Here is a 115,343-nt window from a genome sequence, read left to right on the forward strand (position 1 = left end):
TTTATCTTTATCTTTATCTTTATCTTTATCTTTATCTTTATCTTTATCTTTATCTTTATCTTTATCTTTATCTTTATTCTTATCCTTATCTTTATCTTTGTCTTTGTCTTTGTCTTCTTGCTCAAGAATAGAATAACCCATCTCTTTATATACGGTTTCGGACTTTCCTTTATTAGTACTGGTCCCTAACATATAGGCACCCGCTTCCGCATAAGCATCGGCAGTAGGAGTATTGGTCCTTGCACTCAAAGATTTGACTGTCGAAATCAGCTTTTTTCGATTTTCTAACGTTAAATCTAGCACTGGATTGTCTATCTTACCGCCATTTTTTCCAGAACTAGAGTAAAAACTACCCAATCCAATCCTGTATTTACTAAGGTCAACATTCTTGCCAAAAGCTGCCTCACTTTTTGGATTGGCAAACATAGGAATAAGTGCCATTTTGAGACGTGACATACGGTCAAAATAGTATTTACCATCATAGCCTCTATAGAAGTCCACTCTATAGGTAATAGAATCAACGATACTTTTTCCATCGTCGCTATATATATTCTCTCTTAGCTGCGCATTATCGCTATACCAAAAATTAACATCTGGATAATCTGCTCCAATACTCCCCCTACCCATACTTCCTGAGTTATCTAGCATCATGGCAATAGAGGCATTACCATAGGTCGCCCCCTGATATATCTCCAAATCAGACGTGTGGCCTGCGCTCGTTGCCATACAACCTAAGATGACAGTTGATAGTAGCTTGAGCGACCAGCCTTTCACACTAGGGTTGGACCTACTATCTGTGTTGCTATTTAAGATTTTCATAATAACTACTCATGTAATTTTGATTTTGGTAGAAAACCACAACTCTCATCTAGTTTGTGATGACTGATCTTTTGATATATTTTTCACTAGCTACCAGAGACACAGTCAACTCCGACAGGCTGATTTAGGTACGTCTGTTGCTGAGTCTGAAAAGGCACGGCAAGGTCTGCTAGGCAACTATCTACTGTGGTAGTTCCTGTACGTGACTGTTTGAGGCAACCTGCTATCGTTGTCGTGTCATTACTACTGGCATTACCTAATGGCGCTCTAGATAGCGCAGGTATGACCGACGTTACGTAACCTACAAAGGTGGTACACTCGATAGTGACATTGCCGCCTGTTTCTGGTTTTTCAAAATCATTGGACAGCGTTCCTTCGACTTCCTTATAGAAGACACCTTTGTCTTCAGTCTCGATAGGCCGTACAAAGGTCATCTGTGTCATTACCCGACCTTCACTGACATAGTCGTCACTGACTGTAGGATTGCAGTAGCCATTGTTTTTGTCAGATAATAGATCGTTGGTTTTGTTGCGTTCGCTAATCTCGAGAATACTAAACAGTTTGGTGCTACGTGGACGTACACAAAAGCTGACTTGATGCCCTTCACGCTCCGTACTAGACATATAGCCTTTGAGGGTATCGACATTGTCCCGGCGCTCACTTAGGATACGATCTTCCTTTTCTACCTTCATAAGAGCGGCATCATTGGCCTGAAAGAGTAGCTTATTGACTTGATCAGCAGTCGCCACTTTTAGATCTGTCGTGCCTTGTCTGACGGCAATTGCTCCGACAACCATAATCAAGATTAAAGTAAACAATACAACGATGAGTACCACACCTGATTGATGATGCAAGCTTGTAGTTATCTTGGGATGATTGGTAGTATTTTGTCTCATCATAATCCTCCTCTTGCATTACGTAGTAGCACAGTACTTTTATAGACACTACGTAGATAAGTGGGACCCTGTATCGCTGTAGCATTGAGGCCGACATCTGTCTTATCGAGTACGGTAAAGCTTAAGTCACTGTTTGCCTGCGGTGTTACTGTTGGATTGTTTGATCTTGCCAAAATGCCCAGCTGCAAACTGACAATACGTCTGTTATTGAGCTGTGCATTAAGGTCTGATCCATCAGGAATGGCTATATACCCAATACGGGAATTCTCAGGATCAGTTGCAAATCCTGTGCTGTCTGATACACCTAGCATTACTCTAAAATAATCTACGTTAGATATAACAATCGTACCAACCCCTGCCAAGTTATTCGGCGTTGCTGTGCCTTCTCCAGGTACTGTGTAGGCCTTTATATCAATACCAGTTGCACTACCAGCATCAGATTCTTTGTAATTGTAGATTGCTGATGCACATGCTAGTCCGGGCACAGCTGGAGTCACTGTGTTATCCATACGAACGAAATAACGTTCAATGACATAAAAATCCTTTGGAATAGAAGCGCCTTCACAATCAAACAGACCTTCTTGACTGGATTGATATTGAATCGTTAACTGATCACTGTTTGCGATACCATTTAGGTTGCTGACACTATTGGCAGAGGCACTACTAGACAGTAATTTATCAGGTATTGCAGCGCTATCTAGCACCAAACCAGATAAGTTATTATTAAGCCACTTTCCAGAAGCACCGTCTGGTGCTGTAAGTACTACCCCGCCTTGCGGCGTTAGATGATTCATAAAGTATTCATCGTACGCACTTGTGGATTTGGCACCATAGTTCGTACGTCTCAAATGCTGCTGTATTTGAGAGAAACCAAAAATAGAGTTGTCTTGGATTTGCGAGCTTGCTTCTTGACGACGGCTATTGACTGAACTGGTATAAAAAATCTGTAGTGCGGCAGCGGAGACAAGTAGACCTAATACCAAAGCAATCATAAGCTCAACTAAGGTAAAACCTTGTTGTATATCAAACGTTGATGTCGGTTGTGGTCGTCCTATAGAATCTGGGATAGATGAGTCTTTAACCTTATGAGATAATCGCTTCATATCATATTTCCATCATCATGCATGTGGATTTAGCATAGTAACTACCGCCAGCCTCTTCTACATTATCGCCATCGACAACGCGTTCAGTTAGACAATCTGTCTCACTATCTGTACCGATAGTAGGGGTGGTATCGCCCCACGCCGATATCAAACAGTAGGAATACATGATGTTATTTGCTACGTTAGCTCCTGTACCCCCCGTGTTAGGACAAGCATGCATTTGGATTTGAAAATCGTAGTTCTGCAGCTCTGCTTTAACCTTGTAACTTTCAGCTTCTGCAAGCGCTTCTGGTTCACATAACGTTGTAACAGCTTGACCGTCTAGACCACATAAATCACTAGGTGCAGTGATCGTCCCATCTTCGTTAAGCTCATCTGCATAAGTTTCAATAGCAGAAGGGTTAGCATGTATTTTTTCTGCTATTGTTCGCATCATAACGAGCGATTGAGAACGTTCAAGCGATTCGTTGGTGACTTTTATAGCTTGACCTTGTAAAGCGCTATAGCCCAATACCGCTACCGTTAGTAGTAGCAGCGCCACCATAACCTCGATCAATCCCACACCTGCCTGAGTCATTTGTGTCTTCATTAGCAGCTCCCAACGGTGGTAATATTGATATTAGCGATACTATTCAGATCGACTTGTCTAGGAGTTTCACTAGTAGAAGCATCATCGCAAACGGTATAGCTAACGCTGGCACCACCAGACATAACTTTATTGAACTGAAAGGTAACTTCAGTGACCGTAGTAGGAGTAATCTCTTGATTGATTGTGCTTTGAGAGGCGATATTATAGGTAGACAAAACGGTACTGCTGTCGTCTTGTAAGGTGATGGTTTTAGGCGTGCTACTGTCGTATATCACTGTGATGTTTTGCCGGCGTATGATACTTTCAGCTTTTGCTTCTTTGAGCGCACTCTCTATGGTTGAGACAGTTGACTTTACTCGCTGATTGGCCAATTGGTTACTAATATTAGGCGCGGCAATGCTTACAATGATCGCCAGTACAGCTATCGTTATCATCAGCTCAATCAGGGTAAACCCTGCGCTGGTTGCTGGTCGTCGGTAAGATGAGCTGTAAAAAGATGCATTCACATCAATATCCTATTAATAACAATCACACATAATGACAACGACCAGTTTGTTTGTATAAAAAATAGACACTACTTAGCTAGTTTTTTATTTATTCTTAAACACTATTGTAATTATTGCAATATTCATTCCAGTGTGATGGTATCAGCAGGTAATGCTTTAGAGCAGACAACCCACGTGATAAATGGCGTTATCAATGAAGTAGTTATAAGAGTCGACATAAGAATGGATAATGTAGCACAGATACATTTCTGTATCATTCATAATACATAAAAATATCTTTAAATATTATTTATTAACATTGTTTGTCTAGGTGTCGTGACTGCCGTGCGCAAGTGCATAGGCTGATATATGGTAAATATTAGAGGTAGGTGTGTTTTTATCGTGGGATGTATTTGGATTTATAGGTTGAGTCTGATTGTGAGAGGAGGTTTGGATATACAGTGTCCGAGCCAGTGCTTGTAGACTTGCTCCTGTGGTCGCCACATCATCGAATAGTAATATACGTTTGACAGGAGGTAATGTCGTCAACGTAAAAGCATCGTTTAGGTTCGCTAAGCGCTCTGCACGCGTTAGGCCTTGTTGACTAACAGTATGATCAATGCGCTGGACACCTTGCCAGATAGGTATATTCCAATGCTTGGATAAATATGCAGAAAGAATAGTCACCGGATCAAAGCCGCGCTCAACTAGGCGATTGGCGGTGGTAGGCATGGGTAAGATGACGCTGTTTTGGCTATGGCAGCAGGCTGGTCTTGGGAGCTGACGCAATACATGTACCAATAAAGGCAGCTTGGTCATGTCCTCTGAATGTTTAAAAGCTCGAATGGCTTGGCGAATTGGATAATCGTAATAAGTAGCAGCTTGGATAGTAAGAGAAGCACCTGCGGCAATATCTACAGTAAATACCTTAGGGAGCCACGCGATATAATCATGGCAGTGCGCGCATAAAAGACCTTTATGAAAATACTGCTGTATACGATTATGAAGTGATGATGCAGCGCGACTTGGTATATGAGGTACGCTACGATAGATGTGGCATAGCTGACAGCGTAAATTTATATACTCTGCCAGCCATAAGCCGCTTTGGTATGGTGCTAAGCGCTGCATAAATAACGAGGACACTTATCTATAATATTTAGCGAATTATAGCCCTCTCCAGTCATTGAGCATTATCCCAACACCGATAGCGGTATTTTTATGGTTGTAGTCGATGATGGACTCACCATAACCATGGAACAGCTGAACATAACCATTGACGTTGTTGGACAATGGATAGATATAATCGACTTGCGCTGCGCCTTTTTCTGTCTTTGGGTTATAACGCAAAGTACCGCTGACACTGTGTTTGTTTGGCAAGTCATATAAGAACTTCATATCGCCATAACCCAAGAAATCTTCGATATCTGGGTTGTCATCCGTGTCGCCACTCTCAGTACTAACTCGTGTCCACAGTCTTGGTACGATTGCGAATTTACCCCATTCAGCACCAGCCATAAGATAGGCACGGTTCCATGAACGAGACAAATTGTCAGACTGACCGTTTGAGTGGTGCGAAGCTCCCGCCCCTAACATACGCAAGCGTCCGCCAAAGGGTAGGTTTGCTGTGACAGGCTGAGTTACAAACACCTCAGGCTCGTAATCGGTTGCTCGAAACGGACGAGAATTGTCTTCGTTATAGACCTGCCAATGCGACTGCTGCGTATAGCCAAACCACATATCGGCATTGGTATCGAATAAGTCCTCTGCGACCTTAGTCTTAATAGATACTTGCAGTTTTAGCTCAGGTACTCTTAGCTCATTGGGACTAAAAACCTCCTCATCTCGAGTCGGCGTGCTTGGACTACGGTTGGGCTTGGCATTTAAAAATAATGGCAATAAATACATAGGACGGTGTGGACGCGCTGACCAAGTCCCGCGCTCACTGTTTTGGTCCAAATCATAGGCCAGACTCAGCGGTGTGTATTTTTCGATATCGCTTTGAGTCACGCCGACATCATCTAATATCTCGGTTTGTGTCTTGTCTATCGCGGCCTTATTTGTTCCATTATTGGAAGACAACTGATTGGCAATGAGTACCGTATCCGCAGCTGCTACAGTATCACCCTGCATCTTAGTCATATCTTCTGCAAGTACCACCTGCGGCTCACCCGAAATGGTACTTTTAATGGTGCTTGCCAAATCTAATGGTTGCTTAGTCGTGGTATAGCTTGGCGTCTCGCCTTGCTCTGCAACTTTGTCAAAACAGGCCAGTCGTGCAGCGGCCGTACGTACTTGCGTACATTCAAAAAACAATTGTGCTTGCTGTGCGACAAAAGCATCGTTAGACAGTTTTTGATTATCAACGTTTGGTGTCTCTAACTGCTCAACAGTAGCTTCCTGCACGTCTATAGCTAATTCATCATTTATCTGATTGTTATCTACCGCATGCACTTGCATGGTAAAACAACTCAGTGCCACGCCAACTGCTATGCTCAAATGGGTTTTGGTTACTGTGTGCTTAGTAGCTTGTGAAACAAAAGCAAGGCCCATCATCTGACGCTGCAAAGCTGTATGAACAAACATAAGTGTCCCTTGTGTTAATTGACACGATGGTCAATAAATTATCTACGATGACTAAAATCAAACTTGATCGGTAAAAAGCAACTACGGTATTTTATTAGTACAACTTAACTATTGTTGCTTTAGTGTAATAAATATAACCGCATTATACTAGAGTTATTTATCTTTAGTACAATGTTAAATAACAAGAATTTGTCTCTAACAAATCTTTAAGCGTACGCTTGGCAAGTAAAAAGAGCCAGTCACTGTGTCATAACAGTATACTGGCTCTTTTATCATGTTGACTTTTATTAATGCTGCATTATTTGTTGAGTGCAGTTAAAGTCTCTTCAAACTTTGAGCGTCCAATCTCACCAACTTGCTGATTTATCAATTGTCCATCTTTGTAATACAACAATGCTGGCGGACCAAATAGTTGGTAGCGCGCTAAGATTGCTTTAGAGTCTGCCGTGGTTTCGGTAATATCAAGTCGAACCAACTGCCAATCTTGCATCTGCGCCGGACGATTATGAAATAAGTTTTTATCCATAATACGGCATTCGACACACCAATCAGCAGTCACATCAACGATGACTTTAGGGTTTTCGGCAATGATTGCATCTAATTGCGCAAGCGTCGTGACGTGCTCATCGTTCGCATTATTATTGCCAGCCGCTTGACCATTAGCCGACTGTAGCATCATCGGTGCAGCGCTTAGTGACGCTAACGGATGTAGACTATCGTCGTTACCTAGTGCCGCACCAATAATCAAACAAGCTGCCCAAATACCGGTCACTAAACCAAGTGCTTGGGTGAGCATTCGACCACGACCCAGCCAGCTCCACGCCCATGTCGCTACCACCATAAACCATAATGCCCATACTAACAGCATTACAGGCGATACAAACACGCGCTCAATTAATAATAGCGCCACTGCAAATAATAATAAAGCAAAGCCTTGTTTGACCCAGTTCATCCACTCGCCAGCCTTCGGTATGATTTTGCCTTGGGTTGCACCAATTAAAATAAGCGGCGCTGACAAACCAAAACCAAGCATAAATAAGGCGGCAAAACCAAGCAGCGGACTACCGATAGTCGAAACTGCGAGCAATGCGCCAAATAGTGGCGCGGACACACAAGGCGATACGACCAATGCTGATAAAAACCCAGCAACCAAGCTGCCTCCCGTACTACCAAGCTTACTATCGCCCGCTTGACTCAAGCCTTGCATCTTACTACTAATGGCACGTGGCAGACGAATAGTAAATACGCCCAGCATATATAGCCCTAGCAATACAAAGATGATAGCAAAGCTAATCAAGATAATTGGGTTTTGTAGCCAGCCAATAATTCCTAATGACTCGCCAAACACCGCGATGACTGCACCCAAAATACCATAGGCAGTAGCAACCCCAATGGCATAACTGGTGGTCAATATCACGCCTCTTTTTACTGTTGGGTTTTTCTCACGTGCCACGATATTGGCGACAATAGGCAGCATTGGCAGTACACATGGGGTTAGTGCTAAACCCAAACCTGCTAAAAATAATAAACCTAATGCCAACCATGGATGCGATGCTAGTCCAAACGGATCACCATCGACTAAGCCATTAGCATTTATATTATTGCTGTCAGACGTATTATTGACCGTATCACTGCCTATGACGTTAGTATCTGCTCCAGAAATCGTATTGGTTGTAAGCTCGTCATCTAAAGAACTCTCATCTAGCAAGGCATAGTCAATAATTTCGTCATCTGTCTCCGCTTGCTCTGCTGTAGACGTAAGACTGTCAGCATCAGTTATACTTGTTGTTTCTGCTGTCGTTGCAGTACTTGCAGCTAACTGAGTATTGTCGTTCGTTGCTGAGGTTTTAGTTGTAGAGGCAGGGGCGAGGTTTTGGGCAGAAGTACCGGCGCTACTTGCCGCTGCTTGTTGCGACGACGCGGCGATATTGACGGTAGTATTAATCTTCTCAGGTGGGTAACAAAGCCCTGCTTTAGCACAGCCTTGCCAGCCAATAACCACGGCTGCATTATCTACACTTTTGCCACTCGTACTGCTAAGCGTCGTGGTCGCAACCATGTTAGCTTGATCAAATACTGGGACACGGCCAAAGGTTGGATCATCAATTGAGTACGGCGTCTGACTAAAAGTAAATGGCGCGGCAGTCACACCAGCAGGCAAGGTTAGCTTTATTTGATCTTTATAAACATAGTGTTCAGGAGTGATATCAAAGTTAATCGACAACTGCGTCCCTGTAGCGACAGGCTTACTGACACTACCTACCTGAAAGGCTTGATCGACTGGCAAAAACTTTGGTTTCGATGAGCTTTTGTTACTACCAAACAAATCACCCAAGCTAGCAGCCTGAGCTGTCATGGATGTGGCGGTCAGCCCAGTAGCGACCAATCCAGTAGCGACTTGTCCAATAGGTACTAGTCCTGTCAATAATGAGCTACTGGTTAAAGCAAATGCCAACAGATAAGACTTTTTGGAAGAACGATTTACAGTTAGCGATGGAGGTTTTTCTGGTGTCTTAATGGACATAAAGGACTGCCTATTTATTACTAATACTTAAATCGACTTAATCGATATTTACTTACGTTGTGCTGCGATATCAACCGTGGTTTTGATTTTCTCTGGCGGGTAACATAGCCCAGCTTTGGCACAGCCTTGCCAACCAATCACGAGCGGTGCATTCTTTGCCCCTTTGCCATTATTGGTCGTCAGCGTCGTAGTTGCTATCATATGCTTTTGGGTAAATACGGGTACTTTACCAAAGGTTGGATCATCAATTGAGACCGGAGATTGACTAAAAGTAAACGGGGTTGCGCTCACACCCTTAGGGAAACTTAAAGTAAGCTGGTTTTTATAAACGTAATGACCTGGGGTAATATCAAAGGTAATGGATAAACGCGTGCCTTTAGATGTCGCGTTAGTAATACTGTCAACTTGAAAAGCTTTATCTACTGGCAAAAACTTTGATTTTGCAGCACTCTTATTACCAAACAGCTCGCCCAGACCTACAGCCTGAGCGCTCATAGAAACCATTGATAAACTCATCATCAATGAGGCGCTCATGATAGCAATTGCAAGCGCATTAGACTTTTTAGAAGTACCTTTGTTTATTGCGACTGTTTTTATTATTGGCGTTTTAATTGACATAAATAATTACCTTTGATTGCTGCTTTAAATAACTGATAGTGAAAATTTAACCATTCTGACGATAGTATTAACATCAAACATCAAACGAAAAGGGCTTTAATGCCAAAACGTTTAGTATGACACCCTATATACGAAGGGCTGATTTTCGTGTTGATAAAAAATATCAACCAATAATGCCTTATTGGTTGATATTGGTTACGACCTAGTTATCCGTTACTAGTAGTAGCTTATGACTCAGTTTGCTTATAATTATATCTATAGTTGAGCATAGATATCAGCATTCAGATCTTCACCACCAACCTTCTTATCAGCACCTAACGAAAATAGATCGTAAGGGCGACCTTCGCTACCTGGAGAGACATACTGCAGCTCGTTTTCCCAACCATCGATTGGATAGCCACCTTTGATATAGCCACCTTCAGGATAATTCTTGGCTTCGGCAGGTGGCGTGCTTAACACTTCTAAACCCTGCACTGTCGTTGGATAGTGACCGTTATCCACTCTATACTGATCTAATACATTAGAAATTGAAGACAAAGTTATCTGAGTAGTCTTTTTTCTCGCTTTATCACTTTGTCCCACTATGTTTGGAACTACTAGAAAAGCCATAAGCGCCAGAATAACAATTACTACCATAATCTCGATGAGCGTAAAGCCCGACTGGCTAGAGCCAAACTGACGGCGGCGTACTACTGCTCGACTGCTAATAATTTTTTCATTACTAATCTTTGAGTCATTGACACTTGAATGGAATTGCATACTTTTCATAAGGTACTGCTTTTTCGCGTTTGTTTGGGTTTTATCAATCATAATCATCGCTTTTATCATTACTGTTGTACACAAATATTTAAACGATTATCACTATAGACTATGATTGTATATTTATCTACTATCGCAATTAGCTTTTAGATAATCACTATCGCTACTTATAGTTATAAATATTTATATAAACGTCATTTTTATTGATGTTACTTTTATCGATGTCGCTTTTATCGATGACACTATAGCCCACTAAATCGAGGTACAACAATGCATTTGTCTTTTTTTGATTAATATACAACAGTAAGCAAAATTTGAGAAACCTGCTGTAAGATTAAGGTGATGCGATTCAACAGCAAACCATTTAATCTAACCTGCTAAATCGTTCATGTTTACAATCGGCAGCATGACTGCCATCACAATAATCATAACGACGACGCCCATCAGTACTAGCATCAACGGCTCTAATAACGACAGCAAAGTGCTAATAAAGTTGGTCGCTTCTGCCTCTTGCATACTGGCTGCTCGGCTGAGCATATTGTCAAGCTCACCTGAGTTTTCCCCACTTTTTATCATCTGTACCATCATCGGTGGGAAATAGGACGTTTTTTCGAGTTGGCTTGATAAGCTGGCACCTTCTGTTACTCGATCTGCAGCAGTAACGATGGTTTGTTTAATATGTAGATTGGTGGTGACGGCGGCGCCAATATGTAAAGCTTCAATTAATGGCACACCTGAGCGTACCAATATCGCAAGTGTACTGGCAAAGCGGGCAGCATTGAGACTTTTAGAGAGCCGTGCCAATATTGGTAACCGAAGGACGATGCTATCAATAGCAAGCTTGCCTGCTTGCGTTTGCGCAAACCGGTAAAACAAAAAAGCGCTACTTATGAATATTAATAGCATCAGCCACCACCACTGGGTGATGGCGTTGGACATCGCTAGCACCACCTGCGTAATTAATGGCAGTGCCTGCTCAGACTGCTCAAACACTTTGACAATCTTAGGTACCACAAAGCTCATCAACCCCATAATGACACCGACTGCCATGACCATCAGTACGATAGGATATACCATTGCACCTTGGATTTTCTTTTGTAAGGCAAAGCGGTTTTCAGTATAGTCGGCCAATTGATTAAGAATCAGATCAAGATGACCTGACTTTTCACCAGCCGCGATAGTGGCAATATATAAAGGCGGAAAGCTTGACGCTTGCTGTAACGCACGGGCAAAACTTAAGCCTTCTAGGACGTGTGAGCGTACTGCCAGCATCAGAGACTTGATATGAGTTTTGGGAGATTGCTTGGCGACAGCGGCTAGAGTTTCTTCAAGAGGAATACCAGCTGCTAGCAGGACAGAGAGCTGACGAGTCAATAGTGCCAGCTCATAAGCAGATGGTTTTTTATAACGGCTGCGCTGTCGACCTTGCTTGTCATTGACAGCATTGACCTCTACTGGCGTCCACTGTTTGTCACGAATCTGCTGGCGTACTTGCCGCGCCGAGTCACCTTCTAGCAATCCTTTTTGGACATCGCCTTGGTCGTCAAGCGCTTTATAATGATAAGCAGGCATAACAGCGAGTATCCTAAGGCAATAGATGAGAAAAGAAATGGTGAGTCATGTCTTTAAAAAAGTGGCGTAGAGTCATTACTCTCAGGCATCATTCCTTGTAATAACAATACATCTAAATGCTGCTGCTGTAGCTTTTTATCAAAATCATTAACTTCGGCGATAAGCATTTTTTCGATACGTTTATCAGACGCATAGACGCTAAGACGCGCGCAAATGACTGCCAACTGGTAAATACGCTTTTTACAATAGCTGTCTAAGCCTTGCAACAAACGCACCATATAAGGCGTCTCAAGACTAGCATAGTCATACCCTTCAACCACTTGCTCACCAAGTGCTGTGACGCCGTAGCTAATAGACAGGTGCGCACAAAAATAACAGCTGAATAAATAACCAACCACATGACCAATATAATATCCACGATCATACGTAAAACTACTCACCCCAAAGTGACCAAGCACATAGCTATTTAGACTGGCTTGATCCTCAATAGGTTTGGGGTGTTTTAGCTGACCCACAGTTGCAAGCCTTAGTGGATTATGACCATCTTGCGCCGTCAGCTGCCACCCTGCTGGCTGCTGAGCTGGCATATGGCGTACGATGTCAGCGATAATATCATCGACCACATGCAACTGCTGCCATAAGCGCTCAAGTGGATTGACATCGAGCAGGCCACGCTTATCAAGCTGCTGCGCAAGCTTATACTGCTGATACTCTGCAAACTGACTCTTTAACGTCTGTACCAGATAGGTTGGACGTACATTTGCAGAAGCCAAATATAGCAAGCGAGTACGCTCATGCTGCAGGCGATAAAGTGTTAAACGCAGCTCAGCCACACTAGACTCTGAGGTGTCAGTTGCGTGAACAGCAGATGACAAAGAAGATGACGTGGTAAAAAGAGCAAGCAGCGCCGCTTTATCTCTCACTGCCGATTCTTGTAGCGATGATAATGTCTCATGGCTACTTCTATCATCAAAGATGGAGGCACTACTATCGCTATTTATCGTAGTAGATTGTAGGGTATTGTTAAAAGTCGGTTGGGTCATAATGTACCATCACCAGCAAAAAATAAATGTGGCCTTCAGTATCATAAGCGTATATCTAAGCTATCTATTTAAATGCCATAACTAAAGATAACAAATAGCCAGATATCGTAGTGACTGCGTTTGGACTACTGACTATTATATAGTACCTGAACGCACTTTAGTTGTCAGTGTTACGGCCGCTCTTTATCTGACTTTTTAAAGATGGGCGCTTATAAAATACTTACGCTGTCAGTTTACGTTGATACTGCTGACGATACGCTTTTGGTGATACACCATAAACGCGCTTAAAGGCTTGACTAAAGGTGGAGTCTGACGCATACCCTACTAGCTCACTAATACGGCTGATGCTGTTTTGCTGCAAACGTAGATAACGTGCTGCCAAGCGCAAACGGTAATCAATTAAATATGTCAGAGGCGGCATTCCAACCACATCTTTAAACCGCTGGGCAAAGCTTGAGCGAGACATTCCTGCTAGCTCAGCAAGCTTATGAATCGTCCAGTTTCGATCTGGTGCATAATGCATCGCTACCAATGCTTTGGATAAAAATGGATCTTTTAGCGCTTTAAGCCAATTGTCTGTTGCCTCAGGCAAGCTCTCAATATAGGTACGCAGGCACTCAATCATCATGATACTGGCCCAATGGTTGATGACTGCCGTCTTACCCATACGCTCATGCTCAGACTCCAAGGTCAACAGCTTGACCTCGACATCAATAACGCCAAATCGACCATCAGACATCTCGGCAAGCTCAGGCAATATCGTTGGCAGAACTGACAATAATGGTTGCGTCATCTCTTTTTCATATTTACATTCAATCAAAATCAAACATGCATTGATCTCACCTTCTCCATTGAGATCTATAACATGGCTTTCAGATTCATTGAGCATCTCATCTAGAGGTTTGGCATTATCACCATGATGATTAAGTGCATAGCTGACATGTTTATAGGAGTTTGAGATCATAATTGTATCGCCAGTCTTTGCCTCTCGTATCTCACTGCCGACATCGATACAAAAACTACCCGATAACACTAAATAAAACAAAATCGTATCTTTTCTATCAATTGAATATGACCAATTACCCCTACCATTTAAACGATAGTAATTTGTTTCAAACAAATGCACATTTTGTAATAACATACTAAGTGCGTCCATTAACAATTTCCTCAATAATGTATGGCAACTTACGGCAGCTAAGCCGGGCTCTGCAAAATAAACTACCTAAGAGACAATACACAAGAAAAATCGTTTACTGTGGACTGCTATTAAAGTTATACGCACGCTACACACATTTTATACTAATAGCAGCGAGACGATATTCTTTATATAGACTATTAATATACATAGTATTAATCAGAAAGATACTGTTTCTTAAGTGTAGATTTAGGATACTGCTTAATAATGGGGGTTATTTCGCTAAAATTAACAATAAATGCGTAGAAGACAGTATGGGCTTTTTTTTAGAAACTAGATAAAAGATAGGTACTAAGATAAATAAAATTATCAAGCTTACAAAAAATAACTATAAAATGAATAAAAAGATAGGAAAGAAAAACGCAGACGAAAAAAAATGCCAACGAGGGCAATTTTATGGGTAAAAGCAGATATATATGATAAAAATTGGGGCGACTGATGGGACTCGAACCCACGACAACCGAGATCACAACCCGGGGCTCTACCAACTGAGCTACAACCGCCATAACTATTGCCAAGAAAGGCAAGATTTGCAGGCTAAATGGTGCGCCTGGCAGGGCTCGAACCTGCGACCACCTACTTAGAAGGCAGGTGCTCTATCCAACTGAGCTACAGGCGCTCTTAAGGGCTTTTACGTATTCAGTATAATTCGTAATGCTACGAACAAAACTATTATACATAAAAAAAAGCCTGTAAGGCTCTTAAAATAGATGGTCGGAGTGATAGGATTCGAACCTACGACCCTCTGGTCCCAAACCAGATGCGCTACCAAACTGCGCCACACTCCGATATTCTCTATTATCTCGTTAGTTTTGTTAGCTAACTTGTTATTGGCTATGCCGCTAACTTGTTAGTGTTCCTCGCTATCGAGGTGCATATATTAAGACTTATAGACCATAGTGTCAACACCTATTTTTAATTATTTTCATCAATTTTACCAAATAATTTTATTGTTATACTGTTTGCACACAGGTTTGCCTAATATCTGCTTTTAATCATTTAGATTTTTAATCGTTCAAAGAAGGGTTACTAAGCGTTCCAGTCGTAACATTAAAAGGCATGAGCCATAGTATGGCATGGCTCAACTTTACAGAGTCAATAGACTGCTGAAGTGCAACTGGCTGGGGCGTGTCATCCATGACCGGATAGACTAGCCAAACTTGCTTAGCTTGGTAAGCTTGGGCATAGCTGGTCAACTGGTACGCATCAGTGGCGCTAATATCACGCGCATGAGTCAATGTCTTCCATTTGATATCAATGACGTGACTACAATGACTGGCATCAGTACCCGCCTTACCGGTTCGCTGTTTTTGACTATTTGCTTCGGTAGCTGTGTCATAAATCAATAAATCTGGTTGTATAGACAGACATGTCTGCCCTGTAGCATCCCGAAGCCATATATCTTTTTGCTGCGTAAATATTTGATAAATAGGCTGATTAATACTGGTAGGCCTCTCAAACAGCTGCGTAAGACGTACGCTTGCCCACTGCTCAAAAGCTTGGTTCATATTAATCAGTAAACATAGGCGCAACTGTCCATCTTTGTGGTTAACACCATTACCTGTGGGCAAAGTTGAGTACTGCATTTGAAGTAGCCAATACGCCAAATCTAATAGCTTATCTACAGATTGCCGCTGCAATCGAGACAATGGCTGTGAGGCTAGCTGCTGCTTTGCCATTTGATAGAGAGGACCCAGTCTTTGCCGCTCATAGGGGTTAAGCACAGCAATCTGTCGCCAGCACACCAGCTTAGACAGTAACGCTGCGGACAATGATATAGACTGTGAGTGATAGGCTTGAGACGCGCCTGCCAACTGCTCAAGAAAGACCAAAGCACTTCTTATCATACGATTGGCCAGCATATCAGTGCTCAATTGGTTTACTTCACAGACAAACTTATGAGGCTGATGGCTATTACGCTTTAGCTGCTCTTTAATGAGTAGCTTACCCTGTAGCATTGACTGGTTGTGGGTTTGCGTTTGATACTGCTTGGTTGGCCGATAATCGGACAATAGCTGCAAAAAATGTCTGATGAGCCATTTTGACAGTGGCGGCGTTTGTGTCGATAGTGGCGTGAGATGTTGACTAAGCTGGCCTAAGTTTTTGGTATGCGGCAGCTTATGATGTCTGTTAGATAAAGACATCAAATCAGCCAGCATCACTTGTACCCATTGACGTGTCCGCGTGATTTCATCGCTTTGAGTAAGGCTATTTTTTTGTGAGCCTGCAACTATTTTGGGCAGTATTTCAAGCGTAACACCACTTGGCAGCAAAATAATACCGATATAGTGCCCCACTTTGAGCTGCCATTGTCCGCGTTGGCGCTTAATGCTAAATACCGTAAATTCTTGCGCAAGTAGCCAAGCAAAATCATCGACGTCAATAAAGTCCTCTGCAACCAAGCGCTGATGTTCAAACACGCTCATAGTAGCGTGACCCGCTACATTTGAGTCAGGATACGTCTTTGACGCTGAGCATCCAGCGCTATAATAATGACTGTTTATTGATATATGTTTCATTAAAATTAATACAAACGTTGATAGACATAAGGTTTGGCAAACTCGCCATTTTTCGTCAGAAGCTCTGGATTAATAGTATAGTTAGCAGATGCCACCATTGAGCCTACAAACGTATTTTGATCAGCGAACATAGGATTTTGATGGTCTATACTTGACGATTGAGACAGACTGCGTTGACTGTCATGAATAAACTGCGATGTAAGCGGCTGCTGCTCATCATTAAATAGATACTGTAATAAAGCCACTTGTCCGCCAACAGCTTGCGCCAATTGTGGAATAATCTGCTCAACCAATACTGTTTGTAGCTGCGCTAAACTCTTTACTGAATATAAAAACGCATGACCAAGCTGGGCCTCTTGTCCCAACGTTTGCGTGATACGCTGATTCAGACCTCTTAACAGTTTGGCTAAATCTACTTCTTCTGATGACTCACGCTCATCTGAGCTTTGATGGGCATCTTTATGATCTAAAACACCAATAACTGGCAGCAATTCAGCCTGCGGTGGACAGTCGACAAAGCGAAAGCGACGACGTAGTGCCATATCAAGTGGTGCTAACGAATGATCCTGCGTATTCATTGTTGCATAAATATCGACATTGGCAGGCACGCTAAAGACTCGTCCAGAATAAGCCAAATTTACTTGCATCGCATTTGGTTGCCCGCTGCGCTTATCAGGTTCGATCAGACTAAGCAGTTCGCCAAAGACTCGAGAAACATTGGCGCGGTTGATTTCATCGATGAGCATAGCATAACGATGTTCAGGATCATTAGCAGCGCGCTTACAGAGTTTTAAAAAAGCGCCATCTTGAATATCATAGCGCATCTGATTGCTAATCCCTTGCTCACCTGCTTGACGATTGATTTGAGCGCCTTGCCTTCTTGGTTCATTACCGCTCATCACCGGGCGAATGCCTTCGACAAACTCCTCATAGCCATAAGCTTGATGAAAGCTGACCATACTATAGCGCTGCTTTTGTACAGGCTGATTGTCTTGTTGCGCTTGTCGAAACTCGCCCAGCTGCTGCGACAACTGAGTCAATAACATCATACTCTCTGGCAGTAGATGCCATGCTCCACTTTCGTCTTTATCAAAGTAAGCTTGGCTTGCGCGGTTTTTATAGGTCACTGTTTTTGAGCTGGCCGAGCTGTGCATTTGCAGCACTGACCATGCTGTATTACTCAGATTTTTCTCACGTGCATTTTGCGCCGCCTTGGCGATAAAAAACTCGTGATTGACGATTTCAGGCACTTTTACCAGCTCTTTTTTTTGGATCTTAAAGTCCAAAAATATCAGGCACACCACATCGCGCCAGCTAAGCTCAAAAAGCAACTGTGACAACAGCTCATTGCCATCCGTGATGGGCAAATAATGGGTATACTGTTTGGCAGTTTGTAACAATCGATAAGTCTTACCTGTACCTGCGACACCCGTATAAATAATGTTGGTAGGCTCGCTAATGGGTCTGTCATTCATAACTTCACTCAATATTAAAACGATTGATAAAAACAATAGACATAGGGTTTGCAACTCTTCGATAGTTACGTTACTACTATTTTGTGTGCAGGGTCATTTATGGTACTAATATTAATCAGATGCAAGTAGTAATCAGATGTATTGCTTTATTCGTTATCTAAAAATGCCCAACCAGATTAATTTGAGGAACGTTGTATGTCAGGATTATTAAATAAGCTACCCAGTAAATTATCGACGAAGATACCAGCTAAGTTACCTGAAAAAATATCTGATGCGCTAACCCCTCAAGCAAATACCCCGTCGAACCCTAGCTCGCTTAAGCCTGTAAACAATCAATTTACCAAGCTGTTATCCATTACCAAATATCTACCTACTGCTGCACGCTCGACTATTTTATCCAAAGCCTTTGGTAAAGTCGTGCCTTATGTGGGGACCACGGGTGTCTATTACGAAACCGTAGAACCCAATCAAGTGGTGGTCAGCTTAAACAACAATAAACCTGTACAAAACCATATTGGCTCTATTCATGCGGTCGCTGTTACACTACTTGCTGAGACCGCCACAGGCTTTATCTTAGGGTTAAACCTACCTTCTGATCGTGTGCTGTTGATAAAATCTTATTCTGTCAATTTTTATCGTCCGCTTAAAAAAGGGCAAGTAGCAGCGGTCGCTACCTTAAGTGATGAACAGCGCTCAGATATTTTAGATACCCCCAAAGGCGAGATGGTTATTCCATGCATCATCAACGATCGTGAGTCTGACAGCGTGCGTGATCCCATTACGGTTGAGATGACATGGGCATGGATACCTAAGGCTGAATTAGAAGCCCGTCGTCAAGGCAAACCTTTTGATAAAGCAACTGACGCTGACAACGACAACAAGACTGAAACTGAAGCTGAAGCTGAAGCTGAAAACCTATCTTCCACCGATAATAAATAACCAGTAGACGATAACGTAAATAATCAATAACAAGGAGTCAATAATGTCTAAACTTACCCATCAATTTATCAGTCGCCTATCTAAGGCATTTTTTGTGGGTGCTTGCTCACTGGGACTGGCCGTTAGTGCAAATGCCGCTCCAGCGACGACTACCAATACAGCCACTATGACCAAATCTAAGCCTGTCTTTTTGGGTGACGGCGGTGACTATCCGTTTTCTAGCGCCGTACGCGTTGGTGACACCTTATATATGTCAGGACAAATTGGGTTTAAAGACGGCAAACTGGTAGAAGGCGGTATTAAAGCCGAAGCCGCGCAAACGTTAGACAATATCAACGACGTATTGCTACAATATGGCTACCAAAAGTCTGACATCATCAAATGTATGGCGATGCTGACTGATATGAACGACTTTAATGCGTTTAATGAAGTCTATAAAGCCAAACTTGCCAAACCCTACCCTGTGCGCTCAGCATTTGGTGTCAAAGACTTGGCCGCAGGTGCTAGCGTTGAAGTTGAATGTATGGCAGCAAAATAATAGCTTCAATTATACAATGATAGCGTCCTCAGTTAGGGCGCTTTCTTTGGTGACGCGTAGTACTTCTTCTAATGTCGTCTGTCCCGCTATCACTTTATGCAAACCATCAGCACGAATCGATGGGGTCTTTTGACGAGCATAAGATTCAAGCTCATACTCCGCAGTATTACTATGAATCATACGTCTTAACGTATCATCAATTGGTACGACTTCATATATTGCTGTACGCCCTTTAAACCCAGACTGATTGCACTTATCACAGCCAACAGGCTTTGGTAGCTTGAGCGCTGTCGTCACTGAATCTTTAGAATCAGTTTCAATACCAATCTCAGAGAACAGCTTTGCTTGCTCACTATCTGCCGTTTGCCACGTATGACAATGGGCACAAAGGGTACGTACTAAGCGCTGCGCGACCACGCCAATAAGCGAAGACGATAATAAGAACGGCTCCACCCCCATATCTTGCAGGCGAGTCACCGCACCGATAGCGGTATTGGTATGCAATGTTGATAACACCAAATGCCCTGTCAATGACGCTTGTACTGCAATCTCAGCAGTTTCGATATCTCGAATCTCACCAACCATGACCACATCTGGATCTTGACGTAACATCGCTCGCAGACTGGTGGCAAAGGTCATATCTACTTTATTATTCACTTGGGTTTGCCCAATACCATCAAGCTGAAATTCGATAGGATCTTCAGCCGTTAAGATATTACGTGTCTGATCGTTTAAGTCGGTCAATGCAGCATATAGGGTCGTCGTTTTACCTGAACCCGTAGGACCTGTCACCAAAATAATGCCATGCGGACGATGGATTAAGCGTTTAAGCTCAGTATAGTCATTGTCTGCAAGCCCAAGATAAGTCATATTGAGGCGGCCTGCTTGCTTATCTAACAAGCGCATGACCACGCGTTCCCCAAAGCTTGAGGGCAACGTTGATACCCGCACATCGACCTCACGCCCTGCTAGCCGTAGACTGATACGCCCATCTTGAGGCACGCGTTTTTCTGCGATGTCAAGTTTGGCCATGACTTTGATCCGTGAGACCAAAAGCGGTGCCAACTGACGTTTGGGCGTAATGATTTCTTTGAGCTCACCATCCACCCGAAAACGGACAACCAGACGCTTTTCAAAAGTCTCGATATGGATATCTGAGGCATTAAGACGTATCGCTTCTGATAATAGCGCATTGATGAGACGTATAATAGGCGCATCATCCTGCTGATCCATCAAGTCTTCGGTCTCAGGCACACTATCTGCTAAGCTGTCCAAATCTGGATGGTCTTCAAGACCAGCGGCGATATGCTGAGACTCACCCGTATTGCCTGCATAAGCTGCATTCAGGCGTTTTTCAAATTCGTCCATGCTGATGCTGTCATAAACAGGCACACCGCGTACGCCTTGCTGCTGCAAAAATCGCACAGCTTCATTGATGGCAGAAAGCGGTGTAGCTTTGGTCAGTATCAACGTCGGTGGCAGCTCAGCATCCATCGCTAAAATCACTAAGAGCTGGTGGCGTTTTGCAAAACTGTACGGCAGTTGCATCATAAAAACGACCTGATAAAAATAAAGTGGGTGATAAATAATAAGTGCTTAGCCTCTTTAGTAAAGGCGTTAGGGTTTTTAATAAGTAGGCAGTATCTAATATAAGTGCCTTATACTTACATGATTAAACTCAGTAAAGTTGTCGGTAAGCGCTTATGAGTTTGTTATAATAACATTTTGTTTTATATCATTAGCAAGGCTTTTACGACCTTTTACGTTTCGATAAGCGTTTATCAGTATTGACTCCTAGTACTATTTTTGATTCCTAGTACTGGCTTTGACTGCTCGTATTAGTGCTGCTTATGCCTTTCATCTTTTATAGTCCGCCCGTTATTAGGATTTCAGATATGTCTCAAGCCTCCATTCAAACTACCACTGAGAACTCCCCTATTGTTCAAGATACTTTTACTGTTGGTAGTCGCACCTTTTCATCACGTCTATTGGTCGGCACTGGTAAATATAAAGATATGGCTGAGACCGGAACCGCTATTGCAGCCTCAGCGGCCGAGATCGTCACTGTCGCTATTCGTCGTACCAACATTGGTCAAAACAGTAACGAGCCGAACTTGTTAGATGTCATCTCGCCTGATAAATATACTATTTTACCCAATACTGCTGGTTGCTTTGATGCTGAGACGGCAGTTCGAACTTGTAAGCTTGCGCGTGAACTGCTGGGAGGTCATAACTTAGTTAAGCTTGAAGTATTGGGTGACGAAAACAGTTTGTACCCCAATATTATGGAAACTTTAAAGGCGGCAAAAGTACTGATTGATGATGGCTTTGAGGTGATGGTATACACATCAGACGACCCCATTGTCGCGCAAGAGCTAGAAAGTATGGGCTGTGTGGCGATTATGCCTTTGGGTAGCCTTATTGGTTCTGGCCTTGGACTCCTCAACCGCCATACGCTCAGCCTTATCATCGAAAACGCTAAGGTGCCAGTATTGGTTGATGCTGGCGTTGGTACTGCCTCTGATGCGGCTATTGCCATGGAGCTTGGTTGTGATGGTGTACTTATGAACTCAGCGATTGCCAATGCTCAACGACCAGTGATGATGGCCCACGCAATGAAACACGCTATTTGGGCGGGTCGTGAAGCGTTTTTGGCAGGACGGATGCCTATGCGTAAGATGGCACAAGCCAGCTCGCCGCAAACTGGTTACTTTTTTCAATAAAATGCTTTTGATACCCAGTCGTTTATATGCTTAACTTAACCGCTGTTCATATCGATGTGCCGACAGGCTACTTATAATACGCAGCTCATTGACCTTACTCATTGACCTTAAAGGACACCTCATGCGCTTACTGACGGCAGTTGATCAGTTATTTTTACTTCTTGAGTCGCGTAAACAGCCTATGCATGTGGGCGGCTTGTTTTTGTTTGAACTACCGGTCGACGCTCAAAACGCAGAGGGTGATTTTGTTTATCAGCTGGTAAGACAAATGCAAACCTCTGACGTACCACCAAGCTTTCCGTTCAATCAGGTACTCGAACGGTTGTTGTTTTGGAAGCAAGATGAAGATTTTGATGTTGAGCATCATTTTCGTCATGTTGCCTTGCCAAGACCTGCTCGCGTCCGAGAGCTACTGATGTACGTCTCAAAAGAGCATGGGCGCTTACTTGATCGGGCGATGCCACTATGGGAATGTCATGTTATCGAGGGAATTCAACCAGAGACTGACGATAGTCCTGAACGCTTTGCCCTATACTTTAAGATTCATCACTCATTGGTCGATGGTATCGCTGCCATGCGCCTCATCCAAAAGTCGCTTTCACAGTCACCGTATGAGCCTATGACGCTGCCAGTGTGGTCACTCATGGCACGCCATCGTAATCAAGTAGATGCTCTGATACCTACTGGACGCTCTGTGACTCGTATTATAAAAGAGCAGCTATCTACCATTAAGCCGGTATTTACCGAACTACTGGATAACTTTAAACATCATGGCAAAGACGATTATGTTGGCACCTTTGATGCTCCCATGAGTATATTAAACCAGCGCATCTCTGCCTCACGGCGAATTGCAGCGCAATCTTATGATATGCAGCGCTTTGATGACATCGCTGACAAACTCGATGTCAGTATGAATGATGTGATACTTGCTGTTTGCTCTGGTGCCATACGGCGTTACTTGCTCAAACTTGATGCGTTACCGAATAAACCCTTGATTGCTTTTGTACCGATGTCATTACGCAGCGACAATAGTACCACTGGCAATCAAATCTCATTTGTTTTGGCAAACTTAGGCACGCATTTAGATGACCCTCTTCGTCGACTACAGCTGATCAATGGCAGTATGAATAGTGGAAAACGTCGGTTCCGTCGTATGAATCAAGCACAGGTAATCAACTATAGTGCCATCGCTTATGCGTGGGAAGGCATTAACCTATTAACGGGCATATTCCCCAAAAAACAAGCTTTTAACCTTATTATCTCTAACGTACCTGGGGCTAAAAAGCCACTGTACTGGAACGGCGCACCGCTCAAAGCACTGTATCCAGCTTCTATTATATTGGATGGTCAAGCAATGAACATCACGCTTGCCAGCTATTTAGATAAAGTAGAGTTTTGTATTACCGCTTGTAGCAAGCTGTTGCCGCATGTACAAGACATGCTGGGCTTGATTGAAGAAGAGCTTGCTGTACTAGAAAACGTGAGTAAAGAAAAAGAATTGGGACTACGTGAATAACGTTGAGGGCTGTGAATAACGTTAAAGGTCTCATCTTATAAAATTACCATAAAAAAAGCTGACCCTATCATAGAGTCAGCTTTTTAAATTTTTTAAACACAACTTTTTAAGTACAGTCTTATTGGTGCAATGCCCTTATACAGCGTCACGCCATGTTGGCACCACTATTTGCATCAATGGTTTTAGTAGCTTGACGTTACAAGCAAAAATAGAGCCTGACTTCATGGAGTTATGTGCGCCTGTATGATCAACCACAACGCCGCGTGCCTCTGATACGATAAGCTCACCTGCTGCGATATCCCATGGCTTAATAGACATCTCAAAATAACCATCAAAACGCCCTGCTGCCACATAGCATAAATCAAGTGCTGCCGAACCCAAACGACGCATTTGACCACCTGCCTCAGACACTTTTTGTAAGCTTTCAAAATGCTCTTTGGCAAAAGAGATGACTTCACCATTACGATGACGCTCAAGTGGATGACCAGTCGTAAACAACCCACCATCGATGGTCTTACGCTCGCTTACGTTGATACGGCGCTGGTTTAGACGTGCGCCCTTGCCTCGGCTGGCAGAGAACATCTCATCACGGACAGGGTCATAGACCACACCGTGCTGAGTAACGCCTTTGTACTGCACAGCGATCGATACACAAAACTGCGGTACTCCGTGGACGAAGTTTTTGGTCCCATCAAGTGGATCAATAATCCAGCACCAATCTGCATCCTCACCGCGGCCTTCTTGCATACCAAACTCTTCACCCAAAAACGAATGGTTTGGATAATTGCTTTTGAGGGTCTCGATAGTGAGCTCTTCACTAAAGCGATCAATGCGTGTCACTAAACCGTCGATACCTTTTGACTCGGTATCAAACTCAATTTTGTGGCGATTTTGATGCGCGTGTAGAATCTCTGCACCAACTTTTTCGGCAGTACGCGCTGCGATGACGACCATGGGTTCCATAAATAACCTATCTACTTGTTGAATAAATAAAATGAATGAAGACTACAGATATTACTATTGCTTACATAGCTGGCATACCAATTGTCTGCCAATCTATGCCTTTCTTATACGATCTTAAACAGCCTGATCGCAACATACTAAAAACAAAAAACGATAAATAACAGGCTTACCATGGCTAATGGCCACCATCAAAAATCATGCAAGCTGTAAAAAAATTAGCACCTACGGCAAGCAGGTGTTACGCCAAACTATCATGCTTTGAGCGAAGTCAATAAACGCTGTAACTGTATGACCACGCCATAAGTGTCTAAACCACAATCCGCCAATTGTTCTGCTTGTGAACCATGGGCAATAAAACGATCAGAAATACCAATATTAGCAATAGCTGGACGGCTAACAGCAAATGCAGCAGACGCATTGAGCAAATACTCGTTGACAGCGCTACCTGCACCGCCCATGATCATATGCTCTTCTAAGGTTGCAATATGAGTCACACCTTGCTCAATCAACGTTTCAAGCAAATTGGTATCCAATGGCTTTACCCAGCGCATGTTGACGACTTGCACCTGACAATCACTGGTTGCACCATCAGATGTCAATATCTTGGCCGCTTGCTTGGCCGTCGCTACCATCGTACCAAAGGCCAATAGCGCAAGCTTGTTAGTAGCATGGGCATTTCCCAATACAGTCTCTACCACGGCTTGTCCTATCTTATAGTTCTGTGCTGGACGACTTATCATCGCGCCAGTGCCGATGCCTCGTGGGTAACGAACCGCTGTGCTTCCTTCATACTCATAGCAAGTATTAAGCAGGTGATAGCACTCGTTTTCATCTTTTGGCGCTGCAATAAGCATATTGGGTACGCAGCGCAGAAAAGCCAGATCAAATACGCCGGCATGGGTTGCGCCATCCTCTCCAACAAGACCGGCTCGATCAATCGCGAATGTCACGTCAAGATTTTGCAATGCAATATCGTGAATAAGCTGATCATAACCACGCTGCAAAAAGGTTGAGTATATCGCGACAATGGGCTTGACGCCTTGCGTTGCCATACCGCCCGCAAGTGTCACCGCATGCTGCTCAGCAATGGCCACATCAAAAAACCGCTCTGGGAACTGACGGGCAAAGTCAATCATCCCAGAGCCCTCTTCCATCGCTGGAGTGATCGCTAATAGCCTATTATCTTGTGCCGCTTTATCGCATAAAAACTGCCCAAACACTTGCGAATACTTTAGTTTAGAAGGCTTATCTTTAGTAGCTTCACTCTCGATAGTCGCTTTATCTTTGGCAAAGTCACAGGCGACAATGTCTTCAGCGGGTAATTTGCTAATGGCATGATAACCGACGGGATCGGCTTCCGCAGGTGCAAAACCTTTGCCTTTAGTCGTATAAATATGTACTAGTACTGGTCCTTTTACCTGTTTGGCAAGTGACAATACTCGTAGCAGCTCAGGAATATTGTGACCATCAAAGGGCCCAAAATAGGTAAAACCAATGGCTTTAAACAAATTGTCTTCTAACTGCGGTACATCACGATGTTCACTATGACGTTTGCGTCGATCAAATGCCTGCATGTTTGGACGATGGCGCAGCACCGGTGCCCCTGTATCTGAGATATCAACTTGATAACCTGACTCCCAAAGCATCGCTAAGTGTCGCGAAAACCCACCAATAGAACACGATATCGACATGTCATTGTCATTTAAAATGACCAATAAATCCGCATCTTGCTGTACAGCATCATTCATAGCCTCAAAAGCCATACCACCAGTCATTGCGCCATCACCAATGACACAAGCAACCGTCTGCGGGCGCCCTTGATAGCGTAGCGCCAAGCTCATACCCAAGCCTGCTGAGATAGACGTTGATGAATGTCCTACGCCAAAAGTATCGTAAACGGATTCCACACGCTCAGGGAATGCTGTCAAACCATTTTTGGCGCGTATACTACTGAGCTTATCGCGACGACCAGTGAGGACCTTATGCGCATACGCTTGATGACCCACATCCCAAACAATCTGATCTTGAGGTGTATCAAGCAAATAATGCAGAGCGATAGTCAGTTCAACCACACCCAGATTCGCCCCAAAATGCCCACCACTTTGACCCGCTGAATACAATAAAAACAAGCGCAGCTCATCGACCAACACGATTAATTGCTCAGTGTTGAGTGCTTTGATGTCTACAGGCGCATCAATTGTATCAAGTAGCGGCGTATAAGGACGCGTGCGCGGTATCTGCTTAAAAGTCTGTTGCAAGCCTGATAGGTGTGCAGCAGAATCGGTAGCCAATGGCCTAGATAGCGACGTATGAGGTGACGCAGATGCTGACTGAGACTGTAAAAAATAAGGTGACTGCTGCATAAATCGTACGATACCTACCAAGCTGCTGACAAAGCGCCATCTTACTATATCGTCATACACCGTTATCATATTGATACGGTGTTATGAAACCATCTACAATAGCTAGGTAGTATATACTGCTATTACTTATAGATTGCGATATGCTTAGCGCATCGTCACTGTTTATTAGTATTTACATGAAACTATTTACATGTTTTGTTTAAATGTACCATTATCATAGACATAAAATAAAAGTAACCATGACAATAGTAAATCAATAACCATATATTGCATACTATGCACAAATGACGATACAGTAATATAAGGGCAAAGACTTGTCACTGTATCCGTTAAAATAGTATGGCATAATAGCATTTTTTTTAAACTGTCGCTTTACTCATCGTGCATCGTCTGTGAACTTTGTGTGTTTTTCTCACAATCACGTTGAAAAGTTATCATTATGAACATTATACAATGATAACCAGCTAGTGACAGTTATTATGAACAGGGGTTTTGCAAACATATAGCTTGCTTATCCCGCTCTTCGACACATAGCCGTTACGATACGACTATGGCCTTTATAATTTCTACTGCCACGATGATCGGCCTATGCAGGACATCAATGTCATATCAATTTATTACCAGTGCAAAACTACCCACTCGTCACGGCGAGTTTGACCTTCATGTATTTGAAAATGAAGACGGTCAAGAACACGTGATGCTTAGTGTTGGCCTACCAGTGGTAGACCCTCTGCCAGAAAAAAACACTATGCAAACACGCCCTATAAAACCTCATACCAAGCCAGTAGAGAGCTCTGTACCTTTAGTGCGCATCCATTCTGAATGCTTGACAGGCGATGCTTTTGGCTCGTTAAAATGCGATTGCGGACCACAGCTTAATACGGCTATGGAGGCAATACAAGCGACTGGCTACGGTGCTATTTTATATCTGCGTCAAGAAGGTCGCGGTATTGGATTGACTAATAAAATTCGTGCCTATGCTTTGCAAGATCAAGGCCATGATACCCTAGATGCCAATCTTATGTTAGGGCTGCCTGCTGACGCGCGCATCTATGATATGTGTGGCCCTATGCTTGCTCATGTAGGCGTTGATGAAGTTCGTCTTATTACCAACAACCCGGATAAAGTGTCTTATTTGACGGACAATGGTATCAATGTCGTTGAGCGGGTACCATTGGTGGTCGGGGTCAATGACAGCAACGCCGATTATTTGGCCACCAAACGTGACCGTATGGGTCATCTGCTTGATAAAGAGTTTTATACCAAAGCTCATCTTAATAAATAAACTTATCATCAAAAATCTTTACCAACGGCTATAGTGATAGAAATTTTTATGAGCATTCCCAATCTAAATAGTACAACCAACCACAATACTGATGCTAACGGCAACCAAACCACGCCGACACCTGATGACATCACACGTGTACGTGAGTTTTTGGTTGACCTACAAGCGCGTATTTGTCAAACACTAGAAGCGCAAGAGCGTGACGGCGGCGGCGATGCAACCTTTGTTCCTGACGACTGGGAGCGTCCAGAAGGTGGGGGCGGACGCTCATGTGTTTTAGCAGATGGCAAGGTCATCGAAAAAGCAGGTGTCATGTTTAGCCATATCCATGTTCATAACTTGCCCGCTTCAGCAACTGCTCGTCACCCTAACATTGCCGGTCGCAAGGCACAAGCAATGGGTGTATCTCTAGTCGTACATCCCAAGAATCCAAACGTCCCTACCAGCCACGCTAACGTGCGTTTATTTGTCGCAGAAGCTGCAGGCGAAGACCCTATTTGGTGGTTTGGTGGCGGTTTTGATTTGACGCCGTTCTACCCTGTATTGGCTGACTGTGTTCATTGGCATCAAGTCTGTCATGATCTGTGCGCGCCCTTTGGTGACAGCGTCTATCCTGACTTTAAACAGTGGTGTGATGAGTACTTTCATTTGCGTCATCGAGATGAGCAGCGCGGTATTGGTGGTCTATTCTATGATGATGTCAATACTGAGAGCCGTGGCTGGGATTTTGAGACCTGCTTTGACTTTATGAAAGCGGTAGGTAATGGTTACCTTGAAGGTATCGTGCCTATTTTTGAGCAGCGTAAAGACACCCCTTATACTGATGAGCAGCGCGAATTTCAGCTGTATCGTCGCGGTCGCTATGTCGAGTACAACCTTGTCTATGATCGCGGCACTTTGTTTGGACTTCAAAGTAATGGACGTATCGAGTCTATCTTAGTCAGCATGCCGCCTCTTGCCAGTTGGCATTATCGCTTTGAGCCGATCGAAGGTACACCAGAGTTTGAGCTAACCGATTTTTATCTAAAACCGCGCGATTGGTTGACTTTATAATCCTTGTTGGCATAATGGAGCTTACAATGGTCAATCAGTATTTTTAGTATAATCTATACCGTATAGTGGTCATTGTATTGCTAGTGGTCATTGTATTGCGCTTATACCTAACGATATTTTATAAACTGTCTATTCTTTATGGACAGCATCGTATCCAATTACGAATGAAGGTCAGCTTTTATAGCTGACCTTTATTTTTATAGTGCTATTAATTATAAAGTTACATGCGCTTACAAAAGTGTACGCAAGAGACCTACATCTATCGTAGCTTCCACCGTTACATTAAAGACAATGCATATAGAATAGACACTTATGAGTAACCATTGTTTATAAGCGTCTATTTTATATTTTACATAACCATCTCATTTAAGGATTGGCATTGGTTAGATGCTTCCTATTAGCCACGTATAAAGGAGTTATATACATGACACAAGTTCACGCTAACAAATCGATAAAATCAATCTTCTGCGTTACGCTTATGGCAGCGGCACTTGGCATCACCGCTTGTAGCAGCCCTACTCATCCTGATGTTAAAGCGCGTCAAGATATTATGAAAAATTATGGCGATTCAATGAAGGTCATGGGCGGCATGGTCAAAGAACCAGATACCTTTGACGCTGAAGTATTTCAAGAGCAAGCCGCGTTTTTGGCGGAAGAGTCTAAGACCCCTTGGAATCATTTTGTAGATGCTGAAGCTGTTGGTAATGCAAAAGAAGAAGTTTGGAGCAACAACGATGATTTTATTGCTCGTTCAGAAGATTTCCAACAAGCCAGTGCTGAGCTTAATATGGCGGCATCAACGGCAACCAGCGCCAGCGATATCGAAGATGCTTTTGGTGCGGTTGGTAAAAGCTGTAAGTCATGCCACGATGATTATCAAGTAGAAACAGATAACTAAAACAGTCTAAATCAAAGATCATGGTTAATCATGTGTTGCTGGTGACCATAATCTATCAGGTATGAAGGGTCAGCAGTGCGACTAGCTTCTAGGTTTCGTCAGCGGCAAACAGTACGTTGCGTACCACAGAGCGAGAATCTGCCGACCCACCAAGCGAGCCTGACAGCACTCCCACCGCTGCCAAAAAGGCAGCCAGTCGCATATGAGCGGCAAAGGTAGCGCCGTCTTTATCAGAAGTCCATGTGCTCATCAGTGCATCCGGAAACACAAACACCACCACGCCGTACATCAACACGCCAAACATAAAAAACATACAAATTAAGGTCAGTACCAGTGCCAAATAGGTGGCTGCCGCTGTAACCACTGAACTCTCCGACGTCTGCCCTCGCCGTGTTGCAATCAGCCGAAAAGAAAAAGCTCGATATAGCACAAAGCTGGCTGCCAAAAAACTTGTAATCACAAAGACTGTGAGCTGTCCGTAGGAAACTGAAGCAGCAAAATCCCATGTCTCCCCGCCAAATATAAGGACGATAATCACTGAAAGCGCTGTTGCGATCATGGTTGGTAGCTTGGTGGTAATGCGTAACGGATTCGCTCTAATAGCGCCGCGAAATATTCGAGGAAGGTTGCCTAAGATGTGACGTATGATAAAGGTAAGCTTACCGCCCCTAGAGTAACGATCATTGGCTTCTTGTGGCAAATTTTTGACCATCTGCTGCTGCTGAATCACTGTGAAATGTCGCATGGCGTCAAGATCGTCTGACATCTCCACTCGCGCCAAATAGTTGGTTGGCTCCTTTGTATAGCTTAGGTTGAGCAGTCGCCCAAAGCAGTGCAGCATTATCGTGGTAAGTCGCTCGGTACGAAGCCCTTTTTGTAAAAGCTTGTCCTCTCCATGATCGACCAAGCGGCGCGTGGAGATTACAGCCACGTTCGTAAGCTGCGATGGCAGCGCAAGAAGGTAGGACATCGACGCGGCGGCAATCTCAACATCTGTAACGATAAGCAAAAAGGCCAGTTTGCGTTCAGTCTTTTCGTTGATACCGATCTGTACAAAGTCGAGGGCTTGGTAGCCTTGCCTGCTAGGAGTAAGGCTATGCCCTGTAAAGGAAAACGACGACACCTCAATATCCAACGTCTTTTGGACAACTTGATTAAACGCAACCATAGCTGCTTCAGTTAAGGTATCTAAAGCACTGTGGTCTTGTTTTTGAGCCACGCTAAGTTTCATGACTCCAAGGGCGATGGTTCTTTTAGTCATAGGCAAAGACTACTCAACGTAGACAAACATTGTGGCCAAAGCAGAGGCCTTATTGTAATCAAGCTATTTTTCAGCTTTATCGGTATTAACAGCTTGATGTTCATTTAATCTATTGACGATGGCTTTTACTGAAGGATCGCTTAGATCTATCGTCCTTATTGGGAAGGGGATATTGATATCTGCTGCATCCAGCGCTGTCTTAATCTCAACGATGACTTGATGAATCGAGGCGACTTTGTTTGCTTGAGTACCATCTTCGATAAACCAGCGTACTGTCAGATCTATAGACGAGCCACCAAAGCCAGTTGCGATAACACTTGGTTTAGCTTTCGTCGATACGCTATCGGCCTTATCTAACGCACGTAAAATCTCCGCTTTTGCCGTCTCAATATCGTCTTCATAGCCGATACCGACTGCCACTTGCAGACGGCGCTGCTTATACGCCGTATTGACAGTCAATGCTGACGTATACAGATCTGAGTTTGGAATGACCACTTGCCGACCATCATAAGTCCTGATAGTCGTCGCACGGATTTTGATGTCTTCAACAGTCCCTTCATAATCGCCTGAGACAATCTGATCGCCGATACGAAAGGGTTCTGAGAGCAGCAGCAAAATACCAGAGAGCAGGTTTTGAAAAATATCTTTAAACGCAAAGCCAATGGCGACCGAACCGATACCAAGTGCACCAATCAGCTTGGCAGGCGTAAAACCTGGCACTGCAATGACCATGGCTATCATAAAGCCAATAAAAATAATCAGTGCCCCGCCTACCCGCTGAAACACTTTGACCAGATTTTGATGTCGACTCCGACTACCTAATAGTTTGTGAACGATTTTTTTAAATACTATTGATAAAAACCAAAAAATTAGGATAACGATAATTGATGCAACAAAATATGGAATACGCTCGACAAAACCAACCAATATCTCATTTGCTGAATCTATGATGCTATGATACGTCAGCTCATCGGGCGTGGTAGCTGGATCAAAAGCAATGGTGTCTGCCTCAGGGCTAGGCATATAGGGGAAGCTCCTTAAGTTATTTACCTTTTTTATTAAGTCATTGTCTTTCAGTCATTGTCTTTTGGACGCTGCAATTTAACGCATCAAGTCAGCTTGTACAATCTCAATCCAGTAACCATCGACATCTTTGATAAAGGCGATATTTTTCATACTGCCATCTTCAGGACGTTTTTTAAATTCCACATCGTTTGTATCAAACCAAGCTATCGCTTCATCTAAATTGGGTACGCTAAAGCAAATATGACCAAAGCCTTGCGGCTCGCTATTGCCATCATGGTAGCTAAAGTCGGTCTTGTTTTCAGTACCATAGTTGTGGGTCAGCTCTAAAATACCGCGTTGACGGAACGCAAAGATTTCCAAGTCACTACCTGCTGGCAAGTTTTCGCGCTCGCTTTCTGTCAGCTTGGCTAAAAAGTATAAATCAAATTCCATATCAGGGAATTTTTTGACTGCTAACAACGTCATGCCAAGCACGCCAGTATAAAACTCAAGTGACTTGGCAGGGTCTTTTACCCGTAGCATAGTGTGGTTAAATGTAAAACCTGTGGTTTGAGCGGCGATGGATTGGACACCATTTGCATTTACGCTACTCGTAGGTTGAGTTATCGTTGCTTTGTTGTCGTCGGTTGTCGAGTTAGAAGCTAAATTAGACATAATCATCCTAATAAGTGACAAAAAGTGATTGGGAAGCTAGCAAACCACTGTAACTATAGTAGCGATCTGCTAAGCCACTTCATCGTAATAAAAATTCATAAAACTATTGATAAAGTTTTGTAAGAGCGTGTCTTTAATATGCTGAGCTTATGATACTGACTAGTTCTCTAAAAACCGTACTTTTCCTGTCTCTAAGTCATACTCTGCACCAACGATAAGCAGCTGACCACTATTGGTTAGATCTTCTAGCGCACGCGAACCATGTTTTAGTTGACTGACTGACATACGCACATTAGCACTGATAGAACGCTCAAGTAATTCGTCCGCATCTACGTCTTGACCATTGGCCGTCGCAAGCTCATGCAAGTTATAAACGCTTGGGCGAATACGATCGACGATAGATTGTAAGTTGGGCGTATAGTTCTGCTCAGGGTTGATAAGCGCTTCAACACAAGCCGTCACCGCACCGCAGTGTGAATGTCCGAGCACCACCACCAGCTTGGTACCGAACTTTTCGGCTGCAAACTCGATTGAACCGATTTGTGATGGTGCCACCACATTACCTGCTACCCGAATGACAAATAAATCACCCAAACCTTGATCAAAGACAATCTCAACGGGCACGCGTGCATCTGAGCAGCCCAAAATTATCGCTAGTGGATCTTGATCATTGACAAGCTCAGGGCGTCTTTGCATACAGGGGTCGGTATTAGTCAGGCTATCGACGTAACGTGCGTTGCCTTCTTTTAAAAGCTCGAGTGCTTCTTGACCTGTTTTTGGGCGTGTATCATTCGGCATAAAGTGTCCTTAATTATTGATAATTATTAGAGCATTAAATGGCTTTAGATTTATTTTCTAGCGATTACTTAGCTCGTGGTCTATTAGTAATTCTTAAGCCTTTTGGCTCATTATATTGGTCAGCCATGAAGTAATTGTATAGGAATAGAGGCTAAAAAATGATAAAAAAATTGTGTTAAAGTCATTTTTTCAATTAAAAACTAGAAGTAGTCTCTAGAGAGTATTAGATTTTCGCGTACGTTTCGGCTTTACACAAATGATGAACCTCTCAAATTATACATAGAAATACTAGGAAGATGCTTTAAAAAGTAGCAACACTTTTGCCGTCACAGCCTACGCAACAAATAACGAACTTGGCTTAATTTATATTAAGGGTTTGTTATAATGTATAGTAACCAGACCACGCTTATGCTTTGCCAAACCACGTTGTTTACAGTGTCTTATCTTAAAAGATGTACTGACATGCTGGACACTTAGGAACGAATATTATGACCGACTCATCTACGAATACGCCCTACAACCTTGCATCATCTGACACTGTACTGTTACAACTGACTGGTCTTAAAAAAACTTACTATCAAACAGAAGTATTAAAAGACATCAACCTCGATATCCAGCATGGTGAGTTTTTAACCTTACTTGGGCCATCAGGCTGCGGTAAAACTACGCTGCTACGCCTAATTGCTGGGTTTGAGCAGCCAACGGCAGGGGCGATTTATTTAGATGGCGTACAGATGGCAGGTCTGCCCGCCGATAAGCGTCCGGTTAATACTGTGTTTCAGCAGTATGCGTTGTTTCCACATATGAGTGTCGCACAAAATGTCGCTTATGGTCTTAAACTCAAAAAAGTCCCCAAAGCTGAGATTCAAACGCGGGTGCGCGAGATGCTGGCGATGGTACAGCTCGAGCACTTAGCCAATCGCAAGCCGCAAGATTTGTCTGGTGGTCAGCAGCAGCGCGTCGCCATTGCGCGTGCGGTGATTAATCGCCCTAAGTTGCTACTGCTTGATGAGCCACTATCAGCGCTTGATCACAAGCTGCGTCTGCAGATGCAATCTGAGCTAAAAAGGTTGCAACGAGAATTAGGTATTACTTTCGTTTTCGTCACTCACGACCAAGAAGAAGCGCTATCTATGTCAGACCGTATCGCGGTGATGAAAGATGGTAGGTTTCAACAAATTGGCACCCCTATTGAGATTTATGAAACCCCTGCCAACTTGTTTACTGCCAAATTCATTGGTGAGACCAACCTATTTAAAGCAGAGGTCAAAGGCGTCTATCCCAAACAGCCAGATCGAGATGGTCGCGTGACCAATGGTCGTATCGAAGTCGAGGTTTGTGAAGCACAGGCGCAAGATGGGCCAACGACATTACGTAATTTGCGCCGCCCTGATTTTGCCAATGATGTACAGATGGGCGATATCGTCAACCTACTGCTTCGTCCTGAAGATTTACGCATTTATGATCCCAATGATAAAGAACATGGCGGCTTACTCGGTCGCGTCATTGAGAGTAACTATAAAGGCAGTACCTTAGACTCGATTATCGAGCTGGCCAATGGTCATATCATCAAAGCCTCTGAGTTTTTTGATGAAGACGATCCTAGCTTTGATTATAAGCTCAATGAAGCGGTCAAGGTGGCGTGGGTCGATGGCTGGGAGTGGGTATTGCCCGAAGACCATTTAACAGAACCACAAGCACCTGAGCAAAGCGCGGCTATACAAAAAACAGCCATACAAAAGGATGTCAGCTAATGGCGCGTACTAGCCGTTTTAACTTGGGTAATAAAAGCCCGTTTCGTACTGCAACGCTATGGCTCATCTGGGGTTGGCTGCTGATATTTGCTTTATTGCCAAATATCTTGGTCATCGCGGTCAGTTTTTTGACCCGTGATAGCAGCGCCTTTATCAGTTTGCCCGTCAATATCGACAGCTATCTACGTATGGTGGATCCGCTGTATTTTGAGGTGTTTGTCCACTCTCTCTGGATGGCTGGTATCACCACGGTGATCTGTTTATTGCTCGGCTATCCGTTTGCCTGGCTGGTCTCCAAAGCCCAAACGCGCTGGCAGCCACTGCTGATGATGCTTTTAATTTTGCCGTTTTGGACCAACTCTTTGGTGCGGACTTACGCGCTCAAATTATTGTTTGCCAATAATGGTTTGATCAATAAATCCCTACTGACGCTGGGTATCATCGACGCGCCTATCGATATCTTGTACACGCAGGGCGCGGTGATAGCAGGCCTGACTTATCTACTGTTCCCGTTTATGGTTCTGCCGCTCTATGCGGTCTTTACCGATTTGCGTAATGATATGCTGCTGGCCTCGCAAGATTTGGGCGCATCGAAAACCCAGACCTTTTGGCACGTTGTGCTGCCATTGACCACGCCTGGGATTATCTCAGGGGTGCTTTTGGTACTGCTGCCTGCGATGGGGATGTTTTATGTGGCGGACGTGCTGGGCGGCTCGCGTAACCTGCTGGTGGGCAATATCATCAAAAACCAGTTTTTGGACGCGCGTGATTGGCCCTTTGGTGCAGCGGCCAGTGTATTATTGACGCTGGCAATGGCCGTGCTATTGCTCGCTTACCGTGCCAGTAGCCGCCGCATTGGCAAGACAGATTTTAATGAGGTGGCCTAATGCCTGATAACCAACGCCACATCAAACCATCGAGCCTCGGCAGTATCGCGGCCAAAGGCTATCTTGGTCTGATTTATGCTTTGCTATATTTGCCCATCATTGTCTTGGTGGTGATGTCATTTAATAAATCAAAAATAGGCTACAACTGGGGCGGCTTTAGCCTCAAATGGTACGAGTCGCTATTCAATAACCAAGCGATGCTCGATGCATTTTGGCATTCTATCGTCTTAGGTTTGGTTGCCGCCACCGTCTCAACCCTAATCGGTACGCTCACCGCCCTTGCCCTACATCGTTACGACTTTCGCGGCAAAGGCTTGTTAAACGGGCTGTTATTTGTGCTGATGATGTCGCCTGAAATTGTCCTTGCGATTTCACTGTTGGCCTTATTTTTGTTAATTGGTCTGCAGTTAGGCTTTGTCTCGCTGCTGCTCGCCCATATCACCTTTTGCTTGCCCTTTGTGGTCATTACTGTGTTTGCACGTCTGAGCAGCTTGGATGAGCGCTTGATGGAAGCGGCGCGCGACTTGGGTGCTAGTGAATCGACCATGGTACGCACCGTCCTAATTCCTGTCATCTTGCCGGCGGTAATGGCAGGTTGGTTACTGGCCTTTACCTTATCACTCGATGATGTGGTGGTGTCGACCTTTGTCACGGGGCCTAGCTATGAGATTTTACCGCTGCGGATTTATTCGATGGTACGCGTCGGCCTCAAACCTGAGGTCAACGCCATAGGTACGTTACTACTGGTAGCCTCTTTGGTACTGGTCGTCATCTCACAGTTATTATTACGGCGACGCTAGATGCTGTAGGCTGGCCAATAGCAAGCACTTGATGAAAATATTTGAGTGGAATTCACTGCTACATTAGTTATAATGAATTTTTCTCACCTCAGCGATCAGGTTGCCTTATGTTAGAACTCCGCCATCTCAATACTTTAACGGCATTACGAGCGCATGGCTCTTTGGCCGCAGCTGCTGATGAGCTGCACGTCACCGCTTCTGCAGTGTCGCATCAGCTAAAAGAGCTAGAGAATTACTACGATATTAGCTTGGTCAATCGCCGCACACGTCCGCTCACCTTTACGCCTGCGGGTAAAACGGTACTGGCATTGGCAGACAGCATCATGCCGCAGGTCACTCGCACCAAATCCAACCTAAAACGTCTCGCCCATGGGCAGGCTGGTCGCCTGCGTCTGGCCTCTGAATGCCATAGCTGCTTTGATTGGCTGATGCCGATACTCAACCAGTATCGCCGCGAGTGGTCGGATGTAGAGCTGGACTTTGCCACAGGGTTTGAGCCTGAGCCGCATCATCTATTGATGGAGGGCGATATTGACCTGCTGATCACCACCAGTGATTTACCGATAGAGGGTATCAGCTATCAGCCACTGTTTGAGTACGAGAGCCGCTTGGTACTGTCGCCCACGCATGACTTGGCGGCGCAAGACTTTATCGCGCCTCATGACTTAATCGATGAAACCTTGATCGCTTATCCGGTGGAAGCCAAGCGCCTCGATATCATCGCGGGCTTTATGACGCCAAGCGATGTCAGCTTCAAAAATGTCCGTACCACAGAGCTAACGGCGATGCTCATTCAATTGGTCGCCAGTGAGCGCGGAGTTGCGGCTCTCCCTGATTGGGTAGTGGCGGAATACGAGAAAAAAGGCTGGGTGGTATCCCGTCCGTTAGGTAGTGGTGTGCATTGTCAGCTGTATGCCGCAACGCGCACAGCGAGCCAAGATATGGCGTATATGCAGGGGTTTGCGAGTTTGTTAGAGGGTATTGTGAAGCCGTTGTAGGGTTTTATTTACCATAATCACTCTTTATGAGAACAATATTTAGTTTTTGGAGATACTTGCGAGTTGCAGACTAGTCCATACTCTAACTAAATACTGCGTCTTTCATAGTATGATTTTTACTAAAGGCTTAGAACACGTATACATTTAAAGAAATACTACTGGGTGATTTTCTTGTAGATGCTTTAGAGAAGGATGTATAGATGGTTTAAAGGAGTATACAGCTAATAATCTATTGGATTTTTTAAGCAGACAGGGAGATAAGAATTTGATGGAGGATTTAGTAAACGGGCTTGGTCGTTGTCCTGAATAAATTTGACTCAGATATACTGAGATGGTTTATAGCAGTATTAATATTTATAATAGATTCTTTTTAAAAGAGTAGACATCATTGGAACATTTATCAATAATTTGGGAATGGATTGATCAACAGTTTAGGCCAGTCGCAGCTATATTCGCTTCTTTTTTTGCTATTTTCTTCGCTTGGAGAAAAATAGGATATAAAGTAAATGTCACTTATGACATTACAGTTGCTGGTACATCTGAAGCAAGAATAAATAATATGGTCTTTCAAAACAAGAAAGATAAACCTCTAAGTATTTATAAGATATTTGCTATTTTTGATAAGAACTATTGTTTAGAAATATATAAGTGCTCTCCTCCACTGATTCTAAAGCCTTACGAATCTATCAGCGTAGAGACAGAAGAGTACAGCTACCTTAGTGTTGGTGAAGATAGATATTCCCCTGAATTTTGGGATGCAGAAATTTATGTTGAATCAGATGATAAGATAATAAAGTGTAGGGCAAAGCCACATAAGACATTAGCTTTTGACTATATGAAAATTTCGAAAACAATTAACAGGTTCAACGATGTTGTTTACACCGATAACGTTGCGTATATTTTAGTATATGCTGTTAATAATGTAGATAAAACAGCCTTTCTTTATGACTCGGGGGTGATACTACATGAATGGGATTTTCATTTTAATGGAATAAAGCTCAGCGGAGAAAAGCTAGAGGCAGATGATGTATTTCAATTCTTGGAAACACACTATTCAAGAATAATAGATTCTTATTTACTTTATAAAATGAATGAGTATCCATCTGGGTTTGAGTTATTAAAACATCATAAGTTTGAACGTAGCTAACCAGTCAGGTGTTTGCTCTGGTTCAATTCCCTAGTGAGGACTTGAATCTACGTCTGTAGGCTAATGGTGGCAATGGTTTAATTTCTCTAAATAACTGTAGTGTACTTCGCGGTATTCTTTTTAATCAGTTACACTGAATTTAGAATACTCTCGGTTTCCCTTTCTGTTTAGGATATTGCGCTACTGTGTTTTCCTACCTCTGTTTCTTAAGCATTAATGCTTCATTACTACCAACATAAGGATTTACTTTGGAACTTAAACTGGATATTAAATCAAATGCTCTTGATAGTTTTAATGAGGCTTTAGTAAAATTTGAAAGTGGGCAGCAAGGTAATCCTACTGCTTTTAAATTTTCGATACTTCATTTGTCCCACTGTCTTGAGCTTGTTTTAAAGATGTATGTTCAGACATTGGATAAGGATTTAGTCTACAGCAAGTGCTATAAACACCTTGTTAAAAAAGCTAAAGAGGATAGCGTTGATTTATTGGCTGCGCATGTGTCACTTGTAGCAAGCGGGTTTGATTTTTCGACATTGCTCGTGGGTCAGACAAATCCCTATACTATTACGGTCGATCAAGCACTTTCAATCGTTGTTAATGAGACCTGTAGCTCTACGGGCAACAAGTTCGTAGATGATCAGTTTATTACTGATATTACTGACATGAAAGATTTACGGAATTCAATAGAGCATTATGAATTTGAATTTACTGTGAAAGAAGTTAGATTGTGCATTGGTAGGCTAGTTCGAGGTCTAGACGAATTTACAGATATATTTTCATTATTTAGTTTAGAAAATGAAGTTGGTAAAGATAGATTCTCCGTCTTTTCAGTTTTAGTTGATGAATATGAGCATGCCGTTTCTGAAGCACATCATGATGTAACAGAAGCCAAAAATGCATCGTTTCGAGGTGTGCGACCTAAACACACAATGTTTATTGAATGGAACGTTTACTATTGTGAGAGTTGTCACTATGACACACTCATACCCAATGAAGACTCACTAACCGGTTATAGATGCACTTATTGTAAGAATGAGGAATCCGGAGAGATAGAGATAGATTGTGATATTTGTGGTTCACCTTGGGCAAATAGAGAAATGAGTTATTGGGGCGAAGAGGTAGGTAATGTATGCCCTCGATGTGTTGATCCTGAAGCATACTAAACCTTATTTGCTTTTAGTTAATGAGTGGAAATTTTAGGATATACCCCAAGGGAACTACCTATTTCATCACTCAAACATATTAATAGACTACTTAAAATAGACCGCTAAAATGGAAATACTTAAAACAGACTGCAATAAAGGAACTACTTATATCAGACCATTAAGCGAGTAATATCTATCAAAGGTTATAAAACCAGCTTAAAAAAATAAAATCCCAGCGCGGTAGCCAGTAATGTCAGTCCGACGTGCAACCCTATCAGTGCTAAACCTGCCAGCAGCCGTCCATCATGAATAAAGCTAAACACCTCAGCACTAAAAGTGCTAAAGGTCGTCAGCCCGCCCAAAAACCCAGTCATGACAAATACCCGTACATGATCAGGCAAATGGCTCCCCATACGCTCAAACCACACCAATGCCAGACCAATCAGCAGACCGCCTAACACATTAGCGCCAAGCGTACCAAGCGGTATCCAGCTATGTACGGGGTTAAAACGCGACAGCCAAGCCCGCAAGCAAGCGCCAAGTGCTGCTCCTAAACCAATGGCGAGCCACTGCATAGATTATCCTTAATTTGTATGGATTTTAAACTTCATACCGCAGGCAGCTCGGTCATCGGCCAACGAGGCACACAGCTTACCGCTAGATCATCAGCCTGCCCCGCCTGCAGGCGCTCGTAACCTGCATAAGCGATCATCGCCCCATTATCAGTGCATAAAGCAGGCGGCGCATAATGCACAGTGGCATTAATTTTGGCCAGTTCAGCTTCTAAGGTCTTACGCAGATGCGTATTGGCGCTGACCCCGCCAGCAATCACTAGGCGACTCATCTCTACTTGTTTTAATGCCTTCACGCATTTTTTGACTAGCGTATCGACCATGGCATGTTGGAAGCTGGCGGCAATATCGGCGCGCACTTGTGGGTCGCTGTCAGAACCAGCAGTGTCTTTGATAAGATTGTGCACCGCTGTTTTCATACCGCTAAAAGAAAAGTCCAGACCACGATGTAACATCGGACGCGGCAGCTCATAAGCACTGGGGTCGCCATTTTCGGCTAATTTAGCAATATTAGGGCCACCAGGATACGGCAGGCCGAGCATTTTGGCGGCTTTATCAAAGCACTCACCCGCTGCATCATCTATCGACTCACCCAATATCTCATACTGCCCAATACCACGGGCAGCGATCAGCAGCGTGTGTCCACCAGAAACCAGTAGCGAGACAAATGGAAAGGCTGGTGGATTGGCACCCATCAGCGGTGCGAGCAAATGCCCTTCCATATGATGGACCCCAATCGCAGGGATATCCAAGCCGTATGCCAAGCTGCGCCCAAATAAGGCACCTGTCATCAACGCACCGATCAAGCCTGGGCCTTTAGTATAAGCGATGGCATCGATCTCGCTTTTTTTGACATCACACTGCTCAAGTAGCTCATTGAGCAAAGGTACCAGCTTACGTATATGATCACGGCTGGCAAGCTCGGGCACCACGCCACCATAGAGAGCATGCAGCTCTATCTGCGAATACAGTACCTGCCCGACCAGACCTTGATTGTCATCATGCATCTGCTCACTGTCAAAAATTGCTAGCCCCGTCTCATCACAAGAGGTCTCTAAACCCAATACCTTCATACTATTGCCTTTATGCTTTTGTCTTCATATCGTTTTTTGCGATGTTTTTCATTATTTAGCATCTAAAAAAATATGCATAAAAAAACCGTCATTGTCAGTCACAATGACGGTCAGTTTAGCAAATTTCAATAGCCAATATACTCTATATATATAGTATCACTTAACTGCCTCGACCATATAATCAACCGCAGCATAAACTTGCGCTTCACTTATCTTATCAGTCGCTTGCGCTGGCATCTTGTTAAAGCCTTTAGCTGAATGCATATGTAGCGTCTCTATACCTTTAGCAAGACGCGGTGCCCATGCAGCCTTATCACCGTATTTGGGCGCATCGAGCAGACCTGCTTCGTGACAGACTTTACAATTGGACTCATACAGCTTTGCTCCTGCATCAGCTGCCAACACCTCAGGCTCAGCAGCCGTTTCTTGCTCTGTTTCTTCAGTCATCGCTACTTTAACTGGCTCAGCTTCCACTTCAACCACAGGTTCAGCTTCGACCACAGGTTCAGGCGTCATGGTTTCAGGATCTGCTACAGATGCTTCTTCTACCACTGTGCTTGTCTCAGCAGGTTCATCCATCGTAGCAGACTCGTCAGCAGTGTTATTATCACCACTACAAGCACTCAATAACAACAATGTGCTAATACTAAAAGCAGATAAAGTTAGTTTGTTTATCATCATAACTCCCCTCTTAGTTTATGTTAGCAGCTACTCATTCGTCGCTGGTTCAGCATCAGTTTCTGTTGCTGCAGTATCAGTAGCTGGCGTAGTTGCACTATCAGTCGTAGTTGCGTCGGTATCGTCAGTAGTGGCTTCTGCTGTAGCAGGCTCAGTCATGCCTTCTTGTGTAGTCATAGTAGCGTCTGCTTCTGTACCATCTACAGGCATTGGCGCTGTCTCTGGAAACTCCATGTCTTCAGCTTCAGGGGCATTTTGACGAGCCAATTCAGCGGCTTCTTCCACTTTGTCTACTGCTAAGACCTCATGTGACTCGCCGTCTTTGTCACCACTACAAGCGGTAACACCCAACCCAAGAGTAACAACCATTGCTGCGCTTAACGCTGTATTTAGTACTGTTTTTTTCATTCCAACACCTTTAATAAAATGGAGACAGCATCTTGAATATGCCTACTACTATATGGGAATTATCATAGCATAAACTCAAACCAAACCGTTATACGCAGTAAGGTTTTTTATTCACTCTTCTCTTATCTACCTACCTTAGCTTTAAGCGTGTCTATAAAGGCTTGTAAAATGGACAATAATACATATTTGTCATCCATTTCAAACGACAATACCCATAGTTAAACGTACTAAAAGCATTGACTTTGTTGCTATTTTTTATTAAAATACCTGCCCTTGTGCTATAGCACAAATTATCCTAGTTTGAGCTGATGCCGGTAATCTTGAGATATTACGGCTAAATACTAATACACAGCCAAACTAATGCCTTTATATCTCATCCTAATCAAGGAGTCTTCATGCCTGCAGTTAAGGTTAAAGAAAACGAACCAGTTGATATCGCTATCCGTCGTTTCAAACGTGCTTGTGAAAAAGCTGGTGTATTATCAGACGTACGTAAGCGTGAGTTTTATGAAAAGCCAACGCAAGTACGCAAACGTAAAAAAGCTGCTGCCGTAAAGCGTTATAAGAAAAAACTGCAACGCGAAACTATTCGTACCACTCGTATGTACTAATCACTAATACGATTAGCTAAGTACAAGCGCTACACTAACGCCACTGTTATCAATAAATAACAGTGGCGTTTTTTATGCTACAATTTTTGTTATTGCTGTTGTTTACACAGACTTTTATTAATAGGTCAATCATAAAGCACCTTCTTAAAAGCCTAACGAATAAAACTTAACGAGTAAGGATAATAATAGTGAGCCAACTTAAACAGAACTTATCGGACAATATCACAGCCTCTATGAAAGCGCGTGAGCTTGAGCGCGTCAAAGTACTACGCAATGTGCAAGCGGTCGTCAAACAAATCGAGATTGACCGTCAAAAAGAGCTTGATGATGCAGGCGTCTTAGAAGTGCTACAAAAGCAGCTAAAACAACGCCAAGAGTCGTTAGCTATCTTTACTGAAAATAGCCGTGATGACTTGGCAACCAAAGAGCAGTTTGAGATTGATATCATCAATGAGTTTATGCCGCAGCAGATGAATGACGCTGAGCTGGCCGCCTTAGTCAATGCAGAAATCAAAGAACAAGGCGCAACCTCAATGCGTGATATGGGTAGTGTCATGGGCGTACTGAAAAATAAGACTGCTGGTCGCGCTGATCCTGCACTCATCTCAAAACTGGTAAAAGACGCGCTACAAGGTTAATCCTTACTGTTTAAAGATAGCCGCTGCTATCTAAACAACCGCCTAAGGTTTAAAATTTTTGGCGGTTTTTACGTTTTTAATTTCTTGTTCGATATTGGCCAATAATGGATGAGTACTGCTGCTCTTTGCGCTAGCGTCCAATTGTTCGACCAGTCGTTTGGCCTGCGTAAGTGAGATAAGTGCCGACTCGTAACGACCATTCCATAGCTGATCATGACTGCGATAACGCAGCGCATTAATCGTGGCGATACGGGCTACTTGCGGCGATGGAGCAGTTTTGGCCAGCTTCTCATTGGCCAGCTGCAGGCTTTGCCACGCATAGCGATCGCTTGGCTGCTGCTGGGTCAAAGGCTTGAGTAGCGCTTGTGCTTGGGTCGGCTGATTATCATTGGTCAATGCTTCTGCCAGATACAGTCGCAAATCGCGGCGCTCAGGATAGAGGCGCTGCTGCTCTGCTAATACGTCTGCGGCCTTGGTCCAGTTGTTTTGTTCACTTAACACTTGGCTATAGGTGATAGATAATAGCGGCTCTAGTATTTGTCGCTCAGCTGCCGGCAAGCCTTGTAACTGCTGCATTGTTTTATTTGCTTCATCAAAGCGCTGCTGCTCTCCATACCAGTGTGCTAACGCCAGTTTTGCCCCGACGCTATTGCGGGCAGCAGTCGTTAGAGCGGTTTCTGAGACGTGCTGGCCCATGGTCTGTACTCGCCAGTAAAGCAGATCAAATAAAGCTTGATGGCGCTGCTGCTGGATCAATGATAAAGGTGGATAACGCTGAGCTCGACTTTGTGAGTCGCTTAGGCGTTCATTACTAAGTGGATGCGAGCGTACAAAGCTTGGCAAAAATCGATTGGCAACTTGATTTAGTTGGTGTTGCTGATTCATTGTAGCAAAGAATCTTGGCATTGCTCGTGGGTCGTAGCCTGCCTGTGTCATAATTTGCATGCCCACACGGTCAGCTTCGCGTTCATTATTACGGCTAAAAGCCATGCTACTGTTCATAGCTGCGGTTTGGCTGCCCATCATGACAGCAGCGCCAGCATCCCCGTCAGCTGCTGAGGTAGCAATCGCTGCCAACATGCCGCCTATTTGCATCAGCATGGCTTTTTTGCGCTCATCTGCACCGCTTTCGTAATGTCGCTGGCTAATATGGGCAACTTCATGTGCCACAACGCTTGCCAGCTCATCCATACTATTTGCCGCTAGTATCGTTCCTGTATTGATACCGATGACCCCACCTGGCGCAGCAAAAGCGTTGATACTTGGATTATCAATAATGACTACCGCCAGTGGTGCTTGCTGCCGTACTTGAGCATTGAGACGCCATGTCATGTCTTTTATAGTCTCTTGAACCCAAGGATCATGCTCCATCTTGGCACGGCCATTGATATTTTGTAGTGACCACTCACCCAGCAGCTTGTTTTGATACTGGTCAGCGAAGCTTAAACCCTGACCTTGCAAATTTGGTAGCTGTAACTCATCAGATTTTTCGGTTTGCCAAGTGCCATACGTTGAGCCTGTCATTAATGCTGATGGCGTTGATGATGTTATCGGCTGCGGGGTAACAGTAGCAGCATAGCTCTGATGATCAACAAGTAGCGGGAGCACAAGCAGGCCTGCATACCGTAATATAGGCTTTTTGCATAGCCAAGATAACCGCCACAATCGAGTCTGCGGTTTGTCGGCTGTACGCTGATCTGCTATAAGCTCGTTGCTTAAAAGGCTATTTAAATAATTCAAAGGTATGTCCTGTTCTATTAGCTACTAATGGCCATAGCGTTTTTTGACTATACGAGGTTGGCTATACAAGGTCAATTTTTATGATGATTTTAATAGCTCAATCATAGCGTTGACTATATTCAACTGCTTTTGCTCTACTACAGTTTGTTATAATATAACCGTTATTTCAAAATAGTTATGTTTCATATTGACGATGTTTTTACTTTGCAGTAATTTGCAACGATTTTAAACGTTGGGTTTTAAAGTTTAATTAATCATGGCTCAGATGTTAAGGATTTTATCTATGTCTGCAAAAGGCAATTTAAATACTACGATATACATACCTCATCAGGTCTGTTTACAGCAATCATTATCTGCTACCGAGCAAGATAAGATTGCGTCTTTACTGCGTTTATTACCAACCTACTACATCAATTATATTGAGTCAGCTGAGGCCGTAGACCATACCCAGCCTGTCATTAAAATAAAAAATATGGTAGATGGACGCGGACTTGCTTGTCCAATGCCACTACTAAAAACCAAAGTCGCACTGCGTAGTGTAGCGAGTAGTGAGTCGTTATATGTCGTAGCAACTGACCCCAACTCTCAAGCAGATATTGCAGCATTTTGTCAGCAGTCGCGTAAGCCCAATGATACTGACCAGCTGCTTTTGACTCTCAATCAAATGACTACTGAGCAAGAGACGGATAACACTTCGATGAAGACTTCCGATACAATATTTCACTTCATCATTACCAAAACCGATAGCAACTAAGCGTCGCTATCCTTTACAATTGAGATAACACAGAATTTTATCTGAATATTTGCTTACCTATATTAACCAAGGTCAAGAATATGACTACTCCATCTACTGAATCGTCCACAACAAAAAAGACGCAAGACAGTGCTGGTACTGAAAAAAATGCTGCACGTGAAGCGGCGCTAAATGCGGCAGCGCAGCGCCCGCCTTATGATGCTAGTGCACTAGAGGACACCAGTACGCGTGACTTAGTACCTGCCATGCCAACCCATCTGTCTGCACCAGGGGTGAACTTGGGTGCGTATATCAATACTGTCCATCAGATCCCTATCTTGACACCGACGCAAGAGCAAGAGCTTGCCCATCGCTACTACGATGAAGGCGATGTCGAAGCTGCGCGCTTATTGGTCATGTCACATTTGCGTTTTGTTATTCATATTGCACGCAGTTACTCAGGGTACGGTCTACCGCAGGCCGATTTGATTCAAGAAGGCAATTTGGGATTGATGAAAGCGGTTAAACGTTTTGATCCTAATAAAGGCGTACGTTTGGTATCCTTCGCGGTGCATTGGATTAAAGCTGAAATCCATGAATTTGTAATTCGTAACTGGCGTATCGTTAAAGTTGCCACTACAAAAGCCCATCGTAAATTATTCTTTAATTTACGTAGTCTAAAAAAGACCAATAATCAGCTGACGCTAGAAGAAGCGGATGCTATCGCAAAAGACTTGAATGTCACACGCAAGCAAGTGCTAGAGATGGAGTCACGTCTGACGTCTTACGACGCCTCGTTTGAGACCCAATCAAGTGACGATGATGATGGACGTTATGCGCCGCAGTTGTTTTTAGAAGATGGTATTGATCCTGCTGAGATGATAGAGGAGTCTGATTGGGAAGAAAGTAACTCATCAGCATTGATTGCAGCGATGGATACCTTAGATGACCGCTCGCGCGATATCGTCGAGCAGCGTTGGCTGACAGAGCAAAAGTCTACCTTGCATGAGCTGGCTGCCGTCTACTCTATCTCAGCGGAACGGGTACGTCAGATTGAAAAAAATGCCATGGATAAAATTCGTGATGCAATGACTATTGAAAGCGTCATTTTGCCTGATGACATTCAATAACCATATTGTCTGATATAAAAATTGAGCTCATAAGATAATATTCAATCAATAGTCAGATATAATTTTAATAGTCTAAACGTATTACTTATAATAAGTGTGGTCGCATGGTGAATTGGATAAGTGTTGCAGCGATAAATCTCGCTATCGCTGTCGGTCTAGGCGCGTTTGGAGCGCATGCTATCAAAAGCATGGTGAATGCACAGCAGCTTGATTGGTGGCATACGGCAACGCTATATCTGTTTATTCATGCACTTGGATTATTGGTTATCGGACTCTTGATTCGTCTAGGCTATGCGACTTATGTCAGCGCTTGGCTGCTACAGATTGGTATTATTATATTCGCTGGTAGCTTATTTGCGATGACTCTAGGCGCCCCGCGTTGGTTTGGCGCTATCACGCCTGTAGGCGGTGTCTTATTGATAGCAGGATGGCTATGGCTCGCCATTACTGTATTTAAAATGAGTAAATAACGATAAACCGTTATAACCTTAATATAACCCATCGAATAGCTATTGAATTAAATCATTGTTTTGAGGGAGCAAATATTATGAGTACTATTCATGTTAATGGAAGAACCTTACAGACCACGCATCAAACTGTGCAATTGGTTGTCAATGAGTTGGGACTGAGTAGTGGTCGCTATGCGGTCGAAGTCGATGGTGAGCTTGTCCCTAAAAGCGAGCTTGCACAGCTACGTATTGTTGAAGGTATGAATATAGAAGTCGTACAAGCAGTCGGTGGTGGATAGATAGGATAGTGTCTCTGCTTTTCGTACCATAAAAAAACATATAAAAAGACCTTAACACATCATATGTTAAGGTCTTTTTATATGTTTTATCTGTTCCTTTTGTCTTGGTTTTTTATTGTATTTATTGTGACTTTATTGCTTGATTTTCTTATTAACTATCTCATGATACATCAAGTCGCTGGAGCAACTTCAACTCCTGATACCTCTTCATAGCGACCATCACGTCCTGCACCGCGGACTTTTTTGCGTTCTTGACGAGTTTTATACTTGCGTACTTGTCTATCAAGCTTGTCTGCCATCTCATTAATGGCTTTATACATATCATCTTCACACGCTTGGACGAACATTTCTTGACCTGAGACTCGCATGATCGCTTCGGCTTTATGACTCTTTTTGCCGCCGTCGTTTGCACCGCTATTATCTAGCGATAGTATCACTTGAATACTTTGAATCTGGTCAAAGTGACGCTCTACTTTTTCAAGCTTCTCACGTACAGCTGTGTTCATTGCATCGGTTACGCTGATATGGTGACCACTGATAGAAACGTTCATATGCTGATCCTTATATTTATTACTCATAGTCAACAGATGGTTTGGCACACTGGCCTGTACCACCTTGCCTTATCAATAACAGTAGTAGAGTCATCATATATTCATTCTGTGGTAAATCCTCTAACAACCACTTATTTATAATATAGAGTAACTGCTGTAAATTTATTATTGATATGCTTCTAATTTGTCATGAAAGCTGATTAGTAGCAATACGCTATATTGTAATTAAATGTAATCAAGTCTTTTGTTCTTTTCACAATTATATATAATCAGGAATTTTTCTTTTTAATTGAGACTATTATATAAAACAATCTTTCTAGTAGATATCAGCCGCTACTAAAGCGCTAAACCTTCTATCTAGTATTATTCAATCTTTATAGTTAAAACATTTTTACGAGATAAGCAGTTCTTAATATTTTTGTTTGCGCTGCGTAGAAGAGCTGATATTCATCGCTTCTCGATACTTGGCTACTGTACGTCGTGCGATATCTATACCATCAGTAAGTAGCTGAGTTTGAATACGGCTATCGGATAAGGGCTTTTTGGGATTTTCATCCTTAATAAGCTGCTTGATCATGGCACTGATAGCAGTAGATGAGATGTCTCCATCATTACTGCTAACATGGGATGAAAAAAAGTGCTTGAGAGAAAATAGCCCTTGAGGGGTTAAAATTGTCTTGCTAGTGGTCAGGCGCGAGACAGTGGATTCATGCAGCTCTACTTCTTCTGCAACATCTTTTAGGATCAGCGGTTGCATCGCTGTGGCACCATGTTGCAAGAACTCATCTTGACGACGCACGATACTAGTAGCGACCTTTAACAAGTTTTGATTACGCTCCTCGATACTACGAATAAAGAGTCGTGCATCTGTGAGGTTTTCGCGCAAATATTGATTGTCAGGACTGTCATCACCGCGTTTAACCAAACTTGCGTACTCTTGATTGACCCTCAGTTTTGGTAATGTCGCTGGATTTAGACGTACATGCCAGCCGCCCTCTTTTGCTTCGCCATTGGACGTTTGACGTATCGGGGTCACCAACACATCAGGGATATCGTAGCTGGCAGGAGGCTGAGCGTAATCAGGCTGCGTGTTTTGAAAGGACAGTCCTGGTGCAGGGTTCAAGGTACGCAATAAGTTAATAGCAGGGGTAATATGCGCAGGTAATAAGCCTGTGGTCTCAGTCAGCGCTTTAATATTGTTACTGACCAAATAATCACTAGCAGATAGCAGCGCCTGAGCATGCGCTAAATGTTCCGTATTAGGATCAAGCTTGTTTAATTGAATCGCAAGGCACTCACTTAAATTGCGCGCGCCTACGCCGAGCGGGTCACAAGATTGAATAATACGCAGTACCACTTCTATCTCGTCACGCTCAATCTGCTCATCCCATTGATAAAAGCTTGCCATTGTATCGAAACTTTTGAACAGCTCGTCAATATCCAATTGCACAAAGCCCATGTCATCCATCGAATCTACTAGATACTCTGCTATTAGAGTATCTGCGTCTGAAAGATGTTTAAAATTCAGCTGCCAGCGTACATAGTCTTGGATACTGGCGCTGGTACTGCCTTGATAATCATCAAGCTCGTCGTAATCTGTGCTCGCTGCGGCACTACTCCCACTAAAGCTTCCGATATCATAGTTACCGTAGCTTTCATCGCTATCCGTGCTCTGATAATCGCTGCTTGAGTACGTATTGTCTGCATCAGTGTTGTCCATAGCACTGCCATCGATGTTTGCTTGTTGTAGTTTATCTAAGCTGTCGCTAAAAGTGTCATCGTAATCAGTAGCATAATCAGTAGTGCCATAATCAAAAGTATCATCATTACCATCCGATGCGTCAGACGATAGACTTACTTCGCTATTATCATTCCACATCTCAAGCGTTAAGGAGTCATCTAATGCATCTGCTGCCGTATCGTCACTGTCTTCATACTCGTACTCATCTTCCTCAATGCGCTCAAGTAATGGATTGCTATCCAACTTCGCTTGAACCTCTTGTGCAAGCTCAAGGCTAGAAAGCTGCAACAATTTGATGGCTTGCTGCATTTGTGGGGTTAGCTTTTGGGAGGTAGATAGCGTGGTCGCCAATCCAAACGACATACTCATAGATTATGTATTACACTCCAATATTATTACTTTGATCATATGTATCTGCAGCTTATGGACAACGGCTTACGTTCTAAGTGTACGTATCATTATTAGCTTATACCATTTGCAAAAATAAAAATAGCAGGTAAAACAATTACCAGCATTTAGCATGGTAGCTTAAATAAGATTAGGCATATTAGATCATTTTACAAGCTGATAGCGATAGGCAGTACAACTGCACTGAACAATGACGATAGCATTATTTGTCCTAATTTTGCTATGATAATTTATATCTTAAAACAATAACTGAGAATAAATACATGGATAACCATTTGCCTAATCATAAGCTTACGGTCGCTGCGGTACAAATGAATAGCCAACAAGACGTTGATGCAAACCTAGCGACTATCAAATCTGCTATTAAGGAAGCTTGTACTCAAGGCGCACAGCTTATAGTGCTGCCTGAAAACTGCTGTAGTATGGGACGGCAGTTTGCAACTGCTGAGCGCTTTGAGTCGCTCTCAGCTACCCTAGCGGACTATGCACGTACCAACCGCGTTTATTTATTGGTAGGGTCGCTACCTTGTTTTTATCGACCAGATGGAGTCGTCGTGCCCGATGGACGTCTACGCCAAGTTAGTCAGCTATTTGGCCCTGATGGGACGCAGGTCGCACGCTATGACAAGATTCATCTGTTTACTGCCACTGTGGCTGATAAACAAGGCAGCTACAACGAAGCGGCCACGTTTGAGCCTGGCATGCAGACAGTCGTGGCGCCCATTGAAGCAAACAATTTAGTCTATCAACTTGGGATGATGGTATGTTTTGATTTGCGCTTTCCAGCCCTAGCTCAGCGTCTACGCCAAGCTGGAGCCGACTTATTAAGCGCGCCCTCTGCTTTTACTTATTTGACAGGACAAGCGCACTGGTCGCTATTGTTGCAAGCTCGCGCCTTGGACAGTCAATGTATGGTCATTGGTGCGGCGCAAGGCGGTGATCATGCGTACAAAAACGGCAACATTCGTCAGACATGGGGACATACGGCCATTACTGATTTTAATGGTACTGTCAAAGACTGTTATGACAACAGCCATCTTGATAATCAAACCCAAGACAAAAACTATGCTTTGGTGTTTGCAGATTTAGACAAGCACGCTCAAGAGCAGGCACGGCAAAAGCTGCCTATTTTTCAGTGTCATCGCCTAGCATAGTCAACATCACCGTCTATTTTTGTACCATATTATTCTCTCTCGTTTTGTGTGTGCGTCGCACGTGGATGAGCGCGGTCATAGACTTGGGTCAGCTTGGCAAAATCTACATGAGTATAGATCTGCGTGGTACTGATATCACTATGGCCTAGCATCTCTTGGACAGCGCGCAAGTCGCCACTACCTGAGAGCATGTGCGAGGCAAAGCAATGGCGCAGTAAATGCGGATATAGGTTTTGAGCGATACCCGCTCGCGTCGCTGCTACTTTGAGACGCTGCTGCACAGCGCGCGTTGATAAGCGTGTACCTAGCTTTTCACTGATAAATAAAGCGCTATCTTGTTGTTCCACCCACAGGTTGCGATGCGGTAAATAGCGATTGATGGCTGCGGCAGCCTTGTTGCCTAATGGTACGAGACGGGTCTTATTGCCTTTGCCCGTAATCCGCACCCGCAAATCGGACAAATCTATATCATTGATATCCAGCGCCACCAGCTCACCCACGCGCAGACCACTACTATACAGTAGCTCAAACATCGCTTTGTCACGCAGCCATAACCGGGCCTGCTCGGGTGTATCAGGCATCTCTTGATCAAGTAATTGGGTCAATAAATCAACATCAGCAATAGAAGGCAACGGTCTAGCGCTGCTTTTTAGCTGATAGCCAGTAGTGGGATTGATACGTGCCAACCCCTCCTCAATCATCCAGCCGTAAAAATGCCGAATAGCGGACAGCTCTTGTTGGACACTTGCTAGCGCCAGCTTATCTTCATCCAAGCGTTGACTGATATGCTGCGCAAGTGTGCGTTTATCACAACGTGTCCATGTCAGCTGCTTACCACGTAAAAACAACGCCAGTTGATTTAGTCCAGCGAAATAAGACTTTAAGGTATGCATGGAGTGATTGCGCACCGCCAAAGTGTTTAACCAGCGATGCACTGGTGACAATAACTCACGTAGCGTCTTATCTATTTCTATAGATTCAGCAGGCATATAGATATAGTCATCTTTAATAGACATAAAGTGTCCTTGATGCCTCAAATACCAAGTAGTTGACTCAGTTTGATGAGTTGACTGGGTTGGGTTTGATTCCTGCTTGTGCCATCAAGCCGTCTGGGCTAAATACACCCTCATACACAAAGGCCGTTGGACCGGTCATCATCACTGAGTAGCCTGGCTGCCACTGAATGATCATACTACCGCCATATAGCTGCGCCCGTATTTCTTCGCCTTCATCAAGCCAGCCCTCGCGTACGCCGACGGCTACTGCCGCACAAGCACCTGTCCCGCATGCTTGGGTCTCACCGACGCCGCGCTCATAGACACGCAGACGGATATGACGCTGATTCATGATCTGCATAAAGCCTACATTGACGCGCTCTGGGAATGCTGGGTGTGACTCAATGGCCTTACCTAAGGTTTCAACATCAGCGTCTAGTACATCATCGACTTTGATGACAGCATGCGGGTTACCCATATTGGCAACATAGAGCTGCATAGGTGTACCATTGACGTCTAAATGATAGGCGTTTTGAATTTTGGTCGTCGCTCTGGGCGTAAATGGTATCTCATCTGGCTCAAACTTGGGTTTGCCCATATCGACTTCCACCCAACCATAGCGATCCGTCGTCAAGGCAATGATACCGCCTGCGGTCTCGACACGTAAGCGCTGTTTAAATGACAGTTTACGCGCTTGCACAAAACGGGCAAAACAGCGCGCTCCATTACCGCACTGCTCAACCTCTGTGCCATCGGTATTAAAAATACGATAACTAAAATCAACATCTGGGCGCATCGGTGGTTCGACGACGAGTAATTGATCAAAGCCAATACCTAGATGACGATCACCCAATAATTGCACCAACTCTCTGGTCAAATCTAAGCGCTGGGTCACCAAATCAATGACCATAAAATCATTGCCCAGACCATGCATTTTGGTAAATTCTATTAGCATATCCTTGTGTCCTATTGTATTTTTATGTGTCCGTTATATTAGCATGGTGTCTGCCACAATGATAACTATCAGCGCGTTAGAGACTGTATGAATCCATTAAAATAATAAATAACTGTGCTTATCATAATGAAACTCATAGCGACCATAATCACCGCCATAAAAAACCCATTGTCATGATAACAATGGGTCGTTATTACATCGGCAAGAGTGGCAGTTACTCTATCTATAATGCACTCTACTTTGCGTTTTGCCAAAGTATCTCATCTGCATATAATGCTTCAACAGTTTCACGTTTGCGAACTAGCTGATGACGACTTCCTGCAACCATGACTTCACTTGCACGCGGGCGTGAGTTATAGTTGCTACTCATGGTAAAGCCATACGCTCCTGCACCAGTAATCGCTAAAATGTCACCTGTTGCGAGTGATAATAGACGGTCTTTTGCTAAGAAATCCCCAGTCTCACAAATCGCCCCGACGATGTCCCACGGCTGAGTGCCATCTGTCTCGATACCTTTACTAGGCAATACGTTGGGAATCACGGCCATTTCAGCTTGATATAATGCAGGACGAATCAAATCATTCATCGCAGCATCAACGATGGCAAAGTTTTTATGCGCTGTTGGCTTTAGTACATCGACACGGGTCAGCAAAATACCGGCATTGGCGACCATGCTACGGCCTGGCTCAAAAAACACTGGTAAGCCAAGCTCAGTCAGTTTCGGTAGGAGTGCTTGCGCAAAGTCATGAATAGAGACTGGCGACTCATCAATATAACGCACGCCGAGACCACCGCCCAAATCAATATGACGCAGCTCAATACCTTTTTCACGCAAGCTATGGACCAGCTCAATGACTTTATCCAATGCAGCAATAAAGGGTTCAACTTCCGTTAATTGTGAGCCAATATGACAGTCAATACCAACAATATCAATATGCGATAAAGCAGCGGCCTCTTCATAGACAGCGACGGCCTCTTCATGGGCAATACCAAACTTATTGTCTTTTAGACCGGTTGAAATATAAGGATGGGTCTTGGCATCGACATCGGGATTAACCCGTAGCGATATCGGTGCCCGTTTATCAAGTTGCTGCGCTACCTCATTAATTAATGTCAACTCACTAATAGACTCAACGTTAAAGCAGCCAATACCTTGAGTTAGCGCATATTCGATATCGCTTTTGGTTTTACCGACGCCTGAAAACACGACTTTACTGGCCTGCCCACCGGCTGCCAATACGCGCATAAGCTCACCGCGCGAGACAATATCGAACCCTGCACCTGCTGTTGCAAGCACACCCAACACCGCAAGGTTTGAGTTTGCTTTCACTGCATAGCAAATCTGATGGTCAATCGCTGCAAAGCTGTCGCTATAGGCTTGGTACACATCGAGTATTGCCTGCTGCGAATATACATAGCATGGCGTATCGTAGCGTTCTACCAACTCATGAATACTTACCTGCTCCATCCATAGCTCACCTTGGTTATAGTGCAGTTCGGGTAAATGGTTGGTTAAGGCTGCCGGATCGACATACATTCCTTGCTCAGTATGGATGGTTACACCGTCAGCTTGCAATTTCGTCTCACTCATATCGGGTTCTCAAATCTAATCAGGTTATCAATTATTAAAGTTAATAGTCGTTAGGATCGTCACTGGCGCTAGGCAGTGTCTGCTGTTGCTCTAAATACCGGCTCTTGTCATAGTTGTCATCATCGAGAGTAGCAAAAGCGGCATCTTGTGGATGACTGGTACTAGCTAGTTGATCTGAGGCAGCTACCGTCTGACTACTAGGCTCTGCTAAGTAAAGTGCCCCTTTTTGTCCGCAACCCGACAGTCCGAGCATAACGGCACTACCAATCGTCAATGTCCAGATAGCATAACGACCAGAGTTGGCAGATAAATTTTGGGTGCCTCTAGTATCTAAAGAGCGGCGTATAGTAAACATATGATAGATAACCTTGCAACAGTGGAGACGCTATAAGAAGTATTATAAAAGGGCGTTGAAATTTAGCACGAGCCAATCATAGCATTATTCACTAAAGCTATGCTTGTCTTGAGTTTTATTAACGGATAATTTTACTGGTTTTTTGACCACATTACTCTAAAAACCAGTCTTATAGCGATTCTCTCTATTTGCCTACTTTTAACTTATGCCATTAGGTATACCTTGTCTTAAAGGTTTGTGAAATTATCAAAAAAGATGTTTAGAATCGGACGGACAAACTTCCTTACAATTTTGATAATAAGCAAACTTGCCTTTATAACGCTTGCTATAGCCACTGCGGATGGAGAGCCATGTTCGGTGAACAGTTGTTATGATGCCTTGACGAGCGCCAAACTTTAACCTTATAGTTGACGAGGTATAGCAACCTCCTCTTATAAAACACATTCTAAGGATAGAGCATGAGCGACAGCGCCGTTAATTCAACTCTCAGTGATCAAGAGACGACAGCAACCCTGACCAATCCAACTTTGGTACTTAATTGTGGTTCATCCTCTATCAAATACGCTTTAATCAGCGAAGATGAGTCAACCCGTATTACTGGTCTCGCTGAAAATCTAGGTCTCGATACTGCCCGCATTAAACACAATACTTTAGATGGTAGAAAACTAGAAATTGCTATTGCAGGTGGACGACATGAGCTGGCCTTGCAAAAAATCCTCGAGCTACTCGAGCAGTACCATTTTGTCGCAGTCGGTCATCGCGTGGTTCATGGCGGCCGCGAGTACTCAGAGGCCGTTCGCGTAAACGAGCATGTGCTATCAGAAGTAAAACGCCTAAAAGTATTAGCGCCGCTACATAATCCTGCCAATGCGCTTGGCATCGAAGCTGTGCAAGCTATCTATCCTGAAATTCCACAAGTCGTCGTCTTTGATACTGCTTTTCATCAGACCATGCCGCCAGTTGCTTTTCTTTATCCGCTGCCAAAATCACTGTATGCAGATCATAAGATTCGCCGTTATGGCTTTCACGGTACTTCGCACGCCTACGTCTCAGAACGAGCAAGCCAAATCACAGATGCCAAAGGCCCTCATGGTTGGTTAACCGCGCACTTAGGCAATGGTTGCTCGGCGACCGCCGTCTATGATGGCAAGAGCTTAGATACCAGTATGGGACTCACACCGCTTGAGGGTCTGATGATGGGTACGCGTAGCGGGGATGTCGATCCAAGCTTACATATGCATCTAAAACGTCAGCTTGGATTGAGCTTAGAAGAGATCGACAAGATGCTCAACAACGAAAGCGGTCTGCTCGGTATCTCAGGTTTATCTAATGATCTGCGTACCATCGAAGAAGCGGCCAATGAAGGTCATAAAGATGCACAGCTCGCCATCGAGATGTTCTGTTATCGCGTTGGCAAATATCTTGCCAGCCTAAGCTGTGCGCTCCCTGACTTTACCGGTATCGTCTTCACTGGTGGTATTGGAGAGAATTCAAAGACGACTCGTGCGCGCATCTTAGATGTCATGCGTCATTTCGGTATTAAGTTTGATGCGGACAAAAATGCCAGCCTAGTCGGCGGTAGCGAAGGCAGCTTCCACAGCGACGATAGCAGTATTGAGCTATGGGTTGTGCCAACCGATGAAGAGTGCCGTATTGCGCAAGAGACCCGCCAAGCGCTAGGACTCGCTTAAAAAGCGGATTGCTTCTATGAGAAGTAAGACCTTTTTATGACTTCCTCGATATAAAATTCCTCAAGGATATAATAAATAAACAGTAGGATATGCTATGCAAACCATATTACTTGTTCCTATCAGTCGCGGTATCGGTGTGACGTCAGCGGCATTAGGCCTGATTCGCGCATTAGATTATAACGGTATCAAAGCGGGCTTTATGAAGCCGTTTTTGCAAGATGATACGCTCGACAAACAAAACAGCTTGGACAGCTCAAGCGCATTGACCATGCACGCGTTTGGTCTCACGCCGCCCAAGTCCATCAATCGTCAGCGCGTTGAGCGTATGATTGGGGATGGCAACCTTGATGACTTGATGGAAGAAGTGGTCATCAATTATCACACCATCGAAGGTGATCAAGATGTAATCATCTGCGAGGGCTTGGTTTCGACGACTGAAGCTTCTTATGCTGCGCAAATTAACCGCGCTATCGCTCATGCACTTGATGCCAAAATTATTTTTGTCAGTACGGCTGATACCCAGAACCCCGCTCATCTTGCTGATAAGCTCGATATGCATGCGCGTGAATTTGGTGGTATCGCAAGCGAGCGTACCTTAGGCTGCATCTTGATGCGCGTCGATGTACCCAATACCTTTGAGAATCAGCCAGTTGCGCCTGGTGAAGCTGTCTTTGAGCTTGATAAAAGCTTCATTCAAGAAGTGCAGCGTTTGTCACCGCACTTTGATACTGAGCAATTTCGTTTAATCGGTGTCGTACCTTTTAGTGATTCGTTATCCGTCCCATGTACTTGGGATATCGCTGCCGAGCTTGATGCCACTTGGTTAAACGTCGGCGAAGCTAAAACGCGCCGAATCAATCATATCAGTTTAACAGCTCGCTCGATTGCACGTATCGATGAGGTCTTTAATCGTGGTACTTTGATTGTCGTACCAGGCGATCGTGATGATTTATTATTGGCCGCAGCCTTAGCTTGTATTAATGGCGTTCCATTGGCAGGTTTAGTACTGACAGGCGGCGTGATGCCAAATGAGACTGTCACTGAGCTATGGCAATCTGCGATCAAAACTGGCATTCCTGTCATGAGTGTCGAGACTGATAGCTATGAGACCGTGCAAAACCTTATGCACATGAGCGCTGAGATTCCAAGTGATGATACCGAGCGCGCGCTAGATGTTACCCGTTATGTGGCGGCGCATTTAGACTTAAGCTGGATCAAAGAGCAGTTCAGCGGCGATCACAAACCGCGCTTATCGCCAGCCGCTTTTCGTCATCAAGTCGTCGTAAAAGCACAAAATGCCAAAAAGCGTGTGGTGTTGCCAGAAGGCTCTGAACCACGCACGGTAGAAGCTGCCTGTATCTGTCAAAGCCGCGGTATTGCTAACTGTGTGCTGCTCGCTAAGCGCGAAGATGTCGAGCAAGTCGCCAAAAACCGCGATTTAATCTTGCCAGAAGGGCTTGAGATCATTGACCCTGATACGCTTGATATGAATAAATATATCGCGGCAGTCGTTGAGCGCCGTAAAGGTAAAACGACAGAAGAGATGGCGGCTGAATATCTGCAAGATACGGTTTATCTAGGCACTATCATGCTACAAATGGATGAGGTCGATGGTCTGGTGTCAGGGGCAATTCATACCACAGCCAATACTGTACGCCCTGCATTTCAGCTGATTAAGACCGCCCCGCAGTACTCGTTAGTATCGTCAGTATTCTTTATGCTACTGCCTGAGCAAGTGGTCGTGTATGGCGACTGCGCTATTAACCCCGATCCAACGGCTGAAGAGTTGGCTGAAATTGCTATCCAATCAGCACAGTCTGCCGCTGCGTTTGGCATTGAGCCAAAAGTCGCTATGATCAGCTATTCAACAGGCGCCTCAGGTACTGGTGCTGACGTTGAAAAAGTCACACGCGCCACAGAGATCGTTCGCGAGCGCGCACCTGAGCTGGCAGTTGATGGTCCATTACAATATGACGCCGCTTCAGTCATGAGTGTGGGCAAACAAAAAGCGCCGGACTCCAAGGTTGCTGGCCAAGCCAATGTGTTTATTTTCCCTGATCTAAACACGGGTAACACCACTTATAAAGCGGTGCAGCGTAGCGCCAATGTCATCAGTGTCGGCCCGATGCTACAAGGCTTGAATAAACCAGTGAACGATCTATCGCGCGGCGCACTGGTTGATGATATCGTTTATACCATCGCTTTGACCGCCATTCAGGCTTATAGTGATTTGATTTAAGCATTTATTATCTGCTAGAAACCTAGAGCCGACTATCTATATGATAGTCGGCTCTTTTGTGGTTATTAATGACAGCAGCGTCCTTGTCCTCTACAATGAGGCCAACCTGTTTTATTATATTTTATCTATGTATGTCAGTTTCCAACCTTCATAAAGACGATAACTTAATACCGTCTCCCGCTATCCGCGCTTATCTTGGTGGCTCGTTTGACCCTGTGCATAAAGGTCATTTGCAAATGGCCATGTATGTCTATCAGGTTTTATTACCCATCGCTGAGCGACAACAGCGCGAACTGCACGTGTCATTACTACCCAATGCGCGCTCTCCATTTAAAAACGAGAGTACAGACCCTAAGCATCGTCTGGCGATGTTAAAGCTTGTGACAACCAACATACCGCTACAAATTTGCGAGCTTGAGCTGTGGCAGACGCCGCCTGTATATACGATCGATAGTGTGCAGACACTACGTGAACGTCATCCAAACGACAGCTTAATATTTATTATGGGTATGGACAGCGCCCGTAGTTTAAATAAATGGAAAGACGGGCTTCGGCTCACCGATTATGTAAATCTTTGGATTTTTAACCGTACAGATAGCTCCGATTTATCAACACCAAGAGTAGTCGCTCATATAGACGATGACCCATGCTCGCTATCTTTGCAAAATATCGATGCTCTGTATAGCGAACTTCCTAAGCAGCTACAAGCCCAAACCACCAAAACCGTGCAAGACTTAGTGCAGCCGTTCAATGACTCGGTACACAACCGCGCATCCTTGAAAAACACTGACCAAGGACACATTTATATTGACCAACTTCAAGTCAGTGCCATATCGAGTACTGAGATTCGCAAACAGTTGAAAATAAGTGCTGCTAAGGCAGATACTGCACCAAATACTGTGACTCAGCTAATAAATCCTACTGTTTATCAATATATTATCGCCCATCGGCTATATTCTGCGGCGCAATTCCGTTAAAATCATCCTATCTTTGTCATTTTGCATACCTCGCCTTTATTTACAACTGACTATATATGAGCAGTTGGCGGCTGCAAACTGACGACTTACTATTTTATTTTTAATATTTACGTTTCAAGAGATTAAAATTTATGATTAATACTATGAACGACAAACGCTTAAAAGAGTGCTTAACTGTCGTTGAAAACACGTTAGAAGATATGAAAGCCAAGAACATTACCGTGATCAATGTCGAAGATTTGACGGATGTCATGGAGCGAATTGTCATTGCTGAAGGCACCTCTAAGCGCCATGTACGTGCGATGGCAGATAGCGTCGGTGCTGAAGCTAAGCAAGCTGACTTTATGCCTCTTGGCCGTGAAGGCGGTACAGACTCTGATTGGACGTTGATCGATTTGGGCTCTGTCGTTGTGCATATGATGACTCCGCAAGCGCGTGAGTTCTATGACTTAGAAGGTCTATGGTCATCACCTGATCAATTGGCTGAACTGGTAGCTACGCCACGTGAAAAGAAAACAGCCGGTCGCCGCAATAAAAATAAATAAGATTGTTAATTGCGATAATCGTCAAACATTAAGAAAACTACCATTAAAAAGACCAGAATAGATATCTGGTCTTTTTTTTGTTTAAATTTTGAGGTGTTGATAAATTTTAAAATGCTAAGACCGTATAATGATAAATGATTAAGCTAAGATAATATCCATCATTAATACCCAGCATTAATGACAGCAATGATATAGCCAATCGCCTAATAAATCCCTATAAATTAGGAAAATTCATGAGCATACAATCGATAGAATATTCTACCCAACACAACAAAGCTGACTTTAATCAAACCCTACCTCTACGCATTGCAACCTTGGTTGAAGTACGAGCGGGCAAAGCCATGCCATTTGCCCGCGAGCAAATGAGCGCCATCGATAAAGCACCGGTCAAAGCTCCCGTCGCTGTCAACTTTATGGGTCTCACTACTGATGAGCAAGCCGATCGTCGACATCATGGCGGCCCGCTAAAAGCAGTACATCAACTGCCAACCGCGACTTATGACAAGATTAATGCAGAATTTGACTTAAAGGTACGCATCGGCACATTGGGAGAAAATTTGATTACCACAGCCATAGATGGTTTGTCTGAGATGAATGAAGCTACCGTCTGTATTGGTGACGTTTTTCAGTACGGGGATATCGATACTAATGATAGCGTACAGCTACGCATCGTTCAGCCGCGCCGCCCTTGCTACAAGATTAATGACCAAATCGGACAATTTACCAAAGTGCCTAATATCGCTGCATGGGTGAGCAAGCAAGGGATCGCTGGATGGTACTTTGAGGTCGTGCGTGACGGTATGATTGCTGCTAACTTACCTGTCTATTTAATCGAACGTCCTTACCCATTTGCGACGCTCTCGAGGCTGTGGCAGCTGTCGAACTCAAAAGAAAAATTTGCAATAGACATCATAGAACCTTGGTTAGCCATCGAATGCTTGGAGGAGAGTTGGAAAACCGTTTTGGCTAAGAAGATTCGGAAGGACTAAACAGATTTTCTAAGAAAAAACCTTTAATATCATCTCTTAAATTAATTAAAGCTTAAAATTTGATTAATTCATCAACGTTTATAATAGTGATTTCAAACAAGTTATAACAATAGTTAAAGGTTTTTTTGCGTAAAACTGACTGCATAGTGAGTGTGCTTGCGCATTAAATATTTGGCTCTCAAAGAGGATTGTATGAGCGAAAAAACTGAGAGCATCAGCTACCTGCAAGCGATAGCGATTAGCGTAGGAGCAATTATAGGATGGGGTGCTTATGTGATGCCTGGCGATTTATTTTTACCGCAGTCGCAGCTATTGGGCTCTTCTGTCGCCATCATCATTGGCACTTTAGCTATCTATATGGTCGCCCAAGCCTATATTAATTTATTAACCCAAACGCCAGAAAACGAATCGGGCGGTATCTATTGGATCGAAAAATACATCAGTAGAAAACACGCGTATGTTTATGGTTGGGGCGTGGCGATAGGTTATATCTCTATTGTGGCGCTCAACATATCAGCCGTCGCATTGCTATTAAGGTATTTATTGCCTAGTAGCTTACAAATAGGCTATTTGTACACGATTGCTGGTTGGGAAGTTTACGCCAGTGAAGTATTCTTATGTAGTGCTGCCATCATTTTATTTAGCTATATCAATTTGCGCGGCGTACAAGTCGGCGCCAAGATTCAACTGTATATCGCGCTGTTTATGATTGTATCGGTCACTGCCCTATTTTTTGGTTCACTATGGGCGACGCCAACCGCGCAACCTTTTTTGCCCACAGATATGCAAAGCAGCTCCATCACAAGCTTAGCGTGGTTACCTATCCTCGCCGTCATGCCTTGGGCGTATGTTGGTTTTGAGACCACACCGCAAATATCCAAATCCATTAGTGATTCGAAAAACAAGACCAGAAGTATTATCTTAATCTCACTTATCGCCGGTATTTTATTTTATTCTTTGATCAACTATTTTACCGCTTTAAATATGAACTTTGATTACCAAGCGATTAAAGATAGCAATTGGGCGACTGGTGAGGGAATAGACAATCGCATCGGTGGTATAGGAATTTGGCTATTGTCCATCGCCATGATTGGCTCCATACTGAGCGGCATCAATGGCTTTATATTATCGTCAGTCAAACTGTTAGAGTCTATGGGCGACTCGTCTTTATTGCCTAGTATATTTACCGATAAAAACCATCACTTTAGTAAGAAAAAAACCGTCATATTAATATGTTTGGTTTGCCTGTTCTCTCCTTGGCTTGGCAGAAACTATCTACTTGATATCGTCAGTATGGCGTCTCTAGGGATTACCGTCGGCTTCGCTTATGTGACGTCCGCAGATCTCATCAACGAGCGCAGAAAAAATCAGGCAGGCTTATTAAATTATCTTGCAGTCTTGGTCAGCCTCATCTTTATATCGCTGCTGCTACTGCCCTTCTCGCCTGCTGCATTATCGTTGAACGCTTATATATTATTGGCAGTGTTTATCATTTTAGGTGCGATTGGCTATAAAAGGATCATTCCTATTAGTAGCGTCAGTCTTGGGTAAAAAGTAGTGGCCGTTATGAGTAATAATATAGGCAGTTTAAAATTAAACAGATATAAAGGTTAAAACGTACGACTGTTATAATTTTTTCCTATTTATTTAATAGTATTCCCTTCAATACAGAGCATTTCATGGCAAAAAACATCACCTCTTTAACACTCGCATCAGTATTAACATCGTTCATGACATTGCCACTCATTGGCTGCGTCGCCACCTCAGAACCACGCTATATTATCGATAGCGAAACCTATCAAGCCACGGGCAAAAGCGAGCGTATCAAAACCATCGTTCTGCACTATACGGTCTCAAATAATGAGCGCTCAATAAAAACCTTAACCACTGGAAATGTGAGCGCGCACTATCTGATTTTAAATCAGGGCGATGATAAGATTTATAACTTAGTGCCAGAGTCTGAGCGCGCATGGCATGCCGGTGATAGCGGCTTTGCTGGACGCACCATCTTGAATGACACTTCTATCGGTATCGAAATCGTCAATAGCGGCATCAAGCCCGAATATCGAGACGCGCTAAAAAATGACAATCTCGACTATCGTCCTTACGAGCATTACGTCGCATTTGATGAATTACAGATTAAAAAGGTCGCTAAGCTGGTGCAAAACATTGCCACGCGCTATGACATCTCACCAAAAAACATCGTTGGTCACTCTGATATAGCGCCGTCACGCAAAATCGACCCCGGTGCCAAGTTCCCTTGGGAGCGACTGTATAAAGAGTACGGTATTGGCGCTTGGTATGATGAATTTGATAAGCAATTTATTATGAATCAAAACGAGTTTGCAACGGCTACGATACATGAAATTAAGCAAGAATTTCGCGATTACGGTTATCAAATTAATAATAGCGATGAATGGGATAAAGCCAGTCGTGATATGGTTTATGCGTTTCAATTGCATTTCAGACCGCAGCGTCCAACGGGCGAGCTAGATTTAGAGACTTACGCGATACTACGCGCACTCAATAAGAAATATGCTGGTCGTGATGACTTTTATTAAGATTGAGTTATAGAACAAACCCTGGTTTTTAAACCTTGCTAAAACGATATGCTTTAATTGATATTTCCTAATCAATGCTTGCTAATGAGGTATCTTATGACGCTACGTATTCACACGCTATTTCATACTGATTATGAAGACTTAAGCTTCATCAAGCAGTGGGCAAACAATCACGGTCATATTATTAATGTCAATCGTTCTTACGATGATGACGCTCTGTCCATGCCCGATAGCTTTGATTGGCTTATCGTAATGGGCGGGCCGATGAGCGTCCATGATGAGGAAAAACACCCTTGGCTCATCAAAGAGAAACGCCTGATAAAGCAAACGATTGATGCTGGCAAAACGGTCATCGGTATTTGCTTAGGGGCGCAGCTTATTGCCCATTGTTTGGGCGCTAACGTCCAGTCATCTGGGGTAAAAGAAATCGGTTGGTTGCCGATGCGACTGACGCCCGCAGGTCAGGCGCATCCTTTCTTACAAGATTTACCCAAACAAGACTTTACCGTGTTTCACTGGCACGGTGAGGGCTTTGACTGTCCAACAGGTGCGAGCATCATTGCGGAAACGGACGCTTGGGCGAATCAAGGTTTTGTCTATCAAACACCATTGCACGTAGAATTAGACACTTGGGTACTGGCTTGGCAATGTCACTTTGAAGTGACCAAAGAGAGCCTTGCCAAGATGGTCGTAAATGGCAATAACGCCATTCAAAGCGGGCTGAAAGAATATCCAGAAACGGTGCAATCACCCGCTGAGATAATTGCGCTAGGTAATAAATATATCGAAGAGAATAACGCAAGGCTATCGGCGATGCTAAATCGGATAGCTGAAAAATAAATAGTAAGGAGAATAGCTATGAATGACTCACAACACAACGAACAAGATGAGCTTCAGAAATATCTGGAAGAAAAAGCCAAACAAGAGCAGGAGTTAGAAAAAGGACAAGAGTCTGAATCGCTATCTGCGTATGATGCTTGTGTGCTAAAAGAGAGTGCAAAGATTCATGAGTTGATTGCTGAGGCTCAGAGAGAAGGTTCGGAGAATTCAAAGGATAAGTAGTTAAGTAAAAATGCGCTTGTGTGCAATAAAACTAAAACACCAAATGTGAAAAAATAAAAAGGACTTACCATGAGCGCAGGATTAATCAAGCATTTAAAAAAGAAAACCGAAGAAGACAGCAATACTAGAATATTAATGTCGCAATGGGAGTTTGATGAAAAGCTCGTCGGTAAGTCGCTTGAAAATGTTGGTAGTTATTATCCGCATTTCAGTAGCCACAATGAATCGCACTCACAGCAGATACTTGTCAATATCGAACGTCTGCTAGGCAATAATATTGAAAAACTAACAGCGACAGATACGTGGCTAATTTTAGAAGCAGCCTACTGGCATGATATCGGTATGCTATTCAATGCCGATGAAGTACAAGCCGTTGTTAATGATGAAAAATTTAAAGAATACGTCGAAAGCCTTGCTAATGATAATACGCAAGACTTACATGAGTTTGCCAAAGTATGGCATGAAGATGGCTGGAATAAAGCCCTTGTTAATCATTCAGACCCACATACAGGCGTTGAAAAATATCGTCAGATGATTGCTGAATGGTATCGTCGTGGTCATGCCAAAAATTCAAATTCAGTAGTTATGGATCCCTTTGAAAAGCTAGGTATTAGTTCGCCCCGCACTGAACTACTTCCCAAACGTATCTATCGTTATCTTGGTCAAATTTGCTGGTCACATGGGCTTGGATTTGATTATGTCATGAATGATTTGCCTTTTCGCCAAACGGGTATGGGTACAGAAAACTGTCATCCTCGTTTTGTCGCCTGCCTACTACGCTTGGGTGATTTATTTGATATTGATGACAATCGCTTTTGTCCCGTCATGGCAAGGCAAGTTGGCAATATGCCTTCATTTAGTGAAACACATAAACATAAGCATCAAGCCATTCGAGAATTTCAGCTAGATAATGAAACGGTAAGCGTAACAGCTATTTGTAGTACGGAAATGGCATATATTGAATGTCGTAACTGGTTTGACTGGATCAAAGAAGAGATTCAAAATCAAATGTCGCAATGGAAAAACATTGTCCCTAGTCGCGACTTTGGTCTGCTACCGACCATCAATAAACTTGATGTCGAAATGACTGACAAAAAGATTTTACTTAACGATAAACCGATGAAGTTTTCATTGGATGAGCGTAGTGCGATTGAGTTATTACAAGGTAATAACTTATATGAAGATGATATGAGTATATATCGAGAGCTTATTCAAAATGCAATTGATGCTACGATGATTCGAGTATGGTTAGAGCATGATCATGATAATGCTGTGGAGCCCCTACCAAAAAACACTAACCCCTATGATAGCGAAACTCGTGAGTTATTTAAAAAATACCCCATTACTTTAGATTGTAAGAAAATTTCAGAGGATGAAGAATCAACCCTATGGGAATTCAGTATTGAAGATAATGGGGTCGGCATCTCTAAAAAAGACTTAGAATATATGCAAAAAATTGCTGGCTCTAAAAATAATAAGGAAAAACAAAAGATAGTTCGTGATATGCCAGAGTGGATGAGACCTTCTGGTGAATTTGGCATTGGTTTGCACAGTGCTTTTTTGCTAATGCAAGACCTACCCACAGACCAACAAAAAATAATAATTTATACCAAAAGTCGCTTAACTCATGAGAGCTTAAAAGTTGAGTTAAATTCACCCTTGTCAGGTAGAGCTGGGTATTGCTTTATTAAGGTGATTGATGACCTAGGTAAGTATGGTACTAAAATAATAGTCTTAGAAAAATTTTCTATAACTGATAATCGAGACTATATAGATGAGTATTATGTAGACGACTACCCTAAATTAATTGATTTAATTTTAGGCGTTAAGAGTTTAGGCGTGAACAGAGCACTTAGAAGAATTATTGATATAACTAATATAGTTACTAATCCCACATTAAATTTTAAAGTGAGTCCAAACATTGAAATTTTAGCGAACAAATATAGCTCCTTATTCAATAATAGCTTACAGAATCAAAATTTTTATTGGGATAAAAATCTAGGAGTTGCACTTAAGTTAATATACGAGGATGAAGACGAAACTACAAACAATTATTATTTTAACGAATACATGGAACCTGAGAATATAGCCATCATGTACCGTGGTCAATTAGTACATTCATCTGATATCAATTTTGAGCTTGGTGTATTGGAGAGTTTAGAGATGAGAATATTGATAGACATATATAGTTCTCACTCTTCAAACATACTATCTCTTAGTCGTGAAGAGATTAATAATACAGATTATATAAATCAGTTATTAGAAGAATTCTTCGAGAGCTTAATTGAAAAAATAGCTACTAACAATGAAATAGTTCTTAGGCTACTGAACAATGACATCAATAAAACCTCTTTATTTCTAATGCTCACTGGACTACAAGAATCTCTAGATAATAATTGGAAAAAGTATCCTCTAAACGAACATTACAAATTTTCTGATGTAATTGATTCAATGGGTTTTACTACAGGCAATTCAATAAAAAACGAGTCCATAGCTAATCTTCTACAAGAAAATGGTGTTATTTATATTAAATCTGATCTACTAAGACTTACTTTGGGTAACGAGTATTTTGTTAGAGTTCTTTTAGATAATGGATTTAGAAAATATAATGTTATGAAAGATGGCTTAGGTATTTCTGCGCAATATAATTTTATAAGTACAATATATTATAAAGGTTCTTTGGAAAGCGAATATTTGACTGAAGAGCCAATTATTAGTAATGATAGCACACTAAGTTCACCTATATTTATTAGTGATAATTATCTGTTAGGCATTAATTATTTACTAGACTCACGGAACTTTAGTATTAAAGATTATATGAACTCAGACTTATATCCTCTTGAGTTTGTTCATAAATTCGACATGGTAAATTTATCGTTTTTAAATAAAGAAACCTTTCTAGCCTTGGAAGATTTAAACTCCAACTCAAAACTTGAAAAATTGTTCATATTTCCTTTTATATACTTCGAAAATGGTGTAATTGAGATTCCAAACGATACTATCTGTAATATATATGAAAGTGGCGATATTTCTACGAATCAAAAAATTGCACATATATATAATGCAATAAAGAAAGAAATTATTAATATAGCAAAAAATAAATACCCTCTTTGGTATAAAGAGTATCAGCGCGGATTAAGTGTAACACCTATTGATTTAGGTAATTTAGACCAACTTCATGAACCAGCAGATTAACTATGTAGAAGACTTATAATACTTACTCGGAGGCACTGTTTAGCCCCGACTGTAGCGGTATCCTACTGGTTTGGGCAAGTTGCGACGGCTAGGTTTTGGGGTGGCGACGCGAAGCAAGCGACGACCCAAACCGTAGCCAGCGCCGCGCCCAGACTGGTAGATAGTAGCGAAACAGAAAATTCCCTTTAAGGAATTTTCACTTGCGAAGCTAAAATTGCAATGCAATTTTTTAACGCTTCTCAGGGATTAGCTCCCACACGAAACCAAACCCCAAACACAAAAAAAGTGAGCCAAAGCCCACCTTTTTACGTCTAAAATAATTTAAATCTAAGCTTATCACAACCAATCCCATACATTACGGAACATCCGCATCTATGCGCCGTCATCAATCTACGCTTCTGGTTTCTAGCTGTAATTGTACGCGCATGGATTGCGCTCAGAGTGCAGCATCATGATCGTGACGCGACCGTCGGTGCTATATGAGCCGCTGAGCGAACCGTTTGTATAGGCGTGATTCAGCACGCGCTGCATAGTTTTGAAGAAATAGCCCTATCCACCAGCTATTTGAGCTAGTTATTGCAAGAGGCTAATGATAAAATCACCGCTTACGGAGTTACAGATAGTATCGCTGCTCGTACCATATTGTTGGCTTCCCACATCGTTGGTTTGATTGAAGCTTAGGATAATGTGCGACTTTAATAATTTGGTCCTATCAGCAGTCCCCATATCTGCATTATCAAGCAGGCTCCCATAATATTAAAAAAGGAATCTTTATGTATCAGGCCTTTCAGAAGCATCTACAGCAAGAAATCAGCGATATACGTGCAGCAGGACTATATAAAACTGAGCGCGTCATCACCTCCCCGCAAGATGCGCTAATCAAGATCGCCGATGGTCGTGAGGTGCTGAACTTCTGTGCCAATAATTACCTTGGATTGTCCGACCACCCTGAGATTAAAAAGGCGGCTATCGGGGCCATCGAAGATTCAGGCTATGGTATGTCATCGGTGCGTTTTATTTGTGGTACGCAAGATTTGCATAAGAAATTAGAGGCGTCGATTTCTAAGTTTTTTAATACCGAAGATACGATTCTTTATGCAGCCTGTTTTGATGCCAATGGCGGTGCATTTGAGCCACTATTGACCAGCGAAGATGCCATTATTTCTGATTCGTTAAATCATGCCTCCATCATCGATGGGGTGCGCCTATGTAAAGCAGCGCGTTATCGCTACGCCAATGCAGATATGCAAGATTTAGAAACGCAATTGCAAGCGGCGCAAGCACAGCGTTTTCGTTTGATTGTCACCGACGGTGTGTTTTCGATGGATGGTAACGTGGCACCGATGGATGAGATTTATGCGTTGGCACAAAAATATGACGCCATGGTAATGATTGATGAGTCGCATTCAGCAGGCGTGGTCGGTCGCACTGGTGGCGGCGTGACTGAATTGTTTGATCTACGCGGTGATATTGAGCTTATCACTGGTACTTTAGGTAAGGCGTTTGGCGGTGCTATCGGCGGCTTTACGACCGGTAAAAAAGAAATTATTGAGATGTTACGTCAACGCTCACGCCCGTATCTGTTTTCAAACTCTATTCCTCCTATGGTGGCGGCGGCTGGGGTTAAAGCATTTGATATGCTGTCTCAAGACAATACCCTACAAGATAAATTGCATGAAAATACGGCCTATTTTGTGAAGCAAATGCAAGATGCCGGCTTCGATATCAAGCCTACCGAATCAGCCATTTGTGCAGTGATGCTTTATGACGCCAATGTCTCCCAGCAAATGGCAAATGCGCTACTTGAAGAAGGTATTTATGTAATTGGCTTCTTCTACCCTGTCGTACCCAAAGACGAGGCGCGCATTCGTGTTCAGCTCTCTGCTGCCCATACTACGGAGCAGCTAGACCAGTGTATCGCTGCGTTTATCAAAGTCGCTAAGCAAATGAAAGTGATTGATTAGAGCGTATTCAACACGCCCTACAAGTAGTTCGGTATTTGCCTACTGAATTCAACAATGAAATGTAATGCAATTAAATAAGAGAGAAGTATGAAAGCACTGGTTAAAGCCCATGATAAAAAAGGCATCTGGATGCAAGATGTGCCAGAACCAAAGGTTGGCATCAATGACGTTAAAATAAAAGTTAAAAAAACCGCCATTTGTGGTACAGATTTGCACATTTATAAATGGGATGAGTGGTCACAAAAAACCATCAAGACGCCGATGATTATCGGACATGAATATGTCGGTATTATTAGTGAAGTGGGTGATGGTGTGAAGCATTTTGAAGTGGGTGACCGAGTCACTGGAGAGGGGCATATCGCTTGCGGACATTGCCGTAACTGTCGCCGTGGTAAGCTACACGTGTGCGAAAACACTATCGGCGTAGGCGTTGACCGCGATGGCGCGTTTGCCGAATATCTGGTAATACCTGCCGATAACGCCATCAAACTTGATGAGCGTATCAGCGACGATATGGCAGCCATTATGGACCCCTTTGGCAACGCCACGCATACCGCTTTATCATTTCCTGTACTTGGGGAGGATGTGCTGATTACGGGTGCAGGGCTGATTGGTTCAATGGCAGCGGCAATTTGCCGCTTTGCAGGAGCGCGTAATATCGTGGCAAGTGATATCAGTGATTATCGCTTGGAGCTTGCCAAAAAAATGGGCGCTACTATGACCGTAAACCCAGCCAAAGGTGAGACCATCGAAGGCGCCATCGATGAGTTAAACATGCACGGCTTTGATGTTGGGCTTGAGATGTCAGGCTCGCCTCAGGCTTTTAATTCGATGATTAATAACATGTATAACGGCTCTAAAATCTCTCTTTTAGGCATTTTACCTAATACCACCACGGTGGATTGGAGCAAGATTATTTTCAAGGCATTAACCCTAAAGGGTATTTATGGCCGTGAGATGTGGGAAACGTGGTATCAGATGGAGCAAATGCTGATTAGCGGTATTGATTTGTCGCCAATCATTACCCATCGCATGCACATTGATGACTTTCAAGAAGGCTTTGATATCATGGAAAGTGGGCAATGCGGTAAGGTGATTTTAAGCTGGGATTGATTTTGGTGGGTTTTGAGAGTCACAAATGTAAGTGACTGAGTCGTGGTTTAGCGTTAACTATAACGGAACTAACATTACAGTATAACTTTTAACGATTCTCAGAAATCAGCTGCCAAAAGAACTTAACCCCAAACACAAAAAAGGTGAGCCGAAGCTCACCTTTTTTATTATCTAAGATTAATTCAAATTAGCCTAACGCAACCAAGCCCGCGCATTACGGAACATACGCATCCACGCGCCGTCCTCATCCCACTCCTCTGGTTTCCAGCTGTGATTGTAGGCATGTAGCGTCCGCTCAGGATGCGGCATCATGAGGGTGACGCGACCATCGGTGCTACATAGACCCGTGACACCGCCGAGCGAACCGTTTGGATTGAGTGGATAGGTCTCGGTTGGATGACCTTGGCTATCGACATAACGCATAGCGAGCTGACCGTGTTTTGCCATACCGTCGATTTCGGTGTTGTCTAATGTGGCATAGCCTTCACCGTGCGCCACAGCGATTGGCAAAATGCTGTCTTGCATGCCTTTGAACAGGATCGACTTGGTGCGCTCGACTTTGACGTTGACCGTACGCGCTTCAAAACGTGCGGATTTATTAGCGATGAAGCGTGGAAAGTTTTCCGCACCTGGGATTAAATCTTTGAGCTGCGCCATCATCTGACAACCGTTACAAACGCCAAGTGAGAAGGTATCGGGACGGGCAAAGAAGCGCACAAACTGCATGCGCAATTCATCATGGAACAAGATAGAGTTCGCCCAGCCAGAGCCTGCGCCAAGTACGTCACCATAACTAAAGCCACCACAAGCGACCAGACCATCGAAGTCACGTAAGTTGATACGACCTTCTAGCAAGTCACTCATGTGCACATCGACCGCTTCAAAGCCCGCTTGGGTAAAGCCTACTGCCATCTCTGACTGACCATTGACGCCTTGCTCACGCAGGATAGCGACTCTTGGTTTTTCTTCGCGGCTAGCTAAATACGGCTCTTCCACTTTTTGATTGAGATCAAAGTTTGGCGCAGCGATTAGACCTTTGTAGCTGGCATCAGCAATCAAGTCATATTCTTGTTGCACGCACGCTGGATTATCACGGCGACGAGCGATTTGATAGCTGACCTGACTCCACTCTTGCTGTAGTTCAGAACGGCTAAAGCGTAAAGTATCGTCACCCCTGTGCAAAGGCGTCTGGATAATGAGGCTGTCTTCTTCAGTACTTTGACCAACAAGGCTTAGCATATCGCTGACATTAAACTCTTCTGCCAGTTGCATCAAGGCCGCGACGTTTTCTGGCATGACTTGAATCACTGCGCCCAGCTCTTCACTGAATAATTGACCGAGCAGATTTTCATCGTCCAATGACAGCTTGATACCTTGACGACTGGTAAATTGCATTTCTGCGATCGTTGCCAGCAAACCACCATCACCGATATCGTGATAGGCGCTAATGACGCATTGCGCGTTGCCCGCTTGGATAAAGTTAAAGAAGTCGATTAAATCGCTAGGCTTATCAAGGTCAGGACACTCATTACCCAATTGACTTGCTGTTTGTGCAAGGATTGAGCCACCAAGGCGCAGTTTGCCTTTGGATAAATCAATACGGTAGAACGCGCTATCGCCGTTAATCAATTCTGGCGTTAAGGTTTTTGCCACGTCGACAACAGGAGCAAACGCGGTAATCACAAGGCTCATTGGCGAGACGACTGATTTGTCTTGGCTTTGATTGTCAGCGTCTTCGTCACTCCAGTTGGCACGCATCGATAGCGAGTCTTTACCAACTGGGATAGCAATACCGAGTGCTGGGCATAGCTCTTCACCGACAGTATGTACCGCGTCGAATAATGCCGCATCTTCCGCGTCATCACCGCAAGCGGCCATCCAGTTCGCTGACATGGTGATATCAGACAGCTGCGCAATACGCGCACCGGCGATATTAGTAATCGCCTCACCGACCGCTAAGCGTGCAGAGGCTTTAGGGCTAATCAAGGCGACTGGCGTACGCTCGCCAACGCTCATTGCCTCCCCAGTCATAGGTTGACTATCTAACGCAACCAATCCTGATGCAGTCACCGCACAGTCAGCGACTGGCACCTGATAGCGACCCACATACTGATCACGCACCACCATACCCGTGATAGAACGGTCACCAATGCTGATTAGGAACGATTTACTGGCAACGGTTGGATGACGTAGCACGTCTTTAATGGATTCGGACAAATTAAAGTTATTAAGCTCTAACGCTGGCAACGTACTCTCTTGACGCTCAAAGCTACGCTGCATTTTTGGTGTACCACCGAGCAACACTTGCATCGGCATATCAACTGGCTGCTCAGAGAGCAACTCATCATTAACGACCAGCTGACGTACTTCCGTCGCTTCCCCTAAGATGGCATACGGGCAGCGCTCACGGGCACAGATCGCATCAAACTGATCTTTACTCTCTGGGCGAATCGCTAGTACATAGCGCTCTTGTGCTTCGTTTGACCAAATCGCCATCGGCGACATGCCAGCTTCTAACGACGGGATTTTACGTAGATTGAGCACCGCGCCCATTTCATGATCGTTGACCAGCTCTGGCATGGCATTTGATAATCCGCCTGCACCGACATCATGTAGCGAGACGATTGGGTTGCCGTCTTGACTGTTGTTACTGACATCGCCATTATTGTCTGACTGTCCATTACCAGCAAGCGCCCAACAGCGATCAAGGACTTCCTGACAGCGACGCTCCATCTCTGCGTTATCACGCTGCACTGAGGCGAAGTCCAATCCTTCATCTAGCTCACCACTATCGACCGACGATGCTGCCCCGCCGCCAAGACCAATCTGCATCGCAGGGCCACCTAGGACGATAAGCAAATCACCTTGTTGAATGGCGTTTTTCTCAATGAGGTTACGTTTGATATTGCCGTAACCACCTGCCAGCATGATCGGTTTATGGTAACCGCGCATCTCACTACCGTCTTTGGCGGCTGACGTATCAAGTTGAAAACTACGGAAGTAACCGCAGAGGTTTGGACGACCAAATTCGTTTGAGAAGTTGGCACTACCTAATGGGGCTTCTGTCATAATCTCAAGGCTGGTCGCCATACGATCCGGCGTACCATAATCCTGCGTGCTTAATTGACCTGATGTCTCCCACTTTTCCGCAAGCTCTGGGATATGCAGATGTGACACATGGAAACCAGTCAGACCAGCTTTTGGCTTACCGCCGCGGCCCGTTGCACCTTCATCACGAATTTCACCGCCTGCGCCCGTCGCTGCGCCTGCATAAGGGGCAATCGCGGTTGGATGGTTATGGGTTTCGACTTTCATTAAGATATCGATTTCTTCTTGATGAAAATTGTAAGGATGGGCAGCATTAGGATCTTGAGCGTCAGTAGGAATAGAGTAAAAGCGCATTCCTTTTGCCCCTGCCATCACCGCAGCGTTGTCTTTATAAGCAGATAAGATACCTTGTGGATTGGATTGATACGTGTTTTTAATCATTTGGAACAAGGATTTTGGCTGTACCTCACCATCGACTGTCCACTGGGCATTAAAAATCTTATGACGGCAATGCTCTGAGTTGGCCTGTGCAAACATCATCAGCTCAACGTCAGTTGGATTGCGCTTAAGCTCATTGACGTAAGCATTCATCAGATAATCAATATCTTCACTCGATAACGCAAAGCCAAACTCTGTGTTGGCTGACTCTAGTGCTGACTGACCTTGCCCAATCACATCGATATGATTGAGCGAAGCTGGGGCTTCATCGTCAAACAATTTATCTACATCATTTAAGTCATAAACCAAGCTCTGGGTCATGCGGTCAAACAACAATTGCTCAGCGGCAGCAGGCAATGTTGTACTTACTTCACCGTCTGTTGTTCCATCAAGGGTTAGCGTATAAACAATCACCCGCTCGACACGATTGATCTTAATGTCACAGTTATTAAAAATATCGGTCGCTTTACTGGCCCACGGTGAAATCGTACCAAAACGTGGACTAACAATCACTTGTAATTGGCTGTCTTGCGGAGTGGCAAGTTGGGCATCCTCTTTAATACCAAATAGGTCCAGCGCTTTTTTCTGCTCATCACCTTCAAGTTTGCGTGATAGTACATACACTTGCTGGGTATGAATTTGGCTAACATTTAGCTCGGTTTTTTGCTGAAACTGACTGATGAGTTGCTGCGTCTGAAAATCGGTAAGAAACGGTTGTCCGGCGATGGTCATCATAAAGGCATAATCCGTAAGATCAAGGCATCTCTGCCATGCAAAGTAAATGGTCCGTGTATTATAACAAGAAGGCTCATAATAAGCAGGGGTAAACCGTGATAAATTGGCTACCATACTTATAAATAATTTGTGAGCTGTTATTACGATATCTATTTCTTTTTATCAGCAAACTTTTGCCTAATCTGACACATTTTTTACTTAACTCTTATACGTTTTACAAACGCTCACATCGTCTTACGGGCAACCTATATAATCAGGCAGGCAACTATCGTTATTCTACAACCAGCTAATAATTAAAACCATTAACACAGTTTTCACAATAATTTCAACTTTAACGTAATAAGGATATCTATTATGAATAAACAAGAACAAATCGATAAAATCCAAGACGTAATTAAAGACGTAAAGTTTGCCATGATGAGCACTATTAATAGTAAAGGTGATGTGCATGCATGGCCGATGACGACGAGTGAAGCCAGTATCGCTGATAAAGAGATTTGGTTTATCGGTGACAAAACTTCAGATGTCGTAAAAGATATTCAAGACAATCAAAAAATAGGCTTGTCTTATGCCACTCAAGACGAAAAAGACTATGTTTCTGTCAGTGCCAATGCAGAGCTGCCAACAGATAAAGATAAGCTAGATGAGCTATGGTCACCTGTCTACAATGCGTTTTTTGAGCACGGTAAAGAAGACCCAAATGTACAACTTATTAAAGTAGTACCACATGGCGTAGAATGCTGGTTGAGTGGTAGCTCTACTGTGAATATGTTTAAGATGGCTACAGCCGCGGTACAAGATGGTAAGACTGCAGAAGATATTGGCGAGCAGTTCTCTGTATCTTTATAATATAAGCGTCTTTTATATTGTAAAAACGAGCAGTTTGACGACTTGAGACGCCAGTAAGCCATTGTTTATTGGCGTTTTTATAGTATGTAAGTTTTATAGTATGTAAACCTCAATATTTTAAATAGTAAAGGATAACTATTATGAGTAAACAAGAAAAGATGGACAAAATCCAAGCGATGGTAAACAATATCAAGTATACGATGATGACCACTCGCAATCATGAAAACCACCTCCATTCGTGCCCAATGAATACCACGGAAACCAGCATCGGTGCTAAAGAGATTTGGTTTATCGGTCACACACCTTCTGACACTGTTGACAATATTAATAAGAACCCAGAAGTAAACTTGGCTTATGTCAGCCAAGATGACAAAAGCTATTTGTCTATCACTGGTAAGGCTGAATTGATCGAAGATCGAGAAAAGCTTGATGAGCTGTGGTCAGTAATGTACAACGCTTATTTTGAACAAGGTAAAGAAGACCCAGGGGTACAGCTAATCAAAGTCGTTCCTCATGGTGCAGAATATTGGGAAAATGGTAACGCCATTACTAGCGCTGTTAAAATGACGGCAGCGGCAGTCACAGATACTGCTATTGAAAAGAGTTTGGGTGAGAATTTTTCAGTAGAACTCTGATGATTTGTTTAGACATCATTAGATGTTATACATAAAAAAAGCCAGTGCGATAAGCGACTGGCTTTTTTATGCAATATTGTGCACGTAAATGAAATTAAATCAGTATTAACACGCTCTATCTAACCACTTTGTTTTAAATATGGCCATGCTGCTTTTAGATAAATAAACATCGACCACAAAGTTAAAATCACTGCAGCGACCATCAGTACATACCCTATCATCTCAAGCGACTCCCAGTTTAATAGAAGCACAGTGATGGCTATCATCTGAAACGTCGTCTTAAGCTTACCTACATACGAGACCGCCACACTAGTACGATTACCAAGCTCTGCCATCCACTCCCTTAATGCCGATACTGCAATCTCACGAGAGATAATCACAATCGCTGCTATCGCCATAATGATATTAGGATGCCACTGTACCAAAATAATCAGCGCTGCTGCTACCATCAGTTTATCAGCGACTGGATCTAAAAACCGTCCAAAAGCCGACATCACATTAAGCTTACGAGCAAAGTAGCCATCGAGCCAATCTGTAATGGCAGCGACAACAAACACCCCAGTTAACAATAAATGCCGTAGTAAACTGTCACTAAACTCACTCATCCCTACCCGCGCGATGACATTGTCTGAGATGGCAGGCATGCCAATACCCATGGCTGGTGGCCAGTAAGCTATCGCTACAAACAATGGAATCATCAAAATACGCGCAATAGTAAGATTATTGGGTAGATTAAAAATGCTTTTGTCGTTTTGCGGTTGTAGCGGCTCTTTTGTATGCAGTTGTGTGCTTTCGGTCATGGTAAGCCTAGTGTTATATAGACATAAGAATGCCTGCTAGCTTAGCATTTTTCTTGTATTGCGTCATGCCATCTTCTGCGAGTTTATCGATACTATTTTGAGAGAAAACGTTTATTGAACGAAAAGTCCTAGCAAATAAAATATTTCAAAATGTGACATTGTATTAAAACTCTCTTAAGAGTAACTTCATGTAATTTAAGTAGCCAATTAAGGAGAACATCAGGTAATATAAATATATTAGAAGAAACAGTTGTACACTGAGTTTTCACTCCAAATTATAACTGTTTATATTTCTGATAACGCTAGAATCTCTATAAAAATAATAAGTTTTTACTGTAATTGTAGACACACTACATACTCAGTTTTCCTCAGCCCACAGTTTCCTCCTCTGTGGGTCTTTTTTTGTCTTAAATTGCTGAACCCTATTTATCAAAATCTCTAAACTCTGTTTATTAAAATCATAGTAACTTAATGATTTTGCCACTACCTATTAAAAAACTTATATAAGTATATACTTCGCTTTTAGCGCTGTTCTCCAAAAAAAGAGGACAAAGAAGCGAGCAATGCTTCTTGATTCATCCCTTCTCCTATAAGTACAATATCTTTGGATGTAAAACTACTTTTGACAGCAGGGAGAATCTCAGGTTGCTGCATGACTTTGCGTACAGATTGTAGCAATATCGGACCTTCATCCGTATGCAAAACGCCCTTGACTCGCAGAATCGTATCACCCCGCGCATGCAGCAACGCCGATAGCCAAACGGTAAACTCAACCCAACCGACTTCTTTAGGAATCGGCAACGAAACCACAGTCGTCGGAGCACCCTCATTGACAAGAGTCGTCTCATAGATTTCGGTCGGCGCTGGTAGTTTAGGTACAGGGCTTTCGACACCGAATGTGGATAATGAAATCGGTGCGGCTGGATTGATTTTGCTGATGGTCGAAACAAGGTTCGATAAGGGCTGCTCGGATACTTCTTCTGATTTTGCAATCACAATACGATCGGCTGAAAGAATTTGCTGACGGCATAAAGCGTCAGTCTTTAGCGCCACCTGAAAATGTAGCGCATCAGCCATAATGATGGTTTCTTTGAGCGCAAAATGGTAAATCAGAATAGGATGCTCTTTAATCGCGACTATAATTTCTTCGGGATCAGCTAAGCCACTAGTTTCTATAATCAAAGTATCAGGATGAGTAGTAGTTAAACCGATTGATCGTCCGTTTGTTCGAGACTCGGCAACCTCAAGCAGTGCTGATATGAGCTCCTCTTTGCCTTTTGGGGTACCCGCGGTTCCAGTCAGAACGTTGACACTCATTGCTTCGCCCAACAGCAAATCATCAACAGGCTGCTCGGCCGCTTCTTGGGTGAATACTTGAGCACGGCCAAACCTCTTAGTAAAAAGCGCATGCCGCAGCCACGTGGTCTTACCTGAACCCAGATAGCCGCTTAGTAGAACGATATTGAGACGATTGTCTTGTGAGGTTTGCATTAAAGTCAAGCCATAGAGTGAGGTGCTAACGGATCGATTGCAAAGCCTTGACGACGTTCTACTTCAGCCCACAGCTCAGTTAGATTATCAACCATGACGCGGGCCCCGCCTGGACATATCAGCTGAAGCTGCGGAATTACCCCATCAGCATAAACGGAGAACCCATAAGGTTTTAGCACCCGCTTTAAGACAGACATTCTTTGAAACATTGCTCTCATGCGAATGCTGCCTTTTTGAGCGCCTGCTTCTGTCCAATGCCCTGGGGCAGCTGGGTTTCCACATCCATTACACATGACTCTTCTCCCTATAAGTGACCAGTATTTTAACAATGCCACTAAGAACCATAAATTTATCAATGCAGCGTTCAAATAACTTCCGGACGCTTACCACCTTCAAATGGGAAACGTGTGCGAAAATCAGCAGCGATATCTTCGAATGGCATCCAAACAACCCCTTCATGACCGTTGATATAGTCAATTAGACGCTCAAGCATCATGAGTACATGTGGACGTCCAGAGACATCCGGATGAATCGTGAAGGGAAACACGGCATAGTCCATATTACGGTAGACCCAGTCAAACTGATCACGCCACATTTGCTCGATATCGCGTGGGTTGACAAATCCATGGCTGTTAGGGACATTTTTCATAAACAGCATTGGGGGTAAATCATCCACACACCAGTTGGCAGCAATCTCGACCAAATCGATCTCGTCGCCATGGGTCATAGGATGCATCCATTCTTCTGCAGTTTTTGAGTAGTCAATAACGTTCCAATCATCGCCAACTCGAGCATAGAAAGGCTGAAAATCACGGTAACCTTGGCTATGGTCATATTTAAAATTATATTTGGCTAAGATTTCAGGGGTCGCAGCTGACATCTCCCACCACGGTGCCACATAGCCACGCGGGCTTTGACCTGTCAGCTTAGTAATCAGCTCAACCGACTTTTCCATGACTGCCTCTTCTTGAGCGCGGGTCATGGCAATGGGGTTCTCGTGCAAGTAACCATGCGCGCCTACTTCGTGACCATGATCGACAATCATTTTGGCAATGTCTGGAAAAGTTTCGATACTATGACCAGGAATAAAAAACGAGGTGCGTAGATCGTATTTTTTAAATAACCTTAATAGCCGTGGTACACCAACTTCAGATGCCCAGACGCCGCGCTGAATGTCTGAGGGGCTATCCCCACCACCGTACGATCCAATCCATCCTGCTACTGAATCTACATCTGTACCAAAGCCACATATAATGGTTTTTTTACTCATGTCTCACTCCTTTGATGGTATAGGTTACTAGCCTTTGTTTGGGGTCTTATCTTTACTTACTTGATAGTTATTTAACCGCTTCTATGTAGATCTGTCATCGGCTTTGAGTAATACGCTCTCAACACTCAGCGCTGCCGCTAACAAATCACTGTCTCGGCCGCTGGTCATCGATAGCAAAATACTAGTAGGCATCTGGTTTTCATCTATGCCGTTTGGTAAAGCGACGCCGCACCAGTCCAAAAAATTACCTAGAGCCGTATTGCGCAGCATCAGTTTGTTGGTTTGCAAGTACAAGTCATCGTCTTCTTCAAGCGGTTTAAGCTTAGGCGCCGTAATAGGCGTGGTTGGAAACAGTACAATTTGCTTATCTAAAGCTTGACGGTTTTTTTCAATCAATCTTGCACGCTTCCGTTGAATGACAAGCAAATCTCGCGCACTCATCTCTCCTGCATCAAGAATACGGTCAAGGATTCTTGGATCTATCTGCTTTGCCTGTGCCGAATGTACCAGATCCCAATGCACATCTAGTGCTTCTGGGCCAACTAAGTAGCCATGCTTACGGGCAAGCGCCCCTATATCGTCAAACTCATCACATACTCCGCGAGTGATTGTCGCCCCTGCCTGCTCAAGTGCGCGGACAGAAGCTTCAAAATTTTGGATTACCGCCTCTTGCGCGTTTTCAAAGACGACATTACTGGGAATAAAAAATTTGAGTTGGTCAATAGGTGAAGGTTTGGGTATGGCAATCGCCCGCCCATTAAGAATTTGTGCCGCACCAATACAGCTCTTTAGATCAGCTGCAAGCGGACCAAAGGTGTCTAACGTCGGTGAGAGCGGCAACGTACCACCATTTGGAAACGCAACGCTAGAGCCTTTATAGCCGACTATGCCGTTTAGTCCAGCAGGAATGCGTATCGAGCCACCAGTATCACTGCCGATAGCCAATGGCACCAGACCGCGCGCGACAGCTACCCCGCACCCTGAAGACGAGCCGCCAGGAATGCGAGCAGGGCCTGAGCCATGAGGGTTTTTAGGTGTACCAAAATGTGGATTAAGACCAAGGCCGGAATAAGCAAACTCGGTCATATTAAGACAGCCGATTGACACAAGGCCTGCTTGAGAGGCATTGGCCACCATATTGGCATCACAAGGGGCAGGCACGTTGGATTTAAGAATCACAGAGCCTGCGGTGGTCACTCGATCTTTTATATCAAAAAGGTCTTTCCATGCGATAGGTATACCATCCCACGGGCTTAGTGGCTTACCGTCACGGCGACGTTGCCTAGAAGCATGAGCTTCTTTCAATGCGCGCGCTTCAAACAACTCTGTAAAAATAGCGGGATCGGAAGAGCGGATGTTTGCAAACGTCTCTTCTACCAGCGCAACCGGACAAAGACTACCTTCATCGAGGCGAGCTGCCATATCTAACGCTGACACAGACTCTTTGGTAATTTTGCTCACAACCCGTTCGCTCACAACATACTCCATGCTATTGATTTTATTAGAGATTGCATTATCAACCATAGGCTAAAAAAACAGAGGAGTCAATTGGCATCCATGAGTAAAATCTTTCTATTTACCAATAAGAAACAATCATCTAATTTTATGATTTTTATATGAGTCAATGACAAACAAAATGCATGATTGTTTGATTACTATCACTTATTTTTGACTTTAAATGGCTCTGAAAATTGTAGTATTAAAAAACCCACCACAGATAAAATAATCGCTATCTCGTAACGACCATAAGCCACTGAAATACCGATAGCACCTGTGTTCCATAAGCTGGCTGCCGTCGCGGTGCCCTTTGAGCCTTCCTCATTCTTAAAAATAGCGCCACCACCGATAAAGCCCATACCAGTGATAATGGCGTACATAATCCTCGCTTCGCCTTCAGACTCGTAGATATCCATACCGACTAACATAAAGGCACATGAAGCAATAGTCACCAACGGAAACGTTCTAAGTCCTGCACCGTTATCCTTCATTTCACGATTGAGTGCAATCGGTAATGACAATATAAAAGCAATGCTTAATTGAAAAAAATGGTACTGCATTAAGTCTATATCTAGATCGAATCCAAACATAATTTACGACGCTCTCTATCTTTAAGTTAAAACTAAATAAATTTGGCTTATTTTATCCACTCTACTTTACTGATCGCTTGTACTGTGTCTTTTGCCATTTGATAGCAGCTTTCAATATTACCTTGTCCGCACCAGTCGCCACTAACAATCCATTGATGGGTTTGATCGAGCAATACTCCTAACGGATCACAAGCCTGCTTGTTTTTGGTATCCATGACTGTCGCAGCATAGCGCCAACGATGACAGTCTATTTTACTGGGCGCTGTATCAGCGCTCCAATGCAATGCTCGCTGTGCAGCCGCTAGCAATTGCGCTTTAATGATTTCGATATCATCATCGACATGCTCTTCTAACCAGTCGTTGCGCGCATGAATGGTGATACTTGGGAGTAGCTCATCACGAGCAGGCTTTTGATGTTCAACAAATATTCTATCGAGTATTGAATGACTCACATAAGCCACATCCCATACTGGCCCTGCCTGATTGATCAGAGTTTTAGGGAGCATCTCAACATTATCCCAGCCCAGCATAAGCGTATAGCATGCTTGCATTTTTGGTTCGGTAATTTTGGCATGCTCTGTAAAGCCACTGTCTGCCATCAGCTCTACTGCTTGACCGTTAGGTACAGTACAAATGACCCAATCAAACCAGCCAAGACTATTGCCTACCTCATCGAATAACTCAGTTTTGTTAGTATTATCTTGTCGGCTCTCAGTTTGTGTCTGGCTAAGTGGTGCGACGCGAGTTTTAAAGTTAATAGTCGTATGCTGTAACTCATCAGCCAACGCGCGCCCCCAACTGGTCATTTTAGGGGTGCTAATATAACGCGCATGAGTGGTGTCCCATTGCTCTTTTTTTTGAATATTAGGAGACTGATCGGTATTATTGGCTGGCGTCAAATTTACTACTTCTGCACACCAAGGCTGCAATAATCCAGTATTTAACCACGGCTGAATAAACTGCGAAAAGCTATCCGACTTAGCCGTAAAGAACTGTGCGCCAAATGCCCATTGCCAGTTTTGATTGGTCCTACTATCGGTACGATAGCGTGTGGCTAAGCGACCAACGCTACGTGATTTTTCAAAAATAGTCACGTGCAGCATTGATGCATTATTCAATGGTTTATTTTGTCGCTTAATAAAAGCGCGTTCCAACAAAGTCGCTGTCAATAAACCCGTCAATCCAGCTCCGATAATGGCTATTTTCGGCGCAGTATTTAGGTCAGTGTTCAAGGTTGTCTGTTTGTCGTTATTAGTCTGTTTTGCATGGTTGCTAATGGATGGCGAAGAATGGTCAGTCATGAGTGCAGTAGGCCTTGTAAGATTTGGCAACGATTAAAACCTCATTAAAAACGAGTCTTTATGTTTTTGTCATGCTGTCTATATTAAAAAGTCATGCTATTAAAAACAGCATGACTTTTGTGATATTTGATGTTTGTCTAGTAAAGTTGCGCGCGAACCATACTTATGAATCCTGTTTATAATTATGGTTCGCTATTTTATTGCTTACTAACAGTTGCTTACTAACAGTGTTTTGCCTCGCGTTCTGCTTTGACCACATCAATTATCTTGTTGATGACCGAGCTATCAGCAAGGGTTGACAGGTCACCAAGCCCAACATACTGCCCTGCAGCGATATTACGTAAGATGCGACGCATAATCTTACCAGATCGGGTTTTGGGTAGAGCCTCAACGACATAGATAGCATCTAAATTGGCAATTGGTCCAATCTCGGTGCGCACATGGCGATTTAGCTCAGCTTTTAGCTGATCGCTTGCAACCTCTCCTATACTGAGAATAATAAAGGCAGCAATACCTACGCCGCGAATGTCATGCGGCATACCGACGACAGCGGCTTCAACCGTAGAAGGATGAGCGTCTACTGCACTTTCAACTTCTGCAGTGCCCAGACGGTGCCCTGAGACATTAAGTACATCATCGACGCGGCCGGTAATCCAATAATGCCCGTCTTCATCGCGTTGTACCCCATCACCAGTAAAGTAGTAGCCTGGATACTCAGTAAAGTAGGTCTCCAAAAAGCGTTCATGGTCATGATAAATAGTACGCATCTGTCCCGGCCAGCTATTACTAATGACAAGATTGCCCTCAGCGGGACCTTCAAGAGCCGTATCATCAGTATCGATCACTTGCGGTATGATGCCATATAAAGGATTCATCGCAGCACCCGGTTTGAGCGCTACCGTACCTGGTATCGGAGCCAGCAAAATACCACCTGTTTCGGTCTGCCACCATGTATCTACGATTGGGCAACGACCACCACCAACGACATCATAATACCAATCCCACGCCTCAGGGTTGATAGGTTCACCAACGGTACCAAGCAGACGTAAACTTGAGCGATCTGACTCACGGACAAAGGTATCACCCTCTTTCATCATCGAGCGAATCGCCGTCGGTGCCGTATATAAAACCGTAATTTTATGCTTATCAATAATATGACCAATCCGCGCCCATGTTGGATATTCAGGCACGCCCTCAAACATCACTGTCGTCGTACCATTGGCAAGCGGCCCATAGGTAGAATACGTATGACCGGTCACCCAGCCAACATCTGCCGTACACCAATACACATCATCGTCTTTGATATCGAAGACATCGCGAAAGGTTGATAGCGCGTAGGTAATATAACCACCAGTCGTATGCAGCACACCTTTCGGTTTGCCAGTTGAACCAGAGGTATATAACAAAAATAACGGGTCCTCGCTATTCATGACTTCAGGCTCGCACTGCTCTTGTTCACCAGCGATTAAAGAATGATACCAAACATCACGGCGACCACTCATCGGAATCGAATTACCTGTACGATGCACGACAATGACCTTTTCAACGCTATCAGTACCCTCCATATCTAGCGCACGATCAACATTGACCTTAAGCGGATTGTGCTTATTACCGCGTAGACCTTCATCAGCCGTAATCACGATTTTGGATTGACTATCAACGATACGGTTACCTAAGCTCTCAGCAGAGAATCCACCAAACACCACCGAATGCACCGCACCGATACGCGTACATGCTAGCATCCCTACCATCGCTTCAGGTATCATCGGCATATATAGGGTCACACGATCGCCTTTTTTGACCCCAAGCTTACGCATCGCATTACCTAAACGACAAACTTCAGCATGAAGCTCTTTAAAAGAGATAATTTTATGCAAAGAAGGATGATCCCCTTCCCAAATAATGGCAGGCTTGTAGGGGTTAGTTTTAAGATGTCGATCAAGACAATTTACCGAAATATTTAGCTCGCCATCCTCGTACCATTTAATACGAAAGTCGTCCAAGTCATAATTGACGTTGCTAATAATAGTTGGCTTTTTCATCCAATCAATTAGCTCAGCACGCTCAGCCCAAAAAGCATCAGTGGCCTCGGGTGATTTGACTGACCGCTCATAGTCTTGGGTATACTGCTCAGCGGTGGTATTGGCAGCGGCGATAAACTCAGCCGTAATAGGAAAAGATTTTTGAGTCATGAGACATTCCTTTTTTAATTATCATTGTCTGCATAAAATATCGAAAATAAGAGATATTGAAAATAAAAGAAAAAACTACCTAATAGACTGACTGAAACTGAAGCGATAATACTACTATCAGACAATGCTAATCGGCAGCTCATCAGTAACAATGGTGGGTGCAGACAACAGGCTATCATCTTCCATAATGAGTGACGCCTTGATTCTAGTTTGACAAATAAGAAGAAGTGATGCAAGACACTAACGACTAATTACAACAATTCCAATGTACAGCTGTTTACTTATGTATTTATACTTTCTATTAGGGCATGGTAAAAACCTGATAAGTATTTAATCCTTGTAACCCTAGGTTAAATATGGACAATAGCCACTCTAGATACACTATTTGAATGATACTTATATCAGCGTATTTGTATCATTGCTTCTACCTTATTTTTACGTTTGTTTAAAAGCAGCGCTTTATGGACCAAAACCGTCATGGATAATAATACCCATTATGATGTCATCATTGTTGGCGCAGGGGCCTCAGGGCTATACTGCGCACTCACCGCTGGGCGTCGAGGCCGCCGCGTATTGGTGCTCGATCATGCCAATAAAGTCGGCAAAAAGATCCTGATGTCGGGCGGTGGACGCTGTAACTTTACCAATTACTTCGTCGAGCCTGAGCATTTTATCAGTGCCAACCCACATTTTTGTAAGTCAGCACTGAGCCGTTACCCCAGTTGGGAGTTTATCGGCATGGTTGAACAGCATAAAATCCCATACCATGAGCGTGAGCACGGTCAGCTGTTTTGTGATGATTCTGCGCAAGATATCGTCACTATGCTACTTGATGAATGCGCGGCGGTAGGTGTGCAAATACGCATTAATACCCAGATTGATAAGATCGATGTCAATGAGACTGAATATAAAAGATTCAATCTATCGACCTCTAAAAAACTGAGTAAAAAAGATATCGCCAATAGCGTTAAACCTTCGCAACACAAATACAGCTGTGACTCGTTAGTCGTGGCGACTGGTGGCCTATCTATACCAACGATGGGCGCAAGCGGTCTTGGTTATGAGCTGGCGCAGCAGTTTGGGCATCAGCTTATGCCAACCGATGCCAGCCTCGTGCCCTTTACCTTTACCGATAAGACGGGCGAGCTTATCCGCGCCTTGGCTGGTATTAGTTTGCCCGTAATTGCCAGTAACGAGCGCATCTCGTTTAAGCTGCCGTTACTCTTTACCCATCGCGGTCTATCTGGTCCTGCCATGCTCCAGCTGTCCAATTATTGGCAGACGGGCGAGCACATCAATATCAACTTACTGCCTGATATCGATGTCACCACCCTACTACTTGCTCATAAAAAATCGCACCCAAAGCAGCTCATCCGTACTGTACTGGCAGACTATACAGACAATGCATTGCCTAAAAAACTACTGACAGCCCTACAGACAACGCTGTGGGACGATATTAAAGACAAAGAGCTTGCCAATATTAAAGATGAGCGCCTAAGCGAGCTTGGGAATACTATTAATAATTGGCAACTCAAACCCTCTGGTACGGAAGGCTATCGTACCGCTGAGGTGACGCGTGGCGGCGTAAAAACCGATGAGGTGTCGTCAAAAACAATGCAGAGCAATTTTCAGGACGGTCTATACTTTATCGGTGAGGTGCTTGATGTCACGGGCTGGCTTGGCGGCTATAACTTTCAATGGGCCTGGGCAAGCGGTTTTGTCTGCGGCGAAGTCGTTTAACCATTAATACAAGCTCAAAAAAAGCCGCCCTACTATGACAGTAAGGCGGCTTTTTATTATATTAACATGTAAAACTAAGCGTACACTTACGCTTGTTTTTGCTCCAAATACGGATAATCGGTATAACCCTCAGCACCGCCACCATAGAAGGTTTGTGGATGCTGTTCATTGAGCGGCGCATCTTGACGAATACGCTCAGGCAAATCAGGGTTTGCAATGAAATCACGACCAAACGCAACCGCGTCAATATAGCCTTCACGGACATTTCTTTCTGCTTTTTCGGCCGTATAGCCACCCGCTGCAATGATCGTATTGTCAAAGGCATCACGAATACGCTGGCGGAAACCGTCATTATATGGCGTGCCTCCTGCCCAATCAGGCTCAGAGAGATGAAGATACATCAAACCGCGTTTATTGATTTGCTCAATGAGCCAGATGTTATCATCTTCATCATAGCCGGCTTCTACGGCGTTAAACGTGCCCTGTGGCGAGAGTCGAATACCGACGTGATCGTTGTCCCACTCATCGACACAAGCATCGATGACATCAAGGGTTAAGCGCGCGCGGTTTTCACGACTGCCGCCGTATTCGTCATCACGCTTGTTGGTTTGTTCAACCCAGAATTGATGCAACAGATAACCATGGGCACCATGAACCTCTACGCCGTCAAATCCTGCTTCTCGTGCCGTCTTGGTTGCATAAGCAAAGTCCTTAATCACTTGCTTGATTTCATCAGCGGTGGCTGGACGTGGTGGCGTCGTTTCAACGCGAATCGCTTGATTATCGCTATCACGTAAAGAGGTGCGAGCGCCGACTTCGACGTCCGACGCTGAAATAGGCGCCTTACCATCAGGCTGTACACTTTCATGCGCCACTAGACCCGTGTGCCATAGCTGTACGACGATCTTACCGCCTTTAGCATGGACATTATCGACGATGGCTTTCCACGCGGTCATCTGATCTTTAGTATGGATGCCAGGCGCACCTGCATAACCTTTTGCTTGCAATGATACTTGCGTCGCCTCAGCGATCACAAGGCCCGCTCCCGCTGCACGCTGTGAATAGTATTCACCTGCTAATGCCGTTGGTACATCGCCTGGCTCAACAGCGCGTAGACGAGTTAGTGGTGCCATAATGATGCGGTTTTTTAGGGTTTGAGTGCCCATTTTTACTGTTTCAAATAAATTATCGTAAGCCATAGTATGCCTTGTTTGTGGTTATAAAAAATATGGGTAAAAATGATATTCACAACTATAAAGCAATTTATTTATAATTATGAAATCTTTATGAGTCATTAGGTCAACAAAATGTATGTTTGTTCGATAGATCAGTAAGTACTTTTTGAATCAATACCCATTAGATGATCACCTCTTAAATGGATATCTATCAAATAAGAATCTGTATTCAAGAACATACGTCTGAATACTTATACTTAAGTACCAATACTTAAACACCTATATTGAACGACCGTTCTCTTTATAAGGGATGCCTATTATTATTCAAGCAAACTTTACAAACAGAAACACCTTTTCAGCTCTATTTGATAATTGAAAAAGGTTACAGATTGACTATCTCTAAAGAATATAAAAGAGTAGAATGTATACAAGCAAACAATAGTCTTCTATTAACTCGATAAGATTGTTCTAATTTTTTACAATTAAGCCAATTTATTGCATATTGAATAGTCAAAATAATTTTTTAAAAACTAAGATTAATACTCTATTGAGTATTAAAAGGATGCAGTCTGTGCAAATGAACAGAAGAACACTCATCATAGGTGCAAGCTTACTGCTTGGCCTAACTGCTTGCCAGCCGCCTTCGGATAAAACTGATTCATCAGATGCGCCCTCAACGTCAGCACAAACCGAAGCAGCGCCAAGTACACAGCCTCTTACAGAAGCGAAAACGCCAAAAGCTCTTACTAAAGCATTGGTTACACTATCTGAAAAAACATTAAAAGAGCAGCTCATTTGTTCCAAGCTTGATGACACGATAAATACCATTGATAATAAAAGTAAAATCGAAGATATTCATGCAGTTCAACGTCAAATAGAGGCTTGCTTACCAGTGGCAGACAATGCCGAGATACTTCAATGGCTAGAAGCCTACCAAGCGATGTATGGACGTTTTTTGAATACTGATAGCTCTATGGATGATGAAGCATTTTACAGCGTCATGGATAATATTGACCAAGATGGAAAATTAACGGTAGCGCAATTAAAGCTGGTAAATCCTCGTGTCCGCTATCTTATTAGCTTGGTAAGGAGCAAAGCTGACGTCAGTGTCCGATATATAGGCGAAGGTCACTTTGCCTTTCATCACGACCTTTCGGCCATGGCTGATATGTTCACCCCTTATCTACCAGATGACCAAAGTGAGTTTATCCAGCGAATGGCGCAAGACAATCAAGAGATATTTTGGTTCGATGCTGCAATTGGTATATCTCTTGAAGAGTTGGTTGAACGCGCTGTATTTTGGGAAGATTTTATAGGCCGTTACCCAGATAGTAGATTCTATGATGATGTCAAAGCTTTGCTAGATACCTATCGCTATCTACTCTTTTTTGGCTCAGAAAACACTCAATGGATCGATGATGAGGCCCGCAAATTCTATCTATTAAAAGACGAGCGCTTGATGACGCAATTGGCTGAGCGTACTGACAGTCAACTGGCTGAAGACGTACAAAAGCTTTTGGTATTTATGGCGCAGTCGGATAGCGAACGTCATCAGTTATACCCTGTCCCTGATAAAGATGAAAACGGTCATAAAATAAACGAATGGGAAGTAACTCATTATCAATTGAGTCAAGCGTTAGATATATCTTCGCTGCATGATACAGTTAGAGATAGAAACTGTTTGCATGGTGTCATTTGTGTAGACAAGGACAAGCAATAAAACCCTATTTTATACATACCGATTCCAAAAATATTTAAATAGGCACGCCCACACTATTTTTTACTGTTTTATAATTACTCGTGTTTTACGACCTTAGCATCTTTTTAAAAGAGATATTTAAAGACAGGTATGTACCAAATAAAATGACTGCTGAACCAATAATTGCGCCCAAATCTAACGCTTCACCCAGCAATACATAACCAAAGAATATCGCAAAAATTGGAATAACTAAAGTGATACTCGTCGCGCGCATTGGGCCAATATTTTTAATCAGCTGATTCATAAAAATCAGCGCGATTGCCGTCGAAAATACCCCGATGCAGATGACAGATACCCATGCTTGTAGACTAATACTCTTGCCATATGGAAACTCATATAAGCCAATAGGTAGCATGACCATGCTGGCAATAATGGTCGAGCCAGCAGTGATAGCAATCGGCGACAAGCCTTGCAAATAGTTTTTGGTGATATTGGCCCCTGTAGCATAACCGACACAGCCTAGTAGCGCGTAGCCCATTGGCAATAACCCTTCAAGCAAACTTGTGTCTGACTCACTACCAGCAAATAGACTCTCACTCATCAAAATAACGACACCGACCAGACCGATAAATAAACCAAGAATTTGCTTTTTTGAGAGCTTATCATTAAAAAATGTACTGGCGATAAAGCCACTCATCATCGGCACAGAGGCGTTTAGCACTGCCAATACACCAGCGTTCACTGACTGGGCTGAAAATGAAAATAGCACAAATGGAATGGCCGTAGAAACCAAGCCGACGACGGTCAATAGCTTCCAGTTTTCACGAATACCGCGCCGATTCTCTAAGCTGATCAATAAAAAGACCAGCATAGTGAAACCTGCGAACAGCACTCGTAGGCTTGCAAATGCTATCGAACCAAACTCAGGAACCCCAACACGATAGAATATAAAAGACAGCGACCACATAAAAGAGAGGGTAAAAAAGATAATGAGGTCGCGTTTAGTCACTGGTTAATCCTATTAAGCGTTTAGACTGCTTTTGCTAAGTCGTAAAAAGTTATGTCATGAGACGTATTATGTCGTTAAAAACGCCATGATGATAACTTGTTAATCGCTTGATAGGTGCTGTTTTATGTATTCGTCAGTAATTAATTCGTTATAACTTGACTTTATCCAAAATAAAATCAATATCCTTATCACCGCGCCCGGATAAATTGACCAAAATAGTCTCATCAGGCGACATGTCTTTGGCAACTCTCATCGCATAGGCAATGGCATGGGCAGTTTCTAAGGCAGGAATAATACCTTCTAATCTTGATAACGCCATAAAGGCATCCAAGCACTCTGCGTCGGTTGCCGACTCATAAGTCGCTAAACCCATATCGCGCAAAAGCGAATGCTGTGGCCCAACGCCCGGGTAATCAAGACCTGAGGCAATCGAATGTACAGGGGCAGGCTCGCCATCTTCATCTAGCAAGACATAACACTTAAAGCCATGCAGCGCGCCTTTTACTCCTAACGTCATGGTAGCGGCGTGATTGGATGTCTCTAAGCCTTCACCTGCAGGTTCCACCCCAACTTTCTCGACCTCTTTGTCGTCCAAAAAACCACTAAAAATGCCGATAGCATTAGAGCCACCGCCGACACAAGCGACCACTTTATTAGGGAGCTTACCAGTTGTCTCTAAGAACTGCGCTCTTGCTTCGCGGCCAACGACCGATTGAAAATAACTGACGATTTCAGGATACGGTGCAGGGCCTAAAGCTGAGCCAATAGCAAATAGACTGGTATCCAGCTCATCAAGATAAGTCTCAAAAGCGCTATCGACCGCCTCTTTTAGTGTCCCTGCCCCGCGCGATACAGGGACGATCTTCGCGCCTAGTATTTTCATCCGGCTGACATTGGGATGCTCTTTTTCGATATCAACGACACCCATATGGATCTCACACTCAAGGCCCATCAACGCCGCTGCGGTTGCCAACGCCACGCCATGTTGCCCTGCGCCCGTCTCCGCAATGACCTTGGTTTTGCCTAGTTTTTTGGCAAGTAATACTTCACCTAAGCAGTGATTAATCTTGTGCGCGCCCGTATGATTGAGATCTTCACGCTTAAAATAAATCTGCGCCCCGCCGCAATGTGCGCTTAAGCGTCTGGCATGAAATATCGGACTTGGGCGACCAACATAAGTCTGACGCAAGCGGCTCATCTCTTTGATAAAGTCATTATCTTTAATAATTTCGCGAAATCCTTGCTCAATGTCATCCATAGCTTTGGCAAGCTGCGGGTGTTCAATCTTACCGCCGAACTCACCGTATAGACCATCGTTACTTGGCAAGATAGAGTGATGTAAGCCATAGCTGTCGGTCATCTTGTCTGTTGTCATCGTTAAACCCTAGTATCTGAAATTATAATGTTGAAAGTTGTGATATTTGACGACTTATAGTCTGAAAAATTGTCCGAGCACGTTATTTTATAGCGTTATAATAAAACCTTTGTATTAACGTTCTAGTACACTGAAACATATTTTAAGGTAAGTCTTGTTTAAGGTCAATAACTAGCGTTGATTTGCACGTATTTATATAGTCAATCCACTAAAAATAAGTACTGTGTTACTGAGATGAATGTTTTGCAGCATTGAACAATCGAACAGTGACAAAGGCGCACAGTAAGGGCGATTTATATCAAGACGTGTTATGAAAACTTCGTTACTTAATTTTCCACAGTCATCATCCACCTGCCCATCTTAATAGAACGTAACTTACAACAATGTCTCTATAAAACTATTCACACTTTGGACTAGAAACGTTTTATATTACTGATTAGGTCTTTTACGATAACTGAAACAGGGATGCTGACGATGTTACAGACAATAGTGAAACAAGCACCAAAACAGACAATAAAAGTCTTAGCTATAGCCATGATGGTTGCAGGTGTAACCGCATGTAATGATGACGATAGCGAGACGAACATTACCCCTGTCATCACATACGGGGAGTATGGTACCGAGACTGCACTGACCTTAGCGCGTGACTATTCAGGGCGTTATATGGGGTCGAGTACCGAGCTTGCTGCTGCTCAATATATGAAACAGCGCATGACCTTTGGTACTAATGGCGATGAAGTGATACTAGAGCCTTTTACTTTTGTCGCGTCTCGTGGGCCATTTGCTGAGCAAGCGATTGCCAGTCAAAATGTGGTTGTCACTCATGAGGGCACAAAAAATACCGGACGTACTTTATACGTAGGCGCTCACTATGATTCAGCGACGCAGTATCCCAACTATATCGATCTTGAAGGATTAGACGACAATGCCTCAGGCTCTGGCGTACTAAGTGAACTAGTCTATCATTTTAACGGAGTCAATACCGCAGATACGATTAAATTTATAGCGTTTGGCTCTGAAGAAGGTGGCCTGCAAGGCTCTAAAGCATTTGTCGCAAGCTTAAGCCAAGATGAGATTGACAATGCTATTGGTATGATTAATTTGGATAGCTTGCTCACAGGCGATAATATGTATGCTAACGCTGGGGACAATAGTTATGACGATGATGGCAATGAGATTGCAGCCAATGTCAAATTACGTGAAGCGGCGCTGCGTATTGCAAACGAGCTTAATCTTGGCTTGCAAGTAAACCCAGCGATCATTCCTCCGGGCGAAACCGAGCCTTATAAGCCACTTGGCGTAGGCTGTTGTAGCGATCAAGAATCGTTCGACAGTATTATGCCTGTAGTCGCTTTTGAGGCAACCAACTGGAGCTTAGGCCCAGATTTTGATGGCTATACGCAAACGGACAACCCTGATATTCCAGATGGCTATTCGTGGCACAACCCCGATGTGGACAACGAAGCGGTATTGACAGAGGCTTTGGGCGAAGAGCGTATCAAGCAGCGTATGAGCGCGTTTGCTCGGATTGTCACTGAGCTTATCGCAGAACAAGTACAAGCTGAGTCTATTAGATAGATTAGAGCCGTAGGGTGGCGTTAGACTTGTTAAATTCTCGTAGAGAATAAAAACAAGAAGTAACCCGCTATTGAAAGCAGAAGATCATTCGGTGGGTTACGCGTTCGCTAACCCACCCTACGCCACACTTAAAAATTAATCGAAAGCAACATATCTAACCTTATTAACCCTTCAAAACCATTCCTTTCTCCCACACCCCCATTGAATTAAAGCCCCGCATCGGCAACAATAGCTGCTACTAACAATCTCCATAATAAAAAGGACACTCAATGAAACTGCGCATTCTAAAGTCTGCTGTGACCAACCCTTGGTTTAACCTCGCGACCGAAGATTGGATATTTAATACGCTGAACCCCGACTCGCACACGCTATTTTTATGGCGCAATAGCGAGACCGTGGTCATTGGGCGCTCACAAAATCCATGGGTAGAATGCAAAATTGATAAGATGGAAGCCGACGAGGTGTTTCTAGCACGGCGTCAAAGTGGCGGCGGCGCGGTGTTTCATGACTTGGGTAATACCAACTTTACCTTTTTATCGCCCAAAGACGACTACGATCAAGAAGCGAACTTTACCATCATTATTAACGCGCTAAAAAAATTGGGCATAGACGCTGAATTGTCTGGTCGTAACGATATGCAAGTCGGTGATAAAAAGATATCAGGCAGCGCCTTTAAACATGCGGCGGATCGTAGCTTTCATCATGGCACATTACTGGTCAATGCTAACATGCAAAAGCTCAGCGATTATCTCAATCCGCATCCGCTCAAGCTCAAAGCCAAAGGCATCAAATCTGTCCGTGCGCGCGTCGCTAACCTGAAAGAGTTTAATACAGACATCAATCATGAGACCTTATCCGAGGCGATTATCGAGGCGTTTTACGAATATTATAATGATACCGCGCCAGTAGAAGAGCTGGATGAAGCCAGTCTCGCTAAGCAGCCTAACCTGAACAAATACTATCAGCAAATGGCAGATTGGGATTGGCGCTTTGGTAAGACGCCTGAATTTACTCATCACATCGAGACGCGCTTTGATTGGGGCATTATTGATTTGCACCTTGATGTCAAGCACGCAGTCATTAGCGAGGTGGTCATCTTCTCTGATGCACTAAACGTTGAATTAATTGATCTATTAAAAGAGACGCTAACTGATATCAAATATGATAGACACGAGATTAAAGCTAAGTTTGATGAATTAAGCAAAGCGCATCCTGAATTGGCAGCGCAAGTTGATGATGTGTCTGTGTGGTTGACTAGTGAGATTGAGGGTTAGATACCTGCTTATTATTAACGTTGATAAAATATCTACACTCTTCCTGTAATTAATGCTTTAGGCGCTTTTTAAACTATGTCTAAACTAAATATGCTACCTGTACCACAAAATTAAATAAACTTAAGTTTGCTATCTTGTAATTTTACTATTTATAATGTCCTGCAAATAATAGACTCAAGTTAAGGGTCTACACTTTAGGCATTTAAGCAAGGTAGCACTATGGCAGCCTATATCACCGTCGGCGCAAAGACCCATCTCCGGCTCACCGCACACCACTCATAACGGCATTCCTGTCGCGCGTAAAGGCGATAAAGTCATCTGTAAAAAATGCAAAAAGGTCACTACTATTCTGACAGGTGATCCCACCTTTATCGTCGATGGTGCTCCTATCGCACGCGGTGGTGATGTCACTAGCTGCGGCGCGAAGCTGATTGCGATTCAGCAGTCATTTGCGGAGTCGGATTTTGAGGTAGAGGGCGTTGAGCAGCCTGAGCCTTTGGTGTTTCCTAAGTCGGCTATGAGTAATTCATTTGTAGATGATAATGAGGAAGAACTCGAAGAAATTCACTTCGCTATTGAAGTAATTGAGTTCAACCATAAAGAAGATTCAATAAGTAATTATGGTTCAGAAGGTAACCCTAGCAATATTGCAGTCGATGAATACAATAATGATGGAGATTATTTAGGTAGCTATAATCTAGCAGATAAACCTAGTGATCTATTGGTTTCTGATTCAACTTGGTATAAAGAAAAAGGTATTGGAAATCAGCTCTCTGCTCTTGCGTCAGATTCATATAACGAAGCTGTTGATACTGTAACTTCATATTGGGGTGGCACTAAAAAGAAAGGGAAAGAGTTTGGTGAAAACACGGTCAATGTTGCCAAGCATACTAAAAATGCTATGATTATAAACCTTGGCGTTATAGAAGCTGGATTAAAGGATTTTCCTCAAAGAACTAAGGCCTCAGCAGCAACTGCCATGTTGCGATTTGGCCAAAGATCAAACGTAGATTTTGTGTACATATCAGGTGGCGGCGGCGTTAAGCATTTTGGCATTGATATGGGAATGTCTGTAAATGTTCATAACGGGAAAGTATATGAGCCCGTAATCGCAAATGCCAACGTTAATACCAATAAAGCACCTTCTATTAGTGTTCAGGTAGGGGTTGGACGTATCATAAGTAGTAATATTAAAGGTAATGCTAGCGCTACTGATACTATATTATCAGGTCAAGGGCATTCATATTCCATCGAAGTTGGTCCAGCGACTACTGCTATTGAAACCACTCACGATGGTAAAACTGTAGCAGGAAGTGGTGGTTTTGGTAAAAGTTGGACTGTTAAAGCTTCCAATGGCGGTTCTTCTGTTGGTGCTAGTAAAGGTTCTACAAATATGGAATTGGCAAAGGGTATGAAGTATAACGCTGCAAAAAATAGAATAGAATATACAGGAAAGTAATCAGTGAGAATAAGAGGTAAAGAATATAAGCTATCTGATATTTCACTTATTGCTTTCGTTGTTATTTTATTTGTATGGACTATAGACTCAGAGCCAGACAAAGAACTTGAAATATATCAACAAGAATTGACTGAAAAGGAAAGTTGGTTGATATCTGAACTGAATAATATCGCAGATTTTTTAAACTCTGATGAAAGTGATTATGACTATACCAACCGCGAAGTTTGGTTTTATTCTTGGTATTATGGCTATAGTTTTGATAAAGATAGACTATTGAGATTAGAGCATAATCTTCTCAAAAGAGGTTGGATAGATGTGACGGACAGTATTGGCAACGATAACCATATAGCTTTAACCGTAGGAAAATCTAAAGAAACAGCTAAAAATATGCGCATTTTATGTAATGACAAAGCAACTACTCTTCTATATATGACCGACATGCAAAAGGATGTCGAATATAGTTCTACTGGAGTTCGAACGTTAGTAGAACTACTATATGACTATAGTTTGCCTTGCTATGACCTAAATGAAGAAAAATATGATAGTCGTAGTGGTATAGAGTCGGATAATTGATATTATTTTCTAAAACTTAATAGTTATAAGAGTCAACGAAAGGAATTATAATGTATCAAAAAAAAATCTATACCTTAACCCAATCTATATTGCTAGCGACAATACTATCCAGTAGTTTAATGACTTCTGCTTGTTCAGCGGAGTCTTCAAATACACCTATATTATCTAATCAAAGCACCCCTGCTGAAATATACAAACTTGGGCTAGCCTATTACGAAGGTGACTCAGTCCCTGAAGATGATGACAAAGCTTTTGAATTATTTCAAAAAGCCGCTGATCAAGGCTATGCACCTGCTAAACATTATCTAGGTATTATGTATTATGAAGGTTTGGGCGTAGATCAAAATTATCAAAAAGCATTTGAATGGATTAAACAAGCCGCCAACCAAGGATATGCTAATGCACAATTTGATCTTGGCGTTATATATCATGAAGGTATTGCTGTTAAACAAGATGAGATAAAGAAACTTGAATGGTTTCAACAAGCCGCTAACCAAGGATATACTGATGCTCAATTCAATCTCGGGATTATGTATCATGAGAGTATTGGTATTGAGCAAGATTATCAAAAAGCAATGCAGTGGTATCTATTAGCAGCTAACAATGGATCTTTTGACGCTCAAAATAATATTGGTAATTTTTATGAAAACGGTTATGGTGTGACGCAAGACTATGACAAAGCTTTTGAGTGGTATACCAAAGCGGCTGACCAAGGGTTAGATGTGGCACAACTTAATATTGGTGGTCTCTACGAGAATGGCTATGGCGTAACGCAAGACTACGACGAAGCTTTCGAATGGTACAAAAAAGCGGCTGATCAAGGCAATCAAGAAGCAAGTAATCGCATTGGTAGATTGGTCATGAATGGTAAAATCGACGATACTGGCATCACTATATACAGCACTCAAGAAACTGGTCTCACATTAGGTGATATTGAAGCACCTTTGTAGAATTAAATAGAGCCACAATTTACGAAGTAAAAAACGGTAGGAAATCTCTCCCCTACCGTTTCATTATTACTACTATGTTTTAAAACCTAAAACCCTAAATCGCCGCCGCAACCTCAGCCCCATCACGAATCGCACGTTTGGCATCTAATTCAGCTGCTAGCTTTGCGCCGCCGATGAGGTGATACTGTGCATCTGGCGCATCACCGACATTGGGCATCAGCTCTACCACGGACTCTTGACCGGCACAGACTACCACACTATCGACACGCAGCAGCTGGCTTTGACCTTGGTTATTGGTTATCCAAATACCTTCATTGGTGATTTTTTCGTACTGTGCGCCTGATACTTGGATGACGCCATGCGACTTGACATGAGCGCGGTGTACCCAGCCAGTGGTTTTGTTAAGGCTGCGACCCAAGCGTCCTTTAGTGCGCTGCATAAGGTACACTTGGCGAATAGGCGTGATGCCTTCAGGTTTGAGCAAGCCACCTTCAGTTTGATAATCAGGGCTATTCGTAACGCCCCACTCTTCACGCCACTCTTCAACCGACTGCGCCTTTGGACGATAGCTTGGATCCTTGAGCGTTTTAGGCCCCAACTCATCGAGTGGCTGACCATGATTGGCCGTTAGGTATTCGCTGACATCAAAGCCAATACCGCCAGCGCCAATGACTGCGACCGTATCACCGACTGATTTTTCACCCGATAACAATTCTGCATAGCTCATCACTTGTGGCAAATCAGCGCCTTCGAGCTTACCTGCTAAGCTTCTTGGCACCACGCCAGTGGCAACGATGACATGATGGAATTTGGCTTTTTCAAGCATTGCCTTATCGACTTTGGTATTAAGCTGAATCTTAACGCCTAAATGCTCAAGCTCATTGATATAGTAGCGGATGGTCTCAAAGAATTCTTCTTTGCCTGGGATGACTTTGGCGTAGTTAAACTGCCCGCCCAAGATATCTTTGGCTTCAAATAAAGTGACATCATGACCACGAAGGGCGGCAACATGAGCCGCTGACATGCCAGCGACACCGCCGCCAATGACCGCGACTTTTTGCGGTTTTTTGGTTTTTTTATAGACCAGCTCGGTCTCATGACAAGCTTGCGGATTGACCAGACAAGTTGAGCGTTTGTTTTCAAACGTATGATCGAGACAAGCTTGGTTACAGGCGATACAAGTGTTGATACGCTCAGCTTCGCCATTTTTAGCTTTATTGACCCAGTTGGCATCGGCGAGGAATGGACGTGCCATTTGAATCAAGTCGGCCTGACCGCTAGCGACGATGGCTTCGGCAGTATCTGGCATATTAATCCGGTTGGCCGCCATCATCGGGATACTGATGTGTTTTTTAATCTCGCTTGTAAAGTCAACAAAGGCAGCACGTGGGACGCTTGTCACGATCGTTGGGACACGCGCTTCATGCCAGCCGATACCGGTATTCATGATAGTCACGCCTGCTTCTTCTAGCGCTTTAGCCACAGTGATGACCTCATCCATGACGTTGCCGTCTTTGACTAAGTCAATCACTGACAAACGAAATAGAATAATAAAATCTTCACCAGCCGCCGCGCGGACAGCCTTAACCACATCAACTGCAAACTTCATACGATTTTGAATATCACCGCCATATTCGTCCTTACGTTTATTCACATGACGCGATAAAAACTGATTAAGCAAATAACCTTCAGAGCCCATGATTTCGACACCATCATAGCCTGCTTGCTTGGCAAGTTTTGCACAGCGTGCATAGTCCTTCACCGTCTGCTCGATATTTTTAATGCTCATTTTACGCGGTTTAAAAGGAGTGATTGGCGACTTAATAGGACTTGATGACACGATAAATGGATGATAACCGTAGCGACCACTGTGCAGGATTTGCATGATGATTTTGCTGTCATATTTATGCGCCGCGCGAGTGACTCGCTGATGGTTAATAACGTCAGCTCTCGTATTCATGGTGCCGCCAGCAGGCAACAACCACCCTTCACGATTGGGCGAGATACCGCCCGTAATCATCATCGCCACGCCGCCCTTTGCGCGCTCCGCAAAATACGCCGCCAGTTTACCGTAGTTATAAAAGCGATCTTCAAGTCCTGTGTGCATTGAGCCCATAACCACACGGTTTTTAAGGGTAGTAAAGCCCAAATCTAATGGCTCAAACAAGTGCGGATAATGCTCAGATGCATTGGCGGTATCCGTCGCCATGTCAGTGCTCGCAATACGATCAGAGGTCTTAGTATTTGAGTCTACTGGGCTTACGCTATTAGGGCTGGCGCTCATATCATCGTCCTTATGAATTAATGGGTTATATTTTTATCACTTACTCACAATAATCTGATGACATCGGCAGTCTAATTCTCCATACGGTAGCACAGCCTACTTTCGGCGTTCTTGTATTCATATCATTGAGTATGGGGTATATTAGGCTTAAGAATGACGAATATTTAATGATGCAGTGTTAATTCTATCGTAACACACCGCCATTATTATCAGCTACGCAGACAAGCGACTGACGAGTGAACACTATGTTTACAACATTATATTCATCATACCATTGGCAGTGGCTTTTACTTATGCCACGTAGTTAAGTAAAGGCCACAAAACAAGCTCGCTTTCTAATTACAGTTGTCTATAATAAAAGAACTGATTGTTAATAAAGATAGCCATTAACATGCAAAATCCAATATAAAAAACCGCTAAACCCATAATATGATAAAGATAAAGGACTATCCCTATGACCGACTTTCACACGGGTCTTGGCAAAAATGCAGCCAACTATCAACCGCTTACTCCAATTGATTTTATTATCCGTAGTGCACAGGTCTATCCTGACAAGACTGCCATCATTTATGACGATCTAGAGCACAATGACCTCACCCAAACGTGGCAGCAAACTTACGATCGTTGCAGGCAACTGGCAGATGGTTTGCGTAAGCTTGGTATCGATAAGAATGATACGGTCGCGGTTATGATACCGAATACCCCAGCGATGGTCGAGTGTGCCTTTGGTGTACCGATGTCAGGTGGCGTACTTTGTACGCTAAATACGCGTCTCGATATCAATGCTTTGACTTTTTGTCTACAGCATTCAGAAGCCAAAGTCTTAATTTTAGACAGTGAGTTTGCTGAACATGCTGAGATTATCGATGAAACTTTTCCAAACTTGATCGTCATTCATGCAACAGACGCTGCAGTCGATGTAGAGCGTTTTGGCAAGATGAGCTATGAGGAGCTGATTTCCAGTTCAGACAGCTTAGACAATTGGGAAAAGCCAGCAGACGAATGGGAAGCTATTGCGCTCAATTATACTTCCGGCACCACAGGCAAACCTAAAGGCGTGGTTTATCATCATCGCGGTGCCACACTCAATGCCGTCTCCAACATTTTAGATTGGGATATGCCCAAGCACCCAATGTACTTATGGACGCTGCCGCTGTTTCACTGTAACGGCTGGTGTTTTCCGTGGACTATCGCTGAGCGTGCTGGCGTCAACGTCTGCTTACGTAAAATTGATGCCGACTTAATTTTGCAGCTGATTGCTAAGCATAAAGTCACCCATTATTGCTCAGCGCCTGTGGTGCATAATATGATTGCAAGCGGTAAGCCTGAGTATAAAGAAGCAATTAAACATGAAGTTAAGGGCTGGGTCGCTGGTGCGCCGCCGTCTGAAACCATGCTGGCAGCTATGGAGGCCATGGGCTTTCATATCTCGCATGTATATGGGCTTACAGAAGTCTATGGACCTGTTACTGTCTGCGCTGAACAAGAAGAATGGGATGAGCTTGATGTCGCCGCCCGTGCGCAGAAAAAATCGCGTCAAGGCGTAACTTCACATTTGATGACTGGATTTGAGCTGTTTAAGCAAGGTACCACGGAACCGGTTGCCGCTGATGGTGAAGAAATGGGTGAGCTAGCACTGCGTGGCAATATGGTAATGAAAGGCTATCTGAAGAGTCGAAAAGCGACCGAAGAAGCGTTTGCTGATGGCTGGTTCCGTACGGGTGATTTGGGAGTCAAGTATCCTGATGGCTATATCAAAATCATGGATAGGCTCAAAGATATCATTATCTCAGGCGGTGAGAATATCTCTAGTATCGAAGTCGAAAACGTTCTATATAAATTGCCTTCGATTCAAAGCTGTGCAGTAGTCGCTGCCCCGCATGATAAATGGGGCGAAGTGCCAGTGGCATTTATCGAGATTCATGAAGACAGCACCTTGCAGCGCGATACGGTTATGGAGCACTGCAAGCAACATTTAGCCGGTTTTAAAGTCCCTAAATACATTATCTTTGCCGAAATTCCAAAAACCAGTACCGGTAAAGTGCAAAAGTTTGAGCTGCGTCAAGCGGCCATCTCACTTGCCCATGAGACGCCAAAAGTAACGTCTAGTGCAAAATAGCGTTTAAATCTGAGTGACGAGCGCTTGTATACTGAAGCTTAAAACACAAAAAAGGCTTAGTCTATTCTCTTAGACTGAGCCTTTTTTTATTTTAGACTTCTTTTTTACTAACCAATCTTGTCATCAGCCAAGCCTGTGTTCATTAAGCTTACGTTAATTAAGCCTAGGCTCAAGCCACTGAAAAGCAAGCATACCTGTTATCATCGCTGGAATAAATACATAGGCCTGCCATTGTCCAGTGCCAAGCAGCACAATACCTGGCCCCGGGCAAATACCAACCAATCCCCAGCCGATACCAAATAGCATCGCACCGATTAACAATTTTTTTGTGATGACTGTTTTGTTTGGCATATCAATTGCGGTGCCAATCCAGCTGCTCTTTTGCCGTCTGGCTAACTGTACGCCAACGATGGCAACTGCTAGGCCGCCGCCCATCACTAGGGCTAAAGAAATATCCCAAGCACCAAAAACGTCCAAAAAGCCTTGTACTTTAACAGGATCGGTCATACCTGATATCAGCAGCCCAAACCCGAATAATAATCCAGCCAGTAATCCAATTATATTTTTTAGCATTATTATATCTCGCTATCATCTTTTATTAAAAGTATCGAACGCCGTCTATGCAATACGCTATCTAAGCCATTTTGCATTTATAGTAACCCTAGTACATGATGACCGATATAGACGGTCACGATACCAAAGAGCATAAAGGTCACTGTCGCTGCTATAGAGCGCGGTGACATACGCGCATTGCCGCAGATGCCATGACCACTTGTGCAACCTGAACCTAAGCGCGTACCAAAGCCGACTAGCAACCCTGCTGCAATCAGCAGCGGTAAAGAGGTGCTGACTTCTATGTCAGGCAAAGGTCTGAACGCACTATAGAGTAAAGGCGAGATGATTAGACCAGCAATAAATAGAACTTGCCACATCTCCACGCGCTTGGGTTTTAGCAAACTTGAAAAGATGCCACTAATGCCAGCAATACGCCCAATACCCAGCAGCAAGATGACAGTCGCCACTCCTAGCATCAAACCACCTACTAAGGATATGGGCGTAAATGCTTGCCAGTCCACTTGTATACTCATAACGGTTTACTCACTAGTTTTATTAATTATTTAATAAATAATCTATTTATTAAAATATATTATATTATAAAATATAATAAAAAGCCAAAAAATACTGAGCACAAAGTCTCAGTATTTTTTGGCCAAAAGCCGCTTAGTAGATACAGATATTATTTAGCTAATACTTTATCAAGTACTGACTCAAAACGTTGTACCGCACCGTCAATATCCGTTAATTTATCTAAACCGAATAAACCTAAGCGGAAGGTTTTAAAGCTATCAGGCTCACCCACTTTTAATGGTACGCCAGAGGCGATTTGCATGCCAGCTTCAACAAAAGCGCTACCTTTGTGCATATCGTCACGTTCAGTATAAGAAACGACGACACCTGGGGCTTTAAAGCCATCGGCTGCGACGCTCTCAATCCCTTTATCTTCTAGTACTTTACGGACGCGTTTGCCTAATTCCCACTGCGCATCACACAGTTTATCAAAACCAATCTCTTTCGCTTCGTTAATCGTATCGCGGAACTGACGCAAGCTATCTGTTGGCATTGTAGCATGATACGCATGACCGCCATTCTCATAAGCACGCATGATATTTAACCACTGCTTTAAGTCAAGGCTAAAGCTGTTTGATTCGGTGTTATCTACTTGTTTGACAGCAGCATCGCTTAACATAACCAGTCCAGCACAAGGGGTGCTGCTCCAACCTTTTTGCGGTGCGCTGATAAGCACATCAATACCCAAGTCTTTCATATCCAACCAGACACAACCTGAAGCGATACAGTCAATTACTAGTAAGCCGCCAACGCTATGAGTCGCCTCTGCTAGTGCTTTGATATAGTCTTCTGGCAAGATGATACCGGCTGATGTCTCGACATGCGGAGCAAAAACGATCGCTGGTTTTTGTTCTTTAATATTAGCAACGGCAGTTTCGATATCGACGGGTACAAACGGTTTTGGGGCATCGGTATCTTTGGTGCGATCAGCGGTTAAGACCGTAGACGACTTAGCAATATTGCCTTTTTCTAAAATTTGCGTCCAGCGATAGCTAAACCAACCGTTACGGATGATTAGACAGTCTTGATCTTTTGCTAGCTGCACGGCGACTGCTTCCATGCCATAAGTACCAGATCCTGGAACAATGGCGACGGCATCAGCGTTGTAGACTGATTTGAGCTCGCTAGATAGGTCATTCATTACTTGCTGAAAGACTTTTGACATATGATTGAGGGCGCGATCAGTATAGACCACTGAATACTCTAATAAACCTTCTGGGTCGATATCTTGACGTAATGCGGTCATGGGACACTCCTTGTTTGTTGTTAGACTATGTAGGTGTTATTAATTTTTGATTATAAAAAAGCTTGGTTATAGCAAGTTTTTGCTACTAAACTTGGGTACTGATACGATTATCTAGGCAACAGTACCAAACAATGAACACCGAGTAATAATAGAGGGTATGACATAGGATTGACGATATAGCGCTTTATCCTAGCGCTATTGCCGTTGTTGGTTATGTTTTTTATAGCTTAGATTTTATAACTTAGGTTCTGTAACCCTTAGGTGATATCTGCGCCATTGTTGATGCTACGCGGCGGTAGGCGGGTCAAAATGGTCACTGACAATTTAGCATGGCAACATGCAGTAAATTGCAAGAAGCGCAGTAATACTACTGTCGATGATCGCCACATTGTTATCACCTAGTGCATATATGACAGCTTGATAGTAGCACTGATAATGACGGTTGACAACGGTTTGTTGGCGTCATAATAGCGCCTATACAATCGATAACTTATTAACAACCAAAAGACAATTATTAACGCTTACGGTAAGCGTCGTGCAGGCCCGATACGACAAACTCAAGCAATTCACTATCGCCTTCACGAGCCGCTTTACGCATAAGCTTTGATGGTGCATGCGTGAGCGTTTGGGTAAGACGCCGTGATAGCTCAGTGATGACATCTTCAGCGCTCGCTTCTCCTTGCTCAAGTTTTGCAATAGACTCATGCAGAAGTTTGTCGACTTGGGTATGCGTCGACATACGATAGCGCTGAATATCTTTTCCTACTTGCTTGACTTGAAAGCTGCGCTCCATCTCTACGACCAATTGACTCACTAGCAGCTCAGCATCGACGGCGGCTTGCCTGCGCTGCTCGATATTGCCTGCGATTACATGCTGCAAGTCGTCGACAGAATACAAATAAACATCGTCAATACGACTAATCGTTGAGTCGATATCACGCGGTACGGCCAAGTCAATCATTAGTATGGGCCGATAGCGGCGACGTTTTAGCGCTTGCATGGTCATGGGTTTATCAATCAATAAATCCATGCTACCGCTGCAGCTACTTACAACATCGGCCTCTGCCAGTACTTGTGGCAAATCTTGTAAGGATCTAACCTCCACACTGCGGTTAGAATGACGCAGCTCTGCCGCTAGCGCTTCTGCGCGCTCAGGATTGCGATTGCAGATGATAATTCGCCCTACTCCAAGCCCTGCAATATGAGTTGCGACCAAGCGGTTCATCTCACCTGCTGCAACCACTAATAAAGTACGGCTAGGTAAATCGTCAAATATTTGGGTGACCAATTTGGCTGCTGCAAATCCGAGCGAGACAGCCTGAGCGCCAACTTGGGTTTCATTACGCACACGCTTGGCGGCTGCAAAAACTTGATCGACAATCCAGCCTAACTGGTTACTGAGTGCTTTTTCATCCTGCGCAAGATGCACGGCTCGCTTGATTTGACCTAAGATTTGCGGCTCACCGAGTATCATAGAGTCAAGACCCGCTGCCACTCGCAGCCAATGAGTAAGCGCATGCGTATCGCGATGTACGTAAAGATAAGCATCAATGTCATTCAATGGCACCTGCTTAAAGTTAGCAAGCCATGTTTTGATCTGCAGGATATGAGCGTTAATAGATGACGAAGAAGCGTTGGTGCTGGCAATAGAATCATTACCAAGCGCACTGTTATTGGGAGTTTGAGAGGCTGATAATTGAGGAACTAGCGCATAGATTTCAGTACGGTTACAAGTTGAGACAATCACACTTCCATCAGTAAAGACCTCTAATTGCTCAAGGGCGATGGTCACATCATCACCCACGAACGCCAAGCGCTCACGTAGAGCGACTGGTGCGGTTTTATGATTGACCCCAATGACCACTAATCTCATTATCGATAGACCATAGACATAACGCTCACCGACCTAATCTATCACTATAGTGTGCCCAAGGTATGTTGCAGCATACTACAGTCAATGATTAGCTGGTGCATAGACGTGACGTTATTGATTTGAATAGGTTATATAGCAGATACTATAAATATAAAACCGCTTATTATATCATTGTTACCGATTTTATTTAACACCTGCTCATTTGCGCTAGCTATTCGCTTGTATCTGGGCGCATGACTAACAAATCAACCGCTATATATGCTTTTACTAAATATTATTGCTAGATATGAAGAGTATGACCTTTCACTATCGTCAAACTATAATTAAAAACAAATATGCTATGATTGACACAGTTATTATTAAAATCGTTTATCTGGTTTTTTTATTTTTTGCGCATATTGCTCACTTTAACACATCGATAGTAGTGGTTATTTCTCATCGTATTCTGTTAATCTCTGCTTTGTCTATTAGGTAACACGAGTACTATTGTTTAGTCTCTAGATAGGCCTTTATAATGAAATGTCTTTTTTATTAGTGAATACCCTTATTCTATGATCTTTTTTGGGTGGTTGTTTCAGTCAAAGTTTGCGCTATCGTCTGTGTACGATTGTCAATTTAATTTTCAATATTTATTAAATGACATGCTGAATCGTCTGCGTAAGCGTCGTAAGCTAATTTTGTTATTGGCCACTTTGCTGTGTGTTGACACTTCTGCTCATGCAAATTTCATCGATACCCCAACGCTGATATGTACACCTAAAACAGTCGTCGATGTAGTCAGTGACTCAGCTCGACATGTCATCGATAAAAATAGTACTCAACATATGACGTTTCATAAAGACGATACTGATTTGATGGTGTTTCCACTGACCTCTCACTTAGTCGATACTGATGACCATAATCAACTAAAGGACCAATCCAGAAACCAATCGATAGATAGTACAATCAATACTACAAAGCTGCCCTCAGCGACTGTCTTACAGCCAGAGCTTAGAGAACCCAGTTTGTATGCTTTACTAAATGCAGAATTCGCGGCAGATCGCGGTGATATTGAACGGGCGCTAACCCTTTATAAGCAGCAGTCTTTTAAAGAAGATGCCACAGCAGTGTTTGAGCGTGCGCTGAGCTTGTCGCTGCGTCATGACAATGTCGGGGACTCGTTACAGTTTGCCAAAATGTGGCAAGATCAAAACCCTGATCACGTACCCGCTTGGTTTTATGTGGCGCATTTAGCGCTTAAAGCTCACGACTATACTCTAGCGGGTCAGTCCTTAGACCGTATTTTGCGCTATGATCCACGTACTGATTTGAGCGACATATTGATTGGTATTTACCCAACGACAGACAGCGATCAGCGTGAGCTCTTAGAAGCCTTACAGCCTATTAATAGCGAGCAAAACGCCTCTTTATCAGTGTTAAAAGCAGGCTTGCTGTATCAATTTAATGAGCCTGAGATTGCCATTATTCATATCAATAGAGCTTTGTTACATCAGCCTGATTATGTGCCTTTTATTACCCTAAAAGCCGATATCTTACGCAAAACCGAACCAGCAGAGACGGTGCTTAATTATATCAATCAATCACGCCTGCGTAATCCTGATAGCAAAAGCTTGTACTTATATGAAATCCGCTATTTGCTTGATCTACAGCAGAGCCAAGAAGCCCTAGAGTTACTCCTTGAAGCGCATCAGCGCTTTAATGATGCAGAGATTACTCTATTGGCCGCTTTAGTCAGCTTGGATAATGAAGAATACCGTAGCGCTGACCGCCTCTTAAACGTACTGGCAAAGACTCCTACTTATCTAGATCAAGCATATTATTATTTAGGTATTAGCGCAGAGCGACAACAGCGCTTTGAGCAAGCCAAATCTTATCTAAAGAGCGTCATGCAAGAAGATTTGGTACTGTCAGCACGCAAAAAAGTGGTCGATCTTGAACTGCTAGATGACAATATTGATGCTGCGATCGACACATTGGTTAATCTGCGTAAACAGTTTACCGTCTTTGCTCCCGAAACTTACGTCTTACAAGCCAATATCTTATGGCAGCACGACCAAGCTGAGGAAGCTCTACAGTTATTGACTCGCGTCAGCCGCAAGTACCCTAACGATCAGTCCATACTGTTCGCCCGTGTACAACTGCTCGATGATCGTAGTGACTATATTATTAAACGTACTTTGCTTAATCACTTGCAAGCGCTAGATCCTAACAATCTGTCTTACCAGCTAAGTTATGCTCAATTACTTTTGGCTAATGATCAAAACTCTGAACAAGGGTTAGAGCTTGCCCAAAACATACGCCAGGTTCGTTTCGATGATCCTCGCTACGATAACGAGCTGCATTTGCAAGCACTAAACGTACTGGCTAGCAGCGCTTTGGCCAATGAAAACTATGCACAAGTCATCGAGTACCTAAAAACCCCTTATGATGTGCTGCCAACGCTGCGTTCAGGTGTGCTGTTGCTACGCGCCTATCAAGGACTGGGCGAAAGCGCAAAGGTCAACGCGCTACTGGCGGACTTGCAACAGCGTTTTTCGTTTGGACAACACAACGTCAATGACCGCGTACAGCTTTATTAAAAGGTAATTGAATGAATAATTGTCATTTTTTATCATATACAATCATTACTCATGCAACCAATAAGTCTCTAACAACAGGGCATAACTGAGTAACAAATTGAGCGTAATATTTTTAGCATTAACTATATTAAGTTTGTAAATTTTGAGGAATAACCATGTCTGCACGCTCAACAACACTACGCCATAAACCCAATAAATTAGTCGCATTCAGCGCGATGACCGCTGCATTATTAATAACGTCTGGTTGTCAGTCTTTACAAGGTACAAGTACTAATGCTGGCCCCTCAACTATAGTGCAAGCTCAAAAACTTGATAATTTCAATATTACAGGCAAGATTGGTGTGACCATGCCTGCCAATAGTGCGACTAATACAGGCGCGCAAGGTGGTAGTGCTTTTTACGCTTGGGGACAGCAAAACGAGCGCTTTGCCATTGAATTGATTGGTGCGTTGGGCATTGGCAAAACCAATATCGAATATGATGGCCAAACGGCAACTTTAGTCAGTGAAAAAACAGGTACCTTAACCGCCGACAACCCTGAGACTTTGCTACAAAAAGCCACTGGCTGGCAAGCGCCTATCTCACAAATGCCGTATTGGATATCAGGGCGCTCAGCACCTTCAGACAGCACCCCACAGCTTGATGCGCAAGGTCGACTCATAAGCTCAGTTAATGGTCAATGGACGGCAAGCTTTACTTACAAGGGTACAGATAAACTGCCTGCTAAGATTAGCGCTGTGCAGCCAAAAGGCCACAAAGTCATCATGACCATTAATCACCAAAACAGCTGATAAATATAACCAATGACGACCGATAATTCCTTGACTTCAAAAGCGTCTATAACACGCTTATCTCCTGCCAAGATAAATTTATTTTTGCATATTATAGGTAAGCGTGCAGATAACTATCATAATTTGCAAACGGTTTTTCGCCTACTTAATTGGGGCGACTATTTGCATTTCTTAGTTGCAGACACGGTAGTTACGATTAATGGTCAAGATGTAAGTAAGATCTGTCGTCAACTGTTGACCTTGTCTGGTGCAGATACTATTACTAGTGTTATAGAAGATAATTTAATTGTTAAAGCCGCTCATGCTTTATTGGCTGCGACTTTGCAGTCAAAAAAACTACCCAAGCAGCTACCGCAAGTATGTATTGGTTTAGACAAGCGTTTGCCGATGGGTGCAGGTTTAGGCGGCGGCTCTTCTAATGCCGCAACTACCTTATTAACATTAAATGAGATTTGGCGATTTAACTTCACTCAAGATGAGCTGATAAAAATCGGTGCGACGATTGGTGCAGATGTGCCAATATTTATTTTTGGGCAAGACGCTATCGCTATGGGTATTGGCGCAGAATTGACCGCCATTAATTTACCGAAACAGCACTATCTAATCCTAACACCAAATGCTCACATCAATACGGCAACACTCTTTGCGCATCCTAAGTTACAGCGTGATATCACACCACTCTCAATACAAACGATTGAAAATCAGTTTGACAATTATCTGCAACACTTAACTGCACCCTATCACAATGTTTTTACTCCAGTCGTCACCAGCCTTGCGCCCGCGGTTGATGAAGCATTAGATTATTTGAAAAGTTTAGAAAAAGTGGCATCAGGCACAGCACGAATGACTGGCTCTGGTAGCGCAGTGTTTTTACCATTGGATGCGGGTATTGCCAGTGATAAGGCGCTGTTGGCAAAGTGGATTGCAGAGGCGCCTTGTATGGGGTATGTGGTGAGAAGTTTATAGATATTACTTAAAAAATAGGGTGCGAACAGCCTACCTGAAATACTTAATCAAATAAGAGTTTTAGATGATAAAACCAGCCAAATTAAATAAAGGAGATACTGTCGCTACCGTATCCCTCTCTTGGGGGGGAGCAAGTGAGCTTCCGCATCGTTATCAAGCTGGCAAACAGCAATTTCAAGATACCTTTGGCGTGAATGTCATCGAAATGCACAACACCCTAAAGCCTGCTAAATGGTTACAAGAAAATCCACAGGCGAGAGCAGATGACCTACATGAAGCGCTGACTAATCCCAATGTAAAAGCCATCATTTCTAATATTGGCGGATCAGATAGTATTCGCCTATTACCTTATATTGACTTCGACTTAATTCAGAAAAACCCAAAAATATTTTTAGGTTTCTCAGACTCTACCATAACCCATTTTATGTTTTACAAAGCAGGTGTTACCTCGTTTTATGGCACCAGTCTATTGGTTGGTTTTGCTGAAAATGGCGGTATGCATGACTATGTCATTGAAGATATTAAACGCACTCTATTTTCTAGTAGACCTGTTGGGCAGATTCAGCCAAGTACCGTTTGGACAAGTGAGTGGCTCGAATGGGAAAACTCTGAACTTGCGACTAAAAAACGCATGATGACCCAAAGCCGAGGATGGCGTTGGTTAAATGGTCAGAGTAAACAACAAGGAAAAGCTGTAGGTAAAGTAACTGGTGAGCTGCTTGGTGGTTGTATAGAAGTACTAGAGTTTATGAAAGATACGGCTCTATGGGTGAGTCCTGCAGATTGGCAGGGCAAAATCTTATTTATTGAAACCTCCGAAGATCAACCTTCGCCTACCTTTTTTAGATATTGGTTACGCAATTATGTAGCATCCGGCATTATGGAACGCATTAGAGGAATTATTCTTGGGCGTCCTGAAGATAACAAATTCTGGCGAGAGTATGATGAAGTGTTACTCGATGTGATCTACAATGAAGCTGGACTGAGTCATTTGCCAATCATAACAGGGATGGATTTTGGACACAGTAGCCCGACTTTTACCCTACCCCTAGGTGTAAAAGCGCAGATTGATTGTGACAATCAAACTTTCTCTATTATAGAAAGTGGCGTTAGTAAATAGATTGAGTCATCAAGCGCAGTAGCAAAGACTTGTATGGTGTGGCCTAGCGTACCATTTATAGTTGTCTTAACTCAATATCAGTGCACTGGGCGCACCCTACACAAACTTGTATAGAATGCGTCTTACACACCGAAAAGATACGGATCATTGAAAATGGTGTGTGCAAGACATACTTATTCAAGCTCAACCTACACGCTAACCTTGCAGTCCTAGC

The 115,343-nt window shown here is 43.4% G+C and carries 97 protein-coding genes, 3 tRNA genes and 2 pseudogenes (1 of these 102 running past the window's edge); 47 read left to right on the forward strand and 55 right to left on the reverse strand.

The annotated features are described in order from the left end of the window. The 18 genes and pseudogenes from ACS8FB_RS08535 to ACS8FB_RS08620 all read right to left on the reverse strand — a co-directional run. Window positions 1-819, reverse strand: a pseudogene (locus ACS8FB_RS08535) (hypothetical protein); the annotation flags it as partial. An 86-nt stretch (window positions 820-905) separates the two neighbouring features. Then, the gene (locus tag ACS8FB_RS08540; RefSeq protein WP_439262150.1) at window positions 906-1,718 is read right to left on the reverse strand and encodes a pilus assembly PilX family protein; all 813 of its coding nucleotides are present in this window, start codon (window positions 1,716-1,718) and stop codon (window positions 906-908) included. Then, on the reverse strand, window positions 1,715-2,818 hold the full coding sequence (locus ACS8FB_RS08545; RefSeq protein WP_439262151.1) for a PilW family protein: 1,104 nt from the start codon (window positions 2,816-2,818) through the stop codon (window positions 1,715-1,717). The genes ACS8FB_RS08540 and ACS8FB_RS08545 overlap by 4 nt, the downstream gene beginning before the upstream one ends. Before the next feature lies 1 nt (window position 2,819). After that, window positions 2,820-3,407: a type IV pilus modification protein PilV gene (gene pilV / locus ACS8FB_RS08550; protein ID WP_439262153.1), complete on the reverse strand. Its 588-nt coding sequence runs from the start codon at window positions 3,405-3,407 to the stop codon at window positions 2,820-2,822. After that, complete coding sequence (locus ACS8FB_RS08555; protein ID WP_439262155.1) at window positions 3,407-3,913, reverse strand: pilus assembly FimT family protein; 507 nt, start codon at window positions 3,911-3,913, stop codon at window positions 3,407-3,409. Before ACS8FB_RS08555 ends, pilV begins: the two co-directional genes overlap by 1 nt. A 306-nt stretch (window positions 3,914-4,219) precedes the next feature. Continuing rightward, window positions 4,220-5,020 carry a ComF family protein gene (locus ACS8FB_RS08560; RefSeq protein ID WP_439262157.1) on the reverse strand — a complete coding sequence of 267 codons (801 nt, stop codon included), beginning with the start codon at window positions 5,018-5,020 and terminating at the stop codon, window positions 4,220-4,222. A 36-nt stretch (window positions 5,021-5,056) separates the two neighbouring features. After that, entirely contained in the window at window positions 5,057-6,475 is a 1,419-nt protein-coding gene (locus ACS8FB_RS08565; protein WP_439262159.1) for a phospholipase A, read from the reverse strand. 298 nt (window positions 6,476-6,773) lie between these two features. Continuing rightward, window positions 6,774-8,999 (reverse strand): cytochrome c biogenesis protein CcdA, encoded by a 2,226-nt coding sequence (locus ACS8FB_RS08570; protein ID WP_439262161.1) that lies wholly within the window; start codon window positions 8,997-8,999, stop codon window positions 6,774-6,776. A 48-nt stretch (window positions 9,000-9,047) separates the two neighbouring features. Then, window positions 9,048-9,617 (reverse strand): protein-disulfide reductase DsbD domain-containing protein, encoded by a 570-nt coding sequence (locus ACS8FB_RS08575; RefSeq protein WP_439262163.1) that lies wholly within the window; start codon window positions 9,615-9,617, stop codon window positions 9,048-9,050. Between the two features lie 255 nt (window positions 9,618-9,872). Further along, window positions 9,873-10,385, reverse strand: coding sequence for a type II secretion system major pseudopilin GspG (gene gspG / locus ACS8FB_RS08580; RefSeq protein WP_439262165.1), 513 nt, complete (start codon window positions 10,383-10,385; stop codon window positions 9,873-9,875). A 360-nt stretch (window positions 10,386-10,745) separates the two neighbouring features. Further along, window positions 10,746-11,948 carry a type II secretion system inner membrane protein GspF gene (gene gspF / locus ACS8FB_RS08585; protein WP_439262167.1) on the reverse strand — a complete coding sequence of 401 codons (1,203 nt, stop codon included), beginning with the start codon at window positions 11,946-11,948 and terminating at the stop codon, window positions 10,746-10,748. Window positions 11,949-12,001: 53 nt separating this feature from the next. Continuing rightward, entirely contained in the window at window positions 12,002-12,991 is a 990-nt protein-coding gene (locus ACS8FB_RS08590) for a hypothetical protein (protein ID WP_439262169.1), read from the reverse strand. A gap of 220 nt (window positions 12,992-13,211) precedes the next feature. Next, a complete protein-coding gene (locus ACS8FB_RS08595; RefSeq protein WP_439262171.1) occupies window positions 13,212-14,132 on the reverse strand; it encodes a helix-turn-helix transcriptional regulator in 921 nt (306 codons plus the stop codon). 481 nt (window positions 14,133-14,613) lie between these two features. Then, window positions 14,614-14,689: transfer RNA gene (locus ACS8FB_RS08600), tRNA-His, on the reverse strand. 39 nt (window positions 14,690-14,728) lie between these two features. After that, a tRNA-Arg gene (locus ACS8FB_RS08605) sits at window positions 14,729-14,805 on the reverse strand. A 92-nt stretch (window positions 14,806-14,897) separates the two neighbouring features. Continuing rightward, window positions 14,898-14,974, reverse strand: a tRNA-Pro gene (locus ACS8FB_RS08610). Window positions 14,975-15,193: 219 nt separating this feature from the next. Continuing rightward, entirely contained in the window at window positions 15,194-16,612 is a 1,419-nt protein-coding gene (locus ACS8FB_RS08615; protein WP_439262173.1) for an McrC family protein, read from the reverse strand. 98 nt (window positions 16,613-16,710) lie between these two features. Next, window positions 16,711-18,180 (reverse strand): McrB family protein, encoded by a 1,470-nt coding sequence (locus ACS8FB_RS08620; RefSeq protein ID WP_439262175.1) that lies wholly within the window; start codon window positions 18,178-18,180, stop codon window positions 16,711-16,713. Between the two features lie 195 nt (window positions 18,181-18,375). Between ACS8FB_RS08620 and ACS8FB_RS08625 the strand changes: the two genes are divergently transcribed. Next, window positions 18,376-19,119, forward strand: coding sequence for a DUF4442 domain-containing protein (locus ACS8FB_RS08625; protein WP_439262177.1), 744 nt, complete (start codon window positions 18,376-18,378; stop codon window positions 19,117-19,119). A gap of 43 nt (window positions 19,120-19,162) precedes the next feature. Beyond that, window positions 19,163-19,657 carry a RidA family protein gene (locus ACS8FB_RS08630; RefSeq protein WP_439262178.1) on the forward strand — a complete coding sequence of 165 codons (495 nt, stop codon included), beginning with the start codon at window positions 19,163-19,165 and terminating at the stop codon, window positions 19,655-19,657. Window positions 19,658-19,666: 9 nt separating this feature from the next. On the opposite strand, the gene gspE is transcribed toward ACS8FB_RS08630, so the two are convergent. Beyond that, window positions 19,667-21,208 carry a type II secretion system ATPase GspE gene (gene gspE, locus ACS8FB_RS08635; protein WP_439262180.1) on the reverse strand — a complete coding sequence of 514 codons (1,542 nt, stop codon included), beginning with the start codon at window positions 21,206-21,208 and terminating at the stop codon, window positions 19,667-19,669. A 344-nt stretch (window positions 21,209-21,552) separates the two neighbouring features. Here gspE and ACS8FB_RS08640 point away from each other — a divergent pair, with 344 nt between their 5' ends. Together ACS8FB_RS08640 and ACS8FB_RS08645 are read left to right on the forward strand one after the other, a co-directional pair. Beyond that, entirely contained in the window at window positions 21,553-22,380 is an 828-nt protein-coding gene (locus ACS8FB_RS08640; protein WP_439262182.1) for a thiazole synthase, read from the forward strand. A gap of 121 nt (window positions 22,381-22,501) precedes the next feature. Beyond that, window positions 22,502-23,896, forward strand: coding sequence for a WS/DGAT/MGAT family O-acyltransferase (locus ACS8FB_RS08645; RefSeq protein WP_439262183.1), 1,395 nt, complete (start codon window positions 22,502-22,504; stop codon window positions 23,894-23,896). Window positions 23,897-24,031: 135 nt separating this feature from the next. On the opposite strand, the gene ACS8FB_RS08650 is transcribed toward ACS8FB_RS08645, so the two are convergent. Both ACS8FB_RS08650 and dxs read right to left on the reverse strand, forming a co-directional pair. Then, entirely contained in the window at window positions 24,032-24,859 is an 828-nt protein-coding gene (locus tag ACS8FB_RS08650) for an inositol monophosphatase family protein (RefSeq protein ID WP_439262185.1), read from the reverse strand. A 251-nt stretch (window positions 24,860-25,110) separates the two neighbouring features. Continuing rightward, complete coding sequence (gene dxs, locus ACS8FB_RS08655; RefSeq protein ID WP_439262604.1) at window positions 25,111-27,222, reverse strand: 1-deoxy-D-xylulose-5-phosphate synthase; 2,112 nt, start codon at window positions 27,220-27,222, stop codon at window positions 25,111-25,113. A gap of 601 nt (window positions 27,223-27,823) precedes the next feature. Between dxs and ribA the strand changes: the two genes are divergently transcribed. From ribA to ACS8FB_RS08670, 3 genes are all read left to right on the forward strand, one after another. Beyond that, window positions 27,824-28,507, forward strand: a complete 684-nt coding sequence (gene ribA, locus ACS8FB_RS08660; protein WP_439262187.1) for a GTP cyclohydrolase II — start codon at window positions 27,824-27,826, stop codon at window positions 28,505-28,507. A 48-nt stretch (window positions 28,508-28,555) separates the two neighbouring features. Continuing rightward, a complete protein-coding gene (hemF, locus tag ACS8FB_RS08665) occupies window positions 28,556-29,560 on the forward strand; it encodes an oxygen-dependent coproporphyrinogen oxidase (RefSeq protein ID WP_439262189.1) in 1,005 nt (334 codons plus the stop codon). A 424-nt stretch (window positions 29,561-29,984) separates the two neighbouring features. Then, the gene (locus ACS8FB_RS08670; protein WP_439262191.1) at window positions 29,985-30,458 is read left to right on the forward strand and encodes a c-type cytochrome; all 474 of its coding nucleotides are present in this window, start codon (window positions 29,985-29,987) and stop codon (window positions 30,456-30,458) included. An 88-nt stretch (window positions 30,459-30,546) separates the two neighbouring features. Here the strand turns inward: ACS8FB_RS08670 and ACS8FB_RS08675 are convergent, their stop codons facing one another. From ACS8FB_RS08675 to ACS8FB_RS08690, 4 genes are all read right to left on the reverse strand, one after another. Further along, window positions 30,547-31,719 (reverse strand): hypothetical protein, encoded by a 1,173-nt coding sequence (locus ACS8FB_RS08675; RefSeq protein WP_439262193.1) that lies wholly within the window; start codon window positions 31,717-31,719, stop codon window positions 30,547-30,549. A gap of 63 nt (window positions 31,720-31,782) precedes the next feature. Continuing rightward, entirely contained in the window at window positions 31,783-32,742 is a 960-nt protein-coding gene (locus ACS8FB_RS08680; RefSeq protein WP_439262195.1) for a mechanosensitive ion channel family protein, read from the reverse strand. A 78-nt stretch (window positions 32,743-32,820) separates the two neighbouring features. After that, window positions 32,821-33,399 (reverse strand): lactoylglutathione lyase, encoded by a 579-nt coding sequence (gene gloA / locus ACS8FB_RS08685; protein ID WP_299218371.1) that lies wholly within the window; start codon window positions 33,397-33,399, stop codon window positions 32,821-32,823. Window positions 33,400-33,558: 159 nt separating this feature from the next. After that, the gene (locus tag ACS8FB_RS08690; protein WP_439262197.1) at window positions 33,559-34,197 is read right to left on the reverse strand and encodes a carbonic anhydrase; all 639 of its coding nucleotides are present in this window, start codon (window positions 34,195-34,197) and stop codon (window positions 33,559-33,561) included. Between the two features lie 488 nt (window positions 34,198-34,685). Here ACS8FB_RS08690 and potA point away from each other — a divergent pair, with 488 nt between their 5' ends. The 6 genes from potA (at window position 34,686) to ACS8FB_RS08720 (ending at window position 40,946) form a co-directional block, all read left to right on the forward strand. After that, complete coding sequence (gene potA, locus ACS8FB_RS08695) at window positions 34,686-35,951, forward strand: spermidine/putrescine ABC transporter ATP-binding protein PotA (RefSeq protein WP_439262199.1); 1,266 nt, start codon at window positions 34,686-34,688, stop codon at window positions 35,949-35,951. Next, window positions 35,951-36,838, forward strand: a complete 888-nt coding sequence (gene potB / locus ACS8FB_RS08700) for a spermidine/putrescine ABC transporter permease PotB (protein WP_439262201.1) — start codon at window positions 35,951-35,953, stop codon at window positions 36,836-36,838. The genes potA and potB overlap by 1 nt, the downstream gene beginning before the upstream one ends. Then, entirely contained in the window at window positions 36,838-37,638 is an 801-nt protein-coding gene (potC, locus tag ACS8FB_RS08705) for a spermidine/putrescine ABC transporter permease PotC (protein ID WP_317053009.1), read from the forward strand. Before potB ends, potC begins: the two co-directional genes overlap by 1 nt. 107 nt (window positions 37,639-37,745) lie before the next feature. Further along, on the forward strand, window positions 37,746-38,636 hold the full coding sequence (locus ACS8FB_RS08710; RefSeq protein ID WP_439262203.1) for a LysR family transcriptional regulator: 891 nt from the start codon (window positions 37,746-37,748) through the stop codon (window positions 38,634-38,636). Between the two features lie 388 nt (window positions 38,637-39,024). Next, window positions 39,025-39,783 (forward strand): hypothetical protein, encoded by a 759-nt coding sequence (locus ACS8FB_RS08715; RefSeq protein ID WP_439262205.1) that lies wholly within the window; start codon window positions 39,025-39,027, stop codon window positions 39,781-39,783. Window positions 39,784-40,031: 248 nt separating this feature from the next. Next, window positions 40,032-40,946 carry a hypothetical protein gene (locus tag ACS8FB_RS08720; RefSeq protein WP_439262207.1) on the forward strand — a complete coding sequence of 305 codons (915 nt, stop codon included), beginning with the start codon at window positions 40,032-40,034 and terminating at the stop codon, window positions 40,944-40,946. 185 nt (window positions 40,947-41,131) lie between these two features. Here ACS8FB_RS08720 and crcB read toward each other — a convergent pair whose 3' ends face one another. The 4 genes from crcB to ACS8FB_RS08740 form a co-directional block, all read right to left on the reverse strand. Beyond that, on the reverse strand, window positions 41,132-41,503 hold the full coding sequence (gene crcB / locus ACS8FB_RS08725) for a fluoride efflux transporter CrcB (protein ID WP_439262209.1): 372 nt from the start codon (window positions 41,501-41,503) through the stop codon (window positions 41,132-41,134). A 32-nt stretch (window positions 41,504-41,535) separates the two neighbouring features. Then, window positions 41,536-42,573 carry a tRNA (adenosine(37)-N6)-threonylcarbamoyltransferase complex transferase subunit TsaD gene (gene tsaD, locus ACS8FB_RS08730; protein WP_439262210.1) on the reverse strand — a complete coding sequence of 346 codons (1,038 nt, stop codon included), beginning with the start codon at window positions 42,571-42,573 and terminating at the stop codon, window positions 41,536-41,538. 156 nt (window positions 42,574-42,729) lie between these two features. Further along, on the reverse strand, window positions 42,730-43,254 hold the full coding sequence (locus tag ACS8FB_RS08735) for a c-type cytochrome (RefSeq protein WP_439262212.1): 525 nt from the start codon (window positions 43,252-43,254) through the stop codon (window positions 42,730-42,732). Between the two features lie 27 nt (window positions 43,255-43,281). Then, window positions 43,282-43,659 carry a hypothetical protein gene (locus ACS8FB_RS08740; protein WP_439262214.1) on the reverse strand — a complete coding sequence of 126 codons (378 nt, stop codon included), beginning with the start codon at window positions 43,657-43,659 and terminating at the stop codon, window positions 43,282-43,284. 395 nt (window positions 43,660-44,054) lie between these two features. Between ACS8FB_RS08740 and rpsU the strand changes: the two genes are divergently transcribed. Further along, window positions 44,055-44,270: a 30S ribosomal protein S21 gene (gene rpsU / locus ACS8FB_RS08745; RefSeq protein ID WP_010195908.1), complete on the forward strand. Its 216-nt coding sequence runs from the start codon at window positions 44,055-44,057 to the stop codon at window positions 44,268-44,270. 188 nt (window positions 44,271-44,458) lie between these two features. Then, window positions 44,459-44,908, forward strand: a complete 450-nt coding sequence (locus ACS8FB_RS08750) for a GatB/YqeY domain-containing protein (RefSeq protein ID WP_299218393.1) — start codon at window positions 44,459-44,461, stop codon at window positions 44,906-44,908. Window positions 44,909-44,950: 42 nt separating this feature from the next. On the opposite strand, the gene ACS8FB_RS08755 is transcribed toward ACS8FB_RS08750, so the two are convergent. Then, entirely contained in the window at window positions 44,951-46,648 is a 1,698-nt protein-coding gene (locus ACS8FB_RS08755) for a M48 family metalloprotease (RefSeq protein ID WP_439262217.1), read from the reverse strand. A 283-nt stretch (window positions 46,649-46,931) separates the two neighbouring features. Between ACS8FB_RS08755 and ACS8FB_RS08760 the strand changes: the two genes are divergently transcribed. The 4 genes from ACS8FB_RS08760 (at window position 46,932) to thiS (ending at window position 49,259) form a co-directional block, all read left to right on the forward strand. Next, on the forward strand, window positions 46,932-47,402 hold the full coding sequence (locus ACS8FB_RS08760; protein ID WP_439262218.1) for a sulfurtransferase TusA family protein: 471 nt from the start codon (window positions 46,932-46,934) through the stop codon (window positions 47,400-47,402). Window positions 47,403-47,647: 245 nt separating this feature from the next. After that, the gene (gene rpoH, locus ACS8FB_RS08765; RefSeq protein WP_197409062.1) at window positions 47,648-48,511 is read left to right on the forward strand and encodes an RNA polymerase sigma factor RpoH; all 864 of its coding nucleotides are present in this window, start codon (window positions 47,648-47,650) and stop codon (window positions 48,509-48,511) included. Between the two features lie 104 nt (window positions 48,512-48,615). Continuing rightward, window positions 48,616-48,981 (forward strand): DUF423 domain-containing protein, encoded by a 366-nt coding sequence (locus tag ACS8FB_RS08770; RefSeq protein WP_439262219.1) that lies wholly within the window; start codon window positions 48,616-48,618, stop codon window positions 48,979-48,981. Between the two features lie 77 nt (window positions 48,982-49,058). Then, the gene (gene thiS / locus ACS8FB_RS08775) at window positions 49,059-49,259 is read left to right on the forward strand and encodes a sulfur carrier protein ThiS (protein ID WP_058367968.1); all 201 of its coding nucleotides are present in this window, start codon (window positions 49,059-49,061) and stop codon (window positions 49,257-49,259) included. Window positions 49,260-49,429: 170 nt separating this feature from the next. Here thiS and hpf read toward each other — a convergent pair whose 3' ends face one another. Together hpf and rpoN are read right to left on the reverse strand one after the other, a co-directional pair. Then, complete coding sequence (hpf, locus tag ACS8FB_RS08780) at window positions 49,430-49,810, reverse strand: ribosome hibernation-promoting factor, HPF/YfiA family (RefSeq protein ID WP_299218401.1); 381 nt, start codon at window positions 49,808-49,810, stop codon at window positions 49,430-49,432. A gap of 409 nt (window positions 49,811-50,219) precedes the next feature. Beyond that, complete coding sequence (gene rpoN / locus ACS8FB_RS08785) at window positions 50,220-51,920, reverse strand: RNA polymerase factor sigma-54 (protein ID WP_439262222.1); 1,701 nt, start codon at window positions 51,918-51,920, stop codon at window positions 50,220-50,222. Between the two features lie 302 nt (window positions 51,921-52,222). Between rpoN and ACS8FB_RS08790 the strand changes: the two genes are divergently transcribed. Further along, window positions 52,223-53,113 carry a carbon-nitrogen hydrolase family protein gene (locus ACS8FB_RS08790; protein ID WP_439262224.1) on the forward strand — a complete coding sequence of 297 codons (891 nt, stop codon included), beginning with the start codon at window positions 52,223-52,225 and terminating at the stop codon, window positions 53,111-53,113. Window positions 53,114-53,142: 29 nt separating this feature from the next. Here the strand turns inward: ACS8FB_RS08790 and ACS8FB_RS08795 are convergent, their stop codons facing one another. The 4 genes from ACS8FB_RS08795 to lptM all read right to left on the reverse strand — a co-directional run bounded on the left by ACS8FB_RS08795 (window position 53,143) and on the right by lptM (window position 57,009). After that, window positions 53,143-54,129, reverse strand: a complete 987-nt coding sequence (locus ACS8FB_RS08795) for a tyrosine recombinase XerC (RefSeq protein ID WP_439262226.1) — start codon at window positions 54,127-54,129, stop codon at window positions 53,143-53,145. 37 nt (window positions 54,130-54,166) lie between these two features. Next, on the reverse strand, window positions 54,167-55,063 hold the full coding sequence (dapF, locus tag ACS8FB_RS08800; protein ID WP_439262227.1) for a diaminopimelate epimerase: 897 nt from the start codon (window positions 55,061-55,063) through the stop codon (window positions 54,167-54,169). 235 nt (window positions 55,064-55,298) lie between these two features. Then, window positions 55,299-56,654, reverse strand: a complete 1,356-nt coding sequence (lysA, locus tag ACS8FB_RS08805) for a diaminopimelate decarboxylase (RefSeq protein WP_439262229.1) — start codon at window positions 56,652-56,654, stop codon at window positions 55,299-55,301. Window positions 56,655-56,694: 40 nt separating this feature from the next. Beyond that, a complete protein-coding gene (gene lptM / locus ACS8FB_RS08810; protein ID WP_439262230.1) occupies window positions 56,695-57,009 on the reverse strand; it encodes an LPS translocon maturation chaperone LptM in 315 nt (104 codons plus the stop codon). Window positions 57,010-57,467: 458 nt separating this feature from the next. On the opposite strand from lptM, the gene ACS8FB_RS08815 reads away from it, so the two are divergent. The 12 genes from ACS8FB_RS08815 (at window position 57,468) to tdh (ending at window position 73,345) form a co-directional block, all read left to right on the forward strand. Next, the gene (locus ACS8FB_RS08815; protein ID WP_439262231.1) at window positions 57,468-58,700 is read left to right on the forward strand and encodes an acetate/propionate family kinase; all 1,233 of its coding nucleotides are present in this window, start codon (window positions 57,468-57,470) and stop codon (window positions 58,698-58,700) included. A 94-nt stretch (window positions 58,701-58,794) separates the two neighbouring features. Then, on the forward strand, window positions 58,795-60,939 hold the full coding sequence (gene pta, locus ACS8FB_RS08820; protein ID WP_439262232.1) for a phosphate acetyltransferase: 2,145 nt from the start codon (window positions 58,795-58,797) through the stop codon (window positions 60,937-60,939). Window positions 60,940-61,070: 131 nt separating this feature from the next. Beyond that, a complete protein-coding gene (locus ACS8FB_RS08825; RefSeq protein ID WP_439262234.1) occupies window positions 61,071-61,916 on the forward strand; it encodes a nicotinate-nicotinamide nucleotide adenylyltransferase in 846 nt (281 codons plus the stop codon). A 131-nt stretch (window positions 61,917-62,047) separates the two neighbouring features. Then, complete coding sequence (gene rsfS / locus ACS8FB_RS08830; protein WP_439262236.1) at window positions 62,048-62,461, forward strand: ribosome silencing factor; 414 nt, start codon at window positions 62,048-62,050, stop codon at window positions 62,459-62,461. A gap of 233 nt (window positions 62,462-62,694) precedes the next feature. After that, entirely contained in the window at window positions 62,695-63,450 is a 756-nt protein-coding gene (locus ACS8FB_RS08835; protein ID WP_439262237.1) for an MOSC domain-containing protein, read from the forward strand. Window positions 63,451-63,642: 192 nt separating this feature from the next. Next, window positions 63,643-65,001, forward strand: a complete 1,359-nt coding sequence (locus ACS8FB_RS08840; protein ID WP_439262239.1) for an APC family permease — start codon at window positions 63,643-63,645, stop codon at window positions 64,999-65,001. A 128-nt stretch (window positions 65,002-65,129) separates the two neighbouring features. After that, window positions 65,130-66,011: an N-acetylmuramoyl-L-alanine amidase gene (locus ACS8FB_RS08845; RefSeq protein ID WP_439262241.1), complete on the forward strand. Its 882-nt coding sequence runs from the start codon at window positions 65,130-65,132 to the stop codon at window positions 66,009-66,011. 96 nt (window positions 66,012-66,107) lie between these two features. After that, window positions 66,108-66,851: a type 1 glutamine amidotransferase gene (locus ACS8FB_RS08850; protein ID WP_439262242.1), complete on the forward strand. Its 744-nt coding sequence runs from the start codon at window positions 66,108-66,110 to the stop codon at window positions 66,849-66,851. 18 nt (window positions 66,852-66,869) lie between these two features. Next, window positions 66,870-67,073 carry a hypothetical protein gene (locus ACS8FB_RS08855; protein WP_439262244.1) on the forward strand — a complete coding sequence of 68 codons (204 nt, stop codon included), beginning with the start codon at window positions 66,870-66,872 and terminating at the stop codon, window positions 67,071-67,073. Window positions 67,074-67,142: 69 nt separating this feature from the next. Further along, on the forward strand, window positions 67,143-70,268 hold the full coding sequence (locus tag ACS8FB_RS08860; protein WP_439262246.1) for an HD domain-containing protein: 3,126 nt from the start codon (window positions 67,143-67,145) through the stop codon (window positions 70,266-70,268). A gap of 773 nt (window positions 70,269-71,041) precedes the next feature. After that, window positions 71,042-72,232: a glycine C-acetyltransferase gene (kbl, locus tag ACS8FB_RS08865; protein WP_439262248.1), complete on the forward strand. Its 1,191-nt coding sequence runs from the start codon at window positions 71,042-71,044 to the stop codon at window positions 72,230-72,232. Between the two features lie 87 nt (window positions 72,233-72,319). After that, window positions 72,320-73,345 carry an L-threonine 3-dehydrogenase gene (gene tdh, locus ACS8FB_RS08870; RefSeq protein WP_299218441.1) on the forward strand — a complete coding sequence of 342 codons (1,026 nt, stop codon included), beginning with the start codon at window positions 72,320-72,322 and terminating at the stop codon, window positions 73,343-73,345. Window positions 73,346-73,537: 192 nt separating this feature from the next. Here tdh and purL read toward each other — a convergent pair whose 3' ends face one another. Continuing rightward, a complete protein-coding gene (gene purL, locus ACS8FB_RS08875; RefSeq protein ID WP_439262250.1) occupies window positions 73,538-77,566 on the reverse strand; it encodes a phosphoribosylformylglycinamidine synthase in 4,029 nt (1,342 codons plus the stop codon). Window positions 77,567-77,920: 354 nt separating this feature from the next. Between purL and ACS8FB_RS08880 the strand changes: the two genes are divergently transcribed. Together ACS8FB_RS08880 and ACS8FB_RS08885 are read left to right on the forward strand one after the other, a co-directional pair. Next, window positions 77,921-78,415, forward strand: a complete 495-nt coding sequence (locus tag ACS8FB_RS08880) for a pyridoxamine 5'-phosphate oxidase family protein (RefSeq protein WP_299218447.1) — start codon at window positions 77,921-77,923, stop codon at window positions 78,413-78,415. 140 nt (window positions 78,416-78,555) lie between these two features. Then, window positions 78,556-79,050, forward strand: coding sequence for a pyridoxamine 5'-phosphate oxidase family protein (locus tag ACS8FB_RS08885; RefSeq protein WP_299218449.1), 495 nt, complete (start codon window positions 78,556-78,558; stop codon window positions 79,048-79,050). A 119-nt stretch (window positions 79,051-79,169) separates the two neighbouring features. Here the strand turns inward: ACS8FB_RS08885 and pgsA are convergent, their stop codons facing one another. The 8 genes from pgsA to acs form a co-directional block, all read right to left on the reverse strand. Next, a complete protein-coding gene (gene pgsA / locus ACS8FB_RS08890; RefSeq protein WP_299218451.1) occupies window positions 79,170-79,850 on the reverse strand; it encodes a CDP-diacylglycerol--glycerol-3-phosphate 3-phosphatidyltransferase in 681 nt (226 codons plus the stop codon). Between the two features lie 522 nt (window positions 79,851-80,372). Next, the gene (locus tag ACS8FB_RS08895) at window positions 80,373-81,341 is read right to left on the reverse strand and encodes a CobW family GTP-binding protein (protein WP_439262253.1); all 969 of its coding nucleotides are present in this window, start codon (window positions 81,339-81,341) and stop codon (window positions 80,373-80,375) included. A 5-nt stretch (window positions 81,342-81,346) separates the two neighbouring features. Then, window positions 81,347-81,634 carry a hypothetical protein gene (locus tag ACS8FB_RS08900; RefSeq protein WP_439262254.1) on the reverse strand — a complete coding sequence of 96 codons (288 nt, stop codon included), beginning with the start codon at window positions 81,632-81,634 and terminating at the stop codon, window positions 81,347-81,349. Between the two features lie 71 nt (window positions 81,635-81,705). Next, window positions 81,706-82,611: a polysaccharide deacetylase family protein gene (locus ACS8FB_RS08905; protein ID WP_299218457.1), complete on the reverse strand. Its 906-nt coding sequence runs from the start codon at window positions 82,609-82,611 to the stop codon at window positions 81,706-81,708. An 81-nt stretch (window positions 82,612-82,692) separates the two neighbouring features. After that, window positions 82,693-84,087, reverse strand: a complete 1,395-nt coding sequence (locus ACS8FB_RS08910) for an amidase family protein (protein WP_439262256.1) — start codon at window positions 84,085-84,087, stop codon at window positions 82,693-82,695. 182 nt (window positions 84,088-84,269) lie between these two features. Then, window positions 84,270-84,698 (reverse strand): MgtC/SapB family protein, encoded by a 429-nt coding sequence (locus tag ACS8FB_RS08915; RefSeq protein WP_439262258.1) that lies wholly within the window; start codon window positions 84,696-84,698, stop codon window positions 84,270-84,272. A gap of 47 nt (window positions 84,699-84,745) precedes the next feature. Beyond that, window positions 84,746-85,999, reverse strand: coding sequence for an NAD(P)/FAD-dependent oxidoreductase (locus ACS8FB_RS08920; protein ID WP_439262259.1), 1,254 nt, complete (start codon window positions 85,997-85,999; stop codon window positions 84,746-84,748). A 221-nt stretch (window positions 86,000-86,220) separates the two neighbouring features. Beyond that, window positions 86,221-88,191: an acetate--CoA ligase gene (acs, locus tag ACS8FB_RS08925; RefSeq protein WP_439262261.1), complete on the reverse strand. Its 1,971-nt coding sequence runs from the start codon at window positions 88,189-88,191 to the stop codon at window positions 86,221-86,223. Window positions 88,192-88,668: 477 nt separating this feature from the next. Here acs and ACS8FB_RS08930 point away from each other — a divergent pair, with 477 nt between their 5' ends. Next, window positions 88,669-89,931: a BaiN/RdsA family NAD(P)/FAD-dependent oxidoreductase gene (locus ACS8FB_RS08930; protein WP_439262263.1), complete on the forward strand. Its 1,263-nt coding sequence runs from the start codon at window positions 88,669-88,671 to the stop codon at window positions 89,929-89,931. Window positions 89,932-90,017: 86 nt separating this feature from the next. Here the strand turns inward: ACS8FB_RS08930 and nemA are convergent, their stop codons facing one another. After that, entirely contained in the window at window positions 90,018-91,130 is a 1,113-nt protein-coding gene (nemA, locus tag ACS8FB_RS08935; RefSeq protein ID WP_439262265.1) for an alkene reductase, read from the reverse strand. 547 nt (window positions 91,131-91,677) lie between these two features. Between nemA and ACS8FB_RS08940 the strand changes: the two genes are divergently transcribed. Continuing rightward, window positions 91,678-92,826, forward strand: a complete 1,149-nt coding sequence (locus ACS8FB_RS08940; RefSeq protein ID WP_439262267.1) for a hypothetical protein — start codon at window positions 91,678-91,680, stop codon at window positions 92,824-92,826. An 85-nt stretch (window positions 92,827-92,911) separates the two neighbouring features. Here the strand turns inward: ACS8FB_RS08940 and ACS8FB_RS08945 are convergent, their stop codons facing one another. Both ACS8FB_RS08945 and trpB read right to left on the reverse strand, forming a co-directional pair. Next, window positions 92,912-93,814: a DMT family transporter gene (locus tag ACS8FB_RS08945; protein WP_439262269.1), complete on the reverse strand. Its 903-nt coding sequence runs from the start codon at window positions 93,812-93,814 to the stop codon at window positions 92,912-92,914. Window positions 93,815-93,962: 148 nt separating this feature from the next. Continuing rightward, on the reverse strand, window positions 93,963-95,189 hold the full coding sequence (gene trpB, locus ACS8FB_RS08950) for a tryptophan synthase subunit beta (RefSeq protein WP_439262271.1): 1,227 nt from the start codon (window positions 95,187-95,189) through the stop codon (window positions 93,963-93,965). Window positions 95,190-95,663: 474 nt separating this feature from the next. Between trpB and ACS8FB_RS08955 the strand changes: the two genes are divergently transcribed. The 6 genes and pseudogenes from ACS8FB_RS08955 (at window position 95,664) to ACS8FB_RS08980 (ending at window position 101,023) form a co-directional block, all read left to right on the forward strand. Further along, window positions 95,664-96,767 (forward strand): M28 family peptidase, encoded by a 1,104-nt coding sequence (locus ACS8FB_RS08955; protein WP_439262272.1) that lies wholly within the window; start codon window positions 95,664-95,666, stop codon window positions 96,765-96,767. A gap of 269 nt (window positions 96,768-97,036) precedes the next feature. Further along, window positions 97,037-98,041, forward strand: a complete 1,005-nt coding sequence (locus ACS8FB_RS08960) for a lipoate--protein ligase (RefSeq protein ID WP_439262274.1) — start codon at window positions 97,037-97,039, stop codon at window positions 98,039-98,041. A 253-nt stretch (window positions 98,042-98,294) separates the two neighbouring features. Then, a pseudogene (locus ACS8FB_RS08965) lies at window positions 98,295-98,465 on the forward strand (PAAR domain-containing protein); the annotation flags it as partial. Window positions 98,466-98,558: 93 nt separating this feature from the next. Further along, a complete protein-coding gene (locus ACS8FB_RS08970; RefSeq protein ID WP_439262275.1) occupies window positions 98,559-99,500 on the forward strand; it encodes a hypothetical protein in 942 nt (313 codons plus the stop codon). A 3-nt stretch (window positions 99,501-99,503) separates the two neighbouring features. Beyond that, on the forward strand, window positions 99,504-100,073 hold the full coding sequence (locus ACS8FB_RS08975) for a hypothetical protein (RefSeq protein WP_439262277.1): 570 nt from the start codon (window positions 99,504-99,506) through the stop codon (window positions 100,071-100,073). A gap of 50 nt (window positions 100,074-100,123) precedes the next feature. After that, window positions 100,124-101,023: a tetratricopeptide repeat protein gene (locus ACS8FB_RS08980; protein ID WP_439262279.1), complete on the forward strand. Its 900-nt coding sequence runs from the start codon at window positions 100,124-100,126 to the stop codon at window positions 101,021-101,023. A 94-nt stretch (window positions 101,024-101,117) separates the two neighbouring features. On the opposite strand, the gene ACS8FB_RS08985 is transcribed toward ACS8FB_RS08980, so the two are convergent. Further along, window positions 101,118-103,232 (reverse strand): 2,4-dienoyl-CoA reductase FMN-binding domain-containing protein, encoded by a 2,115-nt coding sequence (locus ACS8FB_RS08985; protein WP_439262606.1) that lies wholly within the window; start codon window positions 103,230-103,232, stop codon window positions 101,118-101,120. Window positions 103,233-103,761: 529 nt separating this feature from the next. Between ACS8FB_RS08985 and ACS8FB_RS08990 the strand changes: the two genes are divergently transcribed. Further along, window positions 103,762-105,426 (forward strand): AMP-binding protein, encoded by a 1,665-nt coding sequence (locus ACS8FB_RS08990; protein WP_439262281.1) that lies wholly within the window; start codon window positions 103,762-103,764, stop codon window positions 105,424-105,426. A 153-nt stretch (window positions 105,427-105,579) separates the two neighbouring features. On the opposite strand, the gene ACS8FB_RS08995 is transcribed toward ACS8FB_RS08990, so the two are convergent. From ACS8FB_RS08995 to hemA, 5 genes are all read right to left on the reverse strand, one after another. Next, window positions 105,580-105,999, reverse strand: coding sequence for a DUF6691 family protein (locus tag ACS8FB_RS08995; RefSeq protein WP_075103374.1), 420 nt, complete (start codon window positions 105,997-105,999; stop codon window positions 105,580-105,582). 77 nt (window positions 106,000-106,076) lie between these two features. Further along, window positions 106,077-106,514, reverse strand: coding sequence for a YeeE/YedE family protein (locus ACS8FB_RS09000; protein WP_439262283.1), 438 nt, complete (start codon window positions 106,512-106,514; stop codon window positions 106,077-106,079). 149 nt (window positions 106,515-106,663) lie between these two features. Then, a complete protein-coding gene (locus tag ACS8FB_RS09005; protein WP_439262285.1) occupies window positions 106,664-107,800 on the reverse strand; it encodes an aminotransferase class V-fold PLP-dependent enzyme in 1,137 nt (378 codons plus the stop codon). Between the two features lie 257 nt (window positions 107,801-108,057). Next, window positions 108,058-108,189 carry a hypothetical protein gene (locus ACS8FB_RS09010; protein ID WP_439262287.1) on the reverse strand — a complete coding sequence of 44 codons (132 nt, stop codon included), beginning with the start codon at window positions 108,187-108,189 and terminating at the stop codon, window positions 108,058-108,060. Window positions 108,190-108,314: 125 nt separating this feature from the next. Further along, complete coding sequence (gene hemA, locus ACS8FB_RS09015) at window positions 108,315-109,673, reverse strand: glutamyl-tRNA reductase (RefSeq protein WP_439262288.1); 1,359 nt, start codon at window positions 109,671-109,673, stop codon at window positions 108,315-108,317. 641 nt (window positions 109,674-110,314) lie between these two features. Here hemA and ACS8FB_RS09020 point away from each other — a divergent pair. The 4 genes from ACS8FB_RS09020 (at window position 110,315) to ACS8FB_RS09035 (ending at window position 115,129) form a co-directional block, all read left to right on the forward strand. Then, entirely contained in the window at window positions 110,315-112,252 is a 1,938-nt protein-coding gene (locus tag ACS8FB_RS09020) for a tetratricopeptide repeat protein (RefSeq protein WP_439262289.1), read from the forward strand. Between the two features lie 155 nt (window positions 112,253-112,407). Beyond that, entirely contained in the window at window positions 112,408-113,043 is a 636-nt protein-coding gene (gene lolB / locus ACS8FB_RS09025) for a lipoprotein insertase outer membrane protein LolB (protein WP_439262291.1), read from the forward strand. Window positions 113,044-113,055: 12 nt separating this feature from the next. After that, window positions 113,056-114,009, forward strand: a complete 954-nt coding sequence (gene ispE / locus ACS8FB_RS09030; RefSeq protein ID WP_439262293.1) for a 4-(cytidine 5'-diphospho)-2-C-methyl-D-erythritol kinase — start codon at window positions 113,056-113,058, stop codon at window positions 114,007-114,009. Window positions 114,010-114,073: 64 nt separating this feature from the next. Then, a complete protein-coding gene (locus ACS8FB_RS09035; protein ID WP_439262294.1) occupies window positions 114,074-115,129 on the forward strand; it encodes a S66 family peptidase in 1,056 nt (351 codons plus the stop codon). Window positions 115,130-115,324: 195 nt separating this feature from the next. Here the strand turns inward: ACS8FB_RS09035 and ACS8FB_RS09040 are convergent, their stop codons facing one another. After that, on the reverse strand, window positions 115,325-115,343 hold the 3' end of the coding sequence (locus ACS8FB_RS09040; protein ID WP_439262296.1) for a SpoIIAA family protein. Its footprint extends 383 nt past the window's final position; only the last 19 of its 402 coding nucleotides appear in the window; the start codon falls outside the window, past its right edge — the gene reads right to left on this strand; its stop codon occupies window positions 115,325-115,327.

This window comes from Psychrobacter sp. 1U1 (genome assembly GCF_051847535.1).
In the GTDB taxonomy this organism is placed as follows: Bacteria; Pseudomonadota; Gammaproteobacteria; order Pseudomonadales; family Moraxellaceae; genus Psychrobacter; species Psychrobacter saeujeotis.

Excerpts from the sequence above, each read along its gene's own strand:
- rpoN (WP_439262222.1), bottom strand. The coding sequence starts at position 51,920 with ATGAGTATGTCGTTTGGATTGGCGACCACGCTATCTACCTCCCAAAAG.
- ACS8FB_RS08770 (WP_439262219.1), top strand. The coding sequence starts at position 48,616 with ATGGTGAATTGGATAAGTGTTGCAGCGATAAATCTCGCTATCGCTGTC.
- ACS8FB_RS08980 (WP_439262279.1), top strand. The coding sequence starts at position 100,124 with ATGTATCAAAAAAAAATCTATACCTTAACCCAATCTATATTGCTAGCG.
- hemF (WP_439262189.1), top strand. The coding sequence starts at position 28,556 with ATGAGCATTCCCAATCTAAATAGTACAACCAACCACAATACTGATGCT.
- ACS8FB_RS08650 (WP_439262185.1), bottom strand. The coding sequence starts at position 24,859 with ATGGAACCCATGGTCGTCATCGCAGCGCGTACTGCCGAAAAAGTTGGT.
- ACS8FB_RS08675 (WP_439262193.1), bottom strand. The coding sequence starts at position 31,719 with ATGACTAAAAGAACCATCGCCCTTGGAGTCATGAAACTTAGCGTGGCT.
- lysA (WP_439262229.1), bottom strand. The coding sequence starts at position 56,654 with ATGAGTGAGACGAAATTGCAAGCTGACGGTGTAACCATCCATACTGAG.
- potC (WP_317053009.1), top strand. The coding sequence starts at position 36,838 with ATGCCTGATAACCAACGCCACATCAAACCATCGAGCCTCGGCAGTATC.
- hpf (WP_299218401.1), bottom strand. The coding sequence starts at position 49,810 with ATGAACGTTTCTATCAGTGGTCACCATATCAGCGTAACCGATGCAATG.
- trpB (WP_439262271.1), bottom strand. The coding sequence starts at position 95,189 with ATGACAACAGACAAGATGACCGACAGCTATGGCTTACATCACTCTATC.
- potB (WP_439262201.1), top strand. The coding sequence starts at position 35,951 with ATGGCGCGTACTAGCCGTTTTAACTTGGGTAATAAAAGCCCGTTTCGT.
- ACS8FB_RS08990 (WP_439262281.1), top strand. The coding sequence starts at position 103,762 with ATGACCGACTTTCACACGGGTCTTGGCAAAAATGCAGCCAACTATCAA.
- pgsA (WP_299218451.1), bottom strand. The coding sequence starts at position 79,850 with ATGACCGAAAGCACACAACTGCATACAAAAGAGCCGCTACAACCGCAA.
- ACS8FB_RS08710 (WP_439262203.1), top strand. The coding sequence starts at position 37,746 with ATGTTAGAACTCCGCCATCTCAATACTTTAACGGCATTACGAGCGCAT.
- kbl (WP_439262248.1), top strand. The coding sequence starts at position 71,042 with ATGTATCAGGCCTTTCAGAAGCATCTACAGCAAGAAATCAGCGATATA.
- thiS (WP_058367968.1), top strand. The coding sequence starts at position 49,059 with ATGAGTACTATTCATGTTAATGGAAGAACCTTACAGACCACGCATCAA.
- ACS8FB_RS08545 (WP_439262151.1), bottom strand. The coding sequence starts at position 2,818 with ATGAAGCGATTATCTCATAAGGTTAAAGACTCATCTATCCCAGATTCT.
- gspF (WP_439262167.1), bottom strand. The coding sequence starts at position 11,948 with ATGCCTGCTTATCATTATAAAGCGCTTGACGACCAAGGCGATGTCCAA.
- ACS8FB_RS08985 (WP_439262606.1), bottom strand. The coding sequence starts at position 103,232 with ATGGCGACGGATACCGCCAATGCATCTGAGCATTATCCGCACTTGTTT.
- rpsU (WP_010195908.1), top strand. The coding sequence starts at position 44,055 with ATGCCTGCAGTTAAGGTTAAAGAAAACGAACCAGTTGATATCGCTATC.
- lptM (WP_439262230.1), bottom strand. The coding sequence starts at position 57,009 with ATGTTTACTATACGCCGCTCTTTAGATACTAGAGGCACCCAAAATTTA.
- pta (WP_439262232.1), top strand. The coding sequence starts at position 58,795 with ATGCAAACCATATTACTTGTTCCTATCAGTCGCGGTATCGGTGTGACG.
- ACS8FB_RS08835 (WP_439262237.1), top strand. The coding sequence starts at position 62,695 with ATGAGCATACAATCGATAGAATATTCTACCCAACACAACAAAGCTGAC.
- ACS8FB_RS08735 (WP_439262212.1), bottom strand. The coding sequence starts at position 43,254 with ATGATGATAAACAAACTAACTTTATCTGCTTTTAGTATTAGCACATTG.
- ACS8FB_RS08680 (WP_439262195.1), bottom strand. The coding sequence starts at position 32,742 with ATGCCTAGCCCTGAGGCAGACACCATTGCTTTTGATCCAGCTACCACG.
- ACS8FB_RS08570 (WP_439262161.1), bottom strand. The coding sequence starts at position 8,999 with ATGTCCATTAAGACACCAGAAAAACCTCCATCGCTAACTGTAAATCGT.
- ACS8FB_RS08855 (WP_439262244.1), top strand. The coding sequence starts at position 66,870 with ATGAATGACTCACAACACAACGAACAAGATGAGCTTCAGAAATATCTG.
- ACS8FB_RS08595 (WP_439262171.1), bottom strand. The coding sequence starts at position 14,132 with ATGTTATTACAAAATGTGCATTTGTTTGAAACAAATTACTATCGTTTA.
- ACS8FB_RS08740 (WP_439262214.1), bottom strand. The coding sequence starts at position 43,659 with ATGAAAAAAACAGTACTAAATACAGCGTTAAGCGCAGCAATGGTTGTT.
- ACS8FB_RS08900 (WP_439262254.1), bottom strand. The coding sequence starts at position 81,634 with ATGTGTAATGGATGTGGAAACCCAGCTGCCCCAGGGCATTGGACAGAA.
- ACS8FB_RS08885 (WP_299218449.1), top strand. The coding sequence starts at position 78,556 with ATGAGTAAACAAGAAAAGATGGACAAAATCCAAGCGATGGTAAACAAT.
- hemA (WP_439262288.1), bottom strand. The coding sequence starts at position 109,673 with ATGAGATTAGTGGTCATTGGGGTCAATCATAAAACCGCACCAGTCGCT.
- rpoH (WP_197409062.1), top strand. The coding sequence starts at position 47,648 with ATGCCAACCCATCTGTCTGCACCAGGGGTGAACTTGGGTGCGTATATC.
- tsaD (WP_439262210.1), bottom strand. The coding sequence starts at position 42,573 with ATGAAGGTATTGGGTTTAGAGACCTCTTGTGATGAGACGGGGCTAGCA.
- ACS8FB_RS08825 (WP_439262234.1), top strand. The coding sequence starts at position 61,071 with ATGTCAGTTTCCAACCTTCATAAAGACGATAACTTAATACCGTCTCCC.
- ACS8FB_RS08565 (WP_439262159.1), bottom strand. The coding sequence starts at position 6,475 with ATGTTTGTTCATACAGCTTTGCAGCGTCAGATGATGGGCCTTGCTTTT.
- lolB (WP_439262291.1), top strand. The coding sequence starts at position 112,408 with ATGTCTGCACGCTCAACAACACTACGCCATAAACCCAATAAATTAGTC.
- acs (WP_439262261.1), bottom strand. The coding sequence starts at position 88,191 with ATGACTCAAAAATCTTTTCCTATTACGGCTGAGTTTATCGCCGCTGCC.
- pilV (WP_439262153.1), bottom strand. The coding sequence starts at position 3,407 with ATGAAGACACAAATGACTCAGGCAGGTGTGGGATTGATCGAGGTTATG.
- ACS8FB_RS08880 (WP_299218447.1), top strand. The coding sequence starts at position 77,921 with ATGAATAAACAAGAACAAATCGATAAAATCCAAGACGTAATTAAAGAC.
- ACS8FB_RS08640 (WP_439262182.1), top strand. The coding sequence starts at position 21,553 with ATGTCTCAAGCCTCCATTCAAACTACCACTGAGAACTCCCCTATTGTT.
- gspG (WP_439262165.1), bottom strand. The coding sequence starts at position 10,385 with ATGAAAAGTATGCAATTCCATTCAAGTGTCAATGACTCAAAGATTAGT.
- potA (WP_439262199.1), top strand. The coding sequence starts at position 34,686 with ATGACCGACTCATCTACGAATACGCCCTACAACCTTGCATCATCTGAC.
- ACS8FB_RS09035 (WP_439262294.1), top strand. The coding sequence starts at position 114,074 with ATGATAAAACCAGCCAAATTAAATAAAGGAGATACTGTCGCTACCGTA.
- ACS8FB_RS08815 (WP_439262231.1), top strand. The coding sequence starts at position 57,468 with ATGAGCGACAGCGCCGTTAATTCAACTCTCAGTGATCAAGAGACGACA.
- nemA (WP_439262265.1), bottom strand. The coding sequence starts at position 91,130 with ATGGCTTACGATAATTTATTTGAAACAGTAAAAATGGGCACTCAAACC.
- ribA (WP_439262187.1), top strand. The coding sequence starts at position 27,824 with ATGTCATATCAATTTATTACCAGTGCAAAACTACCCACTCGTCACGGC.
- ACS8FB_RS08795 (WP_439262226.1), bottom strand. The coding sequence starts at position 54,129 with ATGTCTATTAAAGATGACTATATCTATATGCCTGCTGAATCTATAGAA.
- ACS8FB_RS08995 (WP_075103374.1), bottom strand. The coding sequence starts at position 105,999 with ATGCTAAAAAATATAATTGGATTACTGGCTGGATTATTATTCGGGTTT.
- ACS8FB_RS08630 (WP_439262178.1), top strand. The coding sequence starts at position 19,163 with ATGTCTAAACTTACCCATCAATTTATCAGTCGCCTATCTAAGGCATTT.
- ACS8FB_RS08620 (WP_439262175.1), bottom strand. The coding sequence starts at position 18,180 with ATGAATGACAGACCCATTAGCGAGCCTACCAACATTATTTATACGGGT.
- ACS8FB_RS09010 (WP_439262287.1), bottom strand. The coding sequence starts at position 108,189 with ATGTGGCGATCATCGACAGTAGTATTACTGCGCTTCTTGCAATTTACT.
- ACS8FB_RS08575 (WP_439262163.1), bottom strand. The coding sequence starts at position 9,617 with ATGTCAATTAAAACGCCAATAATAAAAACAGTCGCAATAAACAAAGGT.
- ACS8FB_RS08905 (WP_299218457.1), bottom strand. The coding sequence starts at position 82,611 with ATGAGTAAAAAAACCATTATATGTGGCTTTGGTACAGATGTAGATTCA.
- ACS8FB_RS09020 (WP_439262289.1), top strand. The coding sequence starts at position 110,315 with ATGCTGAATCGTCTGCGTAAGCGTCGTAAGCTAATTTTGTTATTGGCC.
- ispE (WP_439262293.1), top strand. The coding sequence starts at position 113,056 with ATGACGACCGATAATTCCTTGACTTCAAAAGCGTCTATAACACGCTTA.
- ACS8FB_RS08860 (WP_439262246.1), top strand. The coding sequence starts at position 67,143 with ATGAGCGCAGGATTAATCAAGCATTTAAAAAAGAAAACCGAAGAAGAC.
- ACS8FB_RS09000 (WP_439262283.1), bottom strand. The coding sequence starts at position 106,514 with ATGAGTATACAAGTGGACTGGCAAGCATTTACGCCCATATCCTTAGTA.
- tdh (WP_299218441.1), top strand. The coding sequence starts at position 72,320 with ATGAAAGCACTGGTTAAAGCCCATGATAAAAAAGGCATCTGGATGCAA.
- ACS8FB_RS08920 (WP_439262259.1), bottom strand. The coding sequence starts at position 85,999 with ATGACTGACCATTCTTCGCCATCCATTAGCAACCATGCAAAACAGACT.
- dxs (WP_439262604.1), bottom strand. The coding sequence starts at position 27,222 with ATGCAGCAGTCACCTTATTTTTTACAGTCTCAGTCAGCATCTGCGTCA.
- ACS8FB_RS08895 (WP_439262253.1), bottom strand. The coding sequence starts at position 81,341 with ATGCAAACCTCACAAGACAATCGTCTCAATATCGTTCTACTAAGCGGC.
- ACS8FB_RS08540 (WP_439262150.1), bottom strand. The coding sequence starts at position 1,718 with ATGATGAGACAAAATACTACCAATCATCCCAAGATAACTACAAGCTTG.
- ACS8FB_RS08845 (WP_439262241.1), top strand. The coding sequence starts at position 65,130 with ATGGCAAAAAACATCACCTCTTTAACACTCGCATCAGTATTAACATCG.
- ACS8FB_RS08625 (WP_439262177.1), top strand. The coding sequence starts at position 18,376 with ATGTCAGGATTATTAAATAAGCTACCCAGTAAATTATCGACGAAGATA.
- ACS8FB_RS08840 (WP_439262239.1), top strand. The coding sequence starts at position 63,643 with ATGAGCGAAAAAACTGAGAGCATCAGCTACCTGCAAGCGATAGCGATT.
- ACS8FB_RS08960 (WP_439262274.1), top strand. The coding sequence starts at position 97,037 with ATGAAACTGCGCATTCTAAAGTCTGCTGTGACCAACCCTTGGTTTAAC.
- ACS8FB_RS08850 (WP_439262242.1), top strand. The coding sequence starts at position 66,108 with ATGACGCTACGTATTCACACGCTATTTCATACTGATTATGAAGACTTA.
- ACS8FB_RS08615 (WP_439262173.1), bottom strand. The coding sequence starts at position 16,612 with ATGAGCGTGTTTGAACATCAGCGCTTGGTTGCAGAGGACTTTATTGAC.
- gspE (WP_439262180.1), bottom strand. The coding sequence starts at position 21,208 with ATGATGCAACTGCCGTACAGTTTTGCAAAACGCCACCAGCTCTTAGTG.
- ACS8FB_RS08590 (WP_439262169.1), bottom strand. The coding sequence starts at position 12,991 with ATGACCCAACCGACTTTTAACAATACCCTACAATCTACTACGATAAAT.
- ACS8FB_RS08690 (WP_439262197.1), bottom strand. The coding sequence starts at position 34,197 with ATGCCGAATGATACACGCCCAAAAACAGGTCAAGAAGCACTCGAGCTT.
- ACS8FB_RS08930 (WP_439262263.1), top strand. The coding sequence starts at position 88,669 with ATGGATAATAATACCCATTATGATGTCATCATTGTTGGCGCAGGGGCC.
- ACS8FB_RS08970 (WP_439262275.1), top strand. The coding sequence starts at position 98,559 with ATGAGTAATTCATTTGTAGATGATAATGAGGAAGAACTCGAAGAAATT.
- rsfS (WP_439262236.1), top strand. The coding sequence starts at position 62,048 with ATGATTAATACTATGAACGACAAACGCTTAAAAGAGTGCTTAACTGTC.
- purL (WP_439262250.1), bottom strand. The coding sequence starts at position 77,566 with ATGATGACCATCGCCGGACAACCGTTTCTTACCGATTTTCAGACGCAG.
- crcB (WP_439262209.1), bottom strand. The coding sequence starts at position 41,503 with ATGCAGTGGCTCGCCATTGGTTTAGGAGCAGCACTTGGCGCTTGCTTG.
- ACS8FB_RS08760 (WP_439262218.1), top strand. The coding sequence starts at position 46,932 with ATGTCTGCAAAAGGCAATTTAAATACTACGATATACATACCTCATCAG.
- dapF (WP_439262227.1), bottom strand. The coding sequence starts at position 55,063 with ATGCTAATAGAATTTACCAAAATGCATGGTCTGGGCAATGATTTTATG.
- ACS8FB_RS08790 (WP_439262224.1), top strand. The coding sequence starts at position 52,223 with ATGGATAACCATTTGCCTAATCATAAGCTTACGGTCGCTGCGGTACAA.
- ACS8FB_RS08560 (WP_439262157.1), bottom strand. The coding sequence starts at position 5,020 with ATGCAGCGCTTAGCACCATACCAAAGCGGCTTATGGCTGGCAGAGTAT.
- ACS8FB_RS08955 (WP_439262272.1), top strand. The coding sequence starts at position 95,664 with ATGTTACAGACAATAGTGAAACAAGCACCAAAACAGACAATAAAAGTC.
- gloA (WP_299218371.1), bottom strand. The coding sequence starts at position 33,399 with ATGTCTAATTTAGCTTCTAACTCGACAACCGACGACAACAAAGCAACG.
- ACS8FB_RS08645 (WP_439262183.1), top strand. The coding sequence starts at position 22,502 with ATGCGCTTACTGACGGCAGTTGATCAGTTATTTTTACTTCTTGAGTCG.
- ACS8FB_RS08670 (WP_439262191.1), top strand. The coding sequence starts at position 29,985 with ATGACACAAGTTCACGCTAACAAATCGATAAAATCAATCTTCTGCGTT.
- ACS8FB_RS09005 (WP_439262285.1), bottom strand. The coding sequence starts at position 107,800 with ATGACCGCATTACGTCAAGATATCGACCCAGAAGGTTTATTAGAGTAT.
- ACS8FB_RS08915 (WP_439262258.1), bottom strand. The coding sequence starts at position 84,698 with ATGTTTGGATTCGATCTAGATATAGACTTAATGCAGTACCATTTTTTT.